Origin of the sequence: Paenibacillus xylanilyticus (assembly GCF_013359935.1) — a bacterium.
Taxonomy (GTDB): Bacteria; Bacillota; Bacilli; order Paenibacillales; family Paenibacillaceae; genus Paenibacillus; species Paenibacillus xylanilyticus.
The window spans coordinates 1-115,343 of record NZ_JABMCB010000166.1 but is presented as its reverse complement, the minus strand read 5'-3'; the positions used below and the strand labels follow the sequence as shown (position 1 = coordinate 115,343).

General features: G+C 45.4%; 119 protein-coding genes and 7 pseudogenes (1 of these 126 running past the window's edge). 96 read left to right on the top strand and 30 right to left on the bottom strand.

The annotated features are described in order from the left end of the window. From HP552_RS08200 to HP552_RS08105, 20 genes and pseudogenes are all read left to right on the top strand, one after another. Window positions 1-324 carry the 3' portion of an ABC transporter permease gene (locus HP552_RS08200; RefSeq protein ID WP_175395057.1) on the top strand. Its footprint begins 594 nt before the window's first position, so the window shows 324 of its 918 coding nt (coding positions 595-918); the start codon falls outside the window, past its left edge; the stop codon is at window positions 322-324. 25 nt (window positions 325-349) lie between these two features. Continuing rightward, window positions 350-898: an NADPH-dependent FMN reductase gene (gene ssuE / locus HP552_RS08195; RefSeq protein ID WP_175395056.1), complete on the top strand. Its 549-nt coding sequence runs from the start codon at window positions 350-352 to the stop codon at window positions 896-898. A gap of 69 nt (window positions 899-967) precedes the next feature. Beyond that, window positions 968-1,840, top strand: coding sequence for a LysR family transcriptional regulator (locus tag HP552_RS08190; protein ID WP_175395055.1), 873 nt, complete (start codon window positions 968-970; stop codon window positions 1,838-1,840). Between the two features lie 56 nt (window positions 1,841-1,896). Beyond that, entirely contained in the window at window positions 1,897-2,958 is a 1,062-nt protein-coding gene (locus HP552_RS08185; protein ID WP_175395054.1) for an LLM class flavin-dependent oxidoreductase, read from the top strand. Window positions 2,959-3,085: 127 nt separating this feature from the next. Further along, on the top strand, window positions 3,086-4,246 hold the full coding sequence (locus HP552_RS08180; RefSeq protein ID WP_312884240.1) for an amidohydrolase: 1,161 nt from the start codon (window positions 3,086-3,088) through the stop codon (window positions 4,244-4,246). 304 nt (window positions 4,247-4,550) lie between these two features. Next, entirely contained in the window at window positions 4,551-5,450 is a 900-nt protein-coding gene (locus tag HP552_RS08175) for a histidine racemase CntK family protein (protein ID WP_246310802.1), read from the top strand. After that, on the top strand, window positions 5,413-6,219 hold the full coding sequence (locus HP552_RS08170; RefSeq protein WP_175395052.1) for a nicotianamine synthase family protein: 807 nt from the start codon (window positions 5,413-5,415) through the stop codon (window positions 6,217-6,219). The genes HP552_RS08175 and HP552_RS08170 overlap by 38 nt, the downstream gene beginning before the upstream one ends. A gap of 18 nt (window positions 6,220-6,237) precedes the next feature. After that, a complete protein-coding gene (locus tag HP552_RS08165) occupies window positions 6,238-7,551 on the top strand; it encodes an opine metallophore biosynthesis dehydrogenase (RefSeq protein WP_175395051.1) in 1,314 nt (437 codons plus the stop codon). Further along, window positions 7,548-9,167, top strand: coding sequence for a staphylopine-dependent metal ABC transporter substrate-binding lipoprotein (cntA, locus tag HP552_RS08160; protein WP_446686455.1), 1,620 nt, complete (start codon window positions 7,548-7,550; stop codon window positions 9,165-9,167). Before HP552_RS08165 ends, cntA begins: the two co-directional genes overlap by 4 nt. A gap of 34 nt (window positions 9,168-9,201) precedes the next feature. Further along, window positions 9,202-10,134 carry a nickel/cobalt ABC transporter permease gene (gene opp1B / locus HP552_RS08155; RefSeq protein ID WP_175395050.1) on the top strand — a complete coding sequence of 311 codons (933 nt, stop codon included), beginning with the start codon at window positions 9,202-9,204 and terminating at the stop codon, window positions 10,132-10,134. Then, window positions 10,134-11,030 carry a staphylopine uptake ABC transporter permease subunit CntC gene (gene cntC / locus HP552_RS08150; RefSeq protein ID WP_175395049.1) on the top strand — a complete coding sequence of 299 codons (897 nt, stop codon included), beginning with the start codon at window positions 10,134-10,136 and terminating at the stop codon, window positions 11,028-11,030. Before opp1B ends, cntC begins: the two co-directional genes overlap by 1 nt. After that, window positions 11,011-11,835 (top strand): staphylopine uptake ABC transporter ATP-binding protein CntD, encoded by an 825-nt coding sequence (cntD, locus tag HP552_RS08145; protein WP_175395048.1) that lies wholly within the window; start codon window positions 11,011-11,013, stop codon window positions 11,833-11,835. The genes cntC and cntD overlap by 20 nt, the downstream gene beginning before the upstream one ends. Next, window positions 11,822-12,574, top strand: coding sequence for an ABC transporter ATP-binding protein (locus HP552_RS08140; RefSeq protein ID WP_175395047.1), 753 nt, complete (start codon window positions 11,822-11,824; stop codon window positions 12,572-12,574). Before cntD ends, HP552_RS08140 begins: the two co-directional genes overlap by 14 nt. A 13-nt stretch (window positions 12,575-12,587) precedes the next feature. Next, complete coding sequence (gene cntE, locus HP552_RS08135; protein ID WP_175395046.1) at window positions 12,588-13,784, top strand: staphylopine family metallophore export MFS transporter CntE; 1,197 nt, start codon at window positions 12,588-12,590, stop codon at window positions 13,782-13,784. A 214-nt stretch (window positions 13,785-13,998) separates the two neighbouring features. After that, window positions 13,999-15,225, top strand: coding sequence for a staphylopine family metallophore export MFS transporter CntE (gene cntE, locus HP552_RS08130; RefSeq protein ID WP_175395045.1), 1,227 nt, complete (start codon window positions 13,999-14,001; stop codon window positions 15,223-15,225). A gap of 281 nt (window positions 15,226-15,506) precedes the next feature. Next, window positions 15,507-16,727 (top strand): GTP-binding protein, encoded by a 1,221-nt coding sequence (locus tag HP552_RS08125; RefSeq protein ID WP_175395044.1) that lies wholly within the window; start codon window positions 15,507-15,509, stop codon window positions 16,725-16,727. Between the two features lie 22 nt (window positions 16,728-16,749). Next, window positions 16,750-17,019 (top strand): annotated as a pseudogene (rpsN, locus tag HP552_RS35340) (30S ribosomal protein S14). Window positions 17,020-17,588: 569 nt separating this feature from the next. After that, window positions 17,589-18,098, top strand: coding sequence for a DinB family protein (locus HP552_RS08115; protein WP_175395043.1), 510 nt, complete (start codon window positions 17,589-17,591; stop codon window positions 18,096-18,098). A 1,392-nt stretch (window positions 18,099-19,490) separates the two neighbouring features. Then, window positions 19,491-20,156: a hypothetical protein gene (locus HP552_RS08110; protein ID WP_175395042.1), complete on the top strand. Its 666-nt coding sequence runs from the start codon at window positions 19,491-19,493 to the stop codon at window positions 20,154-20,156. A gap of 87 nt (window positions 20,157-20,243) precedes the next feature. Then, window positions 20,244-20,417, top strand: a pseudogene (locus HP552_RS08105) (IS1595 family transposase); the annotation flags it as partial. A gap of 286 nt (window positions 20,418-20,703) precedes the next feature. On the opposite strand, the gene HP552_RS08100 reads toward HP552_RS08105, so the two are convergent. The 4 genes from HP552_RS08100 to HP552_RS08085 all read right to left on the bottom strand — a co-directional run bounded on the left by HP552_RS08100 (window position 20,704) and on the right by HP552_RS08085 (window position 23,982). Continuing rightward, complete coding sequence (locus tag HP552_RS08100) at window positions 20,704-21,585, bottom strand: SDR family oxidoreductase (protein ID WP_175395041.1); 882 nt, start codon at window positions 21,583-21,585, stop codon at window positions 20,704-20,706. Window positions 21,586-21,635: 50 nt separating this feature from the next. After that, entirely contained in the window at window positions 21,636-22,244 is a 609-nt protein-coding gene (locus HP552_RS08095; protein WP_175395040.1) for an NADPH-dependent F420 reductase, read from the bottom strand. A 188-nt stretch (window positions 22,245-22,432) separates the two neighbouring features. After that, window positions 22,433-22,780, bottom strand: a complete 348-nt coding sequence (locus HP552_RS08090) for a winged helix-turn-helix transcriptional regulator (protein ID WP_108465545.1) — start codon at window positions 22,778-22,780, stop codon at window positions 22,433-22,435. Window positions 22,781-23,181: 401 nt separating this feature from the next. Further along, window positions 23,182-23,982, bottom strand: a complete 801-nt coding sequence (locus tag HP552_RS08085; RefSeq protein WP_175395039.1) for a hypothetical protein — start codon at window positions 23,980-23,982, stop codon at window positions 23,182-23,184. 451 nt (window positions 23,983-24,433) lie between these two features. On the opposite strand from HP552_RS08085, the gene HP552_RS08080 reads away from it, so the two are divergent. Beyond that, window positions 24,434-25,111, top strand: a complete 678-nt coding sequence (locus HP552_RS08080) for a hypothetical protein (RefSeq protein WP_246310800.1) — start codon at window positions 24,434-24,436, stop codon at window positions 25,109-25,111. A gap of 390 nt (window positions 25,112-25,501) precedes the next feature. On the opposite strand, the gene HP552_RS08075 is transcribed toward HP552_RS08080, so the two are convergent. Continuing rightward, the gene (locus tag HP552_RS08075) at window positions 25,502-26,467 is read right to left on the bottom strand and encodes a helix-turn-helix transcriptional regulator (protein WP_175395038.1); all 966 of its coding nucleotides are present in this window, start codon (window positions 26,465-26,467) and stop codon (window positions 25,502-25,504) included. 117 nt (window positions 26,468-26,584) lie between these two features. Between HP552_RS08075 and HP552_RS08070 the strand changes: the two genes are divergently transcribed. The 6 genes from HP552_RS08070 to HP552_RS08045 all read left to right on the top strand — a co-directional run bounded on the left by HP552_RS08070 (window position 26,585) and on the right by HP552_RS08045 (window position 30,429). Then, window positions 26,585-27,007, top strand: coding sequence for a DoxX family protein (locus tag HP552_RS08070; RefSeq protein ID WP_175395037.1), 423 nt, complete (start codon window positions 26,585-26,587; stop codon window positions 27,005-27,007). Between the two features lie 136 nt (window positions 27,008-27,143). Further along, entirely contained in the window at window positions 27,144-27,623 is a 480-nt protein-coding gene (locus HP552_RS08065) for a GyrI-like domain-containing protein (protein ID WP_175395036.1), read from the top strand. Between the two features lie 23 nt (window positions 27,624-27,646). Then, on the top strand, window positions 27,647-28,114 hold the full coding sequence (locus HP552_RS08060) for a DUF8821 family protein (RefSeq protein ID WP_175395035.1): 468 nt from the start codon (window positions 27,647-27,649) through the stop codon (window positions 28,112-28,114). 377 nt (window positions 28,115-28,491) lie between these two features. After that, a complete protein-coding gene (locus HP552_RS08055; RefSeq protein ID WP_175395034.1) occupies window positions 28,492-28,857 on the top strand; it encodes a hypothetical protein in 366 nt (121 codons plus the stop codon). A gap of 298 nt (window positions 28,858-29,155) precedes the next feature. Then, entirely contained in the window at window positions 29,156-30,046 is an 891-nt protein-coding gene (locus HP552_RS08050) for an AraC family transcriptional regulator (RefSeq protein WP_175395033.1), read from the top strand. Window positions 30,047-30,264: 218 nt separating this feature from the next. Continuing rightward, the gene (locus HP552_RS08045; protein ID WP_175395032.1) at window positions 30,265-30,429 is read left to right on the top strand and encodes a hypothetical protein; all 165 of its coding nucleotides are present in this window, start codon (window positions 30,265-30,267) and stop codon (window positions 30,427-30,429) included. Window positions 30,430-30,845: 416 nt separating this feature from the next. Here HP552_RS08045 and HP552_RS08040 read toward each other — a convergent pair whose 3' ends face one another. After that, window positions 30,846-31,394, bottom strand: coding sequence for a TetR/AcrR family transcriptional regulator (locus HP552_RS08040; RefSeq protein ID WP_175395031.1), 549 nt, complete (start codon window positions 31,392-31,394; stop codon window positions 30,846-30,848). Window positions 31,395-31,558: 164 nt separating this feature from the next. On the opposite strand from HP552_RS08040, the gene HP552_RS08035 reads away from it, so the two are divergent. Both HP552_RS08035 and HP552_RS08030 read left to right on the top strand, forming a co-directional pair. Next, window positions 31,559-32,476, top strand: a complete 918-nt coding sequence (locus HP552_RS08035) for an alpha/beta hydrolase (protein WP_175395030.1) — start codon at window positions 31,559-31,561, stop codon at window positions 32,474-32,476. Window positions 32,477-33,004: 528 nt separating this feature from the next. Beyond that, window positions 33,005-33,880 (top strand): annotated as a pseudogene (locus HP552_RS08030) (alpha/beta hydrolase); the annotation flags it as partial. 370 nt (window positions 33,881-34,250) lie between these two features. On the opposite strand, the gene HP552_RS08025 reads toward HP552_RS08030, so the two are convergent. Further along, window positions 34,251-34,811: a TetR/AcrR family transcriptional regulator gene (locus HP552_RS08025; RefSeq protein ID WP_175395028.1), complete on the bottom strand. Its 561-nt coding sequence runs from the start codon at window positions 34,809-34,811 to the stop codon at window positions 34,251-34,253. Between the two features lie 246 nt (window positions 34,812-35,057). Here HP552_RS08025 and HP552_RS08020 point away from each other — a divergent pair, with 246 nt between their 5' ends. The 3 genes and pseudogenes from HP552_RS08020 (at window position 35,058) to HP552_RS08005 (ending at window position 36,561) form a co-directional block, all read left to right on the top strand. Then, window positions 35,058-35,786, top strand: a complete 729-nt coding sequence (locus tag HP552_RS08020) for an NAD(P)-dependent oxidoreductase (protein ID WP_312884238.1) — start codon at window positions 35,058-35,060, stop codon at window positions 35,784-35,786. A gap of 66 nt (window positions 35,787-35,852) precedes the next feature. Continuing rightward, a pseudogene (locus HP552_RS35760) lies at window positions 35,853-36,310 on the top strand (MBL fold metallo-hydrolase). A 50-nt stretch (window positions 36,311-36,360) separates the two neighbouring features. Next, window positions 36,361-36,561: a hypothetical protein gene (locus HP552_RS08005; RefSeq protein ID WP_175395024.1), complete on the top strand. Its 201-nt coding sequence runs from the start codon at window positions 36,361-36,363 to the stop codon at window positions 36,559-36,561. A 392-nt stretch (window positions 36,562-36,953) separates the two neighbouring features. On the opposite strand, the gene HP552_RS08000 is transcribed toward HP552_RS08005, so the two are convergent. After that, a complete protein-coding gene (locus HP552_RS08000; protein ID WP_175395023.1) occupies window positions 36,954-37,988 on the bottom strand; it encodes a zinc-binding alcohol dehydrogenase family protein in 1,035 nt (344 codons plus the stop codon). Window positions 37,989-38,122: 134 nt separating this feature from the next. On the opposite strand from HP552_RS08000, the gene HP552_RS07995 reads away from it, so the two are divergent. After that, a complete protein-coding gene (locus HP552_RS07995; RefSeq protein ID WP_175395022.1) occupies window positions 38,123-38,521 on the top strand; it encodes a winged helix-turn-helix transcriptional regulator in 399 nt (132 codons plus the stop codon). A 269-nt stretch (window positions 38,522-38,790) separates the two neighbouring features. Here HP552_RS07995 and HP552_RS07990 read toward each other — a convergent pair whose 3' ends face one another. After that, complete coding sequence (locus tag HP552_RS07990) at window positions 38,791-39,342, bottom strand: TetR/AcrR family transcriptional regulator (RefSeq protein WP_175395021.1); 552 nt, start codon at window positions 39,340-39,342, stop codon at window positions 38,791-38,793. 149 nt (window positions 39,343-39,491) lie between these two features. Here HP552_RS07990 and HP552_RS07985 point away from each other — a divergent pair, with 149 nt between their 5' ends. Next, window positions 39,492-40,409, top strand: coding sequence for a ketopantoate reductase family protein (locus HP552_RS07985; RefSeq protein WP_175395020.1), 918 nt, complete (start codon window positions 39,492-39,494; stop codon window positions 40,407-40,409). An 805-nt stretch (window positions 40,410-41,214) separates the two neighbouring features. Here HP552_RS07985 and HP552_RS07980 read toward each other — a convergent pair. Then, window positions 41,215-42,117: an alpha/beta fold hydrolase gene (locus tag HP552_RS07980; protein ID WP_175395019.1), complete on the bottom strand. Its 903-nt coding sequence runs from the start codon at window positions 42,115-42,117 to the stop codon at window positions 41,215-41,217. Between the two features lie 217 nt (window positions 42,118-42,334). On the opposite strand from HP552_RS07980, the gene HP552_RS07975 reads away from it, so the two are divergent. The 4 genes from HP552_RS07975 to HP552_RS07960 all read left to right on the top strand — a co-directional run bounded on the left by HP552_RS07975 (window position 42,335) and on the right by HP552_RS07960 (window position 45,096). Continuing rightward, a complete protein-coding gene (locus HP552_RS07975) occupies window positions 42,335-42,781 on the top strand; it encodes a MarR family winged helix-turn-helix transcriptional regulator (protein ID WP_217506355.1) in 447 nt (148 codons plus the stop codon). An 827-nt stretch (window positions 42,782-43,608) separates the two neighbouring features. Then, window positions 43,609-44,046 carry a MarR family winged helix-turn-helix transcriptional regulator gene (locus HP552_RS07970; protein WP_175395017.1) on the top strand — a complete coding sequence of 146 codons (438 nt, stop codon included), beginning with the start codon at window positions 43,609-43,611 and terminating at the stop codon, window positions 44,044-44,046. Between the two features lie 475 nt (window positions 44,047-44,521). Then, a complete protein-coding gene (locus HP552_RS07965; RefSeq protein WP_175395016.1) occupies window positions 44,522-44,728 on the top strand; it encodes a Rossmann-fold NAD(P)-binding domain-containing protein in 207 nt (68 codons plus the stop codon). Beyond that, window positions 44,725-45,096, top strand: a complete 372-nt coding sequence (locus HP552_RS07960; RefSeq protein WP_175395015.1) for a VOC family protein — start codon at window positions 44,725-44,727, stop codon at window positions 45,094-45,096. The genes HP552_RS07965 and HP552_RS07960 overlap by 4 nt, the downstream gene beginning before the upstream one ends. 341 nt (window positions 45,097-45,437) lie before the next feature. Here the strand turns inward: HP552_RS07960 and HP552_RS07955 are convergent, their stop codons facing one another. Further along, the gene (locus HP552_RS07955) at window positions 45,438-46,289 is read right to left on the bottom strand and encodes an aldo/keto reductase (protein ID WP_175395014.1); all 852 of its coding nucleotides are present in this window, start codon (window positions 46,287-46,289) and stop codon (window positions 45,438-45,440) included. A gap of 173 nt (window positions 46,290-46,462) precedes the next feature. Between HP552_RS07955 and HP552_RS07950 the strand changes: the two genes are divergently transcribed. Further along, the gene (locus HP552_RS07950) at window positions 46,463-46,912 is read left to right on the top strand and encodes a MerR family transcriptional regulator (RefSeq protein ID WP_175395013.1); all 450 of its coding nucleotides are present in this window, start codon (window positions 46,463-46,465) and stop codon (window positions 46,910-46,912) included. Between the two features lie 408 nt (window positions 46,913-47,320). On the opposite strand, the gene HP552_RS07945 is transcribed toward HP552_RS07950, so the two are convergent. Next, the gene (locus HP552_RS07945) at window positions 47,321-49,177 is read right to left on the bottom strand and encodes an ABC transporter substrate-binding protein (protein ID WP_175395012.1); all 1,857 of its coding nucleotides are present in this window, start codon (window positions 49,175-49,177) and stop codon (window positions 47,321-47,323) included. Between the two features lie 123 nt (window positions 49,178-49,300). Between HP552_RS07945 and HP552_RS07940 the strand changes: the two genes are divergently transcribed. The 6 genes from HP552_RS07940 (at window position 49,301) to HP552_RS07915 (ending at window position 52,870) form a co-directional block, all read left to right on the top strand. Next, window positions 49,301-49,915 carry a non-canonical purine NTP pyrophosphatase gene (locus HP552_RS07940; RefSeq protein ID WP_175395011.1) on the top strand — a complete coding sequence of 205 codons (615 nt, stop codon included), beginning with the start codon at window positions 49,301-49,303 and terminating at the stop codon, window positions 49,913-49,915. Beyond that, window positions 49,908-50,870, top strand: coding sequence for a DMT family transporter (locus HP552_RS07935; protein ID WP_246310799.1), 963 nt, complete (start codon window positions 49,908-49,910; stop codon window positions 50,868-50,870). The genes HP552_RS07940 and HP552_RS07935 overlap by 8 nt, the downstream gene beginning before the upstream one ends. A gap of 360 nt (window positions 50,871-51,230) precedes the next feature. After that, window positions 51,231-51,443: a DUF5316 family protein gene (locus HP552_RS07930; RefSeq protein ID WP_175395010.1), complete on the top strand. Its 213-nt coding sequence runs from the start codon at window positions 51,231-51,233 to the stop codon at window positions 51,441-51,443. Window positions 51,444-51,489: 46 nt separating this feature from the next. Then, window positions 51,490-52,131, top strand: a complete 642-nt coding sequence (locus HP552_RS35755; RefSeq protein WP_376768946.1) for a DUF1361 domain-containing protein — start codon at window positions 51,490-51,492, stop codon at window positions 52,129-52,131. Next, on the top strand, window positions 52,106-52,306 hold the full coding sequence (locus tag HP552_RS35750; RefSeq protein WP_376768945.1) for a DUF1361 domain-containing protein: 201 nt from the start codon (window positions 52,106-52,108) through the stop codon (window positions 52,304-52,306). Before HP552_RS35755 ends, HP552_RS35750 begins: the two co-directional genes overlap by 26 nt. A 93-nt stretch (window positions 52,307-52,399) precedes the next feature. Beyond that, entirely contained in the window at window positions 52,400-52,870 is a 471-nt protein-coding gene (locus HP552_RS07915; protein WP_175395007.1) for an NUDIX domain-containing protein, read from the top strand. 206 nt (window positions 52,871-53,076) lie between these two features. Here HP552_RS07915 and HP552_RS07910 read toward each other — a convergent pair whose 3' ends face one another. Continuing rightward, window positions 53,077-53,916, bottom strand: a complete 840-nt coding sequence (locus HP552_RS07910; protein ID WP_175395006.1) for an SDR family NAD(P)-dependent oxidoreductase — start codon at window positions 53,914-53,916, stop codon at window positions 53,077-53,079. A 161-nt stretch (window positions 53,917-54,077) separates the two neighbouring features. On the opposite strand from HP552_RS07910, the gene HP552_RS07905 reads away from it, so the two are divergent. Further along, window positions 54,078-54,986 (top strand): LysR family transcriptional regulator, encoded by a 909-nt coding sequence (locus HP552_RS07905; RefSeq protein ID WP_175395005.1) that lies wholly within the window; start codon window positions 54,078-54,080, stop codon window positions 54,984-54,986. Between the two features lie 232 nt (window positions 54,987-55,218). Here the strand turns inward: HP552_RS07905 and HP552_RS07900 are convergent, their stop codons facing one another. Then, window positions 55,219-55,791: a TetR/AcrR family transcriptional regulator gene (locus HP552_RS07900; RefSeq protein WP_246310798.1), complete on the bottom strand. Its 573-nt coding sequence runs from the start codon at window positions 55,789-55,791 to the stop codon at window positions 55,219-55,221. Between the two features lie 237 nt (window positions 55,792-56,028). On the opposite strand from HP552_RS07900, the gene HP552_RS07895 reads away from it, so the two are divergent. The 9 genes and pseudogenes from HP552_RS07895 (at window position 56,029) to HP552_RS07855 (ending at window position 64,445) form a co-directional block, all read left to right on the top strand. After that, window positions 56,029-56,997 carry an NAD(P)H-dependent flavin oxidoreductase gene (locus tag HP552_RS07895; protein ID WP_246310797.1) on the top strand — a complete coding sequence of 323 codons (969 nt, stop codon included), beginning with the start codon at window positions 56,029-56,031 and terminating at the stop codon, window positions 56,995-56,997. Between the two features lie 407 nt (window positions 56,998-57,404). Further along, window positions 57,405-58,421 (top strand): zinc-dependent alcohol dehydrogenase family protein, encoded by a 1,017-nt coding sequence (locus tag HP552_RS07890; RefSeq protein WP_312884237.1) that lies wholly within the window; start codon window positions 57,405-57,407, stop codon window positions 58,419-58,421. Window positions 58,422-58,587: 166 nt separating this feature from the next. Next, the gene (locus HP552_RS07885; RefSeq protein ID WP_175395003.1) at window positions 58,588-59,808 is read left to right on the top strand and encodes a stalk domain-containing protein; all 1,221 of its coding nucleotides are present in this window, start codon (window positions 58,588-58,590) and stop codon (window positions 59,806-59,808) included. Window positions 59,809-60,067: 259 nt separating this feature from the next. Further along, on the top strand, window positions 60,068-60,394 hold the full coding sequence (locus tag HP552_RS07880) for a hypothetical protein (RefSeq protein ID WP_175395002.1): 327 nt from the start codon (window positions 60,068-60,070) through the stop codon (window positions 60,392-60,394). A gap of 175 nt (window positions 60,395-60,569) precedes the next feature. Next, window positions 60,570-60,710: a hypothetical protein gene (locus HP552_RS07875; protein WP_175395001.1), complete on the top strand. Its 141-nt coding sequence runs from the start codon at window positions 60,570-60,572 to the stop codon at window positions 60,708-60,710. Further along, window positions 60,704-60,817, top strand: a pseudogene (locus HP552_RS07870) (recombinase family protein); the annotation flags it as partial. The gene HP552_RS07875 and the pseudogene HP552_RS07870, both read left to right, overlap by 7 nt. Before the next feature lie 33 nt (window positions 60,818-60,850). Next, complete coding sequence (locus HP552_RS07865; protein ID WP_175395000.1) at window positions 60,851-61,813, top strand: helix-turn-helix transcriptional regulator; 963 nt, start codon at window positions 60,851-60,853, stop codon at window positions 61,811-61,813. 75 nt (window positions 61,814-61,888) lie between these two features. After that, complete coding sequence (locus tag HP552_RS07860; RefSeq protein WP_175394999.1) at window positions 61,889-62,521, top strand: type 1 glutamine amidotransferase family protein; 633 nt, start codon at window positions 61,889-61,891, stop codon at window positions 62,519-62,521. Window positions 62,522-63,053: 532 nt separating this feature from the next. Beyond that, window positions 63,054-64,445, top strand: coding sequence for an erythromycin esterase family protein (locus HP552_RS07855; protein ID WP_175394998.1), 1,392 nt, complete (start codon window positions 63,054-63,056; stop codon window positions 64,443-64,445). A 232-nt stretch (window positions 64,446-64,677) separates the two neighbouring features. Here HP552_RS07855 and HP552_RS07850 read toward each other — a convergent pair whose 3' ends face one another. After that, window positions 64,678-65,640: an NAD(P)-dependent alcohol dehydrogenase gene (locus HP552_RS07850; RefSeq protein WP_175394997.1), complete on the bottom strand. Its 963-nt coding sequence runs from the start codon at window positions 65,638-65,640 to the stop codon at window positions 64,678-64,680. A gap of 110 nt (window positions 65,641-65,750) precedes the next feature. On the opposite strand from HP552_RS07850, the gene HP552_RS07845 reads away from it, so the two are divergent. The 7 genes from HP552_RS07845 (at window position 65,751) to HP552_RS07815 (ending at window position 71,486) form a co-directional block, all read left to right on the top strand. Continuing rightward, window positions 65,751-66,323 carry a Crp/Fnr family transcriptional regulator gene (locus HP552_RS07845; protein ID WP_175394996.1) on the top strand — a complete coding sequence of 191 codons (573 nt, stop codon included), beginning with the start codon at window positions 65,751-65,753 and terminating at the stop codon, window positions 66,321-66,323. A 269-nt stretch (window positions 66,324-66,592) separates the two neighbouring features. After that, window positions 66,593-67,291: a response regulator transcription factor gene (locus HP552_RS07840; protein ID WP_281366020.1), complete on the top strand. Its 699-nt coding sequence runs from the start codon at window positions 66,593-66,595 to the stop codon at window positions 67,289-67,291. 3 nt (window positions 67,292-67,294) lie between these two features. Continuing rightward, window positions 67,295-68,233 carry a sensor histidine kinase gene (locus tag HP552_RS07835; protein ID WP_175394995.1) on the top strand — a complete coding sequence of 313 codons (939 nt, stop codon included), beginning with the start codon at window positions 67,295-67,297 and terminating at the stop codon, window positions 68,231-68,233. 179 nt (window positions 68,234-68,412) lie between these two features. Then, entirely contained in the window at window positions 68,413-69,327 is a 915-nt protein-coding gene (locus HP552_RS07830; protein WP_175394994.1) for an ABC transporter ATP-binding protein, read from the top strand. A gap of 7 nt (window positions 69,328-69,334) precedes the next feature. Further along, window positions 69,335-70,033 (top strand): ABC transporter permease, encoded by a 699-nt coding sequence (locus tag HP552_RS07825; protein WP_175394993.1) that lies wholly within the window; start codon window positions 69,335-69,337, stop codon window positions 70,031-70,033. Between the two features lie 393 nt (window positions 70,034-70,426). After that, window positions 70,427-70,993: a sigma-70 family RNA polymerase sigma factor gene (locus HP552_RS07820; RefSeq protein WP_175394992.1), complete on the top strand. Its 567-nt coding sequence runs from the start codon at window positions 70,427-70,429 to the stop codon at window positions 70,991-70,993. Then, complete coding sequence (locus HP552_RS07815; RefSeq protein ID WP_175394991.1) at window positions 70,983-71,486, top strand: DUF3600 domain-containing protein; 504 nt, start codon at window positions 70,983-70,985, stop codon at window positions 71,484-71,486. Before HP552_RS07820 ends, HP552_RS07815 begins: the two co-directional genes overlap by 11 nt. Before the next feature lie 233 nt (window positions 71,487-71,719). On the opposite strand, the gene HP552_RS07810 is transcribed toward HP552_RS07815, so the two are convergent. The 3 genes and pseudogenes from HP552_RS07810 to HP552_RS07800 all read right to left on the bottom strand — a co-directional run bounded on the left by HP552_RS07810 (window position 71,720) and on the right by HP552_RS07800 (window position 73,290). Continuing rightward, window positions 71,720-72,001, bottom strand: a complete 282-nt coding sequence (locus tag HP552_RS07810; RefSeq protein ID WP_175394990.1) for a GNAT family N-acetyltransferase — start codon at window positions 71,999-72,001, stop codon at window positions 71,720-71,722. 2 nt (window positions 72,002-72,003) lie between these two features. Beyond that, on the bottom strand, window positions 72,004-72,246 hold the full coding sequence (locus HP552_RS07805) for a (4Fe-4S)-binding protein (protein ID WP_175394989.1): 243 nt from the start codon (window positions 72,244-72,246) through the stop codon (window positions 72,004-72,006). Between the two features lie 412 nt (window positions 72,247-72,658). Further along, window positions 72,659-73,290: pseudogene (locus HP552_RS07800) on the bottom strand (FMN-dependent NADH-azoreductase). A gap of 133 nt (window positions 73,291-73,423) precedes the next feature. Between HP552_RS07800 and HP552_RS07795 the strand changes: the two are divergent. Continuing rightward, entirely contained in the window at window positions 73,424-73,783 is a 360-nt protein-coding gene (locus HP552_RS07795; protein WP_175394988.1) for a winged helix-turn-helix transcriptional regulator, read from the top strand. Window positions 73,784-73,971: 188 nt separating this feature from the next. Here the strand turns inward: HP552_RS07795 and HP552_RS35575 are convergent, their stop codons facing one another. Beyond that, entirely contained in the window at window positions 73,972-75,921 is a 1,950-nt protein-coding gene (locus HP552_RS35575) for an ATP-binding protein (protein ID WP_175394987.1), read from the bottom strand. 1 nt (window position 75,922) lies between these two features. Beyond that, complete coding sequence (locus HP552_RS07785) at window positions 75,923-76,636, bottom strand: response regulator transcription factor (protein WP_175394986.1); 714 nt, start codon at window positions 76,634-76,636, stop codon at window positions 75,923-75,925. A 205-nt stretch (window positions 76,637-76,841) separates the two neighbouring features. Between HP552_RS07785 and HP552_RS07780 the strand changes: the two genes are divergently transcribed. Continuing rightward, window positions 76,842-78,200 (top strand): ABC transporter substrate-binding protein, encoded by a 1,359-nt coding sequence (locus tag HP552_RS07780; RefSeq protein WP_175394985.1) that lies wholly within the window; start codon window positions 76,842-76,844, stop codon window positions 78,198-78,200. A gap of 221 nt (window positions 78,201-78,421) precedes the next feature. Here the strand turns inward: HP552_RS07780 and HP552_RS07775 are convergent, their stop codons facing one another. Beyond that, complete coding sequence (locus HP552_RS07775; protein WP_175394984.1) at window positions 78,422-79,483, bottom strand: helix-turn-helix transcriptional regulator; 1,062 nt, start codon at window positions 79,481-79,483, stop codon at window positions 78,422-78,424. A gap of 232 nt (window positions 79,484-79,715) precedes the next feature. Between HP552_RS07775 and modA the strand changes: the two genes are divergently transcribed. The 20 genes and pseudogenes from modA (at window position 79,716) to HP552_RS07675 (ending at window position 96,257) form a co-directional block, all read left to right on the top strand. Next, window positions 79,716-80,588, top strand: coding sequence for a molybdate ABC transporter substrate-binding protein (gene modA / locus HP552_RS07770; RefSeq protein WP_175394983.1), 873 nt, complete (start codon window positions 79,716-79,718; stop codon window positions 80,586-80,588). Further along, window positions 80,585-81,268 (top strand): molybdate ABC transporter permease subunit, encoded by a 684-nt coding sequence (modB, locus tag HP552_RS07765; protein ID WP_175394982.1) that lies wholly within the window; start codon window positions 80,585-80,587, stop codon window positions 81,266-81,268. Before modA ends, modB begins: the two co-directional genes overlap by 4 nt. 321 nt (window positions 81,269-81,589) lie before the next feature. Continuing rightward, window positions 81,590-81,922 (top strand): hypothetical protein, encoded by a 333-nt coding sequence (locus HP552_RS07760; protein WP_175394981.1) that lies wholly within the window; start codon window positions 81,590-81,592, stop codon window positions 81,920-81,922. A gap of 274 nt (window positions 81,923-82,196) precedes the next feature. After that, entirely contained in the window at window positions 82,197-83,036 is an 840-nt protein-coding gene (locus tag HP552_RS07755) for a transporter substrate-binding domain-containing protein (RefSeq protein WP_175394980.1), read from the top strand. Between the two features lie 25 nt (window positions 83,037-83,061). Then, a complete protein-coding gene (locus HP552_RS07750; RefSeq protein ID WP_175395065.1) occupies window positions 83,062-83,805 on the top strand; it encodes an amino acid ABC transporter permease in 744 nt (247 codons plus the stop codon). A 4-nt stretch (window positions 83,806-83,809) separates the two neighbouring features. Then, window positions 83,810-84,520: an amino acid ABC transporter permease gene (locus tag HP552_RS07745; protein ID WP_175394979.1), complete on the top strand. Its 711-nt coding sequence runs from the start codon at window positions 83,810-83,812 to the stop codon at window positions 84,518-84,520. Continuing rightward, the gene (locus tag HP552_RS07740) at window positions 84,517-85,269 is read left to right on the top strand and encodes an amino acid ABC transporter ATP-binding protein (RefSeq protein WP_175394978.1); all 753 of its coding nucleotides are present in this window, start codon (window positions 84,517-84,519) and stop codon (window positions 85,267-85,269) included. Before HP552_RS07745 ends, HP552_RS07740 begins: the two co-directional genes overlap by 4 nt. Window positions 85,270-85,390: 121 nt before the next feature. Further along, window positions 85,391-85,678 carry a nucleoside-diphosphate sugar epimerase gene (locus HP552_RS07735; protein WP_175394977.1) on the top strand — a complete coding sequence of 96 codons (288 nt, stop codon included), beginning with the start codon at window positions 85,391-85,393 and terminating at the stop codon, window positions 85,676-85,678. A gap of 23 nt (window positions 85,679-85,701) precedes the next feature. Further along, window positions 85,702-86,040 carry an alpha-helical endospore appendage domain-containing protein gene (locus tag HP552_RS07730; protein WP_175394976.1) on the top strand — a complete coding sequence of 113 codons (339 nt, stop codon included), beginning with the start codon at window positions 85,702-85,704 and terminating at the stop codon, window positions 86,038-86,040. Then, window positions 86,037-86,336 (top strand): hypothetical protein, encoded by a 300-nt coding sequence (locus tag HP552_RS07725; protein WP_175394975.1) that lies wholly within the window; start codon window positions 86,037-86,039, stop codon window positions 86,334-86,336. Before HP552_RS07730 ends, HP552_RS07725 begins: the two co-directional genes overlap by 4 nt. A 1-nt stretch (window position 86,337) precedes the next feature. Further along, on the top strand, window positions 86,338-86,679 hold the full coding sequence (locus tag HP552_RS07720; protein WP_175394949.1) for a FliH/SctL family protein: 342 nt from the start codon (window positions 86,338-86,340) through the stop codon (window positions 86,677-86,679). 254 nt (window positions 86,680-86,933) lie between these two features. Beyond that, the gene (locus tag HP552_RS07715) at window positions 86,934-88,028 is read left to right on the top strand and encodes a CgeB family protein (protein ID WP_312884234.1); all 1,095 of its coding nucleotides are present in this window, start codon (window positions 86,934-86,936) and stop codon (window positions 88,026-88,028) included. A 50-nt stretch (window positions 88,029-88,078) separates the two neighbouring features. After that, window positions 88,079-89,218, top strand: a complete 1,140-nt coding sequence (locus tag HP552_RS07710; protein ID WP_175394974.1) for a CgeB family protein — start codon at window positions 88,079-88,081, stop codon at window positions 89,216-89,218. 19 nt (window positions 89,219-89,237) lie between these two features. Then, window positions 89,238-90,833: a glycosyltransferase family 4 protein gene (locus HP552_RS07705; RefSeq protein WP_312884233.1), complete on the top strand. Its 1,596-nt coding sequence runs from the start codon at window positions 89,238-89,240 to the stop codon at window positions 90,831-90,833. Between the two features lie 14 nt (window positions 90,834-90,847). Further along, window positions 90,848-91,939, top strand: coding sequence for a non-hydrolyzing UDP-N-acetylglucosamine 2-epimerase (wecB, locus tag HP552_RS07700; protein ID WP_175394973.1), 1,092 nt, complete (start codon window positions 90,848-90,850; stop codon window positions 91,937-91,939). After that, window positions 91,932-92,919: pseudogene (locus HP552_RS07695) on the top strand (polysaccharide biosynthesis protein). Before wecB ends, HP552_RS07695 begins: the two are co-directional and overlap by 8 nt. After that, a complete protein-coding gene (locus HP552_RS07690; RefSeq protein ID WP_175394972.1) occupies window positions 92,916-93,743 on the top strand; it encodes a dTDP-4-dehydrorhamnose reductase family protein in 828 nt (275 codons plus the stop codon). Before HP552_RS07695 ends, HP552_RS07690 begins: the two are co-directional and overlap by 4 nt. After that, window positions 93,725-94,666: an NAD-dependent epimerase/dehydratase family protein gene (locus tag HP552_RS07685; RefSeq protein ID WP_175394971.1), complete on the top strand. Its 942-nt coding sequence runs from the start codon at window positions 93,725-93,727 to the stop codon at window positions 94,664-94,666. The genes HP552_RS07690 and HP552_RS07685 overlap by 19 nt, the downstream gene beginning before the upstream one ends. Continuing rightward, entirely contained in the window at window positions 94,663-95,379 is a 717-nt protein-coding gene (locus tag HP552_RS07680) for a glycosyltransferase (protein WP_175394970.1), read from the top strand. Before HP552_RS07685 ends, HP552_RS07680 begins: the two co-directional genes overlap by 4 nt. A 161-nt stretch (window positions 95,380-95,540) precedes the next feature. Further along, window positions 95,541-96,257 carry a glycosyltransferase gene (locus HP552_RS07675; RefSeq protein ID WP_175394969.1) on the top strand — a complete coding sequence of 239 codons (717 nt, stop codon included), beginning with the start codon at window positions 95,541-95,543 and terminating at the stop codon, window positions 96,255-96,257. A 226-nt stretch (window positions 96,258-96,483) separates the two neighbouring features. Here HP552_RS07675 and HP552_RS07670 read toward each other — a convergent pair whose 3' ends face one another. Both HP552_RS07670 and HP552_RS07665 read right to left on the bottom strand, forming a co-directional pair. Further along, window positions 96,484-96,654, bottom strand: a complete 171-nt coding sequence (locus HP552_RS07670; RefSeq protein ID WP_175394968.1) for a hypothetical protein — start codon at window positions 96,652-96,654, stop codon at window positions 96,484-96,486. Continuing rightward, on the bottom strand, window positions 96,651-97,889 hold the full coding sequence (locus HP552_RS07665; protein WP_175394967.1) for a glycosyltransferase family 4 protein: 1,239 nt from the start codon (window positions 97,887-97,889) through the stop codon (window positions 96,651-96,653). Before HP552_RS07665 ends, HP552_RS07670 begins: the two co-directional genes overlap by 4 nt. Before the next feature lie 179 nt (window positions 97,890-98,068). Here HP552_RS07665 and HP552_RS07660 point away from each other — a divergent pair, with 179 nt between their 5' ends. Further along, a complete protein-coding gene (locus HP552_RS07660; RefSeq protein ID WP_175394966.1) occupies window positions 98,069-98,428 on the top strand; it encodes a hypothetical protein in 360 nt (119 codons plus the stop codon). 66 nt (window positions 98,429-98,494) lie between these two features. Here the strand turns inward: HP552_RS07660 and HP552_RS07655 are convergent, their stop codons facing one another. Next, window positions 98,495-99,568, bottom strand: a complete 1,074-nt coding sequence (locus HP552_RS07655; RefSeq protein ID WP_312884232.1) for a glycosyltransferase family 4 protein — start codon at window positions 99,566-99,568, stop codon at window positions 98,495-98,497. Between the two features lie 368 nt (window positions 99,569-99,936). Between HP552_RS07655 and HP552_RS07650 the strand changes: the two genes are divergently transcribed. The 6 genes from HP552_RS07650 to HP552_RS07625 all read left to right on the top strand — a co-directional run bounded on the left by HP552_RS07650 (window position 99,937) and on the right by HP552_RS07625 (window position 105,814). Further along, entirely contained in the window at window positions 99,937-100,965 is a 1,029-nt protein-coding gene (locus HP552_RS07650; RefSeq protein ID WP_312884231.1) for an ABC transporter ATP-binding protein, read from the top strand. After that, window positions 100,962-101,678, top strand: a complete 717-nt coding sequence (locus HP552_RS07645) for an ABC transporter permease subunit (RefSeq protein WP_175394963.1) — start codon at window positions 100,962-100,964, stop codon at window positions 101,676-101,678. The genes HP552_RS07650 and HP552_RS07645 overlap by 4 nt, the downstream gene beginning before the upstream one ends. Window positions 101,679-101,682: 4 nt before the next feature. Further along, window positions 101,683-103,077 carry a GldG family protein gene (locus tag HP552_RS07640; RefSeq protein ID WP_175394962.1) on the top strand — a complete coding sequence of 465 codons (1,395 nt, stop codon included), beginning with the start codon at window positions 101,683-101,685 and terminating at the stop codon, window positions 103,075-103,077. Continuing rightward, window positions 103,074-104,081, top strand: a complete 1,008-nt coding sequence (locus tag HP552_RS07635) for a DUF4340 domain-containing protein (RefSeq protein ID WP_175394961.1) — start codon at window positions 103,074-103,076, stop codon at window positions 104,079-104,081. The genes HP552_RS07640 and HP552_RS07635 overlap by 4 nt, the downstream gene beginning before the upstream one ends. Window positions 104,082-104,277: 196 nt before the next feature. Next, on the top strand, window positions 104,278-105,333 hold the full coding sequence (locus tag HP552_RS07630) for a YhcN/YlaJ family sporulation lipoprotein (protein ID WP_175394960.1): 1,056 nt from the start codon (window positions 104,278-104,280) through the stop codon (window positions 105,331-105,333). Window positions 105,334-105,589: 256 nt separating this feature from the next. After that, a complete protein-coding gene (locus HP552_RS07625; RefSeq protein ID WP_017692532.1) occupies window positions 105,590-105,814 on the top strand; it encodes a helix-turn-helix domain-containing protein in 225 nt (74 codons plus the stop codon). Window positions 105,815-106,006: 192 nt separating this feature from the next. Here HP552_RS07625 and HP552_RS34880 read toward each other — a convergent pair whose 3' ends face one another. Continuing rightward, window positions 106,007-106,216 (bottom strand): hypothetical protein, encoded by a 210-nt coding sequence (locus tag HP552_RS34880; RefSeq protein ID WP_246310796.1) that lies wholly within the window; start codon window positions 106,214-106,216, stop codon window positions 106,007-106,009. 175 nt (window positions 106,217-106,391) lie between these two features. Then, entirely contained in the window at window positions 106,392-106,652 is a 261-nt protein-coding gene (locus HP552_RS07615; RefSeq protein ID WP_175394959.1) for a hypothetical protein, read from the bottom strand. A gap of 62 nt (window positions 106,653-106,714) precedes the next feature. Here HP552_RS07615 and HP552_RS07610 point away from each other — a divergent pair, with 62 nt between their 5' ends. The 4 genes from HP552_RS07610 (at window position 106,715) to nagA (ending at window position 110,278) form a co-directional block, all read left to right on the top strand. Beyond that, complete coding sequence (locus HP552_RS07610; RefSeq protein WP_175394958.1) at window positions 106,715-106,870, top strand: hypothetical protein; 156 nt, start codon at window positions 106,715-106,717, stop codon at window positions 106,868-106,870. 583 nt (window positions 106,871-107,453) lie between these two features. Continuing rightward, window positions 107,454-108,317: a MurR/RpiR family transcriptional regulator gene (locus HP552_RS07605; protein WP_175394957.1), complete on the top strand. Its 864-nt coding sequence runs from the start codon at window positions 107,454-107,456 to the stop codon at window positions 108,315-108,317. 3 nt (window positions 108,318-108,320) lie between these two features. After that, a complete protein-coding gene (nagB, locus tag HP552_RS07600; RefSeq protein WP_175394956.1) occupies window positions 108,321-109,049 on the top strand; it encodes a glucosamine-6-phosphate deaminase in 729 nt (242 codons plus the stop codon). Continuing rightward, entirely contained in the window at window positions 109,046-110,278 is a 1,233-nt protein-coding gene (gene nagA / locus HP552_RS07595) for an N-acetylglucosamine-6-phosphate deacetylase (protein WP_175394955.1), read from the top strand. Before nagB ends, nagA begins: the two co-directional genes overlap by 4 nt. 323 nt (window positions 110,279-110,601) lie before the next feature. On the opposite strand, the gene HP552_RS07590 is transcribed toward nagA, so the two are convergent. From HP552_RS07590 to HP552_RS07580, 3 genes are read right to left on the bottom strand one after another with little or no spacing between them, the layout of a single operon-like run. Next, a complete protein-coding gene (locus HP552_RS07590; RefSeq protein WP_175394954.1) occupies window positions 110,602-111,234 on the bottom strand; it encodes an acetyltransferase in 633 nt (210 codons plus the stop codon). Then, complete coding sequence (locus tag HP552_RS07585; protein ID WP_175394953.1) at window positions 111,234-112,370, bottom strand: DegT/DnrJ/EryC1/StrS family aminotransferase; 1,137 nt, start codon at window positions 112,368-112,370, stop codon at window positions 111,234-111,236. Before HP552_RS07585 ends, HP552_RS07590 begins: the two co-directional genes overlap by 1 nt. Window positions 112,371-112,406: 36 nt before the next feature. Continuing rightward, window positions 112,407-113,273: a glycosyltransferase family 2 protein gene (locus HP552_RS07580; protein WP_175394952.1), complete on the bottom strand. Its 867-nt coding sequence runs from the start codon at window positions 113,271-113,273 to the stop codon at window positions 112,407-112,409. Between the two features lie 203 nt (window positions 113,274-113,476). On the opposite strand from HP552_RS07580, the gene HP552_RS07575 reads away from it, so the two are divergent. Beyond that, entirely contained in the window at window positions 113,477-115,006 is a 1,530-nt protein-coding gene (locus HP552_RS07575) for a glycosyltransferase (protein ID WP_175394951.1), read from the top strand. A gap of 105 nt (window positions 115,007-115,111) precedes the next feature. On the opposite strand, the gene HP552_RS07570 is transcribed toward HP552_RS07575, so the two are convergent. Beyond that, on the bottom strand, window positions 115,112-115,343 hold a 232-nt coding region (locus tag HP552_RS07570; RefSeq protein WP_217506354.1), incomplete at its 5' end, for a hypothetical protein.

Below are 115,343 nucleotides of genomic sequence, written 5' to 3'. Positions count from 1 at the left end.
ACACGATCACTTGGCGGCTCGAGTGGACGCATTTTCTGGCGGCATGTCCTGCCTCATTCCTTGTCTCCCCTGCTGGTGATGGCAACATTGGGGGTTGGAACCTCCATTCTGACAGGTTCCGGGCTCAGTTTTCTTGGACTTGGCGTGTTGAAGGAAATTCCGGATTGGGGAGCATTGCTCTCGCAGGGGAGAGGTTACCTTACAGTAGCCTGGTGGATCTGTACCTTCCCCGGACTTGCCATTACCATGTTTGTACTTGCAGTGAATCTGATTGGAGACGATATTCGTGACCGGCTTGATCCAAGAGTAAAAGGAGCGGCTTGACCGCAATTCCAAGGAGGAGATATTCATGTCTCATGTTGTTATTATTGCCGGAGCACCTTCCAAACGTTCGCGTTTGACCGGACTTACCGATTACAGTGAACATAAATTGGCCGAAGCAGGGATTACCGTTGAAGTCATCCATGTAGCTGACCTGCCTGCGGAAGATCTCGTGCAGGCCCGTTTCGACAGCTCCTTTGTTCGCGATGCGCTCGCTGTGGTTGAGGCAGCAGATGCGGTCATCGTGGCTACGCCGGTGTATAAAGCATCCTATTCCGGTGTGCTGAAGCTATTCCTTGATCTGATTCCACAGGAGGGACTTCGCGGCAAAGTGTCACTTCCGCTTGTCATTGGCGGGTCCATTGCCCATCTGCTGGCCATCGACTATGCATTGAAGCCCGTGCTCGCCGCACTTGGGGGTAGACATATTCTGGGCGGTGTTTACGCGGTTGATCAAGGGGTAGATCGTCTGGATGACGGGAAATATGGGCTCTCGGAAGACATTACTGCCCGATTGGATCGTTCGCTGGATGAATTGATATTGACACTGGAAAAGGATGGTATTACGATAACTTAAAACCAAGTAAGTTGATTGGTTAAATTGATATAAGGTCAAACGTCTGTGGACGTGGATGCGGAGGCGCTTATGAATATTGAGAACATTGAAGCATTTGTATATATCAATCATTACGGAAGCTTCAATAAGGCTGCCGAAGTACTCTTTTTGTCCCAACCATCTGTCACGGCTCGCATTCAATCACTGGAACGTGAGCTCGGCTGCAAGCTGTTCGATCGACTTGGGAAGCAGATCGTGCTTACGGATGAGGGGAGAAAATTTCTCCCTTACGCCCAGCAGGTGCTGCAGGTTATCCAAAAGGGCAGGCAGAAGATTCAGCAGCGCCGTACAACACCGGATGCGCTGCGTCTCGGCAGTACCGTTTCGGTATCCAACTATGTCATTCCGGACTTCCTGCCCAAAATCAAGGAAGCTTACCCGGAGGTCAGCATCAAGCTGACAACGGCAACAACAGACCAGCTGATTGCCAAGCTGCTTGCTCAGGAGATTGATCTCGCCTTTGTGCGCAAGGTCATGCACCCGGCCATCCGCACGATCGCTTTTTATGAGGATCCAATCCAGCTGTATGTGTACAAGGGACATCCATTTATTGAACGCGGACATGTCAGTATGGAGGCAATTCGCAATGAGCGGCTGGTCTTCTTCGAATGCGGTTCCCTGGACTGGCTGCGTATTCACCGGGCATTCGACTCCCTGGACCACCCGCCGGATATTACATATCATGTGGATCACTCGGAAACGGCGAAGAAACTGGTTCTGCAGGGCGCAGGCATTGCCTTTTTACCTGGATTGACCGTGCAGAAGGAAGTGCAGGATCAGGAACTGTTTCCCATTCAGGTCCATGAAGTCGCAGGGGTATCGCTGCAGATTAGTGTCGTGACGTTAAAAGAAGAACATTCACCGTTTGCAGAGCCCTTTGGGGAACTGCTGCGGCAATTATAGAGCAAGAACAGGCTGGGGAATGCAGCTTGGGCAGCATAATTGGAGGAGGAGAACGTATGGGGATTCGTTTAGGCATATTGGATCAGACCCCGATCTATGAAGGGGAGACGCCGGTGGATGCATTCCGGCATACGATTGAACTGGTACAGCGCGCAGAACAGCTTGGATTTCACCGTTTCTGGGTATCGGAGCATCATGATTCAGGGCATGTGGCAGGTTCTTCACCGGAGGTGCTCATCTCCCACTTATTGGCTCACACGGAGCGGATTCGTCTCGGTTCCGGCGGGGTCATGCTCCAGCATTACAGTCCTTACAAAGTTGCCGAGAATTTCAATGTGCTTGCAGCGCTTGGACCAGGAAGGATTGATCTTGGAATCGGGCGTGCGCCAGGGGGACTGCCTCGTTCGACGCAGGCTCTGCAGCAGGGGATCCAGGAGGCAGCTTCACTGAAGGAGAAAATACGGCAAGTGAAACAGTTTATCCATAATGAACCGTATGCAGATGAATCCCATCCACTCGCTGGCCTAAGTGCTGCACCCGCATCTGAGATTCCTGCAGAGCTGTATGTACTCGGAGCAAGTGTCGATAGCGCCGGCATGGCGGCGGAACTTGGACTCCCTTATGTGTTTTCCTTGTTTATTAACAGCAATATTGAAGTGGCACAAGAAGCTCTCCGTGTCTACAGGGAGGGATTCGATCGTTCGAATGGCCGAGAGCCTTACGCCGTGCTTGCCATATCATTAATTGTGGCGGAGAGTGAGGAAGAAGCAGAGGAGCTGGCGAGTGAGCACATGCTGGTCAAGATCCATCTGGAGAATGGCAAAGTGCTGACGGTTGGCTCGGTGGAGCAGGCAGAAGAATTTGGGCGGCAATCGAATGAGAAATATCGCATCGAGGTCCTGGAACCAAGCGTAACCCGCGGAACGAAGGAAAAGGTAGGTCAGGCTTTGCAGAAATTTCAGAATGATTTTGCCGTGAATGAATTGATTGTCACGACAGCCACGCGTGATTTTGCCAAACGCATTCGCTCTTTTGAATTGCTGCGCGAGGCATTGGAAGAACAGGGGTTGGCCGAATTCGGGATTGAATCCCAACCTGCGCAAGCTGCTATTGGTTAGAAGGACGCAGATCTGAACGTCGTCTGCCCATAAATGAATGACGATCGAAGGAGGCCATGTTGTGAAGAGTGAGCTGAAACAGCCCGAGCAGCAAGTAGGGCAAGAAGAAGAGAGTCGCACGCAGACCATTTCTGCTGTACCGGATGAAGCATTCGCGGAGCGGTTAATTGCAATTCGTCGGCATTTGCACCGCAATCCGGAATTGTCAGGCGAGGAAAGGGAAACAACGACTGCCATTCGCGGTTGGCTGGAGGAGGAAGGGGTACGCATTGCAGATGAATATGTACTGCGTACGGGCCTGATTGCCGAGGTCGGCCAGAGTGAAGGTCCTGTGGTGGCCCTCCGAGCAGATATTGATGCCCTGCCCATCCAGGAAGAGACGAAGCTGGAGTTCGCCTCCAAGGTTGCAGGCAGGATGCATGCTTGCGGGCATGACGCACACACGGCCATTTTGGTTGGTGCCGCACGATTGCTGAAACAGCGTGAATCCCGGCTGCCGGGCAAAGTGAGGCTGCTGTTCCAGCCTTCGGAAGAAAAAGCAACGGGGGCGAGGCAGGTCATCCAAAGCGGGGCGCTGACTGACGTCCGCGCCGTGTTTGGTCTCCATAACAAGCCGGATCTTCAAGTCGGTACAGTCGGCATCCGGGAAGGAGCGCTGCTGGCAGCGGCGGACGGTTTTGTGGTGAACGTCGAAGGAGTGGGAACACATGCGGCAGTGCCGGAAGCCGGAATCGACCCGATTGTGGTTGCCTCACATATTGTAACAGCCTTGCAGGCGATCGTGAGTCGCAATGTGGGCGCACAGGAGAGCGCCGTCATCAGCGTGACCAAAATTCACAGCGGTACAGCCTGGAATGTCATTCCGGATCAAGCGATATTGGATGGCACGGTCCGGACCTTCGACGAGAAAGTCCGTGCACGTATTCGTGAACGATTCAACCAGGTCGTGGCTGGTGTGGCAGCAGCATACGGGACACGGGCAACGGTTCGCTGGATTCAGGGGCCACCTGCGGTGGTTAACGATGCTGTCCTGGCAGCCGCGGCTGAACAGGTTGCGGGGGAAGTAGGGCTGAACAGTGTCAGACCGCTGCCTTCTCCGGCAGGCGAGGATTTTTCCTTTTATCAGAAGGAGGTTCCGGGCCTCTTCCTCTTCCTGGGTACATCCGGACCGCATGAGTGGCATCATCCTGCTTTTGATCTGGATGAACGGGCGCTCCCGCTGGGAGCGCATCTCCTCGCTGCTTTGGCGGAGCAGGCTCTGCAAAGCCTGCAGTCACAGGGTGATTGATGCGACATGTGTAAAAACCGAATCAATGGCGACAAAGACGGTTACCTTCATACGGTGATCGTTTTTTTTGTCTGCACAAACAGAGCAAAAAATATGAAACATAGATACATGAGTATCCAAGAATACCAACGTACAGGAAGCATACAGGGGTGACCTCGAAATGGAAAAATATTGTTGACGGTCTCAAATTTGTATGCTATATTTTTCACGATTATTAATCGTAATAATTACTATTAAAAGCTACGCCGATGGAGTCAGGTGAAGCTCATCCGAATTCGAATGAACAAGAATAGAGGTAGCTGGGATGAAACAGGAAATCGAATTTATCAAGTTTAATCCAACACAGAATATGACGGTTTTGGTGAAAACAAGTCATCCAGCGGAGGAATACCAACACATCGCTTCAAGGATCATGTCCTACGATCATGTGTATGCCGAACAAGTCGGATTTATCGTACCTCCCCTCAGGCGCGAAGCTGCAGCACACTTACATATGGCTGGAGGCGAGTTTTGCGGTAATGCCTGCATGGCTTTGGCAGCATATATTGCATCCGAACAGGAGATGGGACCGCAAGATTTTACTGAATTGCTGTTGGAGGTCTCCGGTACAGAGCAATTGATTGCCTGCCAAGTGAAGAAGCGGCTGAATGAATACGACTGCCAGGTGACCATGCCGCTTCCCAAACAGATTGAACGACAGACGATAAAATACGAAGGAATCGACCTGGATATGATTATTGTTCGGTACGAGGAGTTTATCCATATCGTGGTGGAAGTCGACGAATTCGATGATGCGATCCAAAAAAGAGCGCAGAACCTGGCACGTCTGCTGGGCTTAACTCTGGGAGACAAACTGATTGGCATTTTGTTATACAAACCCCAATCGGAAGAGTTGGCTCCGCTGATTTATGTCCCTGGACTGGATAGCCTGATATGGGAAAGGGGATGCGGTTCAGGCACGGCTTCTCTGGGAGCCTATCTGGCCTGGAAGACAGGGAGAGAAATTACGGCGCGAATTAAACAGCCTGGAGGTTCGATCCAGGTCGAGGCCCAGTTTGATGAGAATGGCCTGGGGAGTATCCATATTGAAGGGTCTGTTGGCATTGTGGCACAGGGTAAAGCTTTTATTGACGTTCAACATCTGAACTTGAATAAGGGGGAAGCACATGAGTACGGTCATGGATTTTACCAAACAGTTGAATGATTTTTCAACTACTTTTGAACAACTGGCAAAGGTATACGATCATTCCGTTCAGCATTCGGAACAGATGGAGAATGCCATCAACTCCTATTCCCATTGGATCACCGATAAGCATCACGAGTCGTTTTGGGCAGATAAGGAACTGGAGAGAAGCACGGATTTTGAACAGCTTGTACTGAATCTGAGGCAGCAATCCTCCCTTTGTGTAGCGATCATGGAGAAGTACCGGGCGATGAAGCTGCAGCAAGGTGAAGTGGAAATAGCAGATTATTTCAAAAATATTGAGGAGTGCATTGAAAAGGAATTCGGCAGCTTTCATGTCACTTCAGACTCCAAGGTGCTGCTGATTGGCTCGGGTGCATTTCCGATGACGCCCCTGCTTATAGCAAGAAGAACGGGAGCGCAGGTGGTTGGCATTGATATTGATGATGAGGCGATTGGGCTCGGCCAGGCTGTAGTCGAAACATTGGGCGCGGGTCTCCGCATTCATTTGCAGAAGGCACTCGTTCAGGAACTCGCATATACGAAAGAAGCCACTCATATTATTTTCAGTTCCACGGTTGCCATGAAGTATGACATTCTGGACCAGCTTTATTCATTGACGAATGAACATGTGATTGTCGCGATGCGATATGGCAATGGATTGAAGTCCTTGTTCAATTATCCTCAGCAGGCGACGGATCACCAGAAATGGCGATTGGTGGATAACATTTTGCGCCCGGACGATGTATTTGATATTGCACTATACCAGAAAGCTTCACATGCCGGATAGTGATGAAGGAGGCCAGATATGACTGATTTTAACCGGGTCTTAATTATGGGGACAGGGCCTGCATCCGTTCAGTTAGCTGTACTGTTCAAGAAACAACGGGAATCCTACATTGGCATAGCCGGAAGGCAATCGGTCAGATCCGATGATTTCTTCGCCTCATTAAAACAAAATGACCAGCATATTCGCGTAAGTGTTCAGAATGAGAAACACCGGAACGTGGAAGGCCAGTGTACTGTGGATCGGGTTTTTACCGCGTACAGTCAAATTGAGGGCGAGTGGGACACACTGATTCTGTCTGTCACGACAGACGCATATATCGAGGTCTTGAGTCAGATCGACCCGGTAGTACTGAAAAAGGTTCGATGCATGGTGCTGGTGTCCCCCACATTTGGTTCGAATCGCCTCGTTCATCACTTTGTGAGTGAATTAGGGTGCGGGGCCGAAGTGATCAGTTTTTCTACCTATTGCGGGGATACGAGGTGGATGGATGGTCATCCCTCCAATCATGTTGTGACAACTGGGGTGAAGAAAAAACTGTATATCGGTTCTACACAGAATCCTTCAGAACGGATAAACGGATTATGCAAAATGATTGAGCAGCTCGGTATGGAGTTGGAAGTGATGGACTCTCCGTTTGAGGCGGAGACACGAAACATCTCGCTTTATGTACATCCTCCATTATTCATGAACGATTTTTCTTTGAATGCGATTTTTGGAGGCTCTGATATTCAAACGTATGTCTACAAGATCTACCCGGAAGGGCCTGTAACCCAATATCTGATTCGGGATATGCTCAGAGGCTGGAAAGAAATTATGGGAATTATAGACCGGTTGAACATACGCCCTCTCAACCTGCTTCAATTCATGACAGACGATAATTATCCCGTTCGTTTACAGAGTTTATCGCGTCATGATATCGAAGAATTTATCTATTTGCAGGACATACATCAGGAGTATTTGCTGTACATACGGTATACCTCATTACTTATCGATCCTTTCTCGAAGCCGGATGAACAAGGAAAATATTTTGACTTTTCGGCCGTTCCCTTTCGAAAAATGTTCGTGAACCGGGAGGGACAGCTTGAAATCCCGAGGATGCCCAAAGAAGATTATTACCGCATCAAAATCATTCAGGGCATTGCAAGGCATCTCGGGGTGAGTTGTCCCACCATAGATAAATTCATTGCAGCCTATGAGAACAAATTGGTGCAGGTGGCACAGGAACAGAGAGATCTGCCATTGTCGGGTGCATTCCGGGTTCAAACTTTTGCTGAAGATTTGAACATGATCTGCGAGGGACTCGAAATCAATCATCAGGAGGACATGTTGTGAAAAAGGGAATATCCAGATTTGGCGTAAGTATTGTATTTGCATTGATTTTGACCGTCATGACCGGTTGCGGCGAAAAGGGGGCCGAGCAGACAGGAGCGGCAGAGGGAGAGAAGAAAACGAGTTTAATCTATGCCTCTGCCAAAGACATTAATGATATGAATCCCCATCTATACACAGGCTCCATGCCTGCCCAAGGTATGGTGTATGAGTCGCTGGTAGAGAACACGGCTGAGGGAATCAAGCCCCTGCTTGCCGAATCATGGGATATTTCTGAAGACGGAAAGACCTACACCTTTCATTTACGAAAAGATGTGAAGTTCCAGGATGGGGAACCCTTCAACGCTGAGGCGGTGAAAGCCAATTTTGACGCGGTTCAGGCGAATCGCGAGAAACATGCGTGGATTAAACTGTCTACCAAAATTGTGAGTACAAACGTCATAGATGAATATACCGTTGAATTGGTGTTGTCCAGTACCTATTATCCCACATTGGTGGAATTGTCCATGACCAGACCCTATGTGTTCCTGTCCCCCAAAGATATGATCAATGGTGGAACGAAGGATGGAGTTAATGGTTACCATGGAACAGGCCCGTACATGCTTACGGAGCACAATGTGGATGAAAATGCCACGTTCCAAGCGAACGAAAACTATTGGGGTGGCAAACCCGAAATTCAGAGCATTGTTGCCAAAGTTCTCCCGGCAGGCGAAACCACTTTTCTGGCATTGCAAAAAGGAGAAATCGACTTCGTGTTCACGGATGACCGGGGTGCTGACAGCATTGACGTCGAAGCGATGAACCAACTGGCAGATTCGGGAGAGTATCAGGTGGTACGCAGTGAACCGATGAACACAAGTATCATTGCGGCCAACAGCAGCAAAAAGGATAACCCGGTCAGTGAAAAAGCGGTTCGGGAAGCGATCTGGCATGCCATAGACCGGGATACCATCAGCAATGATATTTTTGACGGGACACAGACGCCTGCTCAGACCTTGTTCTCTTCCAATGTAAATTACGCCAACGTTGAATTAAAGGTACGTAACTATGATGTGAGCTCTGCCCAGAAGCTGCTGGATGACGCGGGCTGGATTTTAGGGAGTGGTGATGTTGTTCGAACCAAAAATGGGCAGGAGCTGGCGATGGATCTTTATTACGATAGTAACTCCTCCACCCAAAAAACGCAGGCTGAATATATTCAAAATGAACTGAAAGGCATTGGTATTCAGTTATCCATTATCGGGGAAGAATCTTCTTCTATCGCAAACAGAAGATCCACGGGTGAATATGATCTGCTGTTCAATCAAACCTGGGGTCTGGCTTATGATCCTCAGAGCACGATTTCCGCTTTTGCCTCCAGTTCAGCCTATCTGCATACAACAAGCGGGATGGCCGATGCCAAGGAATTGTATGCCAAGATTGAAGAGGTCATGGTGTCCACCGATGAGGATACAAGAAAATCGCTGTACGCTGACATTATGACCATGGTCCATGATGAGGCTGTGTTTATTCCAATTACGAACGGAAGCATGACCGTAGTTGCACCGAAAAATCTGGATGGCATTGCATTTAAGCAGACCCAATATGAACTGCCATTCGAGCGAATGAAGTTCCAATAGAAGCAATCCGATCTTGTGTGAAAAGGAGCTGGATATGGGGAGTTATATCGTCAAACGGATTCTGCTGGCAATACCCCTGCTGCTGATTATTTCGTTTCTAACCTTTGTTCTGATCAATCTCTCGCCGCTGGACCCTGCTGTTGTTGTATTACAGGCACAGGAAGTCCCGCAGATTACGGACGAATTGATTGTAAAAACCAAAGCAGAGCTTGGGATGGATCAGCCGTTTCTGATTCAGTATTGGAACTGGCTGATGGCCTGCCTGCAATTGGACTTTGGTGAATCCTATGTCACTGGTAAATCCGTCTGGTCATTGATCTGGCCTGCATTTGTGAATACGCTCAAATTGACGATCATATCGTCCGTGTTCATTATTCTGTTCTCGATCCTGTTAGGTGTGGTATGCGCCATGAGAGAAGGAAAGATGACAGACAAGTCCGTACGAGGGTTCTCTTTCTTGCTGACTGCGATTCCATCTTACTGGCTTGCGGCCCTGCTGATCTGGTATTTCTCCGTCAAGCTTGATCTGCTGCCCACCAGCGGGATGGATTCGGTTCAGAGCTACATTCTTCCGGTGATCGTCATTACGGTAAGTTATGTAGGGATCTATTTCAGGAATGTGAGAAGCTCCATGCTAAGCAATTTAAATGAAGACTATGTCCTGTATGCACGAGCCAGCGGAATTCCGGAGAGAAAGGTAACTCTCCATATTTTGCGGAATTCGCTGCAGGTTTCGGTTTCGATCTTCTGCATGGCTATACCGATTGTACTTGGAAGTACTGTTGTTATTGAAAATGTGTTCGCCTGGCCAGGTCTCGGAAGGTTAAGCGTCAGATCCATTCTCAGCCGGGATTTTCCGATCATACAGGCATATGTGCTTATTTTGGCGGTCACGTTTGTATTATTCAATACGCTCTCCGATATCATTAATGCGGCGATGAACCCCAAGCTCAGAAAGGATTTCTAATGAGAATACTCCGGAATTTAAGCCAGGATAAACTCGCCATGACGTCTCTTGTCGTCATCGTTGTGATGGTCATAGCTGGCATAATTGCTCCTTGGATTGCACCGCATGACCCCGAAGAAGTGAATATGAAGCTCAGATATGCATCTGCATCCTGGTCGTACCTGCTCGGCAATGATCATTTGGGCAGGTGTATTCTGTCACGGCTGATTTATGGCATTCGTCCCAGTGTGCTGTGGGTTCTGGTTGCCTTGCTCGCCTCTGTTCTTCTGGGGGCTCTCATCGGGTTTATCTCCGGTTATTTCAAAGGGAAAACCGATGCAATCTTGATGAGAATCTGTGATATTATGCTTTCTTTTCCGGGTTACGTGATGACACTTGCGGTGGTTGGCATTTTGGGTGCCGGCCTTGAAAATATTTTGATTGCCTTTGTTGTCATGAAATGGGCATGGTTCGCCCGGGTTATTCGTACATCGGTCATGCAATATTCGGAGATGGACTATGTGAAATTTGCCAGGGCGTCCGGAATCAGCCACCTGCGCATCATTTACAAGCACGTTGTGCCTGTTACGTTCTCGGATATTGCTGTCATTTCAAGCAGCTCCGTCTGTTCCATGATCCTGCAAATATCGGGTCTGTCTTTTCTCGGATTAGGCGTTCAGGCACCGCAAGCCGAGTGGGGCATGATGCTGAATGAGGCAAGAGAGGTCATGTTCTCCAGGCCGGAGCTGATGCTTGCGCCAGGTCTGGCCATTGTTCTGGTTGTATCGGCATTCAATTTCCTGTCCGATGCGCTGCAGGTGGCTCTTGACCCCAAATTGATGACCTCCAAAACGAGCATCAAGCCTCGCGGCAGGAAGAGAGGTGAACAGGTCTCTTATGAATATATTGGAAGTTGATCAACTGAGAATATGGGATGGACACACGGAAGAGGTTATTGTGCACAACAGTTCATTTCACTTAAAGCAAGGTCAGTGTCTCGCCATTGTAGGAGAGAGTGGAAGTGGCAAATCGATTACATGCAGGTCCATCATGCGCTTGAATAAACCGGCCATCCGGCAATCGGGTCAGATTCTGTTCAAAGGGGAGGATCTGAACAAGCTCACTGAACAGGAGATGCGGAAAAGAAGAGGACGGAAATTGTGCATGATTCTCCAGAACGGAATGGGTGCATTCGATCCCTCCTGTGTGATCGGTGTTCATCTGAGAGAGACCCTTCAAGCCCATTACGGTTGGAATGCCAAAGAAGCGGAGCAAAACATGAAATCAGCCATGGAACGGGTGATGCTGAAAAATCCGCTGGAAATCATGAATCAGTATCCTCATCAACTGTCGGGAGGCATGCTGCAGCGGATCATGATCGCTCTTGCGCTGGTTCTGGAGCCCGATGTGATCATCGCGGATGAACCCACAACAGCTCTGGATACAATTTCTCAATATGAAGTGGTTGAGCAGCTCATTCAATTGCGTGAACGGATGGGATGTTCGATGATCTTTATCTCGCATGATTTGGGGGTCGTACGAAAGATTGCGGATGACGTTCTGGTCATGAAGGACGGGAACATTGTGGAGTCAGGCAGCATCCGCTCGGTCTTTACGAAGCCACAGCATCCGTACACGCAGTATTTGGTATCCACCCGCTGGGAGTTAAGCAATCATTTCAGGCAATTGATGCAGGAGGAACAGATCATTGCTAAAAGTTGACCATATTCATAAGTCCTATTCACAGGGCGGTTTGTTTGCAAGGAACAGAAAGCCAGTGCTGCACGATGTCAGTTTCGAATGCTTGGGCGGGGAATGCCTGGGCATCATCGGCGAGAGCGGCAGCGGGAAGTCAACCTTGGGCAGATTGATGCTGGGGATGGAGCGACCGGATCAGGGGACGATTTTGTTGGAAGGAAAATCCGTGCTGGACAGCAAAGTGAGACGTGGCAGGATCAGTGCTGTGTTCCAGGATTACAAGTCGTCTATTAATCCGTTTTTCAATGTCGAGGAAGCCATCATGGAACCGTTGCGAATACAAAAGAAGAAGCCGGAAGGAAACTCGGATTCGCTCAAAATAGATGTTTTGCTCAGCCAGGTCGGACTGGACAGCTCATACAGATCCAGATACCCGCATGAATTGTCCGGGGGAGAAGTACAACGGGTTTGTATCGCCCGAGCGATTTCCACAGAGCCTCAGTGCATTGTGCTGGACGAAGCGATCAGTTCGCTGGATGTATCGGTCCAGACTCAGGTACTTCATGTGCTGAAAGAGCTGAAGGAAATGTACCATATGAGTTATGTTTTTATCACCCATGATATTCAAGCGGCTGCTTACATTTGTGACAGGGTGATCATTTTTAGAGAGGGCCAGATTGAAGAAATGGTACCCACCGAGCAGTTGAAACACGTGAAGTCCGAGTATGCGAGGAAGTTACTGGATCATTTAATCACATTCTAAAGGAGAACACAGCGTGAGTGGAGCATTGTCATGGCCTTTTCTGCGTTTATATATATTGGCCCTCTTTTATTTTAGTGCGAATGCTATACTCAACGTGATTATCCCTCTTCGGGGTGAATCGTTGGGAGCAAGCAGCACGGTCATCGGCCTGGTCATGGGAGCGTACATGTTCACAACGATGTTTTTCCGGCCGTGGGCTGGCCAGATTATTCAGAAACATGGACCAATCAAGGTACTGCGGATCATCCTGATCCTCAATGGATTAGCCTTGATCCTGTATACCTTTACCGGATTGGGGGGCTATTTTGTAGCCCGTGCCCTGCAAGGTGTGTCTACCGCCTTTTTCTCCATGGCGCTCCAGATCGGTATTATTGATGCACTGCCCGAGAAGGATCGTTCACAGGGGATCTCATACTATTCACTCTTTTCCTACATTCCCGGCATTGCTGGTCCTGTTCTTGCTCTGGGACTGTGGAATACAGGAGGCATGGATTATTTCTCGATATTCATGATTGCCATTGCCATGGTGACTGGACTTTTCGGTTACAGTGTCAGGATAGACAAGACGAAGGAACACGTCACGGAGACAACTCCGGGTCAGTCAGGACAGAAGTCCAAGATGCTGGAGTCCTTCGGTGAACTGGTCCGGAATCCGTTTTTGTTCAAATGCAGTGTCATTATGCTCATCTCGTCCATTATATTTGGCGCCATTACGGCATTCATTCCTCTGTATGCTCCACAACTGAATAACGGAAATGCCGGTGTCTTTCTGATGATTCAGGCTGCGGTCGTGGTGGTTGCCCGCATTCTGCTCAGAAAGCGGATTCCTTCGGACGGAAGGTGGCACTCATCGTTTATGATGGGAACCATGCTGCTTCTGACATTGGCTGCAGCGTGCGTCGGTTTCTCCATCCAGGCAGGTGCAATCATCTTCTACCTAGGCGCTGGGCTTATGGGAATTGCGCAGGCTATTGTATATCCAACGTTGACAACCTATCTGTCTTTTGTGCTGCCACCGTCGAACCGCAACATATTAATCGGTTTGTTCATCGCGACGGCTGATCTGGGAGTCTCGCTTGGGGGAGTCATGATGGGACCCGTTGCCGATGTATTATCTTTTTCCTGGATGTATATCATCTGTGCAATATTAGGGACAGCCATGATTGTTTTTGCGTATGACCGCAGGGGATTATTGATAGGTACGAAATAGATGGAAGGCTGATGCAATGAGCGTCAGCTTTTTTTATTCCATTCGTCATGCTGCTTAATCGTAAAGATTACAAATTCATTGACAAGAAAAGCAGTATAAGATAAATTGATTTTTTAATCCCAACCATGACGATTTAAGTGAAATTGACAGGTTGATTAACCTTACGTTATTGACAAGCGTGCTCCGGAAATAGAGAGAAAGTGGGGACGACAGATTGGATTCTTCTGCAAAGTCATATGGCAAATTAAATCCGGTATCCTTTTCGTTTATCCGGTTTTATGTTTTGGCCTTTTTATTTTTTGCCGCCAATTCGGCTTTAACGATTATTCTTCCTCTGAGAAGTGAGGCAGCTGGTCTGAATCAGGCCGAGATTGGCTTGATGATGGGGGCGTACATGTTCACTTGTATGCTGCTGAGACCATTTGCGGCACAGCTTCTGGGGAAGTATGGCCCACTCCGGGTCATGAAGGGATTGCTCATTTTGCATGCTGTAACGCTGCTGCTGTTTATGATCGGTGATGTGGATACGTACCTCTGGCTGCGGGCATTGCAGGGCGTGGCGACTGCGTTTTTCTCCATGACCATGCAGGCTGGCATTGTGGAGAAGCTGGAGGACAAGGACCGGGCACAGGGACTGTCCATGTATACACTTTTTACGATGGTTCCATCTCTCGTTATTCCGATACTGGCTATACAGATCTGGGAAAATGCCAGCGATATCTGGTTTACTGTACTGATGATCGGTTTGGCTGCATGTCCGCTTCTGATCGGATATCGTGTGGATCTGCCCGGGCAGACGGTGCAAAATAAATCGTATACGCTGCGGGACATGGTGCGCTCATTCAGCGGCCTTTGGCGCAGTACACCGTTATTAATCAGCAGTGTGGTCATGCTGTTCGTTTCCTGTGTATTTGGAGCAACCGCGACCTTTCTTCCGCTGTATATGGTTTCGACCGGAATGGCGAGCGCCGGGGTGTTTTTAACGATTCAGGGGCTGGTTGTTATTCTGTGCCGATTTATTTTGCGCAAAAAAATACCGTCTGACGGCAGCTGGAATACCTGGCTGATGGCAGGATTGCTGCTGTGTGCGGGGTTGGGAACCCAGATGCTCGCACTGCTGGAGTTCATTGGACCACTGGTGTATCTGTCTGCAGTGTTCAGTGGCTTTGCCCTGGCCTTAATGTACCCGACGTTAACCACCTACCTGTCCTTCGTTCTCCCTGCCGATTCCAGGTATGTGCTTATGGGCATTTTCATGTCCTCCTATGATCTGGGGTTCTCCCTGGGCGGTCTGGCCATGGGGCTGATTGTTCAGAGCAGCTCATACTCTACCATGTTTACGATCTGTACGTTTCTTTCGGTGGCAGCCATGATTCTGGTCGTGGCTTTCAGGCAGCGGATGGAAGCAGGGAATGGGGAAAGATCCGCTGCTGCGAACTAAGGGAGATTGGTGTGCAGAGCAAGTGTTATGTTGGTGTTAAGCACCACCCGTGCGGCTTGATTCGAACGCCTATCTGAAAGAAAAAAGTTAAAGGCTTATGGACTGACTTTTCCGGCACGTATCATGATGATCCGAACCTGCCGGAAACAGGCCGTAGGTTTTTTTTTATAAAAAATGATTTGACAACAGGAGCCAACAGGATTATAGTCATTGTTGTTAATCGTAATAATTACTAATAAGGCCAAAACCATATTGGCAGCCACTATAAGGAGTAGATTCATATGACGAAAAAGCAAGTACCGGTAACGGTTCTCAGCGGTTACCTTGGTTCCGGCAAAACCACAGTTCTTAATCATGTACTGCACAATCGGCAGGGGCTTAAGGTCGCTGTTATTGTGAACGACATGAGTGAGGTGAATATCGATGCAGCGCTGGTCAAGGGAGAGGCAGCACTTTCGAGAACAGAAGAGAAGCTGGTCGAGCTGTCCAACGGCTGCATCTGCTGTACGCTCAGGGATGATCTGATGCAGGAAATTGAGAAGCTGGTGAATGAAGGGCGGTTCGATTATATCCTGATTGAATCCACGGGGATCAGTGAGCCTGTTCCGGTTGCACAGACCTTTACATATGCCGATGAGGAGTCGGGTATTGATCTGACAAGTTTGGCGAAGCTGGACTGCCTGGTAACGGTGGTGGATGCCAACCGGTTCTGGCATGATTTTGCCTCAGGACAGAGTCTTCTGGATCGAAACCAAGCCACAGGAGATGAAGATACCCGTGACGTGGTGGACCTGCTGATTGACCAGATTGAAACTTGTGATGTCCTGCTGCTGAACAAATGCGATCTGGTTGATGACGTAGAGCTGAACAAGCTTGAAGGTGTCATCCGTAAGCTTCAGCCCCATGCCAAAATCATTCGGACGGTGAATGGGCAGGTGAATCCTGCTGAGATTCTGAACACGGGCCTCTTTGACTTTGAAAAAGTGAGCATGTCCGCCGGATGGATTCAGGAGCTGGAGAAAGAGTCACATACCCCGGAGACGGAAGAGTACGGGATTGGCTCCTTCGTTTACCGACGCAGAAGACCATTTCATCCCTCACGTCTGGCTGAATTCATGAGCTGCTGGCCGGAAGAGGTCGTTCGTGCCAAAGGGCTGGTTTGGCTGGCAGCCGAAGGAGATGTGGCGGCAAGCCTGAGTCAGGCCGGTCCTTCCATTCAATTCGGTCCCGCCGGACATTGGGTTGCGGCCTTGCCGGAAGCGGACAGGGAATTCATTTTTCGTACCGAGCCGGATGTTCTGGCAAAATGGGATGCCCAGTGGGGAGATCGGCAGACCGAGCTGGTGATGATCGGGATTGAAATGGAACGTGCTGTGATTGAAGATGAGCTGGACCAGTGCCTGCTCAGCGATGAGGAGATGCAAGCCGACTGGGGACGTTTTGATAATCCGCTGCCCTGGCCTGTAGAAGCGTTTGATACTAAACATTCACAAAACAACTGATAAAGGAGCTGTAAACCAAACCATGGCCAAAAAATCGAAGGTCGTACGCGAAAAACAACGTCAGGCAACGGTAGCGAAGCATGCAGAGCTGCGTCGGGAGCTGAAAGAGAAAGGTGACTATGAAGCATTACAGAAGCTGCCGCGCAACGCTTCACCGACTAGACTGAAAAATCGTTGTGAACTGACGTGACGTCCAAGAGGGTATTTGCGCAAGTTCAAGGTATCCCGCATTGTGTTCCGCGAACTGGCCCATCAGGGACAGATTCCGGGTGTAACCAAGTCCAGTTGGTAAGACAGATAAACATTCATTAAATGAAGGGATGGGTTCCCCGTGTTGGACGATTTCACTGTTTGTAGAATTCAGTCAGTGATGAACGAAAATGAATTCATTGACTCTGAATTGATGATGGAGAGGCTCTAGTATTGGATGTAGTGAAAAGAAAAGGCGCCGTGCAGATGCAGCGGCGTCTTTTGCTTTTGGTATCGTATGAATAAAGTGATATGTGACTTAATGCATAAAGTGATCTGTTATTTCCCAATAAGTGTGGCGTTAATGGGCATATGAAGGTGATTGTGAGCTCTTTAGGAACCTTCTGATCAATAAAACCAAGAAAGCAGATGATCAAAGTGATCGGCTGCTTTTACTAGACTAATGGGCAGTTTAGTTCAACAACTTTTCGGAAGGAGACATGGATTTATTATTATTCGTAGCTGTACTTTATTCGGTGGGTTAGCATAGTACTGCAGGTTTTCAAGTCAAGTTGATTCCTTTTGAAAAGAAGGCTGAATCACAGAGAACGATAGCATATAATTAAGACGGGTACTATGATCTTCTATATCTCCATAGAGAGGGGACCACGTATGAACCAAAGACCGTCAGAAGAAGAATACGCCGGGGACTTCAGCGAGTATATCCGGTTGGTGCCGGAAGGCAACATCATCAACATTTTGCTAGCTCAGGAAAAGCAAATGACCGAGCTGCTGGCATCGTTGACTGAAATCCAAGGTGCGTATCGGTATGCGGAAGGAAAATGGACGCTGAAAGAAGTCGTGGGCCACATCGCGGACAACGAACGCGTTATGGCCTATCGTCTGCTTCGATTCTCAAGAGGGGACAAGACGACTCTACCCGGTTTCGACCAGGAATCGTTCATACCTCCTTTCGGAAACTGGACAATCGCACAATTGGCCGAAGACTACCAGGCCGTACGGCAATCGACGATCACTCTGCTGCGCGGGTTGCCGGCGGAGGCGTGGTCACTCAAAGGGACAGCCAACAACGTAAGCATTACGGCGCGCGCCCTTGCGTACGTCTGTGCGGGACACGAACTCCATCACTTGGGGATCATCCGAAATCGGTACTTGAGTTAGTGTCCTTTTTTTAGGCGTACACTTCCTGCTCCGTTTGTTAATAGGCTGATGGAAGAGAGGAAAGACAGGAGGCTTACGGGCAGCGTGAAAACATGGTGAATAAGCTCGCAGGTGGCGTTTTTCAGATACCAAAATCCGCTTGGAAGAGATCGAGCAGTTGCCTGTTGTAGATGCCACTCGCTCTGAGGAATGTCGGATTAAGCTAACGAGGACGATAGCTCAATAATATGAAAAAAGCAGCTGATCTATGTGATCGGCTGCTTTTGTTCAACAAACGGGCAGGATAGCTGAATTTAACGTGTAAGATTAATTCATAATGAAGAAAGTATACTGAACTTAGGGAAGAGGATCATTTATGAAAAACAAATAAAACATTCTTTTACCAAGGTCCAATTTTTGCTTGTACCCGAAGCATTCGAGGGTTATAAAACTTATTACGACTGAATATTAAGCAATACACATGCGATTCGATACTTAAGAAGCATATTAAATGGGAAGGTGAAAAGAACAAACTTATAAAAGTTATTCTGTTTACCGATTTCCTTTAATTTCTGAAGCAACTGTTTTCCGATATCGTTTTTAATCAATATTTTTAAAATAGAATGAAGTTACTATAAGAAAGTAATTATATGTAATTATATGATATATATTTACATAGTAAGTATTTTGATGTAGTGTCATCCCTTGTTAATTAGTAAACTATTCCAAAAAAGAGGCGTAAGGATTTGAATTTAAAGAGAAAGTAAATTACGTTTTTTTTAATTGCTGTCATTTCCGTATTCTCTTTTAGTCCGTCTCTAAGCGCACACGAAATGCATTATTCTGGGTCAGCTCCTAATTGGACAGCGATCCCTGTTAGTAACGGGAAACCTTATCTTAAAGTAAATGGTGATCGATTAAACTCCGATTATACAAGCGCTTACTCTACGGCTGCTACATTGTGGTCAACATATTCTCAAAAAGTTGTAATTGATAAGGTCGGTTATGGTTCTTCGAACGTTGACGTATCTTCTGGCACAAAAGCATATTGGTCCGATAGATTTGGAGTGGGAGGGGCAGGTACATTAGGAATTGCAGATCTCAAGACAACGGATGGAATCGTAATAGATTCTTCAACTGTGCAACAGTCTTCGAAAAGGATTTCGTCAGCTCAAATATATATGACACCATAGGTAGCTAACTATAGTAGTTCTAACTCCGGTAATCATAAAGTTGCTACTATCGTTCATGAAATTGGGCATGTCTTAGGTCTCGGTCATCCTAATGCTAATTATTATCCTACAAGTGTAGAATCAATTATGCGAACCAGTGGTAAATATGAAGGTTATTATGTACCTAGACAACACGATCTCAATGACATTAATAATAAATACTGAAATGGAGGAGAAAACGTTGAAAAAAATCCCATTAACAATACTATTGTTCAGTTTAGTGTTAGTCGTTTTGGGTTGCTCTAGTGATAAACAAATCGCCTCAAGTCTTTCTGATGAAAGAATAGTAGAACTCCGCACAGAGTTCCCACTTTCTCAAGGAAATCCTAGTCTAGCACAAACTGTAGACGTTCCTTTCAACCAAATTCTCGAAATGTCAGATTCAGTAGTTATTGCTGAAGTTATTAAGCAAAATCCTAATTTTAAATCTACCTTAACTGCTGAACCAGGGACTCCAGAAGGTGATGCTGCGGAGAAAGACAAAGCCCGAGGTATAGAGCCTTATAAGCCAACATTTGTTTCGTATGAAGTCAAAGTGGATGAAGTGATCGTGGGAGAAGATGTGGAGGATACCACGAACTTATTTTATAATGCTGATTTCATTGGAATCGAACCAGATTTGAAACCCGGCATGAAAATCGTTGCTTCTGTGAAAAAAGGAACCGCACCTGAACAGCAAGGAAGTTATTCTTTTACGAGGTATGCCACCTATTATGTTGTTGATGAGAATTATGTTTTATCTGCATATCAAGGGGAAAGTGAAGAGATGAAGAGTTTTACGAAACAAACAGATGGAAAAACACTTAATAATCTGGTAGAGCAGGTTAAGGAACTTTGGATGAATTAGGGAACATATATCTCGATTTTACTGAGTCTTTGATGTATTAAGTAACGTCTTGCCAAATGGATCGACTTTTTTACGAATCTCTTATGCTCTGGCGTTTTTGGGCGTGGTCGCATACGAACGTCAAAATTGGATGAAGCAATTGGTGGTCGATTGTCCGAGACAAATATACTCTGCACCGATTCGTGGAAGGCATTCAGCACCTTTGCCAATACGAAAGGTTTGGCTCACTATCGGTTCAAGTCAGATGGAAAACAACGTGTGAACGTGAAACTATAGCTTACTGATGACCCGAAGGCAGCCGACGACTAAGATCGGGGGAATCGTTCTATGCTGTTCCGCGATCCCGCTGGCAGCCTTCTTAACCTCTTTGAGCCAGTGACTGAGGATGCAATTAAACGGTTTAGAAGTAGACCTTAACGAGTAGTAAAGCGAATTATAAGTCATTCCGGGCGGGAAACGTTAGCTCAATAAAATAGCGACAGTCAATTTTCTCGTCCTTGGCTGTCGCTGTTTCTTTTTCAAATTTAGTCTAAAACATACCCAGCTTTCAATCTTCAACTTTAGAAAACTGATATTTAAAGAATTCCTTATATGTCATAGGTTTTCGGCCAATCAGACGTTCAAGATCCCCGGATGTCTCCGAAAACTCTCCAGTGTTGACTCCTCGCACCCAGCCTAATAAAAAATCAGTCATGAAAACAGGCAAGCCATTCGCTACCATAGAGTCTATATATTCTTTTTCGCTAACTGCCTCATAAGGGATATCCATCTCACTAATCTCCGAGAGGGCTTCAGCGATGTCTGCAAAAGAGCTTCCCTCGCTGCCACTTAGAGTGTATGTCTTATTTTCGTGCCCGTGTTGGGTGAGAACGGCTACGTTAGCTGCCGCCAAATCATCCAGAGATGCAGCGGCAACTTTGCCGGAACCCTCTGGTACTCGCACGCCGGCTTTAAGCGCATCTCCGAAATACATATGCATGACTTCAAGATACGGTGGATTCCGCAGAATGGTATAAGCTAATCCGGATGCTTTAAGCGTTTGTTCAGCAAATAAGTCTGACATCGACACTTCGGGCACAATAAGATTTGAATTTTCTCTTCGTATGATCGACGTGAAGATCACTTGTTTAACACCAGCCTGCTTTGCAGCTGCGATGACATTGAAATGTTGCGTATTACGGTCGGTAAATGCTTGCGCGGAGATAAGCATGACTTTGTCAACACCATTAAAAGCTCGCAGAAGGGAGTTATAATCAAAATAGTCGCCCTGATGGGCCTCCACACCTTCTTTAACAAACCTTTCGATTTTTTCGGATTGCGGATCACGTACCAATACAGCGACCTGATCTGCCGGAACCTTTTTAAGAAGAAGGTTTAGCGTCCTGCTGCCAAGATTACCCGATGCTCCAGTAATAAGTATTTTCCCCATATTAGTAACCCCTTTGAACTTTTATTGATAAAATGCAGTATAGAATAACGTTATCGTACAGTGTATTGATCCAGCAGATTTAAATTCAATCCGGCGAGAGGTCCTCCTATTTGCTGCAGCAGACCGCCCTGGCTCAAGGATCCAAGATCAATACAGGCAAAGCCAATCTTCTCCCAAATTTCTTTCAAGACTTGTTTTACCTGGATGTTGTCACCGGACATGAACAGGACAGTCTTCGGCTTCTCTTCCGTGTAATCCTTAATCCATTCCATCGGAACACTGTTAAAAGCTTTAATTACATGAGCACCCGGAGCATATTGGGCTACGATTTCACTTGAATTCTTTCCTGACCATTCACCAAGTAGAGGTTCTGTATTTTCAAAACGGTTGGTAGCATCAATAAGAACGCGGCCTGTCCAGTCAGGAACCATTGACAAAGCAGCAGGCATTTGCGCCCACGCCACGCATAATATTACAAAGTCCTGCTCAGCTGCTTCTGACGGTGTTCCGGATTTTGCGCCAGCACCGAGCGAGCTTATTAGATCTGAGAGCGTTTCGGGACCACGGTTATTACTGAGAATAACTTCATGACCGTGAAGCAATAGATGTTTCGCCAGTGTTTGAGCAACTGTTCCAGCACCAATAAAGCCAAATTTCATAACGCACCTCCAAAAACTTATCGACCTACATACGACTCCTTTTATTAGTCCTTTGATTTTCTTCATGGCCACAAGTCTTATTATGTTCCATCTATAACTTTTAAAATAGTACGTACTTTTAGGTTATATAGTAACTAAAAAGTGATAATTGCGATGAAGTGCAGAATAAATGGGTCAATGAAATTGCTCTATTCTACATTTAATCTCCGATATTCATCCTTGCTCAAGTTCTTCTCTGCATAATTTTGGCCCCAATCACAAAGAGCTCGCAAAGTGGGTTCAAGTGACATACCCATTTCTGATATTGAATATTCCACTTTTGGTGGTACCTGATTGTACATTTTTCTTATAATCAAATTAGCACTCTCCAACTCCCGCAACGACTGGACTAACATTTTCTGAGATATTGTGGGTATGAGCCTTTTCAATTCACCGGTCCGTTTAGGACCTTTTATTAAATAATACAGAATAAGAGGCCTCCACTTCCCGCCAATGACATTTAAAGTGATTTCCAGATCACAATAAAAAGTTTTCAATTAAAAAACACTACCCTTCATTAAATTTCCACTATTATAATACATGATAACCCTATTACTTGTTGATCTAACGGGAAACGTTAGTTCAGTAAAACCAAGGAAGCAGCTGACCATCGTGATCGGCTGCTTTTGTTCAACTAACGGGCAGGATAGTTGAATAGGAACGTCCTGGGTGTGTGAGCCTGCGCCGGGGGGCGCTATGGAGTAGCGTGGATCTCGTCCGGATCGGAGGGAGCAGTTTATTTCCCTCCGGACGCTCTGCGAACGAACCGCTGCTCCGTGCTGAAGCACCCCACAGGAGATCAAAAAAAGGCAGAGATTCTTCAATAGAAGAGAATCTCTGCCCTGCTATTCTTTTAAATGACGAAACAATCAATAAAGAGCGAATTCAGCGGCTTTTGTTACTTCACGGGCTGATAAGGAGCCTCTCTGTACAAGTCAAACTCCGCCAGTATCTGGTTATAGCCGTCCACAACTTCGCCTTCATCTACCCTTCCGGAAGCAACTATGCATGAGGCAGAGGCCCGGCATATCTGATAGAGATTGTTCTCTTCATCTTCTTTTCTGATTTGTTCAATAAGCTCAAATTCATCAGGACTCATGTAGTAGAAAGCAATCATTACATCCTCTATCCCTTTTTGCAGCAAGCTTCTCTGGATTAGGTCAATGTTTTTTGCCTCAGCCATTTTATCTATGCTCTTCGTTTGCTTCACATATACGTCAACAAGAGCAGAGTAATCATAATCCCCGGTTAATGTAGCAGGAGTGTATTTAGTATCCGGCATATTTCCCCAGGCCCCGTTATCATATCCGGCGTCGATTTTAATGTCTCTGCCCAAAATGGGAGATATGAGCTCCGATAATTCGCTCTTCAATTTCCCTGCCATAAGGTGATTTATGTAGTCATCCTCAATGATGCCCTTTTCTTCCCAATACTCTACCTTAAACGTTTCTTCGGGCGCATCTACCGGATAAGCCTGTGTTTCAAAGCCCACTGCATCTCCAGTGAGTTCTCCAGGAACATGTATAAAGAGATCATCAGCTGTTTCCACTGCAAATTCCTTTTCATACTTTTCCGCCAGGTGTTTTTCAATCTTCGCGGTTGCTGCTTTTTTTTCTGATGTCGAATGTCTGTCACAGGCTGTTAATGCTACTGTTAATATCAATGTGATTACAGCCAGAAACCAAATCCTCCGGTTCAAAACCATCCCTCCGCGTATTCGTTATCCGATGTGCTCAAAAATACAGTCAAGTTATAAGGTCTATTTTTTTACCATTATATACTACATCCTTCATGACTTCACAGCACTCAGTAATCTATAATTATAGTTGCAGCAGCAAATAGGTTAACGTCATTCAGGAATTTATAATCCGGACATCACTCTTAGCCTGTAAAAGAAGTACACTAGTGGGCCGTCCTGGGTGTGAGCTGCGCCTGTGGGCGCTAGAAGCTGCGCGGATCTCGTCCGGATCGGAGAGAGCAGCGGCGTGACGGTCGCCTGGGCTTCAAACTGTTCTGTGAAAATAAATTGTTAGACTGAAAAATAAAGTATAAGACCATGAAAATAAAGTTGTAGACTGGCAGCCGGCATTAGCCAACCGGTAGGATAATAGTCGCCGAATGGAACTTGGTACTAAAAGGAGGCAGGACACATGCTAGAAGAACAGGAAATATTCGCGAGCGAAGGATATAACAGGTCGTACGCAATTGCTACGGGTATGCCGATTTTGAATCTTAGGGGCAGCATACCGCGTGAAGGTAACGGCCAACTACCGTTTCCGTGGGTGACAACGGGCATCAGGATTGATAAAGAACAGATGTTGGAAACCGTTATGAAGCAAAAGACACTCGAGTATTTGTTTAATATGCAATTCAGTAAGGAGGAGATGACCGACCGCAATTTGGTTGTAGGCTGTTATGAATACAGGAATCCGAATGACAAGGAACAAATATTGCTATATGCGCTGGTTTCGTTAAAGGAATTTCTCGCGAGATACGGCGATGAACGGGCATCGGAGATTCTGATGCGAGTTGGCTGCACATACGAGAAGATTATGGAGGAATGCGATGAAGCCATTAAAGAACACTTTGCAGTGTTGCGCCGGTCACTTCATTTAAAGAATTTGAGGGACAAATACGATGTCGTTTACGAGTGGAGTGAAGAGGAAGGGGTAAAAACGTACATAATCAGATACACCAAATCGAGTTATACGAAGATTAAAGCTAAATCATTCGAAGAGTTGACCAAACTCTATGATGAGCAACGGAAGAAGGATGCAAAGAAGACGTTCGCGATTCTGGAACCGTTAGAAGCATTTATGCAAGCCTAAGAAAACCGCCCCTTTATGGGGCGGTTATTCAACATTTCATCGAAAGAAGGTGTCTAACAATTGGGGTGCAGTTCATGTCGGGAGTGTTTTTTTTGTTTGTACAATGATGTATTTACTTAGCATTTGAATGAATTCATCACGGTGAAAGGCGTCACAAGTCATTAAGCTAACGGGAAACGTTAGTTCAATAAGACCAAAGGAGGCAGCAGATCAACATGATCGGCTGCCTTTATTCAACTAACGGGCAGGTTAGTTTGAGATCATTTGCAGTGAACCGAGGAATGTTGGGGGGCTTGCGATTCAGGTACGAAAGTAAGGCTAGGTAATTTGCAAAGTTCGTAAATAGTGGGGGCTCCCTAATAGATCGTAAATGCAAATTAAATTAAATTCTCACGAGTTCCCTAATAAAGCTATACTCTCCTGCAAACGTTCCACAACCTCTATCGGCATTTCCCTGACCTTAATATCTCGACCTAGGAAAAGCAGCCAATTTGTTATTTCGGCCAACTCATCCGGATGATGAACATTGATGAAAGTCTTTAAAATAGCCGTAGTCTGAAAAGGATTTGTGTATGAAATTGAGATTTTTAAGGGATGGTATTTTTTGTACTGGGCAATCGATTTTGGACCAAGTTCTAGGACAAGGTTGATGGCTCCCTCCTGCTTGCTTAGTTGTTCTAAAATCTTCTTCTTATTTATTCTTTTTTTCTTAGGGTATGGTTTGACATCTGTGAGATTGTCGACAGGAATAATCCGCCTCTTTTCCTCCTCGAGATCAAAGCCTTCAATTTGCCAAGAGCTTTTTTCGCGGTAAAGGTGCAACAAATAGATGGGATAAGATTTTATTTGCCTCGATTCCTCGACGGAAACCATTAAATAGCTGTCCATAAGAATGGTTTGGATCAATTGTTCTAACATAGGATGGGGCAGATCTGACAGATCAAGCAGGTCGGGATTGTGGGGGTTGGTTCCTTCGAACAACAGGGTTTGATTTAACAGAACGAGATCATCTTGCTGGCTTTCCGAGATAAGACCGAGTAATTTTTCCGCTAAAGAATGGCGACTCTTGAGATATGGGAGCTGTTGATTTTTTGTGGCCATGAAGGCAATAAATAGTGCTTTAATCTCATTATCGGTAAAGCGGACAGTCGGCAGGACAGAGTTGTTCATAACAAAATAACCCCCGTCCCTCCCAACCTCGGCGACAAGAGGCATCCCCATTGCTTCAATTTCTCTGATATCTCTAATGGCTGTTGAACGAGAGATGTTAAATTCTCGCATGATTTCAGAAATGGTAAATTGAGCGCGGTTATTGATGTACCGCATGATGATGTTAATCCGTTCAATTTTTTTCATTTGGCCCTCTAAACAGTATCATATTTTGACATGATTTATAGCTATTATAAACGTATCAAGTGAAATAACAAATCATTTGATCAATTCAAAATAAATGAGATCATTGGAGGAATGAGAATGAGTACGATCATCGGTAATGAAAAAATTGCGGAAGAAGAATACCGTCCTATTGGAAGGATAGTCGCTTATTGGATTGTCACAATAGTACTCGCATTCTCCATTGCATTAAGCGGTATCGGACAACTGATGCGATATGGGGGGAATGTCGATCTGGTGACCGATATTGGTTTCCCTTTATATGTCACGAACATTCTTGGAGGTTGGAAATTGCTTGGAGTCATCGTGATCGTAATGCCAGGTTTCCCCCGGCTTAAGGAATGGGCTTATAGCGGTCTCTTTTTTCTCATGACGGGTGCTGCCCTATCCCATGCGTTCGCTAACGATTACGGTGATTACGGATTCCATATTATTCTTCCGCTTTTCTATGCCGTGCTTGGCATTGCCTCTTGGGCGCTGCGTCCGAAAAGCCGCAAACTGTAATGGGTAGGGAAACTAACAAAAGTTCGTGCATGGCTCCGATAAACAGTATCACATTTTGACACGATTTATAGTTATTATAGACGTAACAAGTGAAAAACAATTCATTTGATCCATTTCAGAAAAAGGAGTGTTAAACATGGCAGTGTATACCCTTGAAAAAAAAGACAGCTTTATCGTTCTAGGTATTGGCACGGAGTTGAAGAGCGATTACACGGATTATGCAGGTATGAACAAGGAGAAGCAAGACTTTTGGCAATCCGTGGTGCAGGATGGAAGGCTTGACGCTTTAAAGGCCGTCGCTGCAAACGACTACATTTTTGCCGTGAACGAAGCGATAAATCACAAGATGATGTATTATGCCGGTGTCATGACTGAAGCATCGGTACCAGAAGAACACCGAGTGATCCAATTCCCTAAAGGACAATACCTCGTCGTCAAAGGGGAAGGGAAGACGGCTGATGAGTTGAGTAATAGGCTGACTGGTATCGCCTTTGGTCAAGTCTTGCCAGCAGCAGACGATTTTGCTTATGTTGGCGGGCCCAATGCAACCGTTGAGATGGGGCAGCGAGACGGCCTAGTATATGGGGAAATGTGGATTCCAGTTGTGGAGAAGTAAATGAAATCAGAGGAGGAACGAGGATGTCCCCTATCGTTGGTTTTAAAAATGTGTCCACAGTTGGTCTAGAATCTTCACCAGTAGCAGAAGCGCTTGCTGGTATGCGAGCAAATGAAGCCCGTTACTTTATGAACAAATACAAGCATGAATTTACGGTCGTACCAGCCGGCGAGAGCCAGGAGACGCTTGCGTACGTGAGCCGAATTTTGAAAGAAGAACGTGGTATTGAGTTTGCGGCCAAACCGTTGGAAACATCTCATTTTCAAGTGGATAATATTAGATGGGCCTACGTCTTTTATGAAGATGGTCTGGCGGTCAACATCATGTATACATTGGATAACCCCAAAAAGCGGGCCGTTGGTTTTAAGCTTTCAGAGGGGATGGAAGTGCCTCAAGAGCTGGAAGAAAAGAAGTTTAAATTTGCTAGACAGAAGTCCAAACTGGCTGGGACAATTCGAGGTACGTTCTTTGTGATAAAAGGAGAATATTGAAGCAAACAGCACCCATAAGTTAACACTAACGGGAAATGATAGCTCAATAAAACCAAGGAGGCAGCCGATCTACATGATTGGTTGCCTTTGTTCATGTAATGGACAGTTTAGTTCAAAAGCGTAGCTAATTTTATTTTGAAAATGACAGTGATGAAATAAGAGCAGTCAGAAACAGTTCATATGACGTTCCGACGAGATGCAAGATTAAGTTAACGGGAAACGATAGCTTAACAAAGAAGGCAGTCGGTCAATTGTGATCGGCTGCTTTTGTTCAACTAACGGGCAGGTTAGTTGAATATCGCGGAAAGATATATTCAAATACTGAGTCTTTCTGGTCTAATAGTTAGATGATATTATGATTAGTGTGATAGGGGGCTATGATGCGTAAATATTTTTTCGTTTTGTGTTTAGTTTTTGTGTACGTTTCTTTGGTTACGGGATGTAGTTTTCTGAGCGGAAATACCTCAGTAAAAGAAGCCAATTTAACCGGATATTCTTCAAGTGAGTTGCAGGCATTATTGAAATCAATAGCAGACCATGTTGATTACAATGTGTCGGGGAAAAAACAAAGAATTTATTACGAATCTGATATTGGAAAAATTGTTGTGCAGGCAGAACTTACGGACAGTGAAGTCGAGGAGCTTAACAAGCAATTTGGAGAAGAGCTAATTAGTTTAAAACCTGTAGATAATGAGGATTTGGTCGGGATAACTCCGTCACAAGACAATCCTTTCCCCCAGTAAGTACATGGCTTAGAAAAAAATCAATGGTATTGCGGGATTTCGCTAATGGGGAACATTGGTTCAATACAATTAAGAAAGCAGCTGATCCATATGATCGGCTGCTTTTAATTTAACTAACGGACAGATTAGTATAAAAGATTATCTTAACGTTCAGGATTACCTGTAATAAATACATCTTTGCGCTATATAATTTAATTTTTAGATTCGACTTGAATTCTCCAAGGAAACTTAATTGTGCACAAATAGTTGCGATATGAAAATGTAGTGAAACTATACTTCTGTTAAGAGGAGGGATCAGATGGATTGGCCTATGAGGATGAATCGAGCATTGGATTACATTGAATTGAATCTAACTGGAAAGATCGAATTGAAGGAAGTTGCTAAATGTGCTTGTTGTTCTTCACATCAGTTCCAGAGAATGTTCTCATTCATTACAGATGTGTCTCTTGCGGAATATATAAGGAGAAGAAGGCTTACTCTCGCTGCAATTGAATTGCAGAATAGTAATCTGAGAGTAGTTGATATTGCGATAAAGTATGGTTATGAATCTCCAGTTTCATTCGCAAGGGCTTTTCAATTATTACATGGTGTTAATCCAGCAATGGCCCGAGAAGAAGGGACTTCCCTCAAAGCCTTTCCTCGGCTTTCCTTCCTTATTTCAATTAAAGGGGAAAAGGCTATGAACTATCGTATTGAGACAAAAGAATCCTTTCAAGTATTCGGTATTGAAAAAGTATTTCAATTAAACGGAGCAGATACTCCAGCAGAATTATGGAAGCAATGCCATGCTAACGGCGAGGTTGAAAGGCTGGCGGACAATGCTGGAGACCTACCAACCTTTTTAAATCAGAACTATCATAAAATACATGCTGTTTGTAGCTACAAAAAAACAGATGAGGATCATTTTCCTTATATGCTGTCCGCATTCAAAGGGGATTCGAGTAAAACTGAGGGTTACACAAGTATAACCATACCAGCTCAAACATGGGCAATTTTTACCTCTGATCCGTTCACATGGGACAAATTTGATGAAACAATTGAGACATTATATAAACGGTTCTTCTCCGAATGGCTTCCTACTGCTGGATACGAACAGGTCGATGGGTTGGAATTTGAAATTACAGGAGCTAAAGACGGGCTTAATTTCGTTGAGCTATGGTTTGCGGTAAGTAAAATAAATGAGTTGTGATTGTTTCAGAAAGCTTCTTCTTTGAATATACTTAAAACAGATAGAGTAGTTTGCAATTGGCAAATGCTCTATTCCTCGTTAAACTAACGGGAAACGTTAGCCCAATAAGGCGGCATCGTTTCATACGGTTCTTTAGCAAATGGACCGTCAGATATGACTACTCTTTCTGTCAAGGCGCTTACGCTGGGGTAACAATCCTGACCTGGCAGGAAGATGCGATGGCAGAAGAGCGTATGCAAGACATGGAAGCAGCTATTGAGGTAGGGACCAATTCGAAAACGATGTTATCAAGCTACACGGAATTTGATTTATCGGAAATTCACCTTGCAGTGAAAGTTGTTAGTGCGCCTGAAAAAAAAGGCAACATCGTTTTAAAATTTTAATTGCTACTCCTGCTGCGCTGATAACACCAATTTAATGACTTTGTTACAAGAGGAGTTCCGATTCAAAGTTAGTGGCCAACGTAAGTGAATTGATTATGTATCACGAGAACCATGCCAGGAGTAGACCTGGTTTTGAGGCACATGATCCTTTTCTTTCACAAGAATCGTGAAGTCAAACGGAACACGACTGGGTGTTTGTGTTGAGATTTCCAAGTTTTTATAATATGTAACACTTCATATAATAAACAAACAAGCCAAACTATAATGGAGAAGCCGAATTTATTTTTATAATGATAAATGCAGCATTAATGTCTAGTTGTCTAATTGAAATGGTACAATGTTCTTGTTTTATCCGTTTGCTCTCCAGCAAGCGGATATTTTAATTTTACAATCAGGAAGACATATAATAGATCTCATTAGCTAGTAGTTAATTGTGTCATATATAACTGAACCACTTGCGCTGACACAGCCTCGATATCACTGTCTATTTCGTCCAATACGTAGGATTCAAGTACACCCATGGTTGCCATCCCTAAAAACTTCAAAAAAATACGCTTATCGATGATCGGAAGTGTTTCATCATTCAACTTTTTATCAATCTCTCCCATAGTAAAGGACAACAGCTTTTTGCGAAAGGCTGAAGCACTGTCACTTTGAAATAAAGCAGCAAAGAATGATTTGTGAAGCTCAAAGTAAGAAAACCACATAAGTGAACCTTCAGTTATGCCGATATCCTTTTTTTGATCACATATTTCTTGCAGTTGTGCGATATGGTCGTCCACCATTTGATCCAACAGATCGTATTTATCAAGATAATGTAGATAAAATGTTTTTCGACCTACATTGGCTTTCTCTGTCAGATGTTTAACTGTGATGTTATCAAACCCTTCCTGAATGATCATTTGCAAAAAAGTTGATTGAATCGCTTGTCTGGACTTTACGATTCTGCGGTCTATTTTATCCATAGCGTCGTCCTCCTGTACATTTCTACACATTGTATGTGGTGTGTGTATTAACACACATGTGAAGTGATGTGGTTATTGAATCTAATGCTTGATTATTTTAACCTAAATATACATAAGGCGAATAATACGCACAAGTGTCATAAATAGAAAAGGTGGTTTTATAGATGATAGTAATCCAAAAGAACGTTAAATTCCTAGCGCAGGGTCTGGCTTTAGCTGCAATTCTCCGAATACCTGAGCACGCTGAAGAAAAGAAAGGTAATCCGGCTATTGTCTGTGTTCATCCGGGTAGTAGCTGCAAAGAGCAAACAGCAGGCATCTATGCAGAGAAACTTGCCGGGTTGGGCTATGTGACGATTGTATTTGATGCATCGTATCAGGGAGAAAGTGAAGGCGAGCCTCGTCATGCCGAATACCCGTCCGCTCGTGTGGAAGATATTCGCTCTGCTGTGGATTACCTGACTACTCTGGAATATGTCGATGAGCATCGGATTGGTGTACTGGGGGTATGTGCTGGAGGAGGATATGCAGTACATGCTGCAATGACGGAACGACGCATCCAGGCAGTGGCTGCAGTTTCCGTTGCGAACATAGGTCGCGGATATCGTGAAAACGATCCAATTGGAATGTTGGAGCAGGTTGCTCAGCAACGTACGGCTGAGGCACGCGGGGCAGAACCTCTGACTAACCCATGGATTCCTGGAAGCCACGAAGAAAGAGAAGCAGCAGGGATGAATGAACTTGATATTAAACAAGCAGTGGATTACTACCGCACATCCAGAGGTCAGCATCCGAACTCACCTAACCGTTTGAAATTTACAAGTGTAGATTCCATTATTGCCTTTGACGCGTTTCATCTGGCAGACTCTTTGTTAACCCAACCTTTGCAGATCATTGTCGGTAGTATACAGGGAGCGTTTGGTTCTTACCATGATGGTCATGATTTGTATCAACGTGCAGCCTCGGAACATAAAGATCTGTTTATTGTAGAAGGAGCCAGTCATTATGACTTGTACGATAAGACTGAGCCAGTGAAGAAAGCTGTTGACAGATTGGACGCTTTCTATAAAAAGTATCTTTAATGCGCTTTACGGACAACCCTCAAACAATAGACTATGATTTCTTAGCGCATGAATGTAAGAGACTATACTGATCTCTCTAAGTCATCATTCATGGGAATAAATTTGTCTAAGAAAAGAAAATCCAATTCAATACCAAGATAAAATACAAGTTACAGGCGACCTGAGCTCTGAACAATTCGGAATTTGAGCCGCCTGAAACTTGTTTGCTTTAATGTGCATTTATTGACTTAGCGAGAGTCTCTTCATAATCAAGCTCAATCTTCATGACGTCTGCCATTGTTTGTACAAACGGTTTCTTCTGTGGCTGGACTTAGAGACGTTTTGTACATTAACATAGATGGAGTGAGTCAATGATCGGTACAATAATGTACCGTTTTTTTGTGTCCAGGGAGACTGTTTTTAAAATGGTACCTGAGAGGTGATGAATTTCCGGAATTTCATTCTCTGAGAGATGAGCTTCTGGTTAACATCGGGGGGGGGAGCGGGTGAGAAGCGGGTGAGAAGCTATTTGACTCCAATGTTAAGACATGGTCTTACGAAGATGTGGCCTTGTCTGAAAAGGAAGATCAATATCCGGTTTTATTCTATTCTCATGGTGCAGGCGCTTACCCGCAGCAAGGCACGTTGTACTGTCAAGACCTGGCTAGCTCCGGCTATATTGTCGTATCCATTGGCTGCGCGGAAAGTGGTATGTATAAACTCAAGGATGGACGAATAGCTAGGATGTCAGAGAGATTCATCGATGATTTAAATAAATATGGACAAGAATACGCCACGCTAATTACGCCACATATGCCTCAAATTGTGGCAGAAAAGCTCGAGAAAGAAAAAGCCATTGAGATCTCTCATACATTGACTTCGGCCCCTGCAGCAGTCAATTTTTCAAAATATGTTGTGTTACAGAGTGAGGATGTGAGACATATCGCAGACCATCTATACAAAATGAATAGTGGTGACATGGAATCGATTTTTAAAGGTAGATTGCACCTTAAAATCGGTATGGGGATGTTTAGACATTCGTTTGGAGGAACGACAGCGACCATTGTTACCCGAGACGATGACCGATTTGTCGGCGGTGTAAATCTTGACGGTAATATGTTAGGTGCCGTGGATAGCGATCTTAAGAAACCCTTCATGCAGCTCAGTACTGCGCTTGCTTATAATACGAACGCATTTCTTCTTGAAACCAACAGTCAGGAAACATACTTCGTCATTATTGACAATGTGACTCACGGTGACTTTTCCGACGCCTTGTTTGCCTTCACGAATGAGGCTTCCAGAGGAACCCGGGACGCCATGGAACAGCGCAACATTATTACCTCTTATACAAAGGCGTTTTTTGATAAATATATGTTGAAAAAGGAAACAGAAATTGAAGCCTTAGTTTTGACGGTGTTGAAATGATTAAGAAGCCTCAGAAGCCTTAGCATTTATTTGCTGAAAATTGAACAAACAATAAGGTATGAAGAAGATACCTCTCAAGTGGTTGAGACAATAATATCCTGAAGTTGTCAATAGAAGTATTTATTGGGCGGACGAAGAAACAGCAGAGTATTTTAGGAGCAAGCAGAACTGAAGCTGGATGCATATAACATATATACCATTAGGCCAACACTTACATCTCGATCATTTAGATAAGGTTTATAAATCAATTCGCTGAACTAACGGGAAACGTTAGTCCTGTAAAACCGAGGAGGCAGCCGACTTAGTGACGGCTGCTTTTATTCAACTAACGGGCAGGATAGCGAAATAAAGTGTGTTGATTCAAGATCGATTATAAATTCCTTTCTAACAACGCCCCCACTCGTTGTGCCATATAGTGAGGAGGGGAGGGCTTTCCATTCTTGAACCACCATTCCACTACCCCTACGATAGCAGCTCCAAAAAATTGAATAATCACATCTTCAGCGTCACCGTCACTTAATCCTTGAGAATTTCCTTCGGTTATGTTTTCTACATTCTTTAACTCTTGGAGGACAAACTCAAGGAACCGACTGTGAAAAAAAGGACCTCCTTGATTCGCCAACATCGTTGAAAAGAATAAATAATGACTCTCAAAGTACTCGAACCATAACAATACCGTATCATAAAAAACGGTATTATTAGCTGCTAATTCACAGAGTTTCCGTAGTTCGTAAATATGTTCTTCCATTAGCTTATCTAGAAGATCAAATTTATCTATGTAGTGAAGATAGATGGTTCTTCGGCTAACATTTGCCCTATCGGAAATTTCTTGTATAGTAATTTGGTCGATTTTTTTTTCAATCATCAGTTCAATCAGAGCTTTTTTTATCGCTTCTTGAGATTTGATTATTCTTCTATCCACCTTAGACACTATGAGTCACCATGCTTTCTGAAATAAATTACACAACTTCAAATGATTTGTGAACAAATGCACGAATTACGGTTATTTGGTAATTGCTGACGCATTATTTTTTTGTTTATTATTATACACAGTTGTTATCTAATACTCCAGTGTGCATTTTTCTGTGGATATTAACCAGTAGGAGCCGATCTTCTTCGCGGTTGGCAAGCTGCGTCAAAGCTTTGGCAGCCACCGGTGCTGTCTAGTAAAGCAGCTATGAATACGAGTAATAATTATCACATTCGAAGGGGGAACTACTTAATGAAGGTAACAGTAATAGGGGCGACGGGTGCGACTGGCAGGAAAGTGATAGAGCGAGCACTTGATTTGGGGCACGAGGTTGTAGCCGTGGCTCGCCGGCCGGAAGTCATCGCCCCCACAGCGCGCCTCAGCGTCCGACGGGGAGATGTACTCGATGTGCCGAGCATTGCCAAGGCCTTGGCCGATACAGATGTGGTAATTAGTTGCATAGGTCCTACCGGAAACTTTTCGCAGGGTACCGTCATATCGGAGGGGATCTCGAACATCCGCAAAAACTTTTCGCCAGGAACCATCATGTCGGTGGGCATTACGAACATCCTGGCAGCCTGTCAGAGCGCCGGAGTTAAGCGCTTCGTCATGCAGAGCGGCATTGGTCTGAGCGATGGAAAAGAACTTTCAGCACTAAATCGCTTGGCCATAAATATTTCGGGTCGTATTTTCACGAAGGCGGTTGAGGACAAGGCCATTGCCGAGCGTGCAGTACAACGGAGCGAATTAGATTGGATCATTGTACGACCGCCCGCTCTTAGCGACGTAGCCGCCACTTCGAAATATACGGCAGGCCCCTCGACCCGCATTTCTCCGCTCCGGCCACTTTCCTTCGCTGACTGCGCCGACTGCCTCGTAAGGGCGGCGACGAATGAACCAACCTGGGTCAGGAAGATCGTTAACGTTGGGCGATAATGGGGTTGTCTTAAACGGAACGTTAGTTTTCGTTATTCTATTTTTGAACTGGATGGCAAATTATTATTGTTAGACCCGGTATTTACGGACTATACCCCTCCCTTTAGATTTGGTGGCAGGCGTTATAGTGAACAAATGCCAATCGAAATTGAGGTCTTTCCCGAAATTGATGCTGTACTTATATCACACGATCACTATGATCATCTAGATTATCGGGCAATCAAGAAATTAAGAAACAAAGTAAGAAAGTTTCTTGTCCCTCTCGGTGTAGGCAGCCATCTTGAGAGATGGGGGGATACTGAGCGGATTGTTGAACTTGACTGGTGGGAAGAAGTGGAGGTTTTAACCTGAAGTTCCGCTGCACACCGACAAAGCATTCTTCGGGAAGAGGATTTGGTCAGAATTTAACCTTGTGGTCTTCGTGGATCATAGATGGAAGACATACAAATGTGTTTTACAGTGGGGATAGCGGCTATAGTCCACACTTTAAAGAGATTGGTGAAAAATATGGCCCATTTATTTGACACTAATCGAATCCGGACAATATGACAATAAAGGCTGGTGGCCTTTTCATATGTTCCCAGAAGAAACGGTACAATCCCATATTGATCTCCGGGGTAACCTGTTACTTCCTGTCCACTGGGGTGCTTTTACATTGGCGATTTATGACTGGGATGAACCCATTGAACGTGCTCTCAAAGCTGCTCATGAAAGAGACGTATCCATTGCTACGCCTCGTATTGATTGGAGAAACAGTCGAAATAAGTTTATTTAATGTACCACTACTCCATGGTGGAGAGTTAACAATGGAGATTTTATATGCCCAATATAATCATACTCAAACTTATTTTAGGGGATCAGCCTCTTTTGGGGACAGCAAACAGGTTTGTCAAATGGGGGGGCGGATCTAATTGGCTGTCTGTATGTTTTGATCCTTTGCGATAGAGTTTATTGTTACGGGGAACATGTTCGTGTGTATTCACAAAGCGATTGAACTAACGGGAAACGATAGCTCAATAATGCAAAGAAGCAGCTGATCAAAGTGATCGGCTGCTTTTGTTCAACTAACGGGCAGAATAGCAAAATACGCGAATAATATATAATCGAATTCAAACGTTCCTGCCCTTGGGATTAGCAATCCAAGCAGGGTAGGAACGAATATCAATGTTACTCGAAGTTCTCAATCACGATTTTACCTGTCATACGTCCTTCTTCCAGTATCGCATGTGCCTTACGCAAATTGGCAGCATTAATGGGAGAGAGGATCTGGGCAACAGTAGTGCGTAAGCGTCCTTCATCGATCATACGGGAAACTTCATTTAATAGGTTATGTTGTTCAATCATATCCGCAGTCTGGAACAACGGTCTGGTGAACATCAGCTCCCAGGCAAAAGTGACGCTTTTGTTTTTCAGCAAGGTCAGATCGAGCAGCTCATCCGTCTCCACAATAGAGCAGATTTTCCCTTGAGGAGCAATGGCCTCAGCCATATTGATCCAATGCTTCTCCGTACTGTTTAGGCAGAAAATATAGTCAACGTGTTCCAAGCCCAGTGCTTTGAGCTGAGGGAGAAATGCTTCGTAATGATTGATGAGATGGTCGGCTCCCATATTTTTGGCCCACTCAGCCGATTCCGGGCGTGAAGCCGTGCCAATGACGGTCAAACCGGCGTGTTTGGCCAGTTGTGTCGAAATAGAACCCACACCGCCCGCAGCCCCGATGATCAAAATTGTTTTGCCTTCGTTGTGATCTGTGGCAGCCGACACGCCCAAACGATCAAATAATCCTTCCCAAGCAGTGATAGTGGTTAACGGAAGGGCGGCTGCATGGGCAAAATCCAGTGTTGCCGGTTTAAAACCGACGATTCTCTCATCAACGAGATGAAGTTCGCTATTCCCCCCAGGACGGGCAATGCTGCCAGCATAATACACTTCATCCCCCGGTTTGAACAGTGAAGATTCCGGTCCAACGTGTTCGACGACACCTGAGACGTCCCAACCGAGAATCTTTGGCGTGTTTTCGGTTCGATTTTTAGGAGCTCGTACTTTGACGTCGACGGGATTGACAGAAATGGCTTTGACTCGGATCAGTAAGTCTCTCCCTGTAGGTTCAGGTACATCCATCATTACGTCCAGCAAGCTCTCAGGATGCTCGATGGGTAAATAGTTCAGCAAGCCGATGGCTTTCATTTGTTGGTTTGACATTGTTGTTTCCTCCTTAAATACATCTATTATTGCTTTCTGGTTGTAATATAACGTATAGTGACTACCATGAATAGTACGCACAATGATGTGATGTAGTATCAATTTGTATACTGTTAATGGAGGAGGATACAAACATGCGCGACCGCAAATCGGGATACGGCCATTGCCCGAATGAAGAAGGTTGTCCCGTCGAGTATACGTTGGATGTCATCGGAGGCAAGTGGAAAGGTGTACTTTTGTACCATATGATTGAAGGTCCTATACGATTTAACAAGTTTCGCAGAATATGTCCGACTATCACGCAGAGAATGCTGACGCTACAGCTTCGAGAGCTTGAAGAAGACGGCATCGTACACCGTGAGGTGTACCCGCAAGTTCCTCCCAAAGTGGAATATTCGCTATCGGAATTCGGACGCACATTAGTGCCGATCATTATGGAAATGAAAATCTGGGGAGAGAAATATAAAAATTTATCAAGCGCTACTCCCACGCAGACAGAAAACGTGGTTGAATCCATGTTGGATTCGATGTGAATTTCTAAGTCACGGTTTGATTAATACCTTTATAATAGTACTAGGGTATTTCTTAAAATGTTTAATTAGTTAATTTCAATCTGCAACTCTCATTAGACTTCGGGAAACGATAAATCAATGTAACCAAGAAAGCAGCTGATCCATGTGATCAGCTGCTTTTGTTCAACTAACGGGCAGGATAGTTTAAGATCATTCGCGCTGAACCGTACTACAAGGAAGGGCGAGTTTTTTTTATTTTACTACACATCGATTAGGTTTGAATGGCAGACTCATTCTTTAGAATAGGACGTAACCCCCTTTGAATAGAGGTTGTCCACTAACTTGAAAAACTCTTCTGACGATAAATCCTTTTGTCGCTGGAGCCAAAGACGAAATAAGGAAAGGGAGGTTGACAGGTAAAACTCAATCAAGTATGGCGTTAAGGAAGGGTTTTGCGGAACATTTAATTCCAACCGATTTAGAGTGATTTCTTTTTTTAAACGTTTTAAAAAACGGGGACTTCCATAATCACCTAAAAGGGCATTGAGAACCAAGAGATGTTCTTTTTTGTCCAGACAATGGAGCGCATCTTGAACCGTATGCATCGATAGCTCTTTTTTCGCCAATTCTTCTTTTATGTCGTTCAATAAGTCATTTTCAAGAGCATCTAACAATTCGTAAATATCAGTAAAGTATTGATAAAAGGTGCTGCGGTTATATCCTGACTTTTTCGCGATTTCCTGAACTGAAATTTTCTCGATTGGTTTTTGGCTATATAACTCACAAAAAACTTCAACAAAGGTTTGTCTTGTTTTCTCTGTTATTTGGGGTTGCTTTTTCATGTTTTCCTCCTACTAGCGTCTAAGAATATCATCCGACAAATCATAAAAAACTGATGGTTGATCAATGAATATGGAAAATTTATAATCACATCATACAACGTGTTGTCGGATAATTAAACAAGAAATAGTAATAGGTAGGAGTGGTTTTAATGCCAAATAAACAAGATCGAATTTTAATTTTTGGTGCAGGTGTCATCGGGAGCATGTACGCAATTAAGCTTATAGAAGCAGGGTTTGACGTTACCCTATTTGCACGTTCTAATAGATATAAATCATTAAGAGAAAATGGCCTGCGATATAAGGAAAAAGGTACAGTTAGATCGATAAAAGTGAATATCATTGATACACTCGAAAACGACGATGTATACGATTTTATTTTCGTTACCGTTCGTTATGATCGGTCCGAATCAGCATTGTTAACGCTAAAAGATAATCAAAGCAAAAATATAGTTACGATGACTAGTAATTCAATGGGATTTTCTTCGTGGCTGGATATCGTAGGTGATAGACTTTTACCCGCTTTTCCGGGCTTCGGTGGACAGATTAAAGATGGAGTATTGCATGCTCGATTTCTACCAAAGATTATAGCGGCAACTGCATTCGGAGAAATTAATGGCCTAATGACAGAACGCATAGAAAACCTCGCAATAATATTTAAAACAGCAAAGCTTCCCTACGATATTAAAAAAGATATGCAAGCGTATCTAATCACACACTCCGTATCAGACATTGCCATGTTGAGCGTTTTGCAATCCGAGAATAAGATAATGGACAAAAAAACAGCCAAAACCAGAAATATGGCACGCAAAATAACAGTCACTTTAAAAGCGCATCTAAAGGCAATACAAAAAGCTGGCGTTTCAATTGATCCACCAATGCTTAAAATGGTGCTTAAACTTCCAAACTTATTTTTGGATCTTTTTTTTATGATATGGCTACGAACTAAAATGGTTAGAGATATGATGTTGCCGGATTATGCGAATCATGCTAACAATGAGATTGTGCAGCTGAATAATGATTTAATAAAATTTTTAAGTCAAAATGGTATCAAATCGGAAATGGATTAACGACAAATCAGAGTACAAACTCGTTACGCTAACGGGCAGGATCGTTTAATATTAATGTGATAAATGTTAGGATGGTAGCAAAAAGGAGCGCGTAATGCCCGCTTTATTAGGAGGAAAGACGTTAAATGAGAGTCTTTTTTTATAATCCACCAAGACTGAAACCTTCAACTAAACGTATTGAGGTAATAGATGAACAGTGAATGTAGTTTGTACATTTCGACGAGTTTATCCGAATATTCTAGTAAAATGGTGCAATGTATTTTCGATTTTGACTGGACCGCGAGAGTAGAGGTAAGTTCCACAGAAGGCCATTCGATATTTCAATGCACAGCAATCGGACAGAGTATTGGCAAGGTGGTAAATGAAACCGAGCGATTGGTTTGATACAAAAGGGGTATACATATACAGTTTTTGAATTTAGTTCAACTAATATAGAAACGATAGTTGAGATGAGACAGAACGGCAGCCGACCAAAAGGATCGGCTGCCGTTTTCACATAGGTTCTGTTAATTGTTGGGTCCAAAAATAGATGTGTTGTGTCCAAAAATGAGCCGCTATTTGAACTGTTCAAGAATGCTTATTTGCCAAGTTGTCTGGTGTTTCGCGATGTATTCCTCTGCTTCAATCAGCCTAGCGACTAATTCTCAAGCGTGACATTTTCATCTATCGTTTCTGAACCTGCACGAGGTCGCGGTTTGGCTTTATACTGGTAGATGGAGTTATGACTCATTTAGGGCTTAGTGCGGCTTTTGGACGTCTTCACCATTCGCACAAACCGAAGCGGTTCGTCCACGAATCCTCTCATTTATCCTTTCGATTTATTGAGCTGCAGCGATATGTCGTAGAATTCGAGAAGAGCATCAGCAACCATCTCGGGTGCCTCCAGTGCTGCATAGTGGCCGACGCCATCTATGGAAACCGACCGAACTTGACCCGACGCTACCTGGCTCATCGTTGCGAAGGTGAACTCACCGCCTCCGGCTCCGATTGCCAACACGGGCATGCTCAGTTTGTGGGCGGCGGCGAGAGCTGCAATGTCTTCGCCTTCTTGAAGCATAGACTGGTAGAGGCCAATCGCTCCGCGCCAACCGTCGGGACGAGAGTAGGTGCGTACGAACTCGTCGATGTCGGCTTCTGAGATTGCTCCTGGTGTCGCGCTCATGCTTGGGAACACGAATTGTCCAAGGAACTCACGCTCGCGGCCGCTGAGCAGCATTTCGGGGATGTTCGGAGCAGCAAGAACTCCGATGTACCAGGTGCCCCCGCGTGTGACGTCGGCTAGCATCTCCAGGCCGAACCCAGGTAGGCCCATCTCGATCGCGGTGAAGCTGAGCACGTCTTCCGGATGGGTTGCTGCGAGGCGGAAGATGGTTGCCCCGCTTATGTCTTGGCCTGCGAGGTGTACTGGGCCAACATTGAGCTCTTCGATAAGTAGGTGCAGGTCTTCGGCAGAGGTCTTGCTGTCGTATGTACCAGGCCCATTGTCAGAGTCGCCAAAGCCGCGTAGGTCTACGGCGAAGACACGGTGATTCTTGGCTAAAAGTGGAATTAGTTTTCGAAAGGCCCACCAAGTTTCAGGAAAACCATGGACCAGTAGGACGGGAGGGCCGGATGTCCCTGCCGATACGTAATGAAGCTTTGTTCCGTTAACCTTTGCATAGTGATGAGAGATACCGGTCAATGTAGCAGCTATTTTATCTATTGTCATTTATAAATCCTCCTCCAACTCATTTAGACAACCAAGTTGTCTAATAGGATGATAGACAACCTGGTTGTCTTTGTCAAGTGGCGTGGCCACGAGATACGGAACACCCAGCTTCAAAACATCTGGTTAAGGATGGGATTCTGGAACATGGTCTCTTTGACGATCCCCTTAGCTATGTTATTATAATATTACTATGTCTAATTTAGGTGCTACTCTTACAATGCTTTTAATTGGCGGCTATCGTTCATTGGTGGAAGCCGCGCAAGTTGAACTTGCTGCTCGCGGCTACGAGGATGTTCGTCCCGTTCACGACTTAGCAATCCGGGCCATTGCCTCAGGTGCCGACAGCGCTTCAGAACTAGGGCGGCGCTTAGAGGTCTCAAAACAAGCGGCGGCGAAAACCATTGGGGTACTTCAAAAACGCGGGTACGTTGTGCGTGAAGAAGATCCAGCAGACGCTCGCCGTAAACGCCTTCGTGTCACCGCACATGGGTTAGACATGCTGCGGGAAGCTGAAGAGATCTTTGATGAGTTGCGTAATAAATGGGCTCGGAAGATCGGTATCACCCAACTCGAGGAAATAGAGAAACAACTCGCGGAGTTGATTGGTACTGATCCTATTCGCCTCGATACCTCCGGGTGGCTTGCACGAGATCTTGGTGAGTAGGTCTAAGGTGCATATGCTTGGACTCAGGACTTAGGCTGGGGATGAAAGGCCCGAACTGACGGATATTGAATGATCTATTTTCGCATAGCGACAATCCGCTGTCGGAGATGAAGTAGAACCGATTAACGAATCCATATTCTAATGACGAATGCACCGCCAGGCTGCACAACGGCACTGGCGGTGTATTTTTAATGCTCCGGATTGGTTCATGGGTACCTATGAAGGGAGTATTCCTAAAATTGTATCTCCATTAAATCCAGGACCGGAGCATACCTATCAATCGATTCTTAAAGGTACGGTTCACTTGTTCACCATGTAGCTAATAAGTGAAGTCAATCAAAAGGCCCCAAAATGGATAAGGCAGGGGATAGGTGGATATGAAGCAAAGCTGATAACTCAGGACTATATTGAAGGTAAAACGGAAGAGGCTATTCACAATCTTGCGATCCCAATGTTCGAACAATTAGATAATGATACCTGGGATTTCGAAACGATGAAGGGTTTTCAGATCTCGTACCTATTCCTTTAAGACTGTAGAGAACGGGGAAATTATATCAGGCTGATGATTCTTCATTAAGCTAACGGGTAGTTTATTACGAATATGAGCCCAAGGGCCTTTTCTGGCAGCAGGCAATTGCACATCACTTCCTTGATGCGATACGCTCATTGCTGGTGTTTTGATCCTATTGGATCTCCAAGGTTGGATAAACATCTGAGGCTGACAGACGCGTTGTCGACGCAACGGTGCCGTAATTGAGACACTTCGCCTGACATGGTACAATACAATCACTGGTTGCAATACCATCTTAATTTAGGGGATGTACACTATGGATATTACCGAGTCGTATGGGAAGTATATATCGGCTATTTATCGCTATCAGCAAATTCTTATATCATCCGAGCTTGCTCCTTATCGGATAGGAAGCGGGCAGTATCTCATCCTCATGGCGATCGCGCACAAAGAATCAATTACACAGAAAGCATTAAGCGAAGAACTACTCTTAGATAAAACAACGATTACGAAAGCAACCGCCAAACTCGAAGCCGAGGGTTACGTTCGAAGGGAACCCGATCCCGCGGATAATCGTTACCATTTGCTTTATTTGACAGAAGCGGGCGGAGATGTAATACCAAAGGTTAAAGAAGCATTGAATCGCGTAAGTAACCAGAGTCTTGTCGGTATCAATGAAGACGAATATGCCCTTATGTTGAGCTTGCTGAAAAAGGTGCTAGGCAACATGAGCGAATTGGTTCGTAATGGGTGAAACGGCGCTGTCCGGTCAATATTTGACATTATCAAATGATAAAGAACATGTTCTGATTATGAGAAAGCCTGCGATTTACGGGAATTGAATCGGCCAATGTTCTTGTCACCCGACAAGCTAAGTTCGAAATTCAACGATAAAAAAATAGTTGCAATATCATCTTATTAGATATACAGTATAAATAGTTGCAATGACATCGCATCTAATATTCACATTAATTAGCTGCAGTGCCATCTAAAATTGAAAAGGAGACGGTACGAAATAAATTCAATCACTTTAGTTATTAATGCAACAAGGAAATGTCTGTAAAGAATGGTGGAGTTATCGAGCAGCATCATTCGGGCTGCAAAAGATACAGGTGTGAATCATCTGGTTAAGCTCTCTGGGGCAGATGCTGACTTGGAAGCCGTCACACACTGACAAAGTGGCACCGAGCAGTTGAAAAAGAAATTGAGCATTCTGGTATTACGCGCAGATGGGGAACCAAGGAATTGCCCTGATTGATTCGCGGGATATCGCGAAAGTAGCATTCCACGTCTTAACAACGGTAGGACATGAAAACAAGGCGTATCACCTGTCCGATCCATCCGCTATTTCTTATAGCAAAATTGCAGATATCCATTATTCCGTAATCGGCAAGCCAGTTAAGCAGTACATGAAAATCAGGAGGTATGGTGTATGAAAGTAGCGAGTCCCTTTGTAGTGGTGGACAATTGCACGGAAGAAATCGAGTATTACCGGTCTGTGCTCGGCGGGGAAGTTAAAATTTTTAGAAAACAGGATGATAAGGTGCTGAATGCGGAATTAATTTTAGGCAGCAGTACAATTTACTTCGCCGATAGCACCGCAGCTCAGCCTTCTTTTAAAGGCGACTATGTAAAGGTCACTCTGACGCTCGAGACTGAAGAGGAATTTCGCCAAGTGTATGAAGACCTGACGGCTGACGGGACTATAGATAGCGAGGTGTTCGAGGCTCCTTTTAACGGACTTCTTGCTGGCATCACGGATCGAAACGGCATTGGCTGGGTACTTTCCTACTTCAGAAGTTAACACAATGGAGAAACAGTACCCTATCTGGAAACTCTGGTTCGTTATGCCGATGAACTTTGTCGTATCATAGGAGCCTTTGCGCTAACGGGAAACGATAGCTCAATAAAACAAAGAAAGCAGCTGATCAACACGATCGGCTGCTTTTGTTCAACTAACGGGCAGGTTAGTTCGGGAATCTTGGTGCTTCTGTGTGTTACCTGCTTAGATAGATTTCGTTACACTACTAGCTGCAGTTTTGCTATTCTTAGAATTTGCAATTCAAGTAAAAAAGGACAGGGGTGCCCTGTCCGTTCTTAATAGATGAGTGTAAAATCCTGATGAGTTTACGGTTCGATCAAGGTTTACAGATCGACTTTCAAGGTGCCAAGCATCTTGGCGAATTTCGGATCGTGGTAGGATAAGAAAAGACTTTCCCGTGTATCGAGGGTGGCAATCTGTTGCATATCGTCTGCGCTCAACTCAAAATCGAAAATGTCGAAGTTTTCGACGATCCGCTCTTTTCTCACCGATTTTGGAATAACAACGACTTCACGCTGAACAAGCCAGCGCAGCACGACCTGGGCGACGGACTTGTTGTGTTTTTCTGCTATCGAGGCCAGCACTTCGTTGCTGAACATGTTGCCCTTTCCTTCAGCGAACGGCGCCCACGACTGGTGCTGCACTCCCTGCTCTTTCATGAAAGCGGTACTCTCGATCTGCTGGTAGAACGGGTGCGTTTCAACCTGGTTGACTGCAGGTACGATTTTGTTATGCACGTTGAGGTCCATCAGACGGTCGGGCAGGAAGTTGCTGACACCGATCGCCTTGATCTTGCCTTCGCGGTATAGGTCCTCCATCGCACGCCAAGCGCCATAGTAATCGCCGAACGGCTGGTGTATAAGGTATAGATCGAGATATTCGAGCTGTAACTTCTTCAGGGATTTGGCAAACGCCAGCTTGGCACTCTCGTATCCTGCATCTTGAACCCAGAGCTTGGTCGTGATGAACAGCTCCTCACGCGGTACGCCGCTGCGCTTGATCGCGCGTCCGACCGCTTCCTCGTTCAGATAACCGGCGGCGGTGTCGATCAGGCGGTAACCGGCCATCAGCGCTTCATATACCGCGTTCTCGCATTCTTCAGCATCGGGAACCTGGTAGACACCGAAGCCGATAATCGGCATTTTCACTCCGTTGTTCAATGTTACGTTTTGCATTTTAACTCCTCCTAGTATTTAAATGTATGATAGCAAACGGCGCGTATCCCGGGAATCGGGCACTTCAGCGGTAATTCCACTTACGGCTGAATTGCATTACAATAAGCTTAGAACCTTCGTGCTACACGAAGTCAAGTCGTCTTCACAACTTTATTTTCCAAGGAGGATTTGACATGTATACGGTCAAAGAAGCCGCCCAGATAACAGGACTCACCCAGCACGCCGTGCGCTTTTACACGGATAAAGGCCTGGTGCCAAGCGTACAGCGTAATCAAAACAACGTTCGGATGTTCAACGACGAATCAATCAACTGGCTGCATGGCGTGAAATGCCTCAAGCAATCCGGGATGCCGATTGAATTCATTAAAAAGTATATCGATCTCTGTCTCGAAGGGGATTCGACCATTCCGCAACGCTTCGCACTTATGATGGAGCATAAAGAAGCGGCGCTCGTTCAGCTTGAAGAAGCCAAACGCCACGTTGCCCACCTAGAACAAAAAACCGACCTATATCAGGCCATTCTGGAGCACCGCACTCCAGACACGACCAATCCCGGTAACTGGGACAAAATTCAGCATATGCATGCTGACGTATTTTACTCGCCCTCTGTTCGGAAGGCGTGAGACATATTTTGAGCACATTAACCGTTTTGGGGAAAATCTTCGGTTTAAAACTCTTGATTGGCTTGCAATGAACAAGATTCACATCAATCTAGATTGAACTAACGGGAAACGATAGCATAATACGAAGAAAGCAGCTGATCGTGTGATCGGCTGCTTTTGTTTCCTAACGAGCAGAATAGTTTGTTAATAGGAAGTGCAGCAGAGAATCAGAATCTTATCTAAATCTCTATACCGATCTTTAATGATTGGGCTACTTGCTTTTGAAGAGAGATTGTGTTCTGTATGCGATACATTCTTGCTATATTGTTTATTTGTACAAGCTCCTATTGCGTCTATGAAAAGAACTTGCTCAGCTTAGATTTGGAAAAATCAAAATATTCTAAATCCACTGTCCCCACAAAACGGCATTCATAAGTGTTTAGACGGTAGTAACGCAAGTCTATAAAAATCTGCCCAACCATAAGCGTTGGTTTGCATTCCTATTAAACGATTGTCGTAGTACGTGGACTGGTTTAGATGGTACAAAAAGAATACAGCCCGTGTATTTCTAAGCCACTGTTCCGTTTCCCACGTCATTTGAATCCGATTGTGTAGTTCAGGCTCGTTCTCGATCTTACGCAATCGAGCACTTAGATGCTGATATATCTCAGGGGAAAGATGCCTACGTACAACATGACGATCATCAAGCATAAGGCGTAAGAAAGAAATGACCGGATTATCATCAACAACAGCGTTAGCTAGTACAAGATCTGCGGCATCAATTATCTCTGGACGTATAAACTCTTCGTATTCTCGAACCTCTACGTTGATTTTTATTCCATGTTTAGCGCATTGTTCGCTAAACCAGCGAGCATTTCTCTCCAAGGAATCATCCAATATATGATAGGTCAGCAACGATAGTGATTGTTCTGGGTGATAAGGAGGTGGTGCTAAAAAGGCAGATTGTGTTTTTAAATAACTGCGATCATCATTCATATATTCATTTTCTAATATACGGTCCGCTATTTTGCTCCATTCGGGAAAAAAGCTGTATGCTTCGCTATAGGTATGATCGCTTAAACCATCATTCATATGTAGCGGATTAGCTGCATGACAAAGCCAGCGACGAAAATCGCTAGATTGTAGAGGTCCCGGCTTGTTGAGCTGAAATGTCATATATGTGCATCCAGCTTCAACTTTTTCGATGTCAGGTGGTCGATTGTTTCGTGTGTGGAGTTGAAAAGGATGAATATAAGGGAGTGAATCCCCTGCCATTTCCTGTAACGGTAATGGACGATAACGAGTTTCCGGTATGATCCAGATTTCCACCAGGTCCAGCTGAGCTCGCCCCCAAAAATATGCAGGGAAGGCCTCAAGAACAATTTGGACGTTATTGTTCTCGATCACCCGGAACGGCCCACTTCCAATAGGAAAACGTGCAAATTCCCCAGGCGAAAGTATTGAGGAAGAAAGGGGAAGGATTGAAGCACGCGGAGAAGCAAGCAGTTGGGGAAGAAGATGGTAAGGTCGTTTAAGTCTAATCTCAACACAGTAAAGGCCTAATGCTTGAATACTATCCAAAGGAAGCTCAGTCCATTCTGTTCTTCCAAAATTTGTAGACGTTAAACGCTTAAGGGTATAGACAACATCCTTGGCGTTCAATTCGGTATTATCGTGAAAGAGTATCCCTTTTCGTATGTAAAAAGTCCAAGTGGTTTCCATGTTATCCGTTTCCCAATAATAAGCCACATGAGGAATGATCTCGTCGTCCTCATCACTAGTAGTCACAAGCGTGTCAAAGAGTTGGCGAGCCATATGCCACTCCGTGCGCCGTAGGGTACATATAGGATCTAAATTAGGCATACTTCGGTAAAAAGGCAGGCGCAGTGTGTCACGTTGATAATTCTCATTCCTATCGACTCGGTAACCATACTGTCCCTCTAGCCAGTTTGCAAAACGACCACGTGTTACATCATCCACGTCATGCTCTTCAAGTAATCGTATTCCATCATGAAACCTTCCTTTAGTCGTTGCTTCCTGGGCGAGTGTAAGCACCACCTCCGCTTCGGAAGTTAATATCGTCAGTGTGGAGTGATTACCTCTTCCACGTCCTGGGGACCAAGTGATCCACCCAGCCGTACACAAACGACGTATGATCCACTTCACATTACGTGGCGTACAGTTCCATATTGTTCCCAGCTCTTGTAAAGTCGTCTTCTGTGAAATCTGCGATTCCAGCTTACCAAATAATTTCTTAAGATTGAAGAAATGTTCTGATAACTGCAAAATATTCACCTCCAAATAAAAGGGGAAGTTTCAAATCGAAAAGTATACTCTTTTTATATCCCTTATTTCAACTACAATCATAGCATACGAACTATATGCGTAGCTGAAAAGGAGGAGCTTATTATGGAAACTGTTTTAGCCACTTGGAATCCAAGGCAAGCCCAATGGATAAAGGAAGGACTGCTTAAATTACCGATCCCAATGAGGGCGTTATTTGAAAATAAAGTGGACGAAGTTGATGAGAGTGGAAATACCTTCGAGGAAAACGCAATTTTGAAAGCCAACGCAGTTCAGATTACATCAGAAAGGATTATCGTTGCGGAAGACTCAGGGTTATGTGTAAATGTTTTAGACGGAAACCCAGGTGTTCGTACTGCCCGGTGGGCTCCCGGTACGGATGATGATCGAAGTGTTAAATTGCTTGAGGAACTAAAACATGTAACCAACCTAGCACTTCGTGCAGCGCGATTTAAGAGTGTAGTCGCAATCCGGTTTCCGGATGGTAGTAGTTCCTATACATATGGAGAGTTAGAAGGGAGAATTTCATTCAGTCCACGTGGCAGACTAGCGAGTGGTTATTCTCGTATCTTTGAGCTACCAAGCGGGCTAACCATTGCTGAAAATGGATTACCTACTGTTAAAGTCAATGATCATCACTTACAGGCTTTAGCAATGGCAACCGAGCGTATTAGAGAGTGGAACATTTCTCACGAATCAAGAGGTGACTCTCTTGACTAAGGATGATGCAAGTCATTTTAGTACAGTCAAAGATCAATATATCCTCGCCATGGGTGCAGCCCTATTAGTCACCTTACTTTGGTCGACCTCGTACATTTTAAACAAGATGGCGTTTCAACATCATATTGGGCCTTTTACGCTAGCTGGTTTACGTTACAGCGTTTCAGCAATCACATTAGTGCTCGTTCGGTTGATTCTGCTAAATCGAAGTAGTATAGCACCAAAAAAGCATGTTCGGAAGGGAAAAGTACGTATTCAATTACGACCGTATTATATCGTTGTACTTGGAGTAACTGGATATCTAATGGCACAGGGGTTGCAATACGCGGGGCAGATGCTGATTACACCCACACAAACGAGCATGATGCTCTCCGTTGGTAACACTGCAGCTTTAATTGTATTAGACGTTTTCTGGCTTAGAGAGTTACGCGGTCGCACATCATTTTTAGGGATCGTAGCAGCACTCGCTGGAATTGTCGTTTTCTATTTCCCTTGGGATTTTAGGGGAGGGCATATTAGTGGGATTTTACTAATCCTCGCTTCATGTGCTGGATATGCTATCCATCTTGCAATAACGAGGTACTTACTAAAGAACGGAAAAGCAAGTTCAGGTGATCTCGTTCTAATGCCCATGGCAATTGGTGCTTTTGGGATGTTAGTTATAGGACTGATCTTTGAAGGTTTACCAAAGTTCTCATGGCCACTTTTGGGGATCATACTGTGGCTAGGAATTATTAATGGTTCATTTGCATTCTCTTTATGGACTTGGAGTCAAAAGCACTTGCGAGCCTATGAGAACAGTTTAATCAACAATTTAATGCTGCTAGAGGTAGCTGTATTGGATATTCTCATCTTCCACCGCAATTTAGCGGTTGCTGAAGTGTTGGGACTACTGATTGTAGGATTAGCTGTAGTATTCGTACAAATATTCTCTCATCTAAAAAGACCTACCTAGTAACCCTCTTAGTTTTTTAATCGTTAAAATTTCTTTGATAATTTCTGGGCCTCCGTGAATAAAGCATCGTATTGGGCTGGCTATTAATCATCGAGATGATGATTGCTTAAAGAACTGGACAGCAATATCAGATAACCTTACAAGATTTAAAAGTGTGATCTTTTTTTTCGAAATGTAAGAACATATTGAACTAACGGGAAACGATAAGTCAATAATACCAAGAAAGCAGTTGATCCCTGTGATCGGCTGCTTTTGTTTAACTAACGAGCAGTTTAACGTAAATAGAACTTCACTTTCTTCGCTTGCAGCCTTTCTCTGTAATAAACGTTTTATTAAGAACTAGGGTGATTGGGAAGGGAGATGAAATATGAATTTTTTATTTATCTAGGGATCATTCTCATTTTTGTCTCAGGACTTTGCATTGGAGAATGGACGACTGGTTACCAACAAAGAGGTAATTTTTATTCAGAGTTTAAGGAAGACCGTAAAGTAAAGAAGAAAGTTGCTGCATGGTCTGCTTTAGCAGGTGTCTGCTCGTTTGCAGTTGCTGGTTTGTTGTATTTATTAAGCTAACGGGCAGGTTAGTTGAATAAACAAATGTTATAATTTGGATATTTAAATGCTAATGCTAATGACTGCTCATGGAAACATCGCTACGAACCTCGGATATAATAGAGAATGCAACAAGACATTTGTAAATCCCCAGGGAAAGGGAATGGGAAGCAACGAAATGAATGATAACAAACATCCTGTTAAAGATTTTCGCTTTATTTTAACCTTGCTTGTGGTTACGTTATGTTGTTTAGGTGTTGCGATGTATTTACGTATCAAATCAGATACGAATATGTATCAATTCTTAACCTGGGATATGTTCCTGGCATGGGTATCATATATCATATCATCATGTATTAGATACACATTCAATAAGAAAGTAACAAAAATGAGTTTGATCTGGATGGTGCCGATGAGTACGGTTTGGCTTTTTTTTCTGCCCAATTCGGCCTATCTTTTTACTGAAATCCTGCATTCATTCAGATATTTCGATACTCAAGGAGAAACCCAATTCTGGATCAATATTGATTTTTGGTATAACCTCACCCTAACGTTCGTCGTAGCCATACTAGGCTTACTTCTCTCGACGTGCTCGATCATACATATACACGGAGCGTTAAACAAATTAGTCAGTAAGTACATTATCATGATGGTTATAGGCGTTATTTTACTGTTGAGTAGTTTTGTCGTATTACATTGGGAGATTTAATCGGTGGAATTTGTGGGATGTATTGTCCAAGCCTTGGCAAATTATTACGGATATAGTGAATGATTTCATTGCAGGGAACAACATTATTATTGAATTTGTGGCCATCATATTTTTGATTCAAATATTTGCATACGTTATTGTATCCTTGCTGACTGCAAGGTCTAGTAACGAATGAACATTGCTCGTTGATTCATGTAAGCTATCCGGCAGGTTAGTTGAACAGAAGGTCGAATTGATATATATACCATAAAAGTTGGGAGTAAAACGAATGGCTTCAAATTTTCATCATCTGGCAAGGGGGATTATTATCAACAATGACAAGGTTTTGCTGGCTCATGCAATTGGACATAAAAATACTTTTTTGCCAGGAGGCCATATTGAATTTTGTGAAAGCGCCCCCGAAGCCCTGAAAAGGGAAATAGAAGAGGAACTTGGTTTATCCTGTTACATCGATGGCTATCTGGGTTTGGTAGAACATAAGTGGGAAAAAAATAAAGAGTTACACTGCGAGATTAACCAAGCTTTCAAAGTGATAGTAGCTGAGCTGGATGTGTTAAAATCTCCTGTATCTTGTGAGGCTCATATTGAATTTTTTTGGGCGTCAGTAAATGATCTTGCTAAACACAACCTACAACCCTATCCTTTTCGGAAACTGATTTCGCAACTAGTAAACGGTGACAGAACTATATGGTGGGAAAGTACATTAAACTACGAAATTGAAGTAGACAATATCGGATAAAATGTTAAGCTAACGGGAAACGATAGCTCAATAAAACCAAAGGAGGCAGCAGATCAACATGATCGGCTGCCTTTATTCTACTAACGGGCAGAACAGTTAATTGAAGTCTACGTATCGGCTCAGTTGGAAGCTTAGCAAAAAAACAAGGGACAGACTGCCTTGTTGGCAGCTGCCCCCTGTTTCTTTACCTTTTGCTAATTCCAAATCTAACGGTGGCTTATCGGCGATCCTTGCGCTCCGTTCGAAACAGCTTCCCATGTCTCCCAAGTGGCTATACGATCGGCATAGACTCCGCGCACCAAAGGCAAGACCCCCGAGCCGACCGCAAACCGCAGAGGTGGGTCCTCGGCGTCTATGATTTGAAGAATCGCTTCGGCCGTCGCATTCGGATCGCCTCGTTCTTCTGTCGATAAACGAACGGACACCTGATTTCGAAGTTCAGCGTAGACTTCCAATCCCTGTGATGTCTTCATGGACAGGGGGCTTCCAAAGTCAGTTGCAAAGGCGCCCGGCTCGAGCAACGTGACCTTAATGCCGAAGCTTTTAACCTCTTGAGCGAGGCTATCGTGCAATGCTTCGACTGCCCATTTGGACGCGCAATAGAAGCCGATGAGCGGCGCCGCAACAATCCCCATGGCACTTGAGACGCCAAGAATGTGCCCGCTGCCCTGTTGTCGAAGCAGAGGCAGGGCAGCTTGGATGACACGAAGCGTACCAAAGTAATTGGCGTCAAATAGTTCGCGGACGTCGGATTCCTCAGCCTCCTCAGTCGTGCCAACCAGTGTGTAACCGGCATTGTTTAGGATGACGTCCAGCCTGCCGAAATGCGCATGAGCCTGCTGAACGGCATGCTCGACCTGCTGGGAATCTGTTACATCGAGCGCTAGGGGGAGAACAGCGTCTCCAAAACGTTCCTTAAGTTCGGCGATGTTTTCGGGTGTTCGAGCGGTCGCGGCAACCTTATCCCCGCGAGAGAGTGCGACCTCCGCCCAAATGCGCCCTAATCCGCGAGAGGCTCCTGTAATGAACCAGACTTTGTTTTCCATCGTATTCTCCTCCAATGCAGTTCCTGTGTGTAGTATTTTTAAAGCTTCTATTTTCTCTTTCGTTCTTCTATAATGATACGGCTTAGCAGGTTGATACGGAATTTCAAATAAGTTAGCATGGTATTAACTTATGGTTTATGCAAAAGGAGGAGCCTGCCTGAATGATTGAGCAACTGAAGACGTTTGTTCAAGTGGTGGAGTCCGGAAGCTTTTCTAAGGCAGCCGAAAAGCTTTTTATTTCTTCAACCGCTGTGATGAAACAAATGAATTTGTTGGAAAAGCAAGCCGGAGTCCCACTTTTTATTCGTACCAACCACGGTGTTAGCCTTACAAAGGCAGGAACATCTTTTATCAAAGATGCAAAATATATGCTGCAGTATTTTCAAGAATCTCTTATTCGCATGCATCACTCCGAACAGGCCAATCGTCATGTTGTTCGGGTGGGTACTTCTATGCTTAACCCCTGTAAGGTTTTGATTGATTTGTGGAATGGAATTAGCGACATATATCCTCAATTCGGAATAAACATCGTTCATTTCGAAGATGACGCACATACACTCCCAACCACTTACCGCATGATTGGCCAATCACTAGATATCATTGCGGGGCCATTTCTTACAGATAACTTGAAGGATCACTACCGTATGCTTGAACTGGGGAGTTACCGCGTTTGCTTTGCCGTATCTCGGCAGCATAGGCTGGCTTCAAGAAAAACACTTTTTGTCAAAGATTTGTATGGGGAAAGATTGGCTGTAGTGAATGGTGGGAATAGTGCCGTCATTCATGACATACGTAATTTCCTGAAAATGAAACATCCTCAAATACAAATTAAGGATGTTCCGCGACTCTATGATCTTGATGTGTTTAATCGCTGCGAGGAAAGTAATACGGTTATGTTAACATTGGAGGCGTGGGCAGATATTCATCCATCCTTGGTGACAATCCCTAGTGATTTAGATTTCACAGTTCCATATGGTTTAATATATCCATTACATCCATCCAAGGAAGTTGGTCAATTCTTAGAAATCATAAAAGAAATGCAAGGTAATGTTTTACCTAAGGTTGAGTGATGTCGAGGCGCACTGTGTAAAAGACTGTTTTCGTCAAAGGTTAACCAAGATAAATATGGCGCTAGTGAAGTATGGAGGCACAAAGTAAGTTCAACTAACGGGAAACGATAGCTCAATAAAACAAAGAAAGCAGCCGATCATTGTGATTGGCTGCTTTTATTCAACTAACGGGCAGGGTACTGCATAAATAAAGATGCCACCGATTCTGATCAGCTGCATCGTTATTTATTTTTCAAAGAAACTCCCCTGAAATATAGGGAATAGCATAACGAATGTATTGATCAGCAGACAACGTACTATTAAGCTTCCAATCAAGTGTTGCTCCAAATATGCTAGCACTTAACACAGCTGCACCAACTTTAATGGACTCCGAATCTAAATTTTTATTATGGTTGTGTAAAATAGACTGAAATAATTTTTCTAATTCAAATTTTATTTTGGATTCAAAAACGTATCTAAACGAATGAAAACTTCTCTTACATTGGGAAGTTAATTCTTTTTCGAAGTCTGTCTGAAACGTTATTAGCAGCATGAAGATATTGACCAAAGTCTCTTTATTTAGAGTGTTAAAATTCTTTAAGCAACCCCCGACTTGTTCTACAACCACTTCAGAAATAGCACTTTCCATCAATTCATATTTATCCTCGAAATGTCCATAAAATGTTGCTCGGTTAACCGTTGCTTGGTCAGTTATATCTTTAATAGTTATATCTTTAAAGTCTTTTTTATTTGTTAAATGCGTAAAGGCATCCACTAAGAGTTTCCTTGTACGTATAATACGAGGATCGACCTTCTTGTCCAGCATATTATTTCTCCTTTCTTCGTAATCAACAGATTTAATAAAATGTTGCTTAAGCCATAATCGGGCGAAACTGATGATTGAATTCTCCTCGAATTTCATTAAAATCAAGTATACAACATATGTTGCCTATAATAAATTTGTTGATTAGATATCATGGGGAAGCATTCGTAATGCACTCTATTACATGCATTATTCTTTAAGAAACTCGACAAAATAGATTAAATGGAGTTGATAAATATAATGAGCAGAATAACAGACATTCTAGGGATTAAATATCCTATCATTCAAGCACCTATGTCTTGGGTGACATCTGCCGAACTGGTCGCAGCAGTATCTAATGCTGGTGGTATGGGGACACTTGGCCCAAATGCAGGTCAAAATACGATAGCAAATGGACCAGACGATAGTGCAGAACGTTTAAGAACAGAAATTAGAAAAACGAAAGAACTAACGAATAAGCCCTTTGGAGTCAATTATTTCCCCCCTGCTGTGGATGCAGGAGAGAATCCTTATGGAGAAGCATTATTAAAAGTTCTTGTTGAAGAGAAAGTAAAAGTTCTTGTTGTAGTTGGCGAAGCAAATGAAAAGGATATTAAAAGATTGAAGGAGTTTGGCTTCACGATCGTTTTCAGGGAACTACATCCAACAGTTTTAGGAGCCAAAAAGGCAGAAAGAGCAGGCGCTGACATTATTGTTGCTACTGGCTTTGATGAAGGAGGTTCGACGCCAGACATCCCAGTTGGAACAATGACAGTCGTTCCGATGATTGTTGATGCAGTTAATGTACCCGTCATGGCAACTGGAGGAATTTCTGATAAGCGAGGAGTCAACGCTGCTTTTGCATTAGGTGCCGAAGGAGTTTACCTTGGTACAAGATTCATTGCATCTGTCGAGTCGCCTGCACACGAAAGCGCTAAACAGGACATTGTAAAACACGGTACAGAAGATTTAATCCTTCTTCGTACTGGCTATGGTGGCTACTGGCGTGCAACTCCGCATTCGACGGCTTTAGAAGCTCAATATTTAAATGATAATCAAGTGAATAGCACTTTATCGAAAATAGGAAATTTGAAGACGGCCATGTTAGATGGACGACTTGAAGAAGGAATCAATACAGTATCTAGTGGAATCCAGTTTATTAGGGAGATTAAAACATGCGAGGATATCGTAAATGAATTAATGGCAGATTTCATCTCAGTAAATTATTAATTGGACTTATACAATTTGTTGGTAGCTATGCTAACAAGAAACGATAGCTCAATAAAGAAAGCAGCTGGTCAATGTGATCAGCTGCTTTTGTTCAACTAACGGGCATGTTAGTTGAACGAAAAGCTGCCAAATGCCGCTTAAATGGACAACTTGCAAACCGTTTAGGTAGTATGAGGACGGACACTAGTAAAAAAAATAGTCAAAAAAGTGTTGACAGCCTTCGCATATTAATACAATAAGCTATGGACAGGTTAATTGAACGGTTTACCATTTGGAGTAATTTGTGATATTACTTTAAAACTTCATGAAAATGATTATTACTAAGGTTGTAATTATTATAGATGAAGAAAATGTATAGTCAGCTGAAATCTTTAAATCATGAATGGAGCAGGCTAATCTAGCAAGGAGTGAGAAGCATTACAAAGACTTTTTCTTTAAAATATAAAAAATTTGGACATCCACTTGAAGTGTTGGAATTAGAGCAACAGATTGAGGATTTACAACTTCAACACGATGACATAATGGTTAGAATGATTCTTAGTCCAATTAATCCTTCAGACCTAATTCCGATTCATGGTGCCTACAAACACCGAATTCAGTTGCCGACTATCCCCGGATATGAAGGGGTTGGTGTTGTTGAAGCCGTTGGTTCATCAGTAACAACATCTCTTATAGGTAAGAGGGTATTACCTCTACGTGGGGAAGGTACTTGGCAACAGTATGTGAAAACAAAAGCCAATTTTGCAGTGCCAGTTCCCGAAGAAATAGATGACGAAACAGCAAGCCAAATGTACATTAATCCCATGACAGCATGGCTTGTTTGTACGGAAGAATTACAATTAAATTCTGATGATGTCCTGGTTGTAAATGCCTGTGGTTCTGCAATAGGACATATTTTCGCACAATTCACAAAAGTATTCGGATATAAGCTAATTGCAGTGGTAAGGAATGATATCCATATTGAAGAATTGCTATCACTTGGTGCTTGGGCTGTAATTGATACGTCAAAAGAATCACTCATTCCTAGAGTAATGGAAATGACTAGTGGATTGGGAGCGACAGCGGGTATTGATAGCATTGGAGGGCAAGAAGGGCACGACTTGATTGAATGTATTCGTCCAGGTGGTGCAGTTACCATTATTGGACTGCTTTCAGGAAGTCAATTGAATTGGTCTCATATACATGAAAAACATCCTAATATTAGGGTGAAACCATATTGGCTTAAGAGATGGATAGCAAGTGTTTCCGATGAACGTTGGTATGAGAGTTTTAGTAATTTATTTGATTTGGTAAAAAAAGGTTATTTGATTATTCAGACACCAAGAATACGTGTTAGTTTATGTGAGTATAAGAAAGGAATTGGAGAAGCTCAACAAAGTGGTCACATAGGGAAAGTGATTTTGGAACTATCTTCATCCAACTAACGGGAAACGTTAGCTCATAACAACAAGAAAGCAGCTGATCATTGTGATTGGCTGCTTTTATTCAACTACTTACAATACTCTTCAATACAACTTTTCTTTGTAAATTGCGTATTAATCTAAGCAACTATTGGCTAGTTTATACAGTGATTAGAGAGGAATGGTCAGAATGAAGAAATACCTTGCTGGATTATTAATTATTTTTCTTCTATGTTTGGGCTTACCAGGACAGGCTTATATGGAGGCGTCTAACCAACAGCCTTTGACTTTTGAGGATCTCAATCTAGAACAAGCGATTAAGTCATTATTGAATAAAAACGACGATGAATCCCTAACAAAAGAGGATTTAGAATCACTGACCGACGTTCCTTTATCGGGTAAAGGAATTAAGAGTTTGCAGGGTTTGGAGTATGCAGTCAATGTGACGAACCTCTCTTTAAGCAGAAATCAAATTGCTGATATTTCACCTCTATCCGGTGCCGTAAATTTGACGACTTTGGATTTGAGTGGCAATCAAATTGAGGATATTAAGCCCCTTGGGAACTTAACGAAGTTGACAGATTTATCGGTATCTAGGAACCAATTCAATGATCTTTCAGCGCTAGCGGGACTAGTTAATCTGAATACGTTGTCCATAAGTTCTAACAAGATCACAGATCTAAAGCCGCTAGCAGGATTGATTAATCTTTGGAGACTCGATGCTGCGGATAATAACATCAAAGATCTTGCTCCGTTATCTAAATTAACTAACTTACTTTCTCTGGATTTATCATCTAACCAGATCTATGATTTGGAGCCGTTGAGAAATCTTCAAAGTTTGGCTTACCTCTATTTGAACAACAATCGAGTCTGGGATTTAGAGCCGATCCAACAACGTAGTTTTTTTCCGTATTATGATACGGGTGCATTCATTGAACCACTTGAGCTGCAAAATAACTATTTAGATTTAAGCAAGGGATCGAAAACATATAAATTATTTGTGAAACTGGCAGGAAATGAGCTGCCTGGCGGTCAGCGTAAGACACAGCGCTTGGTGATCGGCAGCACGACAGCTTATGTGGGAGAAAGTGCTTATCGAATTACCGCAGCGCCATTTATTCAGACGGGACGTACCTATGTGCCGATCCGTTTCATCTCCGAGAAGCTTGGGGCAACCGTGAATTGGAACCAGAGCACCAAAGAGGTAACGATTCAGAAGGATGGTAAAACGATTCGTTGGGCTGTAGGCAACAGGCAGGTAAAAGTGAACCAGCAAACGGTGATGCAAGATGCTCCTTTACTTCTGAAGAATGGCAGTGCGTTCGTTCCTGTTCGTTTTGTGGCGGAGCAGTTAAATACTTCCGTTGAATATATGGGAAGCAAGCATATGGTCGTGATTTTCAAAAATTAAGTAGCATAATGAAATTACAGAATAATATTTGAAGATAAGGACGTAATGACCATGCTTCAAAACAAGAGTAAAATATGCTGACCATCATTAAACTAACGGGAAACGATAGCTCAATAATACAAAGAAGCAGCTGATCAATGTGATCGGCTGCTTTTGTTTAACTAACGGGCAGGTTAGTGGAACAGATATGCCGAATATATAGTGTGAGATTCTTGTTTTTAAAAGGCAGTGGAAAATAATGATAAAGGGATGATAGTCTGTGTTTGTTAAAGTTTATCAGTATCAAATTCAACCTGGGAGAATAGAAGAGTTTTTAGAAATTCAAAAAAAATCCGCGGAGATTTATGCATCTTACATAGACTTTCATTCCTTCTGTATAAATAGTAATCAAGATAAAAGTAAGTGGTTAGAAATATCAAAATATAAAGACGAAAATGAATATAGAAAAAGCATTAATCTTATCAATGATAATACCGAGATAAGACAGCTTTTTGAAAAATTTTCATCTCTTTTGGTTAACGTTGAGACTGACTTAATTGAAGAGGAGTATACAATGAAATTTAATTTTAATAATATAAAGTATTAAACTTACGGGAAACGATATCTCAATAAAATCAAAGGAGGCAGCCGATCAACATGATCGGCTGCCTTTATTCAACTAACGGTAGTAAAGTTTAGTTATAATCCACATTTGTCATCATAAAAAGAAGCCTACTTGGTAAAATTGTGAAGTAAAAATCACAGTAACTGGAGTGGATACTATGCTTTCTGAAGAAGGTTATACGAAGGCGGCGAAAGAAGCATTACGTCATCTGGCTGAAACATTTATGCATCTTTCATCTGAAAAAAGGAAAGTATTTATTTCATCGTTTAGCAAAGTAAATCAACTACAAGAAAACTAAGGTCGGTTAAAGACCATAAAAATCATGCAGGAATGAATTATGGAGTAAAGCTTTATAAAGAGGGAGAAATGACTGTAAATCAAATTTGTGAAATCGGAAATGTATAATAGAAAATAAACTTCATATAGAGGTGGAATTATATGCCTAAAATTGACAATATGTTAGCAATTCTATGGATGCTTCGTTCAGGTGAAAAAATTACTGCAAAACAAATTTCAGAAAAGTTAGAGATGAATATAAGGACTGTGTATCGTTATATTGATACAATTTCAACAAGTGGCGTACCTATAATTTCAGAACCAGGACATAACGGTGGATACACTTTATTGAACAATTTTATTGAGGCTCCTCTTTTTTTTGATTTTGAGGAGCAAACTTCACTATTTCACGCTGCTGTTTTTGCAGAAGAAGCCGGATATTATGGAGGTGAAGCACTAAATAGGGCCATTTCAAAACTAAGTAAATACTCAAATCAAGAGCAGGAAACCAAGATAAACCAACATTTAACTAGTCTTGAAGTTATAAGTCGATTAAGTTCACTCACTAGGCAACCTTTTTTGAAGGAGTTGGAGCAGGCCGTAGCTGACGGGTATTCAGTAAAAATTCTCCACCATAAAAGTGGCGGAAAGCAAATAAATGATAGATTGGTTGATCCGTATAGACTTATCTATTGGAATAATAAGTGGTATGTGATTGGATTTTGTCATCTTAGGAGTGATATCCGTAGTTTTAGGGTAGATCGAATTGAAGATCTAATGCTAACCGAAAATAAGTTTGACCAGCCAGAAAATTTTTCAGCACGTGCCTTTTTTATGAAAAATTTTCTTCCAACTATAAAAGATAAGGAAGAGATTATTTCTTTGGTTATTCATGGGGATAAAAGTGTATTAGCTGATATTTGCCAACATTGGTTTTTAGGACATTATTTACAAGAGCGAACTTCAAATCAAGCCGTATTTCATTTTGAGAAAGATATGATACATACATATGTACCTTATTTCCTTTTAACGTACGGTAAATCTATTCGAATTATTGAGCCAATCAGCCTTAAGAAAAGAATGATTGAAGTTTTGTCGGAGTTAATAAATTTTCATCAAAATTGATAACTTCCCTGACGCTAGTTGTCAGTGAAGTAATGTTACAGTTGGTTATATCAATTGTGATTGGAGTGTTATTGGATGCAAACAAAAAAAGTTTTTCTATATGTATTTAATACAATGTCGGACTGGGAATATGGATATTTAATTGCTGAACTAAACTCAGGAAGATATTTTAAAAAAGAATTAGTACCTTTAAAAGTAATTACAGTAGGAGCTAATAAAGAAATGATTACGACTATGGGAGGACTGAACATAAAACCAGATATTTCCCTTGATGAATGTACTCTTGAGAGTAAAGATCTTTTAATTTTACCGGGAGGGACTACTTGGAATGAAGAAATTCATCAACCTATCTTGGAAAGAATTGGCCAAGCTTTAAAGATTGGCACTATTGTTGCTGCAATTTGTGGTGCAACTGAGGCCCTTGCGAATATGGGATACTTAGATACTAGAAAGCATACAAGTAATAATTTAGAATACACTAAAATGGTATGTCCTAACTATAAAGGAGAAAAGTTCTATGAAGTGGGATCTGCGGTATCTGATTCGAACTTAGTTACTGCATCAGGAATAGCTCCTCTGGAATTTGCGATGGAAGTACTGAAAAAATTAGATGTATTTGCACCAGATACATTACATTCATGGTATAACCTAAATAAGACTCATAAACCTGAATACTTCTTCCAGTTAATGAATTCAATAAATAGCTGAGCTAAAAAATAAACTTAGCTGTTTTACATTAGTTCAAATAAAAAATGAAGTAACTGAAAAGCTCACTTTCTCTATTTTGTTTTGCAGAGAAGTTGGGCTTTTTAATTTGGAATTTCCTTATCGTTGTAAATCCGCATCTTCCTGTCGCTATCCCTACCTGAGCATGAGTTTTTCATTGGTACGTTAGTTGTTCCTCAGTTAAGTGCTATCGTAGATTACTCACACTGCTAAGGGGGGAATTACATATCATTTTCCCAGCAAGGATGAACTCATGCACCATACTGTAGAGGATTTGTATATGAAGGGTGCATCTTTTATGTCAAATATTGCAATGGAGTCCAAGGTCCTTTTTTTAGCTTATTAATTTTTTGAGGATGTAAATTACACTGGAAAGTATGTAGAATCTCAGCATTATAGGACTACCCGTCATATTACTTGTTATTGTTTTAAACCAATCTTAAACATAAAGTGCAGTGGTTTTAAACTTGAGTTGTTAAGCTTAAATGCATAAATACAGAGGAGTGTAAGCTTAATGAATCGATTTTTTAGAAAAGTAATATTGTCTACAGTATTATGTAGTCTCAGTGTGATGTACGTAGGCCAGGCAGCTTATATGTCTGGATTAACCTCAGTAGACAAGAAGAATACAATGCCTACAGGGTTAATTTGGAAAGAGGCCGTTCGTTCAAATTCACATACCATCACATCAATCTATGCAGATGTAAATGATCACTACACCGATTTAATGTTTCTCAAGCCGATTTTAGCGGATAAACGAATAGTTAGCTTGGGCGAAGCTTCGCATGGAGCGTCAGAATACAACGCTATGAAAGTCAGGCTTGTAAAATTTCTGCATGAAGAACTGGGGTATAATGTCATCGCATTTGAATCGAATCTAGCCGATACCGCTGCTGCGTATGCTCAAATACATAATATGACGCCAAAAGAATTGATGAAAAGCACAGTCTTTGGTGTATGGCAGGTAGAAGAGAACTTACCCTTATTCGAATACATTGCACAACAAAGTAGTACGGAACATCCGCTTATTTTGACTGGATTTGATTCACAAGGTACGACCGAGTCTTTTATTGAATTTGTTGAAGAGTGGTTTGCAAAGGTCGATAAAAGTAAGGCTAAAGCATTTGCACAAACGGAACGTTGGTATTTAAAGCTTAGCATGATGAATGAAGTAGATGATTTTAATATTCAGAAAGAGAAAATTAAAGAAAAATACATTACATTTCAAAATTTTGTTAGGGAGAATAAGGTTGAATTGAGTAAAACTTATAGAGATCAGCCCAACCATATATCTTTAATTGAACGAGTTCTACAAAACAGAATAGATATGCTGGATAATTATCATCCTCATATCGTAAATCTGCTAGCTGGGGTAGACCCCGAGAAACAAATAAAACTGGGGAATTTTGAACGAGACCGCGTTATGGCGGATAATGTAGCTTGGCTTGCAGAAACCGGATATCCCGATGAAAAAATTATTCTGTGGGGACACAACTATCATTTGCGTAAGCATAATTCGACAATGATCACAGAGCATAACGGATACGATTTTGATAATAACCCATACCCGACCATGGGGGAAATGCTTCCATACTCACTTAAACAGGCTGGTTATGTTATTGGATTATATGCATATGAAGGCAGCGCAAATAAAAATAATCGAGAAGAAGAGCAAATCATACCTCATGAAAAAGATAGCCTCGAGGATATTTTGGCTACTGAAATGGGTGCAGCCCGGTTTATCAACATGAAGGATAAGGAGTTAAGTCCAGCAACGGAATGGATGTATACACCTCGTACTGCCAAAGCATGGGGAGTTTTAGATGAAAAGATGATTCCCCGTGATCAGTATGATGCAATATTGCTTATTCATAAAATTCATCCCTCAAATTTAATAGAAAAATAGAAAATAAGCTACCAGTTGGATTACGTATAACACTTCTTGAGTTAGTTATAAAACCCTTAGTATATCAAGATGGTTGTAGAGTTAGTTCCTTCTTTTCTACGCTAACGGGAAACGATAGCTCCATAATACAAAGGAGGCAGCCGACCATTATGATCGACTGCCTTTGTAAAGCTAACGGACAGAATAGTTTGAGATCATTTGTGGTTACCGTATCAAGGGGTACCAATTTGATTTAGATCTGAATGATCACGTTTCCTTTTTTACGTTCGGTCTCTACATATTTGTGGGCATCTGGCAGACACTCCAAAGGAAATCGACGATCGATTACGGCATTCAGTGTGCCATTGTTAGTGAGTTCCATGAGATACTTCAAATTCGCTTTGTTTTGCATAAGCCCTGCAGTGGCAAAGATAACCTTTTTTCCTTTAAACAAAGATGTCCACATCATTTGCATCAGGGTCGATAATTTCGGCGCAGTAGTCAGATACATTCCCATGGCCGTAAGCACGCGCCTACATTCCATGAAAGATCGTTTGCCTACAGCATCAAAAACAATATCATAAGTTTTATCTGACTTCGTAAAATCTTCCACCATATAATCAATAACGAAGTCTGCCCCTGCTTTTTTAACCAGACTTTCGTTCTTGCCAGAGCAGACACCGGTTACCTCAGCACCAAAGAATTTCGCCAATTGCACAGCATAAATACCGACAGCGCCTGAGGCACCATTAATTAGCACTCTCTGTCGTTCCCGCAATTTTGCCTTATCTCTCAGAAATGTTAATGCGGTGGCGCCTCCGTCACAGACGCCGACGGCGTCTTCGAAGGTAATATTGGCGGGTATGACGGCAAGAGGACTGTCTTCGGAGAGACACTTATATTCGGCGAAAGTACCGAAATTTTTGACGCTCATTCCCAAGACGCGATCTCCTGGCTTAAATTGCTGTACTTCCTTGCCGACTGCTTCGATCACCCCAGCGAATTCAGTTCCTCCTATTGCATTTTTTGGCTTGGTCAACCCATATAACAGTTTAATCATAAACGGATTACCTTTGCGAAATGCGCAGGCCGACGGCCCTACTGTGGTAGCTTGAATACGTACGAGCAGTTCCTTGCTTGCAGGCGACGGTTTCGCGATTTCTTGCAATACAATCACTTCCGGTGGACCATACGAAATTTGAACCATGGCTCTCATGGTAACCCTCCTCAAGATAATTTTACGGTAACAGACATTTACATAAGGCTCCTGGCGTAAGAAAATGGATAGGGAAAGTAAAGGCGAGAAGGTGGTGAAGATGAGAGACAATGAAAGACATCCTGTACAAATACCTGTCAAGATGGACTTCTCTTGATCAGAAAGATCAGCAAGCCATAGTGAACGAAATCCGTACGGAGGAGTATCCAAAAGGAACCGCTCTCTTTAATCAAGGAGATAGCCCTACAGCATGTTATTTCATCTTGAAAGGCTGTGTAAGGCAGTATTCAATTGATGAGGATGGCACAGAGGTCACGTCTAATTTTTATACCGAAGAGCAAGCCATCGCGATTTTCAATCATCATAAGCCAGATAAGTCTTCCGATTACACTTTCGTATGCGTAGAAGATTCAGTTATGGTGGTTGGCGATCTGGATAAGGAAATGGACATGTACACGAAACATCCTCAATTGGAATCCATGACTCGCAGAATGATGGAGGAGAATTTTGGCCAGGTCCAGAATGAATTCGCTGCTTTTATTGCTTCTTCGCCGGAAGAACGCGTCAAGACACTCTTAAATAAACGCCCCTCACTAATCGATCGGGTACCCCAACATCAACTGGCTAGTTATCTGGGTATTACTCCAGAGTCGCTAAGTCGAATTAAGAAGAGGATCCTGTAAGAACTTAACTGGTTCGAACACCATTATTGTATCCAGAGGGATGTTTCCTTGCATTGACTTAAGTTAACAGACGAGACTTTATACAGGAAGGGACCTCCCTCGCAGGCTCCTTTAAACTTGCCGTTTAAGACAGCGGACCCACAGATCCCCATATTGATCACTAGAATAAGCCAATTTGTGCCAAAATCGAAAAGCAAGCTATTGGTTTTGGGACCGCAATTGAACCGTGAAGTGAAATGGATCAGAGCATGCTCAGGAGGTCTTAGGATATGGAAAAACGCATTCTGCTCGTTGAAGACGACAACGACATCAATCTGTTAATTGAAAGCCAGCTAAAACAGGATCATTATAGCGTTGCATCGGCACGAGACGGCGAGGAAGCACTCGCGCTTTTTCAAAAAGAGAAATTCGATCTGATCCTGCTCGATTTGATGCTCCCCAAGGTAAACGGCATAGAGCTGCTCAAACAGATCCGAGAGACCAGCAAAGTTCCTGTCTTGATTATTTCTGCGAAAGGCAGCGACCTAGACAAGGCCATGGGCCTTGGGTTTGGCGCGGATGATTATATAAGCAAGCCGTTCTCCATGATCGAATTGACAGCCAGGGTTCAGGCGGCCATTCGTAGGGCAACGTTATACGCGGAAACGGAAAGCAAACCTGCCGAGCAACCCGTTATTACGTTTAAGGATCTCATTCTGGACTTGCATTCGTTCTCCGTAAAAGTAAAAGGAAAAAGCATGCCGCTCACTGCCAAGGAATTCCATATCTTAAAACTGTTCCTAACCCATCAGAGCAGGGTGTTCACCAAGGAGCAAATCTATCAACTTATTTGGGAAGAAGATTATTACGGGAATGAGAACGTAATAAATGTACATATCCGCAGACTCCGGGAGAAAATCGAAGAGGACCCGTCAGCTCCGCAATACATTCGGACAATTTGGGGAATCGGATATAGAATGGGGGATTAGCACATGGTCCTTCTTTTATCCGTCATTATTGCCGTATTGGTTGCAATTATTGGAGTGCTATTCTATAGAGAAAAGAAACGAAATCTAAGTCTCCTGGAGATTACGAATAAAATATCCGATATTTTGAATCAGGATACGGCCGAGAAAGTGTTAGTGCCCACAGGCGACCATGCCGTTAGGCAGCTGCTTACACAAATTAACCGTCTGCTGGATAACAAACAGAAGGTATTTGCGGACTATGCAAGAACGAAGGACAGCCAAAAGAAAATGATCTCGAACATGTCTCATGATTTGAAGACGCCGCTAACGGTCATTCTTGGCTACACGGAAAAACTGAATGATAAAAATGCGTTAACCGCGCAAGAAGAAGAGAAAGTCATTCAACGGTTGAATACAAAAGTAAACAGTCTGATCACCTTGCTTAACCAATTTTTCGATCTTGTCAAAATCGAATCGGAGGATTATGATATCCCGCTTAGCAAAATATCATTGAGCGAGGTTTGCCGGAACAGCGTTCTTGAGTTTTACGACCTGCTGGTTTCCAGAAATCTTCGGGTTGAAATAGACATTCCGGAGCTGCCCTTTTATTTTCATGGTAACAAGGATGCGCTGCATCGAATATTGAGCAATCTAATATCAAATTCCATTCGGTATGGAAGCGACGGCGGTGTGTTCGGGTTGACGGTTCGGGAAGAAGGGGAGTATGTAGCCGTAGACGTGTGGGACCGGGGCAAAGGGATTGCAGAAATTCATCAGGAACGCGTATTCGAACGACTCTATACCCTGGATGATGCACGGAACCCGCAATTCCAGGGAAGTGGGCTGGGACTCAGTATTTCCAAGCGCCTAACGGAAGAAATGAACGGATGGATCAGTCTAAGCAGCTCGGAGCCGTACCAAAAGACCATTTTTACTTGCAAATTCAAGCAATTAACCTACTAGCGATTCATCCAAGAGATGTTGTTCTTTTGTTCAACGTCTCTTTTTATTTCAGCCGCAGCCCTTTTCAATTCATTCTTAAGAAACATGTAAGGAACGGGAAAGGAATAAGTCCATTCTCTGATCTAAGATAGAGATCAATAACAAATGAAATCAAATTGTGAACACAGGTGGTGGTCCTCATGAATTTCATTATTCAAACTACGGATCTGAGCAAAACCGTAAAAGGGAAATCCATTGTATCGCGTGTCAATCTAAATGTGAGAAAGGGTGAGATTTATGGTCTGTTGGGTCCTAACGGCGCAGGTAAAACAACCATCATGAAAATGCTGACAGGACTCGTTCTACCGACATCCGGTGCGATTATGCTGTTTGGCAAGAAATTTTCAGAAGCCTCGAAAGAGGGCCTCAAGAGGGTCGGGAGCATTATTGAATACCCAATATTTTTCGAGCACATGACGGCCATGGAGAATCTCCAAATTCATTGCGAATACTTGGGTTATTACGATAAGACAGCTATACGTCAAGCTCTGGATCTGGTCCAATTGGAAGGGATCGAAGATAAAAAAGTGAAGGATTTCTCGCTTGGCATGAAGCAGCGTCTTGGCATTGCCAGGGCCGCCATCACCAAGCCGGAATTGATCGTGTTGGATGAACCCACGAACGGACTGGACCCGATCGGCATTAAAAACATGAGAGATTTGATCCGAACGCTGAACCAGGAATATGGGATTACGTTTGTCCTGTCCAGCCATATCCTAGGGGAAATTGAGCTGGTGGCCGATAGAATTGGCGTCATTCAACACGGTCAATTGGTTGACGAAGTCACATTGTCCGATATTCGAAGCCAGCGTACCGGTTATATTGAACTTTTGACCTCGAATGTGCAGAAATCCGCCTTTTTACTTGAGCATGAGCTTCGAATATCCAATATCAAAATCGTCCAAAATCAGCGAATCCGCGTGTATGATACGGACGTATCGACCAGTCAAATTACAAAGCTGCTGATTGAGCATGAGATTGAAATCGAGGAGATCCAAAAAGTTAACAGTACACTGGAAGACTATTTCTATCATCAAATTCAGGGAAAGGAATGAATCCGATATGCTGAAATTAATCGAGCTGGAATGGAAGAAGCTGGAGCGTAAGAAAGTGATTGGTGAAGCGATTACGTACTGGCTTATACTCATGTTCTTGCCGATATTTTTTCTCAAGGTTGTTTTTGCCGATATGCCAAGCGTTCGTTTTGGAGAGAGTTATGCTGCGGCTCTGGACCTGATGATAGCCATGCAGATGGGGTTTATTTTGTTCGGAGCGTCCCTGATCAATCATGTATTCATTGAAGAATATAAGAATAAGACGATAGCTCTTTCATTCGGATACCCATTCAGCCGAAAAAGACTTGTTATGGCCAAGGTGGTATTTATTGTGTTGGCGGTTTTCATCGGTACGTTGGTGTCCTTTGGAGTTAGCGGTATTGCGACCTTTGCGCTCAACCAGGTTATGGAGGTTATTCCGGGAATGCCAACGGCAGCTGACCTGACGAACTATGCGATCCGAATGGTTATACACTCCATTGCCGCCGCACTTGCCTCATTAATTCCGTTATTTTTGTTCGGAATTTGGAAGAGGGCGGTCATTCCGACAGTCATTTGTGCCGTCTTCCTGATGCAGTTTCCTAATTTTCTCGGGCTGCTGCGAATTACTTTGAGTCCGGACTTTCTATATGTCATTTTCAGTGTATTGGGTGTGGCAAGCGTTATTTTATCTGTAAAGTTCGTAAATAAACTAGGGGATTTGTAACGAAAGAATGTGGTGTGATGACGATTGAAGTAAACTGTTTTGCTGTCTAATGGAGAAACACTGAGTTATAGAGAAAAAACTGGTACGGAACCCTGCCATTGATTCACGGAGATATTCGGCGTTATGGAGCAGTGGGATCGATAAAGGTTAGATCAATAAAGATAAAGAGGCAGTTGGTCACTAGAGATCGACTGTTTTTTTGTTAAAGAACATTTTCTACATATACATCCTTGTCGATGGTTTTCTCCATATACACATACATTTGCAGGGAATAATATTGACACAGAAAGGCTAATACAAAGGACTACTTAACAAAAAAAGTTATTACTTATACTGAACCTTTTTCCCCAAGGGAGCGAATTAAGAATTGTAACACGTTCAGGAGGGGCCCCCATGAATGATAAAGAGTTAATCCTATGGCTTGAAAAAGCAGCGATTGGCGATGAGTCGGCATTTCAGCTTGTCTATCAGGCGACTCACCAAGACGTCTACCGGACGGTTGCTTTTCTTGTCAACAACAAACAGGACATTGAGGAAATCGTAAATGAAGTTTACATGCACATGTGGCGGTCGTATCACAAATACGATACGAACCGGCCGTTCCGGTTTTGGTTGCACGGGATCACTATCCGTCTTGTCCAGGATTGGAAAAGAAAGACCTGGCGGCGAATTCGTCTCTTTGAACGAAATCGCCAGATGACTTGTGAACAACCGTTCGACTGGACAGACAAAGCTGTTCTGCAGTCCGAAATGCAGCATGAGCTCTTCAGCCTTGTCCGCCAGTTATCGTACAAACTTCGTGTAGTTGTCATACTCCACTATTTTCACGACTATAACCTGGAAGAAATTGCGGACATGCTGCAGATCCCCGTTGGCACAGTTAAATCCAGGCATCATCTGGCGCGGAAAGAACTCCGCAAACGAATCGAAATGACGGGAGGAGACGCTTATGTCCATTGACAAGGAATTACGTGAAGAGCTTCTTCAGGTGGCCGATTCGATGCACTGTCCACCCGAGTTGTATGGACGTGTCAGGCAGTCCTACCAACACTATGTTAATGAGAAGAGAGGGAGATCTCCTATGAAAAAACGCATGCTCGCAGGTATTGCCGCAGTAGCCATTCTAATTCCGTCTGCCGCATTTGCTGCTTCCTATCTGGCCGATGATATTTTTGGTTCTTCTTCGATTATTGAACAGCACGGTGGTACACAAGAAGACTATCAAGAGATTGAAGGGATGCTTCAGGCAGCAAAAGGCAAGCTCACAGAGGACGAGTTTAAGGAATATATGGAACTGACAAAGCAGCTGATGCAATTAAAGCTGAAGATCACAGATGAAAATGGGGTCAGTCATGAGGAGAATTTGACCAGAGAAGAGCAGCGGCAGTTTGAGCAACTCGGCTTAAAGCTGACCCCGTACTTCGAGAAGATTAACGGTACTGCCAAGCCGTAAGAAGATGAAGCAGGGATCCGTTCGATGTGGATTGGGGCCCGATTTTTTACACAGTATATGCGTATGGAACTAACGGGTAACGATAGCTCAATGAAAGCAGGCCAGTCTAATCCTGTATTCTCTTCCGACAATACAGGATCGGTTTACAGACATAAAAAGAGCCTGAGGAGGACGAGGAAATCTCGTGCTTTCAGGCTCTCTCTTTATTATTGTCCTAATTATATTATTAGTAATTATTTATGGAGAACATCAGCGTATTCGGATATACGTTCGAATCGTCCCTTGGCAAACGGGCATAAGGGTAAAATCTTAATATTGTTTTGCCGCGTGTATTCCACCATAGCTTGGATAAGTTTATCGCCAAGCCCTTGTCCTCGGTAAGCATTTTCGACAAAGGTGTGATCAATTATGTAAAGCTCCGGGCTTGAGATTACATAGGTCATCACCGCAGCAATGCCGCTGTTATCTCGAATGAGAAATCTTTTATTGTCGGTATCATGTTCTGCAATATGCATGTTTATCCCTCTTTCTCTGTTAAGTATTCACCGTCCAGACGTCTATACGTCAGTGCTCCGCTTGGACATGTGTCAATATGCCGGGCAATTGCTTCCGTAGTGTCAGCATCGGGATTAACCCAAGGACGCTTGCTTAAATCAAAAACACCAGGAAGGCCCTTTACGCAAATACCGGAATGAATGCATACCTCCGAATTAAACATGACCTCGATATCTTTACCGTAGTATACTTTCTGCTTACTCATCACTTCTTCACATCTTTCATTTTTGAGTTTGTTTAAAGATCAAGATCCATTTTGGGTGACAATCAGTACATTATCCGCTTTTGCTTTTCTTTAAAGTCGACAACCGACTGGGATCGTCTTGGCTCTTGATGTCCGAATTATAAAGAGGAATCGTTGGTAAGTCAACGTGATGAACTAATTCCGAACGATAATGAAGTAAAGGGTGATTAATGGAATAAGTGGTAGTTCACATTACAGCTAGAAATGTAATCCTATTAGCTTAATATAAGACAAGAAAGCAGCTGATCAAAGTGATCGGCTGCTTTTGGTTCAATTAACGAGCAGAATCCTTCCAGATATGCCAATCATCATCCGACTGCACCCGAAAGTGTTTTGACAATGGATCTGAATTCATTGAAGACGAGATGAACGATCAGAAACGTTTGGCAACTTCCTTTGCTTTTGCAATGGCTTTTTCCTTAATAATTGGTGCTTGCTCTAATGATGCCGTTCCCTCCACAAAAATTGCCTCAATAGATTGAATTCCATAGAAATGTAGTATCTTTTTTAGATAGCTGTATCCCATTTCAATCGGAGCAAGCGGACCTTCCGAATATATGGATCCGGAAGCTTGAATGTGTAATGCTTTTTTGCCGGACAACAGACCTACAGGGCCATCTTCGTATATTTGAAAGTCTTACCTGGAATTGAAGTCGAATCCGTGTATGCTTTCAGAACCGGTGGGATCGAGAAATTCCACATAGGTGAGACGTACACATACTTATCGGCAGCCACGAATTGGTCAATAATCGCTTCATGACGAGCTACTTTTGATTTCTCAGCATCCGTCAATTGATCAAAAGAAGAACCTGATCGAATCTTTTCCCAACCGCGTAAGACATCAGCATCGATATCCGGAATGTTCTCTTGGTATAGATCTAAATAAACAACTTCATCTGATGGGTTTGCCTCACGGTATGCTTCAATAAATTCGTTCCCAACTGCGAGGCTATAAGATGACTGAGCATCAAGAGGATGTGCGGTGATGTATAATACGGTTGACATGGTTTAAAACTTCCTTTCTGTAATTGAATTAAATACACTTTCTGGATTAATCATATCGCATATATACTTTTTGTGAAGTACGCACACTCATGTGGTATAGTATTAAAAAAGGTACTGTAACGGAGGAGAACACATGCAAAAGAACCCTGCCCAATGTCAATTCGTTGTGGCGCTGGATTCAATTGTCGGTAAATGGAAGCCGATGATTCTTTACCATCTATTTCAAGGTGAACCTTTGAGGTTCAATGAATTAAAAAGATTGCTGCCCGATATCACGCAAAGGATGCTTACGCTCCATCTGCGCGAGTTGGAGGGGGAAGGGATCGTCAAGCGGGTCGTTTATCCTCAAGTCCCTCCGAAAGTGGAGTACTCCATCACGGAATACGGTATGAGTCTTTCTCCGATTTTGGAAACCTTACATCAATGGGGGAAGGCCCATATCGAGAGAAAGCAGCTCAAAAATGCGGAAAATGAAGATACGAAATCGGACTAGCGTTCATTTTTTCAATATTCTCCAGTAGACGATAAAGTCGCTAATGCAGCGGCTTTTCGTATTCTCAGGTTAACCAGTGATAACGGGTTGGCCTTTTTTGTTATCCTAATCCTCGAAGTAAATACAAAAAGGATCAACCAAAAAGAAATGGTTGATCTCATCATACGATCGGGCAGTATAGCTTAATGTCATTCTTTAGAAACCGTATCATCCAGCAATGGCGCGCTTTGACCGTTGGCTTTTCGTTCATAATTTTTCTTCACAGGAATTTCGAAGCTCCAGTCTCCTTTGAGCAGATCCTGCTGAGCCGGGTCATTGGACAGGACTAACTGGTTTACGTTGATTTTCAACAGGAACTGGTCTGGAGGTGGCAAGGTCTCGATAAAATGAAAATTGAGGGTGCCGTTTTTGGCCAGCACTACACCTGGATCCGTGGCGATGCCAGGAACCGCCTTTATCGTTGAAGGGTCCAACATAAACGTTGGCTTGACCGATTGTTTCGCCCACTGCGACTCCGATATCTGGTTAGAATGTTTCATGGAGTATTGGATAATTAGGCTCTGGCCGTCGAAAATGTATCTATGAATGAGTAGTGTATAACCTTTGTCTGTTTTACCGGTGATTAAAGTCATCTCGTTATTCCCGCTTGTTGGCATCAGCGCTGAATCGTCATTTTCAGAGAAGATGGAAGGCAGCTTTACCACGAGATTGGAGGTAAATGAATTCTTAACGCTGAATAGTACCACCGCGCAGACAAGCAACAAGATCATGGGTACAGCAGCTATCCTGGAGTGAGACAGGCGTCGAAGCCAAGGAGATATTCTTTGTTTCGGTGCAAGGCCTTGTTCCGGGAGCACGGTCGGTATCCGCTTGATCTCGTTATGAACTTCTTCCGTAACAGCCACTTGCGTCTGATTGGGTCCGAACATCGATATCCGTGTCTCAAACCAGGTTGCCTTTTTGCTGCTGTGCGCAGTGATGCCCCCTCCGTGTACCTCGATAATACTTTTCGTGATGGCCAGACCGAGACCAGTGCCCCCAGTCTGTTTCGACCTGGAGTTCTCTACCCGGTAAAAACGGTCGAAAATAAAAGGCAAATCCCGTTCCGGAATAGGGTCTCCATAATTTTGGATCCGCACAATCAGCATGTCTTCATCCTGCGCGACATCAATATCGATATATTTGCCTGTCCGTCCGTACTGGATGGCATTCGCGATAATATTTTCATACGCCCGTACCAGCAATCCTCCATCCGCTTGGGTCTTGAATTCTCCTTCTTGTATATTCAGTCTGATTTCCATACCTGCGTTCTCCGTGATCGGCACGAATTCCTCGGCAAGCTGACCGATTAACCCGGCGATATCGAGCTCGCTCAGTTCCAGAGGCATACCGTTGTTGATACGCGTATACTCAAACAGTTCGTCGATTAATCGCCGAAGCGACAAAGATTTCTCATATGCGATGTTGACGTAATAACGCATCTCCACTTCATCCTGATACCGATCCTTCTCGATGACTTCGAGAAAACCGAGAATCGAGGTTAAAGGAGTTCGAAGGTCATGAGATACTCCGGTAATCAGATCGTTTTTGGTCTTTTCCGCCTTGCGTTCCTCCGCGATCGAATGCTTCAACTGCATGCTCATCTGGTTGATGCTGAGCGCCACCTCTCCCAGTCGATGATCGGCAATTTCCGGGATTTGATGCTCGAACTGCCCGCTCGCAATCTCCTCCAGACCGCGTGTGATTTCCACAAGATAATGATCCCATTCGCTGCTCAATTGATTCATACTCTCCGCGATCACGCTTAACTCATCCTTGCCCCTAACCCTGACAACCTGCCCGAACCGTCCTGCCGATATTTCCTGCAATCCTGTGTTGATTTCACGTAAATCCCGAACCAAACGGAGGCTGGCAAGGAAGAAAGTGATGGGGAACAGAACGATACCGGTTATGATCATCACACGAACGGATCCCGCGTACTCAATGAACCAATTGATTGGGACAGCCACGTATTCAATTTTTTGCAGCGCTCCCGCCATGACATACCCCAAAAAAATAGTTGCTGCTGTTAAACCCAGGCTTGCAACAATGATCAGCATTAATCTCCAACGAATCGTATACAGCCACTGTGGTTGCATCCTACTCACTCCTTGCTTTTAAATCGCTTTCGATTTTGTATCCAATCCCCCATACGGTTTTAATGATCCGCGGTTCGCGCGGGTTAGATTCTATCTTTTCGCGGAGCTTCCGGATATGTACCATGACGCTATTTTTTGACTCCATAAAGGGCTCATTCCAGACCTCTTCGTAGATGCGATCCATACTCAGCACCGTCCCTCTATTAACTGCCAGCATGTGAAGAAGTGCGAACTGGCGGGGAGTCAATTTGATTTCCTGCTGATCGACCTTTACCGTATGGGACGCAATATTAATGATAACGTTTTCGATATGTATTTCGTTTGCGTTAGCCGCGACGGCGTTGAATTGGTTCATCCTTCGAAGCTGTGACTTAATGCGTGCGATCAGCTCGAGTGGGTTGAATGGCTTAGTTACGTAGTCGTCGGCGCCGATACTGAGGCCTGATATTTTATCGATATCTTGGCCTTTAGCCGAGAGCATGATGATGGGGATAGAATTCGTTTCTCGTATTTTCATACATGCTTGCAGCCCGTCCATCTTGGGCATCATTAGGTCAAGTACAATTAAATCGATTGGTTGGGACTGCAGAACCTTCAGCGCTTCCAGGCCATTCGACGCTTGCAGGAGCTTGTAGCCTTCGTTATTGAAATAAATACTTATTAATTGAATGATTTCCGCTTCATCATCCACCATCAAAATCGTGCTTTCTGCCATAGTTCCTCCCTTAATTCTTGTATCTTTCTTACATTGAAGAGCAGCACGATAATTATAAGCGATATTTCTTATGCATTGAATAACGTCAGCATTATTTAAGGAAATGATAAGAAGTCCGGTAGTTAGATGATAAGCTTTGACCTCTATACTTAGTTCAACACAAGCGAATAATCGTTTGAACAACAAATGGGTGGAGGTTTTATTTTTGAAACACAATGTATTACAGAAGGCCATGCTTGTTAGTCTTAGTGTTATGTTAATTGGTATTTCAGCAGTTCTTAGCCCAGGTAAACAGGTTTCCGCAAATGCGGACAGCGAGGCAGATGCGAAACGAACTTTAAAAGTATTGTACTGGAACGAAGACGATTTCAACATGACGTATGGAGATTTGTTTAGTAAGAAGTACCCGAATACAAATATCGAAGTCGTTGCACCTTCAGGTATGGAAGCGATTAAGGATTACAACGGGGCTATCCAAAAGTATTCACCAGATCTGGTTATGCTCCCCCCATACCATTACCAACAACTGTCTAAAGATAAAAAGTTGGTCGATCTAGAACCGTTAATTAAGCGAGATGCGTATGACACGACAACATTATATCCTGGCCTGCTTGATGAATTGAAGGAACAGGGCGGTGGCAAACTTTATGGCTTAAGCCCAAAAACGGATTCGTACGCCCTTCTGTATAATGCTGATTTATTTAAAAAGTACAATGTTAAAGTACCAAGTGATGGAATGACGTGGGAAGAGATATTAAATCTTGCTAAGAAATTCCCTACTAAAGGAGATAAGAACTCCCGAATTTGGGGCCTGAGCTCCTTTGGATCCAGCAATTTGGTCATGGATATCGCCAGAACAGAAGGGTTAACGTACATGGATCCAAATACGCTAAAGGCTACTGCGAATACAACTGCGTGGAAAAAAGCCTATCGTCTGGCGAGCGAGGCAACGAAGTCCGGGGTACTTGACGAATGGATCAGTCTGTCGGGCAAAAGTTACTTGGAAAGTAGCTCGTTCATTATGGGACGATCTGCTATGAAAGTAGCCTCGATTAGTCAGCTGCAGTCCTTACAAGCAGCAAAAAGTGGTGTGAAGAATTATAAACCTTTCACGCTTGGTATTGCTGCCGGCCCTGCGGCTAAGGATCGAGAGTCAACAGGGAACTTTTTCATTAATGAGATATTCGCAATTCCAGCAGACGCAGCTCATGTTGATGCCGCTTGGGATTTCATCAAATATTTTAATGGAGATGACTATGCTACCGAATACTATAAGCCCAATAACTCGAATAATAGTATCGGTGCTCCTCTATCTCGCATGGTTAAGGAGTACTCTGGTTACAAATTGGATGCGTTCTATAAATTAAAACCTAATCTGGATTCATCGATAACAAATTATGCTCTCATGAACAAGTCACCAAATTTTGAATTAAGATTTCGTTCGATTCTACTTAAGGAACTGACACAGGTAGTAAACGGGAAGAAAACATTAGACAAAGCAACTGCTGCTATTCAATCCAATACCCAAGCTGTTGCTGATAAATTGAAAAAGGCTCTGAATTAATTCCGAACATAATGAAATAAAATGAGTTTAATGGATTAAGTGGTAGGTAGCATAACGACCACTAATGTGATCCATTAAGCTAGCGGGAAACGATAGCTAAATCAAATTAAGAAAGCAGCTGATCACGTGATCAGCTGCTTTTGTTTACCTAACCAGTCGTGCATGTTGAGGTATTGGAAGCATAAGTGTGTTTTTTGGCAAACGTATTAGGTTGAGTCACATTATATTTCATACAAAATTTCGCCTGTACGGGATACATCATAACCTTCGAAGGCTTGCAGCTCCTGCCTGAATTCCGAAGACTGGAGGATGCGCAGTACCGAGTCAGTCCACGCTTCATTACCCGGCTTTTTCAACATAACCAGATCATAGCGTTCCTGAGTCAGTGGAATGAAATCAACCTGGCCGACCAGACGAGCAGCCTTTTCAATGCCAATTCCCACATCAGCCTCACCGGAACTGACCTTGGCGGCCACACCCATATGACTGGTCTCCTCCATGTTATACCCGACAAGACGGGAAGAAGGGATGCCATGCAGGCGAAGCTGCTCATCAAGCAATACACGAGCTCCGGAACCTTTCTCGCGGTTAGCCAAGCGGAGATCAGGCTGATTCAGGTCTGCCCAGCCTTGTAAGCCACGTGGGTTGCCGCGCCCTACATACAGCCCGGCCGGCCTTGACAGCAGGTTCACGACGACATACGACCAGCCAATCAGAATTTTGCGGATGTAGGGCAGATTATATTCGCCCGTGTCACCATCGAGCAGATGAGTGCTGACCAGATCGGACTCACCGCGGTACATCGAGATCAGTCCGTCCAGGCTTCCCATGAAAGAACGCAGTGGACGAATGTCCCGTGTTTGCTTCTCCATATGGCGCATCAGAATATCCAGACTCACATCCTGACCGGTAATGACCACATGGCGAGCCGCATGGGCTATTGGAGAATCCCCGGGTACAACGTGGGAAGCTTCGGATGTCGGTCTGGATAAAGGAGCAGAATTGTCAGATAAATGTGCAGCTGCAGCATTACCGGATTCGCGGGTTTCGGCTACCGATACGGCTCCTGAGGGATGGCTTAAAGCGGGTCGTTGGCCCCCTGGGAGTTGCAGCTGCTTGGAACGCCGTTTGTACGCTTCCAGATCGGTCGCATCAATTCTCATTTGTTTGCCGACACGGTAAGCGACGAGGTCTCCCTTTTTGATCAGATCATACACGGTCAGTTTGGAAATTTTGAGCAGCTTGGATATTTCTTCAGTGGTATAGGATTGCTCCTCTGTCATATGTGAAGATCCTCCTTCAGGATGGAAAAAGCATAAGCATATATGTTTTCGTTCATCAACATCATTCATCATTTGTTAAATAGGATGGTGTAGTCTCTTGTACTATACCATTAACTGCAGGACAGTATAAACTAGACCTTCCTATTTGATTGATCTTATGTATAATGAAATATAATTAATTATAACTAGTTATAACCAAACATAACGTGTTGAGGGATCTGGAGGAGAAGAAATGAGAAAAAGGATAGGATACATACTGGGAAGCATGTCCCTCGGACTGGCACTTGTATTAGCGGGGTGTGGTGCTGGCACGGATAGCGCGGATTCATCTACGGCAGTTAAGCCGGTGTCCTCGGCACCAGTGACATCAGGAGAGGGTTCTTCGGGAGAGAATACTGAGCCGCAGGAAACGGTAGAGTTAACGATCTCAGCGGCAGCCAGTCTGACCGACGCGATGAAGGAAATCGAGACCAACTATGAGCTGGCCCATCCTTATATTGAACTCAACTTTAATTTCGGGGCATCGGGAGCTTTGCAACAGCAGATTGAACAGGGGGCACCTGCCGATATTTTTGTATCAGCGGCAACGAAAAATATGAATGCTCTGGTGGACGAGAACCTGGTTGCACCTGCTGACCAGAAGAATTTGCTGCAAAACTCACTTGTCGCGATTGTTCCGGCAGATCGTAAAAATGCAGTAACCAACGAGAAGGATTTGACGGCCGATTCGATCAAAACCGTAGCTATCGGGATTCCGGAAAGTGTTCCCGCAGGGACATACGCGAAGGAAGCACTGACGAATGCGAGCCTGTGGGATCAGCTCAAAAGCAAGCTGGTGCAGGGCAAGGATGTCAGACAGGTTCTGCAGTATGTAGAGACAGGTAATGCAGATGCCGGATTTGTGTACAAAACGGATGCAATGACTTCGGATCAGGTGAACATTGCGTTTGAAGTGGACAAGAACAGTTATACACCGGCTAATTATCCGGTAGGCATTATTGAAGGAACGAAACACCGGACAGAAGCAGAACAATTTTATATGTATTTGCAAACGCCTGAAGTGCTGGAAGTATTTGCGAAATACGGATTCTCTGTTCCGGAATGAATGTGAATGAGATCGACTGGACGGCATTCTGGTCACCTGTGCGCCTTTCCCTTCAGGTAGCTTTGTTGTCCAGCGTAGTTGCAGCCGTACTCGGCATCGCTGTGGCCTGGAAGATGTCACGCCGCTCATTTCGGGGCAAAGTTGTTCTGGAAACCGCGTTTATGCTGCCGCTCGTACTTCCGCCCACGGTAGTCGGGTTTCTGTTACTCGTTTTGCTGGGGCGCAAAAGTGTGCTGGGACAATGGATTGAAGCCATTTTCTCGGCGCCGGTCATCTTCTCCTGGTGGGCTGCAGTGATTGCTTCGGTGGTTGTTGCTTTCCCGTTGGTATATCAGACCATGAAATCCGGTTTCAGCGGTATTGATGGGGACCTGGAGGATGCGGGCCGATCGATGGGGGCGAATGAGTGGCAGGTGTTTCGCTACATTTCGCTGCCGCTTGCCGGACGTGCGTTAATGACTGCTTTCATATTGGGGTTCGCTCGTGCACTTGGGGAATTCGGGGCCACGCTAATGATCGCAGGAAATATTCCTGGTAAGACCCAAACCTTACCTACGGCAATCTATGTTGCAGTGGATTCGGGCAATCAGACCATGGCGTGGGCATGGACGGTTTCGATTATTATCATCTCATTTATCATGCTGCTTCTAACGAGACAGCCACACCATGACAAGGCCTGAACGGATGCAAGGCTGATATTGAGAAATGGAATGCTAAAACCCGCCCAAAGGATGTTCCTTAAGGCGGGTTTTATGTTATAACAGCCAGTTATTTCGAGTGGAATATCTTAGATTTGTGGAGTCATTTTATCATAATAAGGCTTCCAGGAATATATAACGCCAATTCAATCTGTCTATATGTGAATTGAAAACTCCGATGCACAAAAAAACCGAAAAAATTCCCAAATTTCGTACTTTCAACCCTCGCCTAAAGTAGCCCTTTTCCTGTAAAATAGAAGTAACTGATTCCAGCCAAGCACTGAAATAAGGAGAGAGACGACAATGAATACTAAACCTGATTGCGGCGTATCGTTGCAAATCGACGATTATCTGGATCTTTTGCATTTTGCCATCCAAATTCAGGATCAGGAATGGCAGCAGTCCCTTATCCACCAGCTCAAGATATTTCAGCCGATGGCGGAGCAGCAGCGATCACCAGAAGAGGAATTGTGGACACGGCTGGATTATATCAACAGCAAATTGACAGGGCTGTGCAACCAGCTGCATGCAGCACACACCCAAGATGAACGCGACAAATTTGAAAAACGAATTGACCTTCTGCAATCCCAGCGGCTGGAAGTCGCACGTAAAATCAAATGGGCCAGTCGCAGATAGATAAACATCATGAATGGGAAAAGCCTTTTCTCCGCCAGACCGGTTGGGAGAGGCTTTTTTTGATGGAATGGGTTGTGGAGAAAGTTTCAGCATAGAGAAGTTCTATAAGGATATCAGGATGTCCTATTAGGCTTCATATTGCCTCAGGATGACTCGCGGTGATATTCTGTGTTCAACCTAATTCCGACTATACAAGTATGAATGGTTAGTTAAAATTCGGAGGCATGGGAGTACACATCATATCGGCTGTAACAGCCTGTGGAGGAGATCGGGAATGGCTAAAAAACGGGGGATTCATCCATTCCGGACAGCTTTGCTGTTCGTGACCATGTTGGCGGTGCTGGCAGGATGCAGCACAGGCAGCGCTTCAAATGAAGCAGATACCACATCTGCATCCGGTCAAGATAAAGTAAAGAAAATTATCGTGGGTACAGGTACGCAGTTTCCGAATGTTTGCTTCATTGATGAGAATGGCAAGTTGACAGGATACGATGTTGAATTGATTCGCGAGATTGATAAACGGCTGCCCGAGTATGAGTTTGAATTCAGTACAATGGAGTTCAAAAACCTGCTGTTAAGTCTGGAGACGAAAAAAATTGATCTGATCGCTCACCAGATGGAAGTCAATGAAGAGAGACAGGCCAAGTTTCTGTTTAATGATGAAGCCTATAACATTTTCCCCAATAAAGTGGTCGTGAGTGAGAAGAACCAGGATGTGAATTCCATCGAAGATCTCAAAGGTAAAAAACTGATTGTGGGTGCTACGAGCAATGCGGCTGTACTCGCTGAGAAATGGAATGCAGCGAATGGAGGCGAGATTGAAATTGTCTATTCCGGAGCAGGGGAAGATACGAATACCCAGATCAAAACCGGCCGGGTGGATGCCACCATCAGTACACAATTTGCGATCGATTATCAGAACAAGGTAGTTGATGCCCAGTTAAAAACGGTAGGGGAGGCCCTTTCCAACTCCAAAGTGTACTTCATCCTCAACAAAGACGAGCAGGAGCTCAAAACCAAAGTGGATGAAGCCCTCAAATCCATCAAGGAAGACGGGACATTAAGCAAACTGAGTACTGAGTGGCTTGGAGCGGATTATACGGTTGAAGAGTAGCTAGGAGAAAGGTGTGCAAGCGGTAATGGGAAAATCATTTGATCTATCCTTGGTTCTGGACTTCATCCCGGAACTGCTACGGTATTTGCATATAACACTGATTGTACTGGGCGGGTCCATTGTGCTTGGACTGGTGGGTGGTGTGCTGCTGGCGGTTCCCAGGCTCTACCGGATTCCGGTACTGAGTCAGCTCGCTACCCTGTATGTATCTTTCATGCGGGGCACACCGATTCTTATCAAGCTGTTTCTGGTCTATTACGGTCTACCCGAATTGCTCAAGCCAGTGGGCATTGATCTGTCCAGAACCGACCCGCTGCTGTTTGTCATCGTGACCTATGCACTGAGTGATGCTGCCTCCTTTGCAGAGATATTTCGGGGAGCGGTTCGCAGTGTCGATAAGGGCCAGACCGAAGCTGCTTATGCAGCGGGCATGACCACGTTCCAGTCTTTCCGGCGGATCGTTGTCCCTCAGGCACTCATTGTGGCTTTTCCCAATATGGCGAATACGCTGATCGGTTCGCTCAAGGACACATCACTCGCTTTTTCCATCGGTGTCATGGATATGGTGGGCAGGGGGCAGACGCTGATCTCGGCTACGTCACATGCGCTTGAGGTGTATATCAGCTTGTCGGTTGTTTATTATGTCATTGTCATTGTACTTGAAAAAGGATTTGCTCTTGCTGAGCACAGACTGCAGCGTCATGAACGCAAGAGAACGGTACACAAGCCAGCGGTCAGGGCTAAACGCCTGAAACGAATAGCGGGGTGAGTATATGTCCATTGATCTCCAGTTTATCTATACATCTTTTTTTCAAATTCTGAAGGCACTGCCGCTGACGCTGGTCATTACGATTGTCCCGTTGATTGCAGGTTTTGGAATCGGTCTTGCCACTGCGCTGATTCGAATCTACCAGGTTCGCTGGATTCATCCTGTGGCAGCCTTCTACGTGTCCTTTCTGCGGGGTACACCGATGCTAATGCATTTGTTTCTGATCTATTACGGCATACCGATGATTATTGACAAACTGGCTGCCCGGTACGGGTGGGCCTTTCAATCCGCCTCCATTCCCATTCTGGTGTTTGTGTTAATTGCCTTCTCGTTGACGGCCGGAGCATATATGTCCGAGATTATCCGTTCGGGTATCCTCGCTGTGGATCGTGGACAGATGGAGGCTGCACACGCTGTTGGCATGAGCACTTCACAGGCGTTGCGGCGCATCATTCTCCCTCAGGCCATCGGTGCTGTACTGCCCAATCTGTGCAGCATGTTTGTCGGATTTCTGCATGGATCAACCCTCGCCTTCACGGTTTCTCAGATGGACATTCTCGGCAAGGCAGATGTCGTTGCATCCGTCAGTCTGAAATTTCTGGAGGCCTTCATTGCAGCAGCAGTCATTTATTGGGGGCTGACCGTCATCGCGGAACGGATCACAGCTCTGCTGGAACGCCGGGTTGCCATCTATAGCAAAGGAGGGGTTTCATGATTACATTGAGCAATATCCACAAATCATTTGGCAAGCAGGAAGTATTGAAGGGCATTGATCTGACTGTGGAGCAGGGGGATGTCGTCGCCATTCTTGGCCCCAGCGGATCTGGCAAAACGACATTGCTGCGCTGCGTAAACTTTCTGGAACGTGCGGATGAAGGCAAAGTACAGATCAACGGTGTCGGCGTGGACTGCAGACATGCGCGCAAACACGATATTGTGCAGATCAGACGGAAAACGGCCATGGTTTTCCAGCATTATAATCTGTTCAAACACAAAACGGTTTTGGATAACGTCACGGAAGGAATGATCATAGCGCAGAAGATGTCCAAAACGGACGCGCGTGCACGTGCTCTGCGTGTGCTTGAACAAGTAGGACTTTCAGAAAAAATCAATGAGTATCCCAGTATGCTGTCTGGCGGACAGCAGCAGCGTGTCGGGATTGCTCGTGCGCTGGCTCTGAATCCCGAAGTCATTCTGTTTGATGAACCGACCTCTGCACTGGATCCGGAGCTGGTCGGTGAGGTACTGTCAGTCATACGCTCGATCGCCCAGGAGGGGATTACCATGATCGTCGTTACCCATGAAATGGGTTTTGCACGTGAAGTGGCGAATCGGGTTGTGTTCATGGAAGGGGGCCATGTGGTGGAGCAGGGTACACCGGAGGAGATATTTTTAAGGCCCAAGCAGGAACGAACGCGCCAATTCCTGAGTCGATACTCCTCCGACTGGAGTTATGTTATTTGACGATATAGGCGCAAGCTGGAGTAACTGACGATCCCGGCCCGGCATATGCTGTAGCAGGCAAATGCTGATAGGCCGGGTTTTTCTATGGGTGAAGCAGGCCGTGACGGTAAGGAGGAGGACCATGCAGAGCAAAGTTGATGAAATTCTCACACATATTGCACACTCACACCAGCAGCTCGCACGAGTATTGGATGCCAAACGCCAGATCGCTGTGCGGATGTCTGACATTATTAATCATTTGCCGGATATCGAACCGGAGCTGGATGGCGTTGACGGTCTGCTCGATAGCTCTGGACAAATCAACAAAAGCATCATCTCCTACTTGGGGGGACTTGCAGATCTGGAAGAAGCTGTTGCCGAAACGCTGACTCAGGTCATGCGGGAGATGGCAGGACAAGAGGAAGAATAAGCCCGGAAGGCGGGTGAGAGAACATGAGCAGAGAACAAAGTCTCATTCTGATGCTGGATGCTGCAGCCAAAATGCAGTGGAACATTGCACTGATTTTGGAGGCCAAAGCGGTTGAGGCCGAGAAAGTCCGGAATTGGGCGCTGAATCATCTGAACGGTGAAGCATTTCTAACCCATGGTGATCAGGTGTCAGAGCCGCTGAAAATGCATGACCAGCTGGTCGAAATGCTGGAAGGGTTAACCCGGATGGAAACAGGACTCTGCAACAATTTGAAAGCTGTGATGGTAGATAACCGTGCTGAAGAAGGCGGGATGGACGGAGACATGTTTGGCGGCATGGATCTTGGAGATTTGGGAAAATGAGTCTGCTGCAGCGTGAGCAGGAAGTTAAACTGGCCCTTATTGAGTCCATTGCACACAGCCAGCAGGCACTGGCTCGTATTCTGGACAGTGTAGCCAGTGTAACCGCTCATTCGGAAGTATCTGCCCGCAATCTGGCCGAGAACATTCGTCTGCTGAGTCGGTATCAGGAAGAAATGTCCCGTATGGTTACGGGTATCAGGCTGGCGCGAATCCAGCATGGGGAGCCTAGCTTGCCGTGGCTCAAAGACCCCGAATATGCGATACGTATCGTTCGGGACATACAGGAGGAATGTTGATATGTTAAGAAAGAAGAAATTGCGGCTTAGAACCAAAAGAGCTTTGCTTGCCCGTGGTGCACGTCTGCGCAAAATCAGAAAGCTGCGTGCCCTTAAGGGCAAACGTGTCCTGCACAAACGCACGCTTAAAGGACGTAGTGCGTGGCTCAAAAAAAAGAAACGTACGGTACGACGGCACCGGAGTCCGAAGCCCGTACAACCAGTCGTCCCGGCTACCCCTATCGATCCGAATCCGGACAACGCGTACAGTCAGGGGCACAACGAGGCGTACAACGAGGGATTCAACGCGGGTTTCGCCAAGGGATTCGAGGACGGACATCAGCTGGCGTACAAGGCACAGTAACCGGATAGAGCTGCATCTCGGTAAACCAATAGATGCGGATGCGAACATAGGACGCCCGGGGGGACACTTCCCTCCGGGTTATTTGTTTGGCCGCAGAAGCGGACATGCCCGTGCAGGCCGATGTGGAGGGCAGACGCCAATTTTGCGCCTTGCAGGACACCCGTCCATGATGCATCTGACCCCGGGGCATATCCTTTAGAGGGAAGACCAATCTCGGGGAGAATCTGAATGGAGTCTCCTGAAAGGAAGACAGGGTGAAGGATGTGGCAAAAAAACGACACCGACCGCTCTCGGAAGCAAAGATAGCCTACCACAGTGGATATGCTGAAGGCCGCAGATTCGGCGGCTGTCAGGCCATGATGGAGCGAGTGCAGATGTTTGAGCCGACCCTGCGGGATATGAAAGTATTGTACATTCCGCAAGGGTTTGATGCCATCGATGAAGGTGTCATCATAGCATTGCAGCAATCTGTACGCGAATGTGTTGTTGGATCGCCGGCAACCATGCTGCAGGATGCGAGCCAGCACAGACCGGATATCGTGCTGGTCATGAATGGATTGCATGTTTTTCCTGCAGATCACCTGGAGCAGGTGAACGGGATACGGGCACTCGGTATTCGGACAGCGGTATGGTTTGTGGATGATCCGTATTTTACCGAAGATACAGCGACCATTTGCAAGCATTATGATCTGGTATTCACTCATGAAGAAGCGGCGGTGCCGTTTTATGAGGGGAATGGTGCGAGCAGGGTCATCTATATGCCACTCGCCGTGAATCCTGGCATGTTTCAGCCACGCCGCATTGCTCCGCAGCATCAGTATGATATTTGTTTTATCGGCACGGGCTTCTGGAACCGGATCGCCTTGTTCGATGAGCTGGCCCCTTTTCTGGCGAACAAAAAAGTATTCATTGCCGGCGGCCAGTGGCAGCGGCTGACACGGTCGGATGTACTCGGTCCGTTTATCCATGAGGGATGGATTGATCCAAGTACGACCGTTGATTATTACAATGGCGCCAAGATTGTCATTAATATTCATCGGACCTGCGAGAATGGTGAGGACAATCGCAATACACATCACCTGGAAGGTCGGTCCATTAATCCAAGAACGTATGAGATCAGTGCTTGTGGCACCATGCAAATTACAGATGCGCGTGATGACTTGCCCCGCTTTTACCGGCCGGGTTATGACATTGAGACGTTTACGACAGCAGCCGAACTGGAGCGCAAAATCAAGTATTACCTGCAGCACGAGGAAGAACGGCAAGCCATGGCCTGGCGGGGGCTGCTGACTACGCTGAACCAGCATACGTTTACCCGCCGGATCGCCCAGCTGCTGGAACATGTATAGAGCCAACCCGTAATACAGCGAACTTTATCATAAACAAGAGGAGTGGCGGTATGTCTATCAAACACCGTAAAAAGAGGAATTTTCATGCGCCAGTACTCAGCCTGGCTGACCAGGCCCGCAAAAACGGGCAGCATGCCGGTTATGATGCAGGCAAGGAAGAAGGATATCTGCGCGGGCGTGCCAACTATATTGTCAATTGTGCACAGGAACCTTTGCCTTTCCGGCAGCTCCACGTCCTGTACGTCTCTTCGGGTAAAGGATTTCCTTATTCCCCGCTGGATGAAGCGATTATGGCCACCCTGCAAGGCATGGTCGCTCAGGTAACATTGTCCGATCCACGGCAGCCGGTTTCTGAAATTGCGCTGCAAAATCGGCCCGATCTGGTTCTGGTACTGGATGGCATGGATATTCCGCTTGAGCATATTGATGCGATTCGCCAGGCAGGCATTCCGACCGCAATCTGGCTGACGGACGATCCGTACTACACGGATATGACGATGGAGCGTGTTCATCATTTTGACCATATCTTCACACTTGAGCTGAATTGTGTCGAACTGTACCGTCAGAGTGGCTGTGCATCCGTCCACTACCTGCCGTTTGCAGCGTTCACCAATCACTACTTTCCCATTACGACTCCTTCCCCGCTGCACCGGGACGTCAGTTTTATCGGATCGGCCTACTGGAACCGGGTGTACTTTTTCAACCCAATCATGGCTCAGATCATGTCACACAATACCGTGTTTAATGGCATCTGGTGGGACCGTCTGCCAGACTATGAAGCCTATGGCGAGAAGATTGAACATGGACGCTGGATGAGTCCGCAGGAAACCAATGATGTATATAACGGCACCAAAATTGTCATTAACCTGCACCGTTCCCACGAAGACGATTCCGTCAATAACAACCATCTCAAAATACCACCAGCTTCCCCGAATCCAAGAACATTTGAAATCTCGGCTTCCGCAACATTACAGCTGACCGATGCGCGTGATGACCTGGCGCGGTTCTATAAGCCGGGTGTGGAGATCGAAACATATTCCTCCCCCCAAGAGCTGCTCGATAAAGTTGAATATTACCTTGCCCACGAGAAGGAGCGCCGTGAAATAGCCCTTCGCGGACTGGAACGGACGCTCAAGGATCACACGTATGGCAGAAGAATTAACGAAATGCTGACGATTATATTCCCTTAATTTCCGGTCGGGAGGAGGTGTGCACAGAGCCCTGCATAATGTTCATGCAGTGGTCCGTGCAGCCATGGCGACTAAACCGAAACTGATGTTGTTTTCCCATGTGTGCAATACCCGGAGTATAACGGGAGCGGAGAAACTTCTGCTCCATTTTATGAGGGAAATGGGCTCCATCTTCGACTGCGTGCTTGTTGCCCCGCAGGAAGGCAAACTGGCCGGACTTGCGCGGAGATTCGGCATACAGGTCAAAATCTGCTCTCTGCCGATGCTTCACGGTGTGTACACACCCTACCAGGGCATTGCAAATGATGCGGAACTGCTTCGCCACACACCGGCTTACCAGGATGTGGTTTCCCTGATCAGGGAAACCTCGCCTGCGCTGGTATTAACCAATACCTGTGTGAATGTAATGCCTGCTGTAGCAGCCAAAGACCTGCAGATTCCGGTGATCTGGAAGATTACGGAGATTATCCAAATCAATGATCATACCGACGAGGCTGTACAGATGATAAACCGGTATTCGGACTGGATTATCGGCATATCCGAAACCGCTGTTGCACCTTTCAAACATGCGGGCATGACCGGGAAGCTGACGGTTCTCCCTCCAACCTGGGATCCGTCACTGCCTGCCCCGGACCGCTGGTTGCATTTGCGTGAACGCAAGCGCAAGGAGCTCGGCTTCAGGTCCTCGCATGTCTGTATCGGCTATATCTCTTCTTTTATATATGATGCCAAGGGACTCAAGCCTTTTGTTGACATGGCTCTGCAGCTGTGTGAAACCCATTCACGAGCCAGGTTTTGGATCATTGGTGCGCCAGCAGATAAAAAGTATTATGACGAATGCGTGGCACGAGTGAAAAAGTCAGGATATTCCCGCAGATTCACCTTTACGACTTTTGAAGAAAATGTATCTCTTGCGTATACGGCAATGGATATGGTGGTTATTCCGAGCATGGTGAAAGAAGGCTTTGGCATGACCGCGCTGGAAGGCATTTATTTTGCCAAACCGGTTATTGCCTTTGCCCAGGGTGGGTTGTCGGAATTGCTTGAAACGGTAGGCAGTGGAGGATTTCTTGCTCCACCGGGGGACAGTAATGCACTTGCCGCCTTGGCGACAACATTGCTGAACGACTCGGAGCTGGCGTCCGATATCGCCTGGCGGGGGCGGGCAGAAGCGGAACGATTGTTTGGAATCGAAACCTACAGGTCCGGCATGCATACGATGGTGACACAGTGGTTACTGCGGTTCCCCGGTTGGTTCCCTTACATTCAGGCACCGAATGGCCCGGTGTACACCTGGGGAGAAGGGGGATTACGTACCGTACTTGCATTGAATCCAGGGGCAGTCAGAGCACTTTTGTTCCCCCTGTCCGTGATTCAGGCATTACCCATCTCCCCACTTCCGCCGCTTGCCATCGGCGATCCTGTACCCGCTGATGTGGTTCAAAAGCATACCGCCAGCCGGATTGGCAAACGGAAAACAAGAGCAAAAAAGCGAATCCGGAAGGCAACTCATAAAAAGAGAAAGCATCTGTACAGGGCGAAACCAACGGCTCGCAAGCGTACGTCTGCCAAGTCAAGGCGCCGGGCGCGCCGGAAAGGTTCCAATACACGATGAAGGCAGGGATTACGATGAAGATCATGACGGTGCTGGGCACGAGACCGGAGATTATTCGGCTCAGCCTGATCATTTCCAAGCTGGACCAGTACGCGTCCAAGCATATTCTTGTGCACACAGGACAGAACTTCACGGAAAGTCTCAGCGGTCAGTTTTTCAAGGAGATGGGCCTGCGTGCGCCAGACTACGTCCTTCAGGACGAAGCGGCCACGCTGGGCCGCCAGTTATCCTCCATGTACACACAGATGGAAGACCTGCTGCTTCAGGAAAAGCCGGATAAAGTGCTGCTGCTCGGTGATACCAACAGCGCACTGTGTGCTGTGCTGGCTGAACGCATGGGCATTCCCGTCGTTCATATGGAAGCAGGCAATCGATGCTTCGATCTGGATGTGCCTGAAGAGAAAAATCGCAGGGTCATTGATGCCATATCGACTATTAACATGCCATACACCGAACAGAGCAAAAAGCATCTGGTCAGTGAAGGTGTGCCCAGCCGGCGAATAGTGCTGACCGGTAATCCCATCTATGAAGTGATGCGCCATTATGACGCACAGGTGAATGCCAGCAAAATCCTGAAAAAGCTGAAGCTGAAGTCCGGCCAGTACTTTTTGGTCACAGCCCACCGGGCAGAAAATGTGGATCATCCACCTCATCTGATGGAGATTATGAAAGGTCTGAACCAGGTTGCGGAGGAACATGGCCTCCGGGTGATCTGCAGCATTCACCCCCGCACGGCCATCCGGATTGCAGAGCATTTGCAGCTGGAGATGCACCCCCTCGTGGAATTTCACGAGCCGTTCGGATTTTTTGACTTCGTCATGCTGGAGCGTCATGCGCGCTGTGCACTGACGGACAGCGGTACCGTTCAGGAAGAATGCTGCATCATGGGTGTACCCACAGTGACCATGCGGCGGACAACCGAACGTCCGGAAACGGTGGACTGCGGCAGCAACGTAGTCTCCGGTCTCGATGCATCCCGTATTGCGGGATGTGTGAAGGTCATGACAGAGATGGCAAATGACTGGGAGTGCCCGCAGGGTTACAAAGCAACGGATGTATCCAGTAAAGTGGTCAAATTTCTGCTTGGAGGGAAAATAAATGTTTGAAAATAAACGCATTCTCGTGACAGGCGGTACTGGATCATGGGGGTATGAACTTGTGGCTCAGCTGCTGCCTCAGCAGCCGAAGGAAATTATCGTTTACTCCCGTAATGAATCAAGCCAGGTGGCGATGAGCCGCGAGTTCGAGGACCCTCGTCTTCATTTCCGCATTGGTGATATTCGCGATAAGGAAGCATTAACCGCTGCTTGCCAGCAAGTGGATTATGTCTTCCATCTGGCGGCGCTCAAACACGTACCTGTATGTGAAGATCAGCCTTATGAAGCGCTCAAAACCAACGTGATTGGAACTCAGAACGTGATCGAGGCTGCCATTGAGAATCAGGTTGAAAAAGTGATCTACATCTCGACCGACAAGGCGGCTAACCCATCCAACTTCTATGGCATGACCAAGGCGATCGGCGAGAAATTAATCGTATATGCGAATCTGCTGCACAGCAACACCCGGTTTGTGACGGTGCGCGGTGGAAATGTACTCGGTACCAACGGCAGCGTTGTGCATCTCTTCAAAAACCAGATCCGCCAGAAAGGTCAAGTGTCCATCACGGACATGAACATGACCCGTTTCTTCCTTACATTGAAAGATGCAATCACGTTACTGTTCAAGGCTTCCGTGGAGAGTGTAGGCGGTGAGATTTTTGTCATGACGATGCCTACGTGCAAAATTGTGGACCTTGCAGAAGTGCTGATTGAAGATTCCGGTGTGGAGAACGTGGCCATTGTGGAGCGCGGCACCCGGCCAGGTGAGAAAATCCATGAAATTCTGATGAGTGAATTCGAAAGTATGACAACCGTTGTGTACGACGAACAGTACCTGGTCATTCTCCCTACACTGGGTATACCGGGACTGCGTGAAACATTACACCAACTGCCCTCCTGTTTCTTTTAGCAGCTTCAGTTCTGAACATCAGTTGATGACGAAAGAGGAGATTCGCGACATTTTGAAACGCGGAGGATTTCTGTCATGAAGCTCCTGATACTTGGTGGAAACGGAATGGCCGGCCATGTTATGGTCGACTATTTCCGCCGTCAAGGCGTGCACAGTGTCTTCTACACCACCCGGGACGTGTCCGACCCGAATGGTCTGCTGCTGGATGTGAACGACAGTTATATGGTGGATCGGCTGGTGGAAGCTGTGCACCCGGATGTTATCGTTAACGCGGTAGGTGTGCTGAACAGCTTCGCAGATGAAGATAAAATTACCGCGTATCACATTAACGGCTTCCTTCCGCATCGTTTGCGGAGGGTGGCCGATACGATCGGTGCCCGACTGATACACATCAGCACGGACTGTGTCTTCAGCGGGGATCGTGGCTCGTATACGGAGAACGATGTCACGGATGGAACGTCAGCTTACGCCATTACCAAGGCACTGGGCGAAGTTCATGACCCGGGACACCTGACGATCCGTACCTCCATTATTGGACCGGAAATCCGGAAGGGCGGGATTGGTCTGATGCATTGGTTTATGTCCCGCACGGGTGAAGTGGGCGGGTATACGCGCGTTTTCTGGAATGGAGTGACTACACTTGAACTGGCAAAATGGGTGGATCATTATCTGGCGTCACCCGTCAGTGGCCTGATCCATCTGGCACATCCTGCACCTGTCAGCAAACACGATCTGCTGCTTCTTTTCCAGCAGACCTGGAACAAGCAGGATGTGAATATTGTGCCTGATGACAGTCTTGTGCAGGATCGCACTCTCGTTTCCACACGCGAGGATGTGAAGACAGACCTTCCGGATTATTCTACGATGCTGAAGGAGCTGGCATTATGGATGGAGCAGAGCTGACTGGCAAGAAAGTGCTGATTACGGGTGCCTCCGGTTTTACCGGACGGCACGCTGTGACCTATTTTACGAGCGTTGGTGCCAAGGTTGCAGCCGTGGTGAGGCGAGCAGGCGTGCATTCGTTTGGCGAAGGCGTTGCCGTGCATGTCTGTGACCTTAACGACAAACAGCAGGTACGTCATCTGATTGACGAGGTGCAGCCGGATTATGTGCTGCATCTCGCGGGCAAAAATTCGGTCCCGTACTCCTGGTCGGATCCGCTGCTTGTACTGGAGACCAATGTGATGGCTGTGCTGTATTTGCTGGATGCTCTCCGGAGCTGTCCGTCCGCACGGACCGTCATTGTAGGTTCCCGCTTGAAATACACGGCTGAACCGGGCCGAAACCCCGAGCCGCCGCACCCTTACAGTCTCAGCAAAGCGCTGGAGGAGATGGTGTCCTTGTCTTGGATGTCCCTGTTTGGTCAGCAGATCATGCTGGCTGAGCCGGGAAATCTGATCGGTGCCGGCCCCTCCACAGGCATCTGTTCGCTGCTCGCACGGCATGTTGCTGCCTGTGAACTTGAGGGCAAAAGCGAGGCTTTTCGTCTATCCGGGCGGGATAATACACGAGATTTTCTGGATGTACGGGATGCGGTCAGAGCCTATGCCACGCTTCTTGTGCATGGGACCACGGGGACCGTTTATCCGGTTGTTTCGGGAACGGAACGCAGTCTGGGTGAAATCGCCGATACCTTGCTCTCCATGACGGAGGCAGAAGTGCCAGTCCGCTGGGATGGAGCTTCTTCAGGTCCAGATGGGGCTGGCAAGGAGGAGGAGCTATCGCTGCTGCGCAAGCTGGGATGGAAGCCCCAGATTCCGTTTGCTCAATCTCTCCAGGACATTCTAAGCGATGTACGCAGGCAGCAAGGAGGAAATGCTGAATGAATCCAAAAGTGTCGGTTGTCATTCCATTCTACAATTGTCCTTACGTGCCGCAGGCGGTTCAGAGCGCAATAAACCAGACGTACACCAACGTAGAAATCATTGTGGTGGACGATGGCTCCACTAGTCATGCGGAGCTTCTCCAGCCATACCTGCCCCAAATCTATGTTCTTGGCAAGAGCAATGGCGGCACAGCCTCGGCTCTTAATCACGGTATCCGACATGCGTCCGGAGATTATGTGGTCTGGCTTAGCTCGGATGATTTCCTCTATCCGGATAAAATTCGTTATCAGGTGGAGTTCATGCAGCGGGAAAATGTGCTTGCCTCACATACCAACTTTCATTACATTAATGAACATTCCGCGGTTACCAAGCTGCATGGCGGAGCGGAACCGATGTCCGAGATCGAATGGCTGCGTCGCTTCGTAAGTGGCAATCCCGTCAATGGTTGTACCGTCATGATCCGCAAGGATTTGTTTGGTGCTGTAGGTCTCTTCGATGAGCTGCTGCCTTATACTCATGATCTGGATCTCTGGCTGCGCATTCTGCTGAACGGGCATCGCTTTCCATACCTGAATGAACCTCTTACGGCATACCGTTGGCACGGCGGGATGGGGTCGGTGCGTCATGCAGAGACCATCGGCAAGGAGGCCTCCATGGTCTGGTCCAGATATCGGGAACCTTTGCTGCAGCGAATTGCGGCTATGGGTGGTTAAAGAGATGGAGTAACTCTGACGGAGGGGTTATGGGATGTAAGATGCCCATAATGCCCTCTGTATTTATTTTCTATCACAAATGCCCGCGAACTGAAGGCCGGGTCCTCATATGATAAGGGGAACAGTTTTTGCAGAGACAGGCGGAGAAAGGGGAGGCCCGGATGGAGCCTAAAGTTTCAATTGTCATTCCGTTTTACAATTGTGCTTATATTGAGCAGGCTGTTCACAGTGCTCTGAACCAGACATATCCTCATATCGAGGTCATTGTGGTGGATGACGACTCTACGCAGTATGTGGAGAAGCTGGAGCCGTTCATGGAGCGCATCACATATATTCGGAAAAAGAATGGTGGAACGGCCACAGCATTGAATGAAGGAATCAAGCGGGCGTCGGGGGACTATTTCGTCTGGCTCAGCTCCGATGATGTGATGCTGCTGGACCGTGTGGAGAAGCAACTGAAATTTATGCTCAACGTAAAGGCTTCGTTCTGTCATGGGGCCTACCACTATGTGAATGCAAACAGTGAATGGATGGATACGGTGCAGCCGGAAGTAGGCAGCCGTCTGGAGATGCTGCAGGTGCTGATGGAAGGTTGTCCCATTAACGGCTGCACCGTGATGCTGGAGATGGATGCATTTCATAAGTTCGGCTTGTTTGACACCAAGTTCCGTTATACTCATGACTATGAGATGTGGCTAAGACTGTTTCCGGTCTATGAACTGTTCTATTTCAATGAGCCTCTGATGTGTTATCGGGTTCATGATTCGATGGGAACCAAAAGACACTTTGAGGCACTGAAAGCGGAGATGGAACTGGTTCAGGCCAAACATCGGCCGATTCTGCTTAATTTGCTTCAGGTCGGCGGTTATTGGCAGTAACAGTTGGAACGATGGAATGAATGACCTCATCTTAAATAGAGTAGAACAGAGAGCATGCCATCTGGCCATCCCGTGTGATGGGGTCAGTTGACATGTTCTTTTTCTTCATTTTATCGCCTTCAATGGAAATAACCCTCTTGTACCAAGAGGGCCAGGATGATCCGTATTATTGTTACAAGTAGGTCCAGTTCAGCCCTCTACATGTCACGTGTATCTTGAACATAGATCAATCATTGGAGCTCATAATAGCCATGGCTTCCGGGTCAGGCAAAGTGTACTCTTGGGGCAGCTTCTGTACTAAAGCATTCATAATCGCGTAGTCCACTTCAATATGTGCCGTCGAGACAGGGACGGAGAACCACCCATTGTATAGATCACTCGGTACAAGCAGTGTCATAGCCGATGACCTCCTTTTTGAATCGCTTCTTGGTAAACCTGTAACGTTCGCAAGCCCATCTCCTCAAGGGAGCGATGCTGTTCCGCCCAGGCCTTGGCCTGTGCACCTACCCGTTTACGGGTGGCATCATCCTGCAAAAGGGCATTCAAGAGTGCGCTCAGGGAATCTACATCCTGGGGCGGAACGACCCAACCGGTATGTGCAGGCTCGACCATCTCTGGCATGCCTGCCGTGCCACTTACAATAACAGGAAGTCCGGCAAGCTGGGCTTCCGTTACCGAGAAGGGCTGCGTATCCTGCAGGCTGGGTTGAACATAAATGTCGGCACGGCGCAGGAACGAAGGAATGTTGTCCAACTTGCCCCAAAATACAATGTCGTCTCTGATGCCAAGATCATTGGCCTGGGAACGCAGATCCTCCATTAGATTCCCCTCTCCCGCAATCCAGCAGACCCAATCGGAGCGCATATGCTTCAGGCTGGCCAGAGCCTTTATCAGTACATGAACGCCCTTGATAAACTCCAGCCGGCCTGTGAAGGCAATGACCTTTTTATTTGCCGGCGGGCGCTGACGGAACCGGACCGCTGCCTGGGCACGGTAGGCAGGAAGGTCGACAGCATAAGGAATAAGGCGGAATTTCTCTTCAGGAACCTGCAGTGATGTCAGTGTACTCTTGATCCAGCGGCTGGAGACCAGAATCAGCTCGGATTGTGCAGCGCTCCGTTGCTCCAATGAGAGGAAATAACGCCCTCGTTTGGATTGTAAATACGCAGGGAGTGTGACCTGCGGGTTGGAATTCTGTGCATCGTAAAAAGCTTCGCGTGCGAGTGCCCCGTGATAGCTGGTTACCATGGGGGTGTTATTCTTCAGAATTCGTTTCATCGCCACAGCTGCAACGGGATCCTGTGCGTGAATGATATCGTACTGATCTACACCCAGATAGGCAGCAGCCATTTCAAATGCATATCGGTTCAGTTCGTAGTACGCCAGAAGAGGGTCAGCTGTGAATTGTGGCAGATCGGTGGGATTGAGCTTGGCTTGCAGCATGGGCCAAACGTTATCCTTGGAAAATGTCCGATTCAGGTTGCGTATATAGACTTCATTTTTCGCACCGTTTGTTCCCATAATATCGACCTCGACGCCAAGTGCAATCAACCTGTCAGCGAGCTGTTTTACATAGGTCCATATGCCTCCCATATGTGTAAGCTCCCAGTAGGTAACGAGCAGAACTTTCATAAGTACCTCCTTGTCACGGCCTGCACAGGCGGTTCTGCTATCCTTGTATTCTATGAAAGAAGCTGTGCTGAAGGCCGGGCAGGGAGGTACATCTGTCAAAAATGGGTGTATGCAACTGGCATAGGATGAGAGACTGCATAAAATACATACAGGTCGTACAAAGCAGAAGGAGGCGCAATGTGGGTGCATATGTAATGGAAGTACATGAGGGCATGCTTCAAACTGCTGTTCCGATTAAGTACGTAGATGTAGAGGTTGCATTCGTAGGTGATGACGGGGCGGATGTATATGTCGGCGGGATCAGCCCAACCTGTGGAGAGTTGTATCGACATATCTTTCATATTGGAGCAGAGTCGACCGGTAGCAGCCGTAACCACATCATTTATGACCTGAACGTTTCACCGTTCATGTGGCAACTGCGAATCATCAGCAATAAAAGCAGGCCCTATCATCTGGCGGTGCGGGTATACTGCCGAAGTGCTTGTGGGCAGACGCTGGGTGTGCTCTCCGAGCATCAGATGATTAAGCTGGCAGACTAGAAAAAATAAATATACTAAACCAACCTAAGGCAGTTCAGGATTCCTGAACTGCCTTTTTTGCGGTGATCATGAGAAGATGCTTAGGGCTGTCATCATTTCCCGAAAGGAAACAGCATACCGATCTGGTGAGAATGAGGCAGTCATGTGCTCTCTGCCCTGTGCGCGGATAGATTCACGTAATTTTTTGTTGCGTATGAGTTCGACTGCTTCAGCTGCTGCTGCCTTTACGTTGCCCTGAGGATAAAATTTTCCCGTCTTGTTATGTGTGATAAAAGACCGTACGCCATCCGAATCAGTGCTGAGTACCGGGCAACCACAACTGATGGCTTCTGCGACCGCATATCCAAAGCCTTCAAGAAGGGATGTGGAGAGCATAATTCCACCGGAGGCTGCAATCATGGAGTAAAATGCAGGCATCTGGGAGTGAGGAACATTGATGAAAATGCCAATGCGATCCTCCAGTCCGTATTCAGCCAGCATGTGACGGAACATCACTTCGTCTTCGGGATTGGCCAAGCTGGGATCGTGAAACAGCCATAGTCTGGCTTTTGGGATTTTTTTTATGATTTTACTGGATATGCTCAAGTATTCACGCCAATTTTTGTTGTGTTCCAGCCGTCCAACCCAGGCCAGAACCGGGTAGGGTGGAGTGTCCACAGCGAGTGGAGCAAATGTATCGGTGTCCAGCATATTGGGGATAACAAACCGGTGCAGCCAAGGACAGATATGAATAAACATATCCAGCAAGTGATCGGTAGGAGGCAGAACAGCAGCATCACAGTGGGCCTGGAGGTAAGGGATTGCCATCTGGATTGTTTCCAGAGCCTGATCCCGCGTTCCGAGACCTTGGGCTTCGAAGATAATTCGTCCCGTATATCCGAGTCCTCTCAATCGGCCAGGCATGCTAATGTCGGAGGTCACAATGATGGCGTCATAACGCTGACTGTGAATCAAAAAACGAATTTCCTCATCACTGGATGCGGTGAAGACCGGAGTGCCGCTGTTGTTCTGCAATCCCGAGCCTGTGTAGAGATATAATACATGCGCTTCAATGCCATGACGTTGCAGAACGGCTGTCCGCAATCGGTTCAAGGTATCCACGCCACCGCTTGGTACAAAAAACGTGAATAATACTTTCACACGGTTCACCCTCTGACTTTTGTGCAGGAACTCATACTCCTGAGCATTTTGCATAAATCCAATAAGCGACTTCCAATCTTCAGTATATAGATCGAAATGGTCCTATTCGGCTATATATTGTACCTGGAGCGAGTGGAATCGAATGATGCAAAATGCTGACTCCTGTATTGTATGGTACGTTGCCCCAATGCACAGGGTGTGGGTGAAACCTATGTTGTTCACATTTTAGACACAAATTTTTAATCTTTCTTTTAAGTGTCATTAAGCTGGGTTTAGGATACAACCCGTAAGATACAAGGAACTTCCCGTGTTGACCATCTGAATCGTTTGATGGCACACGGGTATTTTAACGGGAAAGGATGAATAATGTGCTCGAAGTGAAACAGGTCAGCAAAGTGTATGATGGACGGCACGGCGTGCATCAACTGGATTTCACAATGGAGCGCGGTGAGATTGTTGGTTTTCTGGGACCCAATGGTGCCGGCAAAACAACAACAATGCGCATGATAACCGGTTACCTGCAGCCTACCACGGGTTCAATCGCGGTGGATGGCCAATCGGTGCATGATCAAGGAAGGACCGTTCGTTCCAAGATCGGTTATCTTCCGGAAACCCCACCGCTATATCCGGATATGACGGTGCAGTCCTATCTGAAATTTGTCGCCAATCTTAGAGATGTTCCGGCACGTGAAATCAAACTGCGGGTCAGTGAGATGGTGAGCAGGCTGGGTCTTCAAGCACGGGAGAAACAATTGGTGCGCGGATTATCCAAGGGATATAAACAGCGTCTTGGACTGGCAGGAGCCATCATTCATAAGCCTGATTTGCTCGTACTTGATGAACCCACATCAGGACTGGACCCGAACCAGATTATTGAGATTCGTGATTTGATCCGGGAGCTCGGCGAAAATCACACCGTGCTGCTAAGCACGCATATTTTGCCTGAAGTAAGCACGCTATGCAATCGCATGTTGATCATTAATCAGGGACAGCTTGTACTCGACGGTTCACCACAACACTTCGGTTCATCAATGGGTGACCAGTTTAAGGTATTCATTGAAGTTAAGGCAACAGAGCAGCAATTACATAACTTGCTGGCACCTTGGGAGAAGGTGCGGAGTGAAGTCATTGAACCATCGGACGGAAAAAGCAGCACAGGGCAGCAAGAAACGGTCAGAATGCTGCTTACCGGAGAATCGCCAGACGATTTCCGGGAAGAGCTCTTTTACCTATTGTCAGGAGCTGGATTGCCCATTCTGGAGATGAGAAAGGAAAATCTCAGTCTGGAGCAGATCTTCCTGAAGTTGACTACAACGGAAACAGACGCTGAGTCATCCGATGTAAATGACATGAATGAAGAATCGGCGGTTTCCCCTGCAGAGGAGGAATCCAAATGAGACGAATGATGGCTATTTGTAACAAGGAACTTCAGGCGTATTTTCTGTCACCAACGTCGTATTTCGCCTTCGCGGTTTATGTATTGATGACAAGTTTATTGTTCTACTCCAGTTTTGTATATTACCAGCCAAGTATCGTGGATTATCGTCTGGTTCTGGGTGATACCTTATCCATGCTGCTGTTTGTGGTGCCTTTATTGACCATGAGACTGGTTGCAGAAGAGTTCAGGCAGGGAACGGATGAGCTGCTGCTGACCTCGCCGGCTCGGGTGACGGAAGTGATATTTGGTAAGTATCTGGCCTCGCTGGCCATTCTGTTGGTGCTTATCTTGTGCAGTCTGGTCTATCCGTTCATCATGTCATTCTTTGGAGACTTGGACTTGACCTCTGTATGGCTGTCGGCGCTGGGGCTCTTTTTCTTAGGCGGAAGCATGATGGCAATTGGATTGTTTGCATCAACGCTATCCCAGCATCAGATGGTATCTGCGGTAGCTGGTTTCATTATTTTGCTCGTATTGTGGATGCTTGATTCATTTGCAGGCAATACCGGATCCACTTTACAGCAATGGCTTGATCCATTTGCACTGACGAACCGGTTTGACAGCTTCACGAAGGGGGTGCTCAGTGGTCCGGATATCTTGTATTATGTGACGCTGTCAGGCGTATTCCTGCTACTCAGCATTCAAATCGTGGAACGGAAGCGGTGGAGGTGAGAAGATGAAGAAATGGTTAAGTCATACTAACAGTACCGTGTTGTCTGTAGCGGTCATCGGCATATTTATTTTGCTTACGCTGTTTCTGAATTCACTTGGCGGATTCCAGCTGGATCTGACATCAAACAAACAATACACCTTATCGGACCAGTCTCTCACCGCGATCAAAAATGTGAAAGATGATGTCAGCATTAAGGTATTAACGGTTGAAAATGCTAATAATACCGTCTTGAACCGCGAAGTGACTGACATGGTTCAGGAGTATACCAAACGGAACAGCAAGCTGAAGATGGAACAATTTAATCTTACCCAAGAACCGACGCTTGCTTCGAAGTACGGCATTACAGGAAGTTCGATCGTCCTGGAACGGGGAGATCAGTACAAAGTCGTTGATATTGCCAGTCTGTTCACAGCAGTTGGGGATGGAAGTGATGGGTCATACCAGTTTACGGGGGAGGAAAAGTTAACACAGGCTTTGATGAATTTGTCCTCTACCGAAATGAAGAAAATGGTGTTCCTGACAGGGCATGAGGAACTGGGTCTGGATCAACTGACAACACTGCGATCATCCTTAGAGCAGAACAACATCACAACAGAAGAGCTGCAGCTGAGTCAGGCAGGAGTTGTTCCGGAAGATGCAGATGTACTTGCCATCATCGGACCCCAGCGTGACATCAGTGATGCGGAATTAAAAGCGATTCGAATCTATTTGAGCAATGGGGGCAAGCTCATGATGTCCCTTGGTTTTGTGGAGGATATGAAATCCAGCTGGAAAAACATTGATACCCTTATGGCTGATTATGGCGTTGTGGATGAGCATGCCGTCATGGTGGACAACCAGCAGGCCAGCACGATGGGGCCGTTATGGGTCGTGCCGGAGTATGGCACGCATGCCATTACCGACAAACTGTCGGATAACAAACTGTACCCGATGTTATCCCTGTCCATTGCCCTGACGAGCAAGGAGCAGGAAAAGTATACCCTGTCGCCTTTGATCCATTCTTCGAATGATAGTTATGGCGAAACGAATATTGCAGGTTTGCTGCAAAATGAAACTGCAAATGATCCGGATCAGGATATTCAGGGTCCCGTTGAACTGGGATATGCAGCGGATACGACCGATGGCAAACCCAAAGCCGTAATTTTGGGGTCATCCATTTTCATGCAGGATTCGGAAATTGGCAATGGCGGGAACCGTGACTTTATTTTGAATACCGTCAATTATTTAAGTGAAAAAGAGGATGGAGTGACGATTCGTCCACGTGTGCAGGCTGGTTATGAAGTAGCCTACCTGGATGGTACGCAGGCCAGAACGATTTTCTTCGCTGCCATTGTGGGCTTCCCGCTCATCTTTGTTATCATAGGTGTGATCTTATGGTGGAGGCGCAGACGCGTATGAAAAAATGGGTCCCGACAGTTCTGGTCGTATTGGTACTGATTGGTGGCTGGGTTTATGCGGCCAATCAGAATTATTTTCGCGAAGAGGAAGCAGAGAAGGTCAAGTTGCTCGGCATTCAGTCTGAAGACATACAGTCCATTACCATCCATGACCCGAGAACAGACACGACGGAAGCAGAGGCTTCTCCCTCTTCATCAGCGCAATTGGAACTGAAAGATGGCGTGTGGAGCATGGTGGAGCCCAAGGCATACCCGCTTAACGGTTATACAATCAGCAGCTGGCTTGAAGCTCTAAGCGGGGCAGATCAGGAACTGGTTGTGGAAGAGACACCGACTGATCTTGAGAAATATGGTCTGGGTTCGAATGCGACACGTCTGGATATCAAACTGAAGGATAACCGTACAATCACTTTGACGATCGGTGGGCAATTACCTGCAGATGACGCACGTTATGTGCAGGTGGATTCCGGCCCTGTCGTTGCTGTTCAGTCGGAAACGATTGGCAATATGGAGCTGACACGACGTGATCTGCTGGATACGACGCCGTTTAATCTCGATGAAACGAATGTCACCTCCCTGGAATGGGAAGGCGAAGCAGCAACCTGGATGCTGAAGTCTGCTGCGGAGGACGGTGCCACCGAGCGGACATGGACGCTGAATGGTGAACCGATTGAATCCACAGATGCTGTATCTCTTATTGGCAAAATTAAAAACTTGTCTACTGCGGACGATGTCCGTAAAGCTTCGGAACTGGAAGATACAGTGCCTCGGTTTACACTTTCTGTAGAGCAGACTGTAAATGGAGAGACGGTAACAGACGTTTATCGAGGGCTTACCCTTTCATCCGAACCGGATCTGATCTATGTGATCACACCAGACGGTCAGTGGGCATACGCCCTTCAGGCAGATACCCTGCAGGATGCGGAAAACTTCCCGGATACGCTGAAGGCGTCAGATACATCAACGGAAGACAAAGGCGAAGATTCCACATCATCTGCCGAGTAGGCGCGGAAATGCGGTTAGATAGGGATACGGAAAATTTGTCTGTTTATAGAAAAGCGGTGCAGCACGTATAGGTGCAAGCACCGCTTTTTTCTGTTGATTTTTGCAGGCTCGGGTACCAAATCCTTTCAGCATATCGGAGAAACCAGAAGCGCATCCTAACGTTGTGACCTAAACCATACACATTGGAGGATGAGACATGCCAGCAGCCAAAAAGGCGAAAGCAATCAGCTTATCACTGTCTACAGCAATTTTTGTAATGGCCGGATTAACAGGTTGTGGTGATGGCCGGGATAACAACAATTTGCAAACCAATAATGCGGGCCAGGAAGTTAGAGGGCTCAATCGTTATGGTGTGGAGACCAATGGAATGGATGGAATTCGTGCCAAAAGTTATCGTATGCACAATGTCACTGACCTGAAATCCAGTGATGAACTGGCGAAGCGAATTACCGAAATGAAAGAAATCAAGTCGGCCAATGTCCTGTTAACAGACCATAACGCTTATGTTGCCGTCCGCTTGACAGACGGTCACGCTGGCAAGATGGATAGTCAAGCTAATGGAAACGGCAGAGGTAGTCAGAACAGCACGATGAATGGTACGATGCGTAATCGTGCGAGCGGAACCATGCGCAGTGAGAGTTTGAATCAGGATATGGGTGGTATGCGTGTACATGCCGGCGATGGAACCAGGTCTCCCTACACGACTAGTGGTATCGCTCCCGGGTTGAACACAGGTTCGGCTACGGACCGCAGTCATATGGGGAACGACCGCAGCATTTATGGAACCATGGGTACCGGAACAATCGGCATGATGCGCGGGTTGACGAATACGGGCAGAGACCGCACGATGAGTGATGGCCGCTATGGTATGCAGAGTGAGGGACAGAACGCTGGGCAGCGCCAGGACAACTCGGATGACAACACGTCCGAAGAGATCAAAGGCAAAGTTGCTGCAAAAATCAAGCAATTTGCTCCGAATGTGGAGAATGTCTATGTATCCGCCAATCCGGATTTCGTTGATCATGTGCAGACATATGCCGACGATATTCGTAACGGAAAGCCGGTTAGCGGCATGATTGATACATTTCAATCGATGGTTGAGCGCATTTTCCCAACCAATTCGATGAATCAGCGCCGTGATGGTATCCTTGGTGATGGGATGACGAACCGCAACCGCAACAACAATACTGATGGCATAATGAACCGTAATAATAACAATGATGGCATCATGAATCCTAATAATGGTCGGTAGAAAATAGATGAACAAATATGCCTTTGCGCAGATGGCAGCATCAGTGGCAAAGGCATATTTACTTTTAACAAACTGAATTTTGCAGCATGCTCAGGTTACATAACACGAACTGCTCATCCTATACCTATAACCAACAAAATGACTGCCCATTTTTTTCATAAAACTGAACCATCGCCCTTGACCTGACATAAGATGAGTTGACTGTATCCCCTTAACCTTGTTACACCAACACAACCCGAGCAAGGAGGGGTGAACATTGAAGGGTATCGATCATAAAAGCAAATTTTTGTTGACCCACCGTGAACGCGAAGTATTCGAATTGCTGGTTCAGGACAAAACGACGCGTGACATCGCAGGGCAGTTATTCATCAGCGAGAAAACGGTGCGTAACCATATTTCGAATGTGATGCAGAAACTCAATGTTAAGGGTCGTTCGCAAGCAGTTGTAGAGCTGATTAAGCTCGGAGAACTGAAGATTTGACGCGAATAACAGTTAGGAAGTTGAAGCAGCATGAAAGCCTTTCTCTATTCTTTATCATGAAGAATGGGGCAAGGCTTTTATGCTATTGGACTATAGCTTATTCAAATGGGATAATCGACTGTTCCGGGATAGAGAGCTGGCAATACAAAAATAAGCCATATAATGATAACCATCCAAAAGTTATCACTTGGCTTATGTTGACAATTGAATATCCATTAATTCAAAGTCGACTTTACAGGAGGCTCTAATCATAAAATCAATGCTAACAATACCGTCAAAGCCATAAGGTTCTTGAATTGAACCAAGTTGAATTGGGAAATCTCTCAAAGCAACATGCTCAATGCTAAGGTCGGGAATCTGTTGTTCATAGCAAATTTCGCTCGTTCCCCCCACTCCATACATTCGCTTTGCTCTTCCATTTATAAAATCAATGTGGATACCTAATTCAGCGAGTTTATCGGTATCAAAAACGGTGCCGCACAGCCTGTATCAAATAGAACGTTGTGCAATACGATGGTTTGATCATTTTGGGTCAAGGTTAAGGAAACGATAGGTAAACCATGCTGAAGTTGTATTTTCATGTACGCTGCCGTACTCCTGAGAAAAATTCCTCTACAGCTTCAACGTCGTTTCTGCTCGTATGGAATACATACAACTCACGTGTCGGGTGGAGCTTGTGCAACTCTTTATAGCCACTCCATGCTTCTTGCGGATTATCGTAATCCTGAATGACCGCCATATCCTCTAACTGACGTATACGGTTGCTGGAGCTTGCTTTGATTGCTTCAACCACTACAAAACGACCTGGATGCAATTCAGTGATCTCTCCCCATTTCATCGGCTTCACCTCGCTTGGATGTAGTATTTGTATTATAGCATAGTTACTCAAGGATGAAGGAAGTGAGCACGTACGGGCAATCCAAGGCAGACATTACGTTCTTCATATCCATAACTGACGATGATGAGGCCGAAGAGCTGGAAAATCGATCGGTTGTATTGATGACAGAAAGCAGCCTGGCCAGTGACTTTTTGAAACGATATGACGGTTTGGAGTGAATTATTGATTTAGACGAGTTGAGCCAGAATTTATATGATTAAATTAAAGGAATGGAATTTATTGAACCTGCATTGAATTTATTTCAAAGTCTTCCTCTATTCTTGAACAAGAAGAAGGGGAAGGCTTTTTTATATCCTGAAAAGAAATGAACTTTCTACATCAAGTTATTCTCTCGAATAAATGATCTCCATTTTCCCTTCGAAAAAGGTAGGTAAAAGAGCTGCTCCAACTCCTCGTACCCGGTTTCATCCAGATGAAGGCAGAGTGCTTTTTTGGCGATTTTGGCGGCTGGTTGCGAAACGGATTTCCGACTTCCCGCTTTTCGCCTGACCGGTATGTGAAACTGCAGCAAATTTTCGAGGCGGTCCCAGCCTTCCCAGCTTAATCTTCCGCCACGTTTCCAGTCAATTGCTTATAGGGCATAATAGTTCCGGCCTCCGCTGTGCTTCACAGCAAATTCTCTTTTCAATAATGGCATAAACCCCTTGATTTGCAGATTGAGGTTGATTAAAATGAAATTATAAAAATTATTTTCTTAAATTCATATAAAAATATAAAAATTATTTTCAGAGGAGAATACTCATGGCAGCCATCATACATGCATTACAGCAGGAGCTGGATGGACTTCCATCGCAGGAAAGGCGAATTGCAGAGGTCATTTTGCAATCCCCGTCTGATATACCAGGCTGGACGATTAACCATCTCGCACAACAGAGTGGTACCAGTCCGGCTACGGTAACCCGCTTCTGCAAATCATTCCACTTCAAGGGTTTTCCTGATTTCAAAATGAAGCTTGCGGCAGAGCTGTCTCATTCGACCGACAAAACAGCCTATCAGGATATCGTGGCAGGTAACCCTTTGTCCAAGATTGTGGAGGCTATAGAAGCCAACCATCTTGCATCCATTGCGGATACCACCCGATTGTTGGATTTGGGCAGATTGGAACATGCGGTTCAGTTATTATGCCACGCCCGCCGCATTGACCTGTACGGTGTCGCCACTTCGTCGATTGTTACACAGGATTTCTACCAGAAACTTGTGCGAATCGGCAAAAGCTGTACCGCCTTCTCGGATTCACATATGCAGATTACTTCGGCTTCCTCACTGAGTGAAGGAGATGTGGCCATGGCAGTATCTTACTCGGGGGAAACACCGGAGACCATCGATGCACTGCATTGTGCCAAACAAGCGGGAGCCGCCACGATCTCGCTTACTTCTTATGGTAACAACAAACTTGCGGCAGTATCAGATATTCCGCTGTTCACGTCTTCGCTGGAAGAAGGCATGAGACGGGGAGATATGGCTTCCCGCATCGCGCTGCTGCATGTCATTGATATTTTGTTCACAGGCATGGTGAGTGCCGATTTCGACCGTTTTATTCCCAAATTGGAACAATCGTATCACAATGTACAATCCTATCGAGTTCAACATAATGGAGGTGCTTGAGAGATGAATATACGTATTTTTGAAAATGAAGAAGATCTGAATGCTACAGGTGCGGGCCTGATTGCCAGCTTGCTGCAAACGAAACCAAGGGCCGTGCTGGGACTTGCTACAGGAAGTTCTCCAGTAGGCATATATAAACAGCTCATTAACTTGTATCAAAAGGGGCTGGTGAGTTTCGCGCAGGCTTCTTCCTTCAATCTGGATGAGTATGTCGGGCTTCCGGTGGAGCATCAGGAGAGTTATCGCAGTTTCATGAATGAACAGTTGTTTCATCATATTGACATCGATCTGGCCAAAACCCATGTGCCGAATGGGCAGGCATCCGATCTGGACCAGGAATGTGCCATGTATGAACAGCGTCTGGATGATCGTGGGCCTGTAGACCTCCAGCTGCTGGGTATCGGACACAATGGTCACATTGGCTTCAACGAGCCGGGGAACGAATTGACGGGACGCACCCATGTGGTGGATCTCAAAGAAGAGACACGCAAGGCGAACGCCCGTTTTTTTGAAAGTATTGATGAAGTTCCTGCTCAGGCAATTACGATGGGCGTAGGTACGATTCTGAAGGCCAAACAAATTCTGCTGATCGCACGTGGCGAGGAAAAGGCAGAAATTATTCGCGAAGCCTTTATGGGACCCATTACAACCCAATGCCCGGCTTCCTTGCTGCAATGCCATCCGAATGTAGTTGTTCTGCTGGATCGTGCCGCCGGGAGGTTGGTAAAATGAACCAGTCAAGTAAAGCTCATTTGGGAAAAGAGAGCGGCAGCCCCATTTATCTTCTTCGCGGTAAAATGGTACTGCCTGACGGTCTGGCGCAGGATGGCCTGCTCGCCTGGACCGAAGGGAAAATTGTGTACGCCGGCTCACCAGAAGGGCTGCCGGCATCAATCCATCGTGAGGCGGTATCCTTGCCTGTACCGAATGGGGGCGTTATTGTCCCCGGATTCATTGATATTCATGTCCATGGCGGCAATGGAGAGGATTTCATGGATGCGAATAAGGAAGTGCTGGACAAGATTACTTCATTCCACAGCACGCAGGGAACAACCGCCATGCTTGCAACGTCCATGACCGCTCCAAAGGACAGACTGGATCAGGTACTGGCTGAAGTGGATCGGTATCGTTCCGAGCCGATGCCGTTTGCACAGCTGGAAGGCGTGCACCTGGAAGGTCCTTTTTTCAGTCCGAAATGGCCTGGTGCGCAGAATCCGGAACATATTGTGCTTCCGAATGTATCGTGGCTGGAAGCATGGGAAAAACAATATCCTGGCTTGATCCGTCAAGTGACGCTGGCACCGGAGCGTGAAGGGGCACTTGAAGTCATTGCATGGCTGCGGCGGCAGCGGATTACGGCAGCATTGGGTCACACGGATGCCACATACGAAGAGGTAGAGCGGGCGGTTGAAGCCGGGCTGCATCATGCGGTACATACGTACAATGCAATGACTCCGCTGCATCATCGTAATCCCGGAGCTGCGGGAGCGGTGCTGAGTGATCCGCGAATTAGTGCTGAGATCATTGCGGATGGCATTCATGTGCACCCTGCGGCAATCTCGATTCTGGCCCAGCTCAAACAGTCTGCCGATCAGATCGTACTGATCACTGATGCGATGTCTGCTGCCGGGCTCGATGACGGAGAATATAAGATTGGCGACCTGCCTGTGATCGTAAAGGATGGCGTAGCCAGATTGAAAGACGGCGGCGCACTGGCCGGAAGTACACTGACGATGATTCGTGGTTTCCGCTATTTGGTGCAGGAAGTGGGCATGAGCCTGAATGCAGCATCCCGTGCGGCCAGCCTTACCCCGGCACGACTGCTTGGGATCGACCATCGTACGGGTTCCCTGGCTCAAGGGAAACAGGCAGATGTCGTTTTACTGAATGCGGAGCTGGAGATAGAAGGTGTGTGGGTGAAAGGGGAAAGGTTGCAGCATTCGTCGACTACTCGAACGTGAGGTAATAGGATGCCGATCATCTGAATCCAGGATTACAATAAACAAGCGTTGCACTGCAGAATTTTTTTCTGCTGTACAACGCTTGTTTATTTATTTCAGCATTTTGCATCATTCGATATTAACGCTCACGCGCACATTATGTAGACGAATAGAACCATTCGGTCTACATAATGCTGCTTGGAGGTCGCTTCATGGCAAGAAAATACTAGTACATCTGACCCTATTGTGTCTTTCTTTGCATTTTTTTGCGGAGAGAAGAAGGTTCCAATTTTGTTGCATCTCAAGGTGGATGTGATCCGCTGCTGAAGTTTACCGTTCTCAGATCATAGATTTTTTTTCACAACAGCAGGAACTCCTGCGGCCATGCAGTATTCAGGAATATCGTCCTTCACAAAGGCACCGCCACCTACGACGGACCAGTTCCCAACCTTTATTTTTTCCCTGACCGATGCTCCGATACCAATATATGCTCCGGCTTCGATAACCACGTTTCCTGCAAGGCAAACCCCGGGACCCAACGTAACATAGTCGCCGATAACTGAATCATGGCTGACACTCACGCTTCGATTCAAGATCACATGCTGTCCGATACGGATCTGTTCCGATATAACGCCCCCTTCAAAGATCATGCTGCCTGCTCCAATCACATTTCTCCGCGACCAACGGACATTAGGGTGGATTAATGGAGGGGCAAATCGAAATCCTGAACTTGCAGTTGTGAGGGCAAAGCGCCGCTTCAACGCCGGATCTCCAACCCCTGCGCATACAATCCCCACTTCATCCCTCAGCAGTTTGATATCAGCTAATGTCCCGAGAATGGGGAGGCCCTCCACGGTTAGCCCTTTCATATGTGGACGCTCGTCCAGAAGCCCGACGACTTTAATGTTTAATTCTTCACATAACCAAACAATTTCACGTGCGTGTCCTCCTGCCCCCCAAACAATTAGCTTCAACATCAGCTTTCAACCCTTTCTAATGTTGTGAGGGCACCAACAACTTTGCGTATATGATCTCTGTCCATTTCCTCCCATAAAGGCAGGCTGACAATATGCTTTGTCATATATTCGGTCATTTGGAGACTGGCATGGGGGCACGATTTGAACTGCTTTTGCTGGTGACATGCTGGCGAAAAGTATGTTCTGGCTTCAATGGAATTTTGATCGAGGCCATGAAGCACCTTCCGGTTTTCCAGAGAGGCGGGACTGAGAATAGGTATGAACTGGTGGACAACCGATCCCCGCAGCGTTTGCAGGGACCATCCATGTTCCAGCAAGCCTGCTCGATGAAACTCGTGAAGATAAAGCTCATGGATGGACTTGCGGTTGTGCTGAACTGTCCCAAAGTGATCCAGCGTGGCCAAGGCAATTGCAGCGGTGTATTCGGATATTTTGCTGTTCAATCCCGTAAAGACAGATTCCCGGCTTCGGGAGAAACCGAAATTGCCGGCCTGGCGAACCCGCTGGATCAGATCATGATCGGCACTGTACACGAGCCCTCCTTCACCCACAGCAAAGGATTTCGTCGCATGAAAACTGAAAACGACGGCTCCCGGGAATCCGGTGCCGAACTGCTCTCCTGTCTGTGCCTCCGTCGTGCCGAAGCTGGCAGCCGCATCGATAACAACCGGAATACCATGCTGAACCAAATCATGATACGGTGACAAGTCCATGGCGTTGCCAAAGGTGGCATAGGGTACACATACGGCAATCTGGTCTCCGAGATGCCTGACGGCATGCTCCAGCTGAGCACGATTTAACTCCCATGTATCGGGTTCAATATCAAGGAAGTAGGGCTCCAGTCCGCACCATTGCGCGGCCAGCGGCGTAGCTGCAAAAGTAAAACTTGGCATCAGCGCATACTTCCCTCCGGGGCGCTTGCTCTGAGCGATCGCCAGCATCAGGCCAACGGTAGCGTTATGCACCGTTACCGCGGATCCTTGGCCGTTAAAGCTCTCTTGGATGACCCGTTGCTCGAACTGTTGGTTCAGGGGACCGTAATTGGAATATAGGCGGGTTGATTCTATGGAGTCAACATAGGGAAGGAAAGCTTCTTTTTTTACGAGCTTGGGTCTTAAAAAAGGGATATCATACATGTTTCGTCTCCTTTCCTGGGCGGCAGGAATACAACCTTATCCATTTAACGATGACAAGAGGGCCTCGATTCGTTCCAAATCCGTATGGATTTGCGGACGCCCCTGAATGCTCAGTCGATACGCATGAAGAGCGCTTCGGAACAAGACGTCCGAATGCAGATATCCCTGATCACGGGATGCGATCACGATATCGAGCCATTCCGTCATGGATGTCCGAGTCAGCTCCTGGTTATTTTGACTTTGATGTTTGCGAAGACTGCTTAGACCATCGGCAATATACACTGCTTTGCCTTTGGAGAGCAGGTTAAGCCAAGAGGCGACGTCGTTCAGCAGGCTGTACTGCCTTCCATTAAATGTTCCGAATGGGTGAATCAGGTCCTTTTTGTGGAACAGGACGGTGGTGGGTTCACCAATCACGTTCAGGCAGCGGCTCAGCATGTGGTTAGCCAGATCGTAACCGTCCAAGATTCGGGTCTCTTCATATAATTTTCGCGATGCATAGATCGGTGGAAGAATCTCACCTTGTTCATTTATGATGTTCCTGTAGGAAGTGACAAGAGAAATATTCTCAAAATTTTGATAATAATAAAGCATTCTTTCGATCTTTTCCTTGTGGAATACATCGTCATCCATCAGATAGTTGACAAATAAGCCTGAAGCCAGATTAAAACACTTGTGCCAGTTACCCAAATAGAGGTTTTTATCGTTTTTGAAGTATTTAATCCGGACATCTTCATGCAGATAAGGCATCAGCATCTTCTGGACTTCATTGTTCGTGCTGTCATCGCATATGATGATCTCCAGGTTGGAGTAGGTTTGTTCCAGTACGCTTTCAAGTGCAATCCGCAGCGTGTCTGGGCGATTGTAAGCCGGGATGAGAATGCTTACGAGCGGGGAATTCATATTGATTCCACCTTTCTGGCGGTTAGTTAGGTCCTGAATGGGAAGGCAGGTTTCCTTGGCTATTGTGACGGTTTCTCAAGCAGCGAATGATTCGCCAGCACTACACATACATGTATATTACGCGGAAGATAAATGATGCAGGTCTGGTACATATTGCGCTCTTTTTTGTCATTTTTGCAATGAATTTGTAAAGGAGGACGAACATGTTGGTAAATGAAATGCCGATGCTGATGGCACATCTGTTTGTATCGGATAAGATACCAAAAGAGGAAATCAGCAACTTGACAGCAGAACTTGAAGCCGCCCACATCAAAGTGAGGCTCTATCAGGCAGACCAGCCTCCCGCCGGGATCCTGTTCCAGAAACCAAGGGTGTACGTATCCCTTGGCGAGAGTTGGGAACAATTCCCGGGTCTCTTCTCGTTGCCACCTCATGAGAAGAGACGCTGGCTTCATTACGGCTCGGTTGATGAAGTCAGCTCCACTCGGTTGATGTTTTGTTGGCTTAAAGCTACGGATCCGCTTCCCGAGAATAAAAACGTTCCTCCGTCCCAATTTTCTTCCAATACTCCGTTAATTTCCATATTCACGGCAAGCTACCGATCGGGTGATAAAATTCAGCGGCCTTACCAATCATTGTTGAAGCAGACCTATAGCAATTGGGAATGGGTCATTGTAGATGATTCAAATGATCAGGAAGACAATTACAGCCGGTATCTGATGTCACTGGAGGATGAACGTGTCCGGAGATATCGGCAGGATGCAAGTAACGGATATATCGGCTCGGTCAAGAGATATGCTGCAGGATTGTGTACAGGTGAAATTTTGGTAGAGGTGGATCACGATGATGAATTGATGCCGGATTGTCTTGAGAAAATTGTAAGAGCTTTTCAACAACACCCGGAATGCGGCTTCGCCTACGGTGATTGTTCCGAGGTGTATGCAGGAAGCAATAAGGCCCATTGGTATGGGTGGGATTGTGGGTACGGGTACAGCGTTTATTATCGGGTATGGCTGCATGATATGGATAGATGGCAAAATGTACAAAAGCATACAACGATTAACGGCAATACCATTCGTCATTTGGTCGGTCTGCCGAATCATCCGCGCGCATGGACACGGGATTGTTATCATATGGTCGGAGGCCATCGGAGCGAACTTCTCGTATCGGATGACTATGATCTGCTTGTGCGTACATTTCTGTGTACCCGGTACCTCTACATCCCGGATTTACTGTACATCCAATACCGTAATGAGAACGGGAACAATACAACGTTCACCCGAAACAAGCAGATTCAGGTACTAGTCAGGGAATTGAACCGAAGTTACCGGCAAAGGATCGGATTGAGATTAACGGAGCTGGATCTCCCGGAACTGCTTCCTTACAACCGAATCTGGCAGACATCTCCCCAGGATCCCGCCAGAAAATCGGGAAATATCCTTTTGGAGGACGCTGCAAGGGTCTCTGTTATTTTCCCGCTCCCCTATTCATGGACAAAGCCAGACTACACCCAGTTATACAGCACAATACAGAGGGGGAATGATAGCGGGTTCAAGGATATGGAAGTCATTGTTGTTGGTCAAATACCCGAGGAACTGGAAAAGTGCGCTTCCCTGGCTCCATCGGGAGCCATTCGCTGGTGGCCGATGGATCCACAGGATTCGTTAGACATCTGCATCCAATATGCCAAAATCATCGCTTCATGCAGGGAAAAGGTTGTTGTTATGCCCTGAGCCTATCAAAAACTAGAGAAAAGGGCACATGGCCTGGCATGCTTGCAAGAAGCGCCACGGTCATGTACCCTTTGCGGGAGATTGTTGTGTCCTAGTATTCAAAAATCAACAACATTTGAAGTTCATCTTATATTGGGAGTTAGGCAGGTCCTTGGTCACCCTGAGGTCCTTGGGTACCTTGAGGTCCTTGGTCACCCTGAGGTCCTTGAGTACCTTGAGGTCCTTGGTCGCCCTGAGGTCCTTGAGTACCTTGAGGTCCTTGGTCACCCTGAGGTCCTTGGGTACCTTGAGGTCCTTGGTCGCCCTGAGGTCCTTGAGTACCTTGAGGTCCTTGGTC

What these genes read in the sequence shown, in the direction of transcription:
- modA (WP_175394983.1), top strand. Translation starts at nt 79,716, where the DNA reads ATGAGAAAAAGGATAGGATACATACTGGGAAGCATGTCCCTCGGACTG.
- HP552_RS07615 (WP_175394959.1), bottom strand. Translation starts at nt 106,652, where the DNA reads ATGAAATGGGGAGAGATCACTGAATTGCATCCAGGTCGTTTTGTAGTG.
- HP552_RS07955 (WP_175395014.1), bottom strand. Translation starts at nt 46,289, where the DNA reads ATGCAAAACGTAACATTGAACAACGGAGTGAAAATGCCGATTATCGGC.
- HP552_RS07640 (WP_175394962.1), top strand. Translation starts at nt 101,683, where the DNA reads ATGAAGAAATGGTTAAGTCATACTAACAGTACCGTGTTGTCTGTAGCG.
- HP552_RS07805 (WP_175394989.1), bottom strand. Translation starts at nt 72,246, where the DNA reads ATGAGTAAGCAGAAAGTATACTACGGTAAAGATATCGAGGTCATGTTT.
- HP552_RS07885 (WP_175395003.1), top strand. Translation starts at nt 58,588, where the DNA reads ATGAAGAAATACCTTGCTGGATTATTAATTATTTTTCTTCTATGTTTG.
- HP552_RS07900 (WP_246310798.1), bottom strand. Translation starts at nt 55,791, where the DNA reads ATGCTGGACAAGAAGGTCGATCCTCGTATTATACGTACAAGGAAACTC.
- HP552_RS07980 (WP_175395019.1), bottom strand. Translation starts at nt 42,117, where the DNA reads ATGACAATAGATAAAATAGCTGCTACATTGACCGGTATCTCTCATCAC.
- HP552_RS07665 (WP_175394967.1), bottom strand. Translation starts at nt 97,889, where the DNA reads ATGAAAGTTCTGCTCGTTACCTACTGGGAGCTTACACATATGGGAGGC.
- HP552_RS07605 (WP_175394957.1), top strand. Translation starts at nt 107,454, where the DNA reads ATGGCAGCCATCATACATGCATTACAGCAGGAGCTGGATGGACTTCCA.
- HP552_RS35575 (WP_175394987.1), bottom strand. Translation starts at nt 75,921, where the DNA reads ATGCAACCACAGTGGCTGTATACGATTCGTTGGAGATTAATGCTGATC.
- HP552_RS07910 (WP_175395006.1), bottom strand. Translation starts at nt 53,916, where the DNA reads ATGGAAAACAAAGTCTGGTTCATTACAGGAGCCTCTCGCGGATTAGGG.
- HP552_RS07575 (WP_175394951.1), top strand. Translation starts at nt 113,477, where the DNA reads ATGTTGGTAAATGAAATGCCGATGCTGATGGCACATCTGTTTGTATCG.
- HP552_RS07960 (WP_175395015.1), top strand. Translation starts at nt 44,725, where the DNA reads ATGAAAGTAGCGAGTCCCTTTGTAGTGGTGGACAATTGCACGGAAGAA.
- HP552_RS07580 (WP_175394952.1), bottom strand. Translation starts at nt 113,273, where the DNA reads ATGAATTCCCCGCTCGTAAGCATTCTCATCCCGGCTTACAATCGCCCA.
- HP552_RS07795 (WP_175394988.1), top strand. Translation starts at nt 73,424, where the DNA reads ATGCAAAAGAACCCTGCCCAATGTCAATTCGTTGTGGCGCTGGATTCA.
- HP552_RS07860 (WP_175394999.1), top strand. Translation starts at nt 61,889, where the DNA reads ATGCAAACAAAAAAAGTTTTTCTATATGTATTTAATACAATGTCGGAC.
- modB (WP_175394982.1), top strand. Translation starts at nt 80,585, where the DNA reads ATGAATGTGAATGAGATCGACTGGACGGCATTCTGGTCACCTGTGCGC.
- HP552_RS08040 (WP_175395031.1), bottom strand. Translation starts at nt 31,394, where the DNA reads ATGGATAAAATAGACCGCAGAATCGTAAAGTCCAGACAAGCGATTCAA.
- HP552_RS07865 (WP_175395000.1), top strand. Translation starts at nt 60,851, where the DNA reads ATGCCTAAAATTGACAATATGTTAGCAATTCTATGGATGCTTCGTTCA.
- HP552_RS07905 (WP_175395005.1), top strand. Translation starts at nt 54,078, where the DNA reads ATGATTGAGCAACTGAAGACGTTTGTTCAAGTGGTGGAGTCCGGAAGC.
- HP552_RS07755 (WP_175394980.1), top strand. Translation starts at nt 82,197, where the DNA reads ATGGCTAAAAAACGGGGGATTCATCCATTCCGGACAGCTTTGCTGTTC.
- HP552_RS07820 (WP_175394992.1), top strand. Translation starts at nt 70,427, where the DNA reads ATGAATGATAAAGAGTTAATCCTATGGCTTGAAAAAGCAGCGATTGGC.
- HP552_RS07785 (WP_175394986.1), bottom strand. Translation starts at nt 76,636, where the DNA reads ATGGCAGAAAGCACGATTTTGATGGTGGATGATGAAGCGGAAATCATT.
- HP552_RS07915 (WP_175395007.1), top strand. Translation starts at nt 52,400, where the DNA reads ATGGCTTCAAATTTTCATCATCTGGCAAGGGGGATTATTATCAACAAT.
- HP552_RS08020 (WP_312884238.1), top strand. Translation starts at nt 35,058, where the DNA reads ATGAATACGAGTAATAATTATCACATTCGAAGGGGGAACTACTTAATG.
- HP552_RS07630 (WP_175394960.1), top strand. Translation starts at nt 104,278, where the DNA reads ATGCCAGCAGCCAAAAAGGCGAAAGCAATCAGCTTATCACTGTCTACA.
- HP552_RS08080 (WP_246310800.1), top strand. Translation starts at nt 24,434, where the DNA reads ATGCTAGAAGAACAGGAAATATTCGCGAGCGAAGGATATAACAGGTCG.
- HP552_RS07585 (WP_175394953.1), bottom strand. Translation starts at nt 112,370, where the DNA reads ATGTATGATATCCCTTTTTTAAGACCCAAGCTCGTAAAAAAAGAAGCT.
- HP552_RS07940 (WP_175395011.1), top strand. Translation starts at nt 49,301, where the DNA reads ATGGAAACTGTTTTAGCCACTTGGAATCCAAGGCAAGCCCAATGGATA.
- HP552_RS07740 (WP_175394978.1), top strand. Translation starts at nt 84,517, where the DNA reads ATGATTACATTGAGCAATATCCACAAATCATTTGGCAAGCAGGAAGTA.
- HP552_RS07670 (WP_175394968.1), bottom strand. Translation starts at nt 96,654, where the DNA reads ATGACACTGCTTGTACCGAGTGATCTATACAATGGGTGGTTCTCCGTC.
- HP552_RS08005 (WP_175395024.1), top strand. Translation starts at nt 36,361, where the DNA reads ATGTTCCCAGAAGAAACGGTACAATCCCATATTGATCTCCGGGGTAAC.
- HP552_RS07680 (WP_175394970.1), top strand. Translation starts at nt 94,663, where the DNA reads ATGAATCCAAAAGTGTCGGTTGTCATTCCATTCTACAATTGTCCTTAC.
- HP552_RS07970 (WP_175395017.1), top strand. Translation starts at nt 43,609, where the DNA reads ATGGATATTACCGAGTCGTATGGGAAGTATATATCGGCTATTTATCGC.
- HP552_RS07990 (WP_175395021.1), bottom strand. Translation starts at nt 39,342, where the DNA reads ATGAAAAAGCAACCCCAAATAACAGAGAAAACAAGACAAACCTTTGTT.
- HP552_RS07930 (WP_175395010.1), top strand. Translation starts at nt 51,231, where the DNA reads ATGAAATATGAATTTTTTATTTATCTAGGGATCATTCTCATTTTTGTC.
- HP552_RS08055 (WP_175395034.1), top strand. Translation starts at nt 28,492, where the DNA reads ATGATGCGTAAATATTTTTTCGTTTTGTGTTTAGTTTTTGTGTACGTT.
- HP552_RS08065 (WP_175395036.1), top strand. Translation starts at nt 27,144, where the DNA reads ATGGCAGTGTATACCCTTGAAAAAAAAGACAGCTTTATCGTTCTAGGT.
- ssuE (WP_175395056.1), top strand. Translation starts at nt 350, where the DNA reads ATGTCTCATGTTGTTATTATTGCCGGAGCACCTTCCAAACGTTCGCGT.
- HP552_RS07760 (WP_175394981.1), top strand. Translation starts at nt 81,590, where the DNA reads ATGAATACTAAACCTGATTGCGGCGTATCGTTGCAAATCGACGATTAT.
- HP552_RS07635 (WP_175394961.1), top strand. Translation starts at nt 103,074, where the DNA reads ATGAAAAAATGGGTCCCGACAGTTCTGGTCGTATTGGTACTGATTGGT.
- HP552_RS08075 (WP_175395038.1), bottom strand. Translation starts at nt 26,467, where the DNA reads ATGAAAAAAATTGAACGGATTAACATCATCATGCGGTACATCAATAAC.
- HP552_RS07675 (WP_175394969.1), top strand. Translation starts at nt 95,541, where the DNA reads ATGGAGCCTAAAGTTTCAATTGTCATTCCGTTTTACAATTGTGCTTAT.
- cntC (WP_175395049.1), top strand. Translation starts at nt 10,134, where the DNA reads ATGAGAATACTCCGGAATTTAAGCCAGGATAAACTCGCCATGACGTCT.
- HP552_RS07725 (WP_175394975.1), top strand. Translation starts at nt 86,037, where the DNA reads ATGAGTCTGCTGCAGCGTGAGCAGGAAGTTAAACTGGCCCTTATTGAG.
- HP552_RS08045 (WP_175395032.1), top strand. Translation starts at nt 30,265, where the DNA reads ATGGCAGAAGAGCGTATGCAAGACATGGAAGCAGCTATTGAGGTAGGG.
- HP552_RS07685 (WP_175394971.1), top strand. Translation starts at nt 93,725, where the DNA reads ATGGATGGAGCAGAGCTGACTGGCAAGAAAGTGCTGATTACGGGTGCC.
- HP552_RS08070 (WP_175395037.1), top strand. Translation starts at nt 26,585, where the DNA reads ATGAGTACGATCATCGGTAATGAAAAAATTGCGGAAGAAGAATACCGT.
- HP552_RS08100 (WP_175395041.1), bottom strand. Translation starts at nt 21,585, where the DNA reads ATGGGGAAAATACTTATTACTGGAGCATCGGGTAATCTTGGCAGCAGG.
- HP552_RS07985 (WP_175395020.1), top strand. Translation starts at nt 39,492, where the DNA reads ATGCCAAATAAACAAGATCGAATTTTAATTTTTGGTGCAGGTGTCATC.
- HP552_RS07745 (WP_175394979.1), top strand. Translation starts at nt 83,810, where the DNA reads ATGTCCATTGATCTCCAGTTTATCTATACATCTTTTTTTCAAATTCTG.
- HP552_RS07825 (WP_175394993.1), top strand. Translation starts at nt 69,335, where the DNA reads ATGCTGAAATTAATCGAGCTGGAATGGAAGAAGCTGGAGCGTAAGAAA.
- cntD (WP_175395048.1), top strand. Translation starts at nt 11,011, where the DNA reads ATGAATATATTGGAAGTTGATCAACTGAGAATATGGGATGGACACACG.
- HP552_RS08190 (WP_175395055.1), top strand. Translation starts at nt 968, where the DNA reads ATGAATATTGAGAACATTGAAGCATTTGTATATATCAATCATTACGGA.
- HP552_RS35755 (WP_376768946.1), top strand. Translation starts at nt 51,490, where the DNA reads ATGCTAATGCTAATGACTGCTCATGGAAACATCGCTACGAACCTCGGA.
- HP552_RS07835 (WP_175394995.1), top strand. Translation starts at nt 67,295, where the DNA reads ATGGTCCTTCTTTTATCCGTCATTATTGCCGTATTGGTTGCAATTATT.
- HP552_RS07750 (WP_175395065.1), top strand. Translation starts at nt 83,062, where the DNA reads ATGGGAAAATCATTTGATCTATCCTTGGTTCTGGACTTCATCCCGGAA.
- HP552_RS07735 (WP_175394977.1), top strand. Translation starts at nt 85,391, where the DNA reads ATGCAGAGCAAAGTTGATGAAATTCTCACACATATTGCACACTCACAC.
- nagA (WP_175394955.1), top strand. Translation starts at nt 109,046, where the DNA reads ATGAACCAGTCAAGTAAAGCTCATTTGGGAAAAGAGAGCGGCAGCCCC.
- HP552_RS07775 (WP_175394984.1), bottom strand. Translation starts at nt 79,483, where the DNA reads ATGACAGAGGAGCAATCCTATACCACTGAAGAAATATCCAAGCTGCTC.
- HP552_RS08185 (WP_175395054.1), top strand. Translation starts at nt 1,897, where the DNA reads ATGGGGATTCGTTTAGGCATATTGGATCAGACCCCGATCTATGAAGGG.
- HP552_RS08125 (WP_175395044.1), top strand. Translation starts at nt 15,507, where the DNA reads ATGACGAAAAAGCAAGTACCGGTAACGGTTCTCAGCGGTTACCTTGGT.
- HP552_RS08035 (WP_175395030.1), top strand. Translation starts at nt 31,559, where the DNA reads ATGATAGTAATCCAAAAGAACGTTAAATTCCTAGCGCAGGGTCTGGCT.
- HP552_RS07855 (WP_175394998.1), top strand. Translation starts at nt 63,054, where the DNA reads ATGAATCGATTTTTTAGAAAAGTAATATTGTCTACAGTATTATGTAGT.
- nagB (WP_175394956.1), top strand. Translation starts at nt 108,321, where the DNA reads ATGAATATACGTATTTTTGAAAATGAAGAAGATCTGAATGCTACAGGT.
- HP552_RS07975 (WP_217506355.1), top strand. Translation starts at nt 42,335, where the DNA reads ATGCTTTTAATTGGCGGCTATCGTTCATTGGTGGAAGCCGCGCAAGTT.
- HP552_RS08165 (WP_175395051.1), top strand. Translation starts at nt 6,238, where the DNA reads ATGACTGATTTTAACCGGGTCTTAATTATGGGGACAGGGCCTGCATCC.
- HP552_RS07840 (WP_281366020.1), top strand. Translation starts at nt 66,593, where the DNA reads ATGGAAAAACGCATTCTGCTCGTTGAAGACGACAACGACATCAATCTG.
- HP552_RS07720 (WP_175394949.1), top strand. Translation starts at nt 86,338, where the DNA reads ATGTTAAGAAAGAAGAAATTGCGGCTTAGAACCAAAAGAGCTTTGCTT.
- HP552_RS08050 (WP_175395033.1), top strand. Translation starts at nt 29,156, where the DNA reads ATGGATTGGCCTATGAGGATGAATCGAGCATTGGATTACATTGAATTG.
- HP552_RS07710 (WP_175394974.1), top strand. Translation starts at nt 88,079, where the DNA reads ATGTCTATCAAACACCGTAAAAAGAGGAATTTTCATGCGCCAGTACTC.
- HP552_RS07875 (WP_175395001.1), top strand. Translation starts at nt 60,570, where the DNA reads ATGCTTTCTGAAGAAGGTTATACGAAGGCGGCGAAAGAAGCATTACGT.
- opp1B (WP_175395050.1), top strand. Translation starts at nt 9,202, where the DNA reads ATGGGGAGTTATATCGTCAAACGGATTCTGCTGGCAATACCCCTGCTG.
- HP552_RS07590 (WP_175394954.1), bottom strand. Translation starts at nt 111,234, where the DNA reads ATGTTGAAGCTAATTGTTTGGGGGGCAGGAGGACACGCACGTGAAATT.
- HP552_RS07810 (WP_175394990.1), bottom strand. Translation starts at nt 72,001, where the DNA reads ATGCATATTGCAGAACATGATACCGACAATAAAAGATTTCTCATTCGA.
- HP552_RS07730 (WP_175394976.1), top strand. Translation starts at nt 85,702, where the DNA reads ATGAGCAGAGAACAAAGTCTCATTCTGATGCTGGATGCTGCAGCCAAA.
- HP552_RS07850 (WP_175394997.1), bottom strand. Translation starts at nt 65,640, where the DNA reads ATGAGAGCCATGGTTCAAATTTCGTATGGTCCACCGGAAGTGATTGTA.
- HP552_RS07895 (WP_246310797.1), top strand. Translation starts at nt 56,029, where the DNA reads ATGAGCAGAATAACAGACATTCTAGGGATTAAATATCCTATCATTCAA.
- HP552_RS07950 (WP_175395013.1), top strand. Translation starts at nt 46,463, where the DNA reads ATGTATACGGTCAAAGAAGCCGCCCAGATAACAGGACTCACCCAGCAC.
- HP552_RS07830 (WP_175394994.1), top strand. Translation starts at nt 68,413, where the DNA reads ATGAATTTCATTATTCAAACTACGGATCTGAGCAAAACCGTAAAAGGG.
- HP552_RS07845 (WP_175394996.1), top strand. Translation starts at nt 65,751, where the DNA reads ATGAAAGACATCCTGTACAAATACCTGTCAAGATGGACTTCTCTTGAT.
- HP552_RS07690 (WP_175394972.1), top strand. Translation starts at nt 92,916, where the DNA reads ATGAAGCTCCTGATACTTGGTGGAAACGGAATGGCCGGCCATGTTATG.
- HP552_RS08175 (WP_246310802.1), top strand. Translation starts at nt 4,551, where the DNA reads ATGAAACAGGAAATCGAATTTATCAAGTTTAATCCAACACAGAATATG.
- HP552_RS08060 (WP_175395035.1), top strand. Translation starts at nt 27,647, where the DNA reads ATGTCCCCTATCGTTGGTTTTAAAAATGTGTCCACAGTTGGTCTAGAA.
- wecB (WP_175394973.1), top strand. Translation starts at nt 90,848, where the DNA reads ATGAAGATCATGACGGTGCTGGGCACGAGACCGGAGATTATTCGGCTC.
- HP552_RS34880 (WP_246310796.1), bottom strand. Translation starts at nt 106,216, where the DNA reads ATGTATGGAGTGGGGGGAACGAGCGAAATTTGCTATGAACAACAGATT.
- HP552_RS08115 (WP_175395043.1), top strand. Translation starts at nt 17,589, where the DNA reads ATGAACCAAAGACCGTCAGAAGAAGAATACGCCGGGGACTTCAGCGAG.
- HP552_RS07995 (WP_175395022.1), top strand. Translation starts at nt 38,123, where the DNA reads ATGCGCGACCGCAAATCGGGATACGGCCATTGCCCGAATGAAGAAGGT.
- HP552_RS07815 (WP_175394991.1), top strand. Translation starts at nt 70,983, where the DNA reads ATGTCCATTGACAAGGAATTACGTGAAGAGCTTCTTCAGGTGGCCGAT.
- HP552_RS07645 (WP_175394963.1), top strand. Translation starts at nt 100,962, where the DNA reads ATGAGACGAATGATGGCTATTTGTAACAAGGAACTTCAGGCGTATTTT.
- HP552_RS08095 (WP_175395040.1), bottom strand. Translation starts at nt 22,244, where the DNA reads ATGAAATTTGGCTTTATTGGTGCTGGAACAGTTGCTCAAACACTGGCG.
- HP552_RS08000 (WP_175395023.1), bottom strand. Translation starts at nt 37,988, where the DNA reads ATGTCAAACCAACAAATGAAAGCCATCGGCTTGCTGAACTATTTACCC.
- HP552_RS08170 (WP_175395052.1), top strand. Translation starts at nt 5,413, where the DNA reads ATGAGTACGGTCATGGATTTTACCAAACAGTTGAATGATTTTTCAACT.
- HP552_RS07965 (WP_175395016.1), top strand. Translation starts at nt 44,522, where the DNA reads ATGGGGAACCAAGGAATTGCCCTGATTGATTCGCGGGATATCGCGAAA.